Consider the following 115,343-nt stretch of genomic DNA (forward strand, 5'->3'; position numbering starts at 1 on the left):
TGGACAGCCCGATGCCACGAGCCGTACGAAACTCGGTCTGCTCCGCCGTCATTAACTGATGCAACGACCCAAACTGGTTCAGTAGATTTTCCGCCAGCTGCATAACATGCGTTCCCGGCAATCCGGTACGCAGAAAAATGGCGAGCAGTTCCGTGTCTGTCAATGCACAGGCCCCTTTCCGTATCAGTTTTTCCCGCGGCGCCTGCCCGTTTAGCCACATCATGATAGTGTCTCCCTCCCTGAGTCTTGAGGGCATTCTGGCATGCGGACAGGGGGCTAACGAGGGGCCGGAGGAAAAGATGCGAGGCGATGCGCAATCTATCGTTGCAACACGTATCGCCATGACAAGATTCCGTTTCCTTCGGACGCTTATGGTAAAATGCCCGACACTTTCTTTAGCTCACACTCGGACATAACGATGACGGAACTCTCCAGTCTGCTCGCGCTCGCCGGCAAACATATCGTACTGGGTATCAGCGGAGGCATCGCCGCCTACAAATGCCCCGAGCTGGTCCGCCGCCTGCGGGATGAAGGCGCGGAGGTACGCGTGGTGATGACGCCTGCCGCTAAAGCGTTCATCACGCCGCTCACACTTCAGGCCGTCTCCGGCTATCCGGTGGCGGACGACTTACTGGATCCGGCCGCCGAAGCCGCGATGGGGCATATCGCGCTCGGTAAATGGGCCGATTTGGTGATTATCGCCCCCGCATCGGCTGACGTTATCGCCCGACTGGCGGTCGGTATGGCCAATGACCTGCTGACGACGGCCTGTCTGGCCAGTGCCGCGCCGCTGGCCGTCGCGCCGGCGATGAATCAACAGATGTATCGCGCTCTTCCGACGCAGGACAACCTCGCGCGGCTGACCGAACGCGGCGTGCATGTCTGGGGGCCGGACAGCGGCAGCCAGGCCTGCGGCGNCGTTGGCCCCGGCAGAATGCTCGACCCGATGGATATCGTGGAACATGCGAAGCAATTTTTCGCGCAAACCGCCGATCTGCAGCATCTGAACGTCTTGATCACTGCAGGGCCGACGAGAGAAGCGCTGGACCCGGTCCGTTTCATCAGCAACCACAGTTCCGGTCAGATGGGTTTCGCCATTGCCGAAGCGGCTGCGGCGCGCGGCGCGGCGGTCACGCTAGTGGCAGGCCCGGTCAATCTGCCGACGCCCAACGGCGTACGGCGTATCGACGTCGCCAGCGCGCTGGAAATGCATGAAGCGGTCATGTCCGCCGCCCCCGAACAGCAAATCGTGATCGGCTGCGCCGCCGTAGCGGACTATCGGGCAAAAAATGTGGAGAGTGAAAAAATCAAAAAGCAGGGCGATGAAATGACTGTCACCCTGATCAAAAATCCGGATATCATCGCCGACGTTGCGGCGATGCAGGCTCATCGGCCTTATGTTGTCGGGTTTGCTGCCGAAACCACTAATGTGGAAGAATACGCGCGGCAGAAACTGGCCAGCAAAAAACTGGATTTAATCTGCGCAAACGACGTGTCCCAAGCCGACCGCGGCTTCAATGCGAAAACCAACGCGTTGCACCTTTTCTGGCACGGAGGAGACAAACAGTTGCCGCTCGGCAGCAAGCGTCTCCTGGGCCAACAGCTAATTGACGAGATTGTCAGCCGATATGACGAAAAAAATTGACGTAAAAATTATCGATCCCCGCATCGGACAGGAATTCCCGTTGCCGACGTATGCAACGCCAGGCTCCGCTGGTCTGGATCTGCGCGCCTGTCTGGATAGCGCCGTAGAACTTGGCGCGGGCGAAACCACCCTGCTGCCGACCGGTATGGCTATTCATATCGGCGACCCTTCGCTGGCGGCGGTGATTTTGCCTCGTTCCGGTTTGGGCCATAAGCACGGCGTGGTGCTGGGCAATCTGGTCGGGCTGATCGACTCCGACTATCAGGGCCAGTTGATGGTGTCCGTCTGGAACCGGGGCTCGACGCCGTTTACGATCGAACCCGGCGAGCGCATCGCGCAGATGGTCTTTGTGCCTGTCGTTCAGGCTGAATTCAATCTGGTTAACGAATTCACCGACAGTGAACGCGGAGAAGGTGGTTTCGGTCACTCGGGCCGTCACTGATCCACATCTATTCTTTCGAAAAAAACCTATAAGCCACAGCGTAACTAATGCGACTGTGGCGCTATCTGGTGTGGGCAGTTGAATCTTTATCAAGGGTCTTTTCAGACATGGCAGAGAAAGAAAATACGAAAAGGAACCGTCGCGAGGAAATCTTGCAGGCACTGGCGCAGATGCTGCAATCCAGCGACGGCAGTCAACGGATCACTACCGCGAAACTGGCTGCAAACGTCGGCGTATCTGAAGCGGCTCTTTACCGGCACTTTCCCAGTAAAACCCGGATGTTCGACAGCCTGATCGAATTTATCGAAGACAGCCTGACCACCCGTATCAACCTGATTTTGCAGGATGAAAAGGAGACGTTTAATCGTCTTCGTCTGATTTTGCTGCTGATTTTGGGATTTGCCGAAAAAAACCCGGGATTGACCCGTATCCTGACCGGCCATGCCTTGATGTTTGAACAGGACCGTTTACAGGGAAGGATCAACCAACTGTTCGACCGTATCGAATCTCAGATCAAGCAGGTATTGCGGGAACACAAAATGCGCGGCGGAGCGCCGTTCAAGCATGACGAAACGCTGCTTGCCAGTCAGCTGCTGGCTTTCTGCGAAGGCATGTTGTCCCGCTATACCCGTTCGGAGTTTCGCTTTCTCCCCACCCAGGAATTCGACCTTCGCTGGCCGATGCTGGCCGCCCAGCTCGCATAAAGCCAAACGCTGGGACGATGAATGGCAGCACCGCTCGCCGGCGGCGCTGCCACACGGTTAAACGCCGTAGCGATCGCGATAGGTCTGCACTGCGGCCAGATGCTCCGCCATCTCCGGCTTCTCTTGCAGATAGGTAATGAGATCCTTCAGGGTGATGATGGAAATCACCTTGCATGCATAATCCCGCTCCACTTCCTGAATGGCGGAAAGCTCGCCGCGTCCACGCTCCTGACGATCTAAGGCAATGAGTACGCCCGCCAGCGACGCGCCCTGTGCGGAAATAATATCCATCGACTCACGGATTGCCGTGCCCGCCGTGATGACATCATCCACCAGCATGATGCGGCCCGCCAGCGGACTCCCGACCAGACTGCCGCCTTCGCCGTGATCTTTGGCTTCCTTACGATTGAAGCAGTAAGGCAGATCGCGATCGTGATGTTCCGCCAGCGCTACCGCCGTCGTCGTCGCGATGGGAATGCCTTTGTAAGCTGGCCCAAACAGCACATCGAATTCGATGGCGGCATCCATCAGCGCCGCGGCATAAAACCGCCCCAGCAAGGCCAGATCGCGCCCGGTATTAAACAGACCGGCATTGAAGAAATAGGGGCTGGTGCGCCCGGATTTCAGCGTGAACTCGCCGAACTTTAAGACCTGCTTGCTGAGTGCGAATTCAATAAACTGGCGTTGATAGGCTTTCATGGCAACTTCTCCTGTGATGATGGATGAATACCCGGCGACAAACCGAAAACAGCGTCCTCTGAGCCAACCGGCCTTTGGACGACGACCGGGGAATATCCCCTGAGGTAAAACGTTCAGCGTTTGCTCCCCTTGGCCGATAGCATCTGACTTCCGCGCCCCGCCACACGACCCGACGCGCTGCCGCAGGGAAACTTTCCTATTTGAAGTACGGCCGGCTGACAGCGCTCGTGCTAAGGATGAACACATAGCGTCGCACAATGCATGACCGCGCTAACAGCGTAAGCGCCGCGACGCCAATCGCAGGCGATTTTGTTCAGACGAAAAAAAAGCGACCCTCCGGGCCGCTTCTTCAAAACTCTTTATTCCACCAGCGCCGCTTTCTGCGCCTGGATAATCGTTTCGATACCCCCTCGCGCCAGCGCCAGGAGCGCCAGCAGCTCGTCATGGCTGAACGGTTCGCCCTCTGCGGTGCCCTGCACCTCAATCATGCGGCCATCTTCGGTCATGACCACGTTCATGTCGGTTTCTGCGGCAGAGTCTTCGACATACTCCAGATCGCACAGCGCTTCGCCGTTGACGATACCGACGGAGACCGCGGCCACCATGCCTTTCAGCGGGTTTTTCTTGAGTTTGCCGTTGGCGACCATCGCATTCAGCGCATCAGCCAGCGCCACGCAGGCGCCGGTGATGGAGGCGGTGCGGGTGCCGCCGTCGGCCTGCAAGACGTCGCAGTCGAGTGTGATGGTATATTCGCCCAGCGTTTTCAGATCGAGCGCGGCGCGCAGAGAACGGGCGATCAGGCGCTGAATCTCCAACGTGCGTCCGCCCTGTTTGCCGCGTGAGGCTTCGCGCGCATTACGGGTGTGCGTCGAACGCGGCAGCATGCCGTATTCCGCGGTAACCCAACCCTTGCCCTGCCCTTTCAGGAAGCGCGGTACGCCTTCTTCCACCGTGGCATTACATAACACTTTGGTGTCGCCGAATTCGACGAGGACGGAACCTTCCGCGTGTTTGGTGTAATGACGGGTTAACGTGAGCGGGCGTATCTGTTGTGCACTTCGGCCTGTAGGGCGCATGGCTTCTCTCCGGCGGGTGAATGTTGACTGGCGCGCATTATACGGACTTCACCCGGCCATGCCTACCGGCCCGGCGGATTAAAACGGGCGCGAAGCGCGCGGGCGACAACGTCCCGAACGGCTGGAGCCACCTCCTTTCGGCATGTAAACTGTTAGCTCGACTTTTCATCAACCAGTGAATTTACGCCATGCGTGACGCGCGACAAACCGACCAAGATCCTCACACCCAACGCCCCTGGCAACAGCAGGGAACGGCGCCGGATTACCGTTTCTCTCTGGCCAACGAACGCACGTTTCTCGCCTGGATCCGCACCGCGCTGGCCCTGCTGGCTGGCGCGGTCGCCATCGACCAGTTTACGACGACGCTGGCGTCGCCTGCCGTGCGACAGGGCATTGCCGTATTGTTGGCTCTGGCCGCGGCGCTGATGGCGGGGATGGCCTACCGGCGCTGGGCGGGCAACGAACGGGCGATGCGCAACGGCCTCCCCCTGCCTTACACCTCCCTGTTGGTCGTCTTCGCCTGCGGACTTGGCGCGGTAGCCATCGCGCTGGCGCTGCTGATCGTTCAACTGTAGGGCGCTCACGGTGCCCTCCTCCCCGTTACCGCGCGACCCGGGCGTTCAGCCGGAACGCACCGTGCTGGCGTGGTCGCGCACCGCCATCCTGCTGCTGGTCAACACGGCCCTGTTGCTGAAGGCCGGAACGTTAAGCACCCAACCGCTGCTGCTGGCCGCTGGTCTTCTGCTGTTGCTGGCGTCGCTTGCGATCTTCATCTGGGTTCCGCTGCGCCTGAACGCCATCCAGAGCGCGCCGCAGACCTACCGCGTTCCACGCACCATCGTTATGCGCGGATTCACGCTGACCTTTATTTTCATTGCCTTGCTGATTGCCGGGCATGCGTTGTGTTCCCTACTTTTAGCCCTATAACACGGGTTTATCACACACCGTAGCCGCACCCGAATTTCTTATTTTATCTATTTAAAACAATGAAATAGATAAAAACTCACCTATACCCTCAGGCTATACCCCACCGACAAACAAGTATTCGTCACCACTCAGGCATCGTGAAATAGTCATAGGCAGAGAACTGGCCCCCGGCAGGCACGAACGACGCGGAAGATGACAACAGCGCAACGTCGGGCCGACACGGTACACAGGCGGTTCGCCGGATGAAAACAGGTTCGCGTCTACATCCCCCGAGCGCCGAAGGTTCTGCCCTATTCCATTAACGATGAGAAACGACATTATGCTGATCCCTCAACCTTACCTGCTTTTCCTTGGCGACGTGACCGATCCTCTGGCGATTAAAACTGCACGCGGCATCCATGCGTGGCGTCCGGAGCAGTGCGTCGGCCAACTGCGCCTGCCGGGCAGCACCCTTTCGCTGGGTCTGGACGATCTGGATATCGCCGCCGCCGCTGAACGCGGGGCCAAAACGCTGGNGCTTGGCACGGCGAACGCCGGGGGATTCCTGCCGCCACACTGGCTGGACACCGTACGCGCCGCGATTGAGGCCGGCATGAACGTCGCCAACGGCCTGCACCAGCGTCTGATTGACGTACCGGGGCTGCAGGCGTTGGCGGAGAAGCACCAGGTACAGCTGTTCGACATCCGCCACATGCGTCCGGAACTGTCCGTCGGCTCCGGCGAAAAACGCAGCGGCAAACGCATACTGACCGTCGGCACCGACTGTTCCGTCGGCAAAATGTACACCTCGCTGGCGCTGGAAGCGGCGATGCGCGATCTGGGCATGAAGGCGGACTTCCGCGCCACCGGCCAGACCGGCGTGCTGGTCGCAGGCGAAGGGATCGCGATTGACGCGGTCATCGCCGACTTCATCGCCGGGGCCGCCGAAGCCCTGTCCCCCGCCAATGACGACGACCACTGGGATATCGTGGAAGGTCAGGGTTCGCTGTTCCACCCCTCCTACGCGGGCGTCAGCACCGGCTTGATCCACGGCGCGCAGCCGCACTGGCTGGTGATGTGCCACGAAATGGGCCGTCCGCACATGCGTCATCTTCCGCACCAGCCGATGGTGAGTCTGGACGAGTGCGTGGACGCCAACCTGCGCGCCGCGCGCGTCACCAGCCCGGAGGTGAAGCTGGCCGGTTTCGCCATCAACACCTCCAACTACACTGAACAGGAAGCGCGTGACTACTGCCAGGAGATCAGCCGACGTTTTGGCGTGCCGGCAACCGACTCCGTTCGTTTCGGCATGCAGGACATCGCCGCGCTGTTGAAAGAGCAGGAGTAAGCCAATGCGACAGATGCAGATCGAAACCGTGGAGTTGCCCCTGGCTCGCCCGTTCGCCATCTCTCGCGGTACGCGTACCGCGGTCACCGTGGTGCGGGTGACGCTGGAAGAACGCGGCTTTATCGGCCGCGGCGAATGCACGCCGACCGCCCACTATCAGGAAACCCCTGAAAGCGTTGTCCGCCAGTTGGAAACGGTGCGGGATGCCGTAGAGCGCGGCGTTTCACTGACCGACCTGCAATCTTTACTGCCGCCGGGCGCGGCACGCAATGCGATCGACTGCGCGCTATGGCGGCTCAACGCGGCCCTGAACAAACAGACGCTATGGCAACATTTGGCGATTCAGTCGCCGCAGTCCGTGATTACCGCCGAAACGCTGAGCCTCGATACGCTGGAGAACATGGTCAAAGCCGCGGCTGACGCGGTTTCCCGCGGTGCGCTGCTGCTGAAAATCAAGCTGAACGGCGAGCAGATTGTGGAGAAAGTGGCGGCCATTCGTCAGGTGGCCCCTAACGTGACGCTGATCGTCGACGCCAACGAGGCCTGGGGAGGGCTCGACTTGGGTCCTCTGCTCCAGCAGCTCGCCGCCTGCCGTGTCGCGATGGTGGAACAGCCATTGCCCGCCGGAGAAGACGGCGCGCTGGCGGATTTCATCCACGCGATTCCGATCTGCGCCGATGAAAGCTGCCATCACGGCGGGGACATCGCCGGGCTGCGCGATCGCTACGAAATGATCAACATCAAGCTCGACAAGTGCGGCGGCCTGACCGAAGCGCTGGCGATGGTCAACGAGGCCAAACGGTGCGGTCTGCGCATCATGATCGGCTGCATGCTCGGCTCCTCGCTGGCGATGGAAGCCGCGCTGCCGGTCACGCTCAGCGCCATCCACGTCGATCTGGACGGCCCCATCTGGCTGGCGGCGGACAGCGCCCCTTACCTCACCTATAACCTCGGCCGCATTTGGCTATAACCGCATACACCGGAGTGACGATGACGGATACCCAGTCCACAAAACCGACCACCGCCATAGCATCCGGCAGCGCACCGCGTCCGGTGCTGGAAATCAACGACCTGAGCGTCAGCTTCGATGGCCGCTCCGGCAACCATCGGGCGCTGAAAGGCGTTTCGTTCACGCTCAACAAGGGTGAAGTGGTGGCCGTGGTGGGTGAAAGCGGCTCGGGTAAATCCGTGACCTCGCTGACGGTCATGGGCCTGCTGGCCCCCTCTGCGCGCATCGAGCGCGGGGATATTCGCTTCACCACGCGCGGCGGCGAGCAGCACTCGCTGCTGCAAATGAAAGACGACGCCCGCCGCCAACTGCGCGGCCGGGAAATGGCGATGATTTTTCAGGAGCCGATGACCTCCCTGAACCCCGTGCTCAAAGTCGGCGACCAACTGACCGAAGCGCTGTTAGACCATCAGATCTGTGATGCGGCCGCCGCCGACGGCAAGGCCCGGGCGCTGCTGCGCAAGGTGCGTATCGCCGACGTCGATCGGGTGATGAACAGTTACCCTCATTCGCTGTCCGGCGGCATGCGCCAGCGGGTGATGATCGCGCAGGCGCTGGCCTGCGATCCGCAGCTGCTGATCGCCGATGAGCCCACCACCGCGCTGGACGTCACCGTGCAGGCGCGCATTCTCCAAATCCTGCGCGACCTCCAGCAGCAAAGCGACATGGCCGTCCTGTTTATCACCCACGACATGGGCGTCGTCGCGGAAATCGCCGACCGCGTCGTGGTGATGTACCGGGGAGACGTGGTCGAAGAGGGGACGGTCGAAGCCATTTTCACCGCGCCGCAGCACCCCTACACCCAGGCGCTGCTGGCCGCCGTTCCGAAACTGGGCGACATGGAAAACAGCCGCTGGCCGCGCCGCTTCCCACTGCTCGGCCAACGTCAGAAAACGCCTGAAAACGACCACATCACCGCGCGCTACGACGCGCCGCCGCTGTTGGATATCCGCGGCCTCAAGGTTTACTACCCGGTACGCACCGGCATCTTGTCCCACGTCACGCATCACGTCCACGCGGTCGAGCAAATCGACTTCAGCATCTGGCCGGGCGAGACGTTGGCGATTGTCGGGGAAAGCGGCTGCGGCAAATCCACCACCGGCCGCGCGCTGCTGCGGCTGGTCGACAGCGAGTCGGAAAGCATTCAGTTTCAGGGCAAAGAAGTCTCGCTGCTGAAGGATAAGGCGTTTCAACCGCTGCGCCGCAAGATGCAGATGGTGTTTCAGGACCCCTACGCCTCGCTCAATCCGCGTCTGACCGTCGGATTTACTATCGCCGAACCACTGATGCTGCACGGACTGGTGAAGTCATTGGAAGAGGCGACGCCGCAGGTGCAGGCGCTGCTTAAAAGCGTTGGTCTGGAGCCGGAACACGCCCAGCGTTACCCGCATGAATTTTCGGGCGGACAGCGCCAGCGCATCGCCATCGCCCGCGCCATGGCGCTGCAACCGGAAGTGATCATCGCCGACGAGGCGGTGTCCGCGCTCGACGTCTCCATTCAGGCGCAGGTCGTCAACCTGATGATGGATTTACAACAGAAGACCGGCGTGTCGTGGATTTTTATCTCCCNCGACATGGCGGTAGTGGAACGCATCGCTAACCGCGTGGCGGTCATGTACCTCGGGCGCATTGTGGAAATCGGGCCACGACAGTCCGTGTTCAATCATCCGCAGCACCCATACACCCGCCGTCTGCTCTCCGCAGTGCCGGTGGCCGATCCCCTGCGACGCAGCGAACGTCAGTTGGACGACAGCGAAATCCCTTCCCCGCTGAAAAAAGCCAGCGAGAAGGTCACCAAGGCGACATATCGTCAGGNCGCGCCGCACCATTGGGTCAGCATTCACGAAAACAACACATAAAAACGCTTATTCGAATCACAACATCACGCAGGAGAGACACCATGCAACTACGACTTCGCCGTTCCACCGCCGCCCTCGGGCTATCCCTGTGTCTGGCCGCCGCCGCCCAGGCGCAGGATTTACGCGTTTCCATGTATGCCGACATCACCGGCCTCGACCCGCACGATACGTCCGATACGCTGAGCTACTCCGTACAAAGCGGCATCTTCGAACGTCTGTTCCAGTTCGATAGCGCGATGAAACTGGTGCCCCGGCTCGCCACCGGCTACACCAGCAACGATAACGCCACGGAGTTCACCATCACGCTGCGCGATGGCGTCACCTTCCAGGACGGCACGCCGTTCAACGCCGAGGCCGTAAAAGCCAACCTGGATCGCCTCAGCGACCAAAGCAAAGGTCTGAAACGCAACAGCCTGTTCAAGATGATCAAAAGCGTGACGGTGCTTTCGCCTTCGCAAGTCAAAATCGACCTCAACGAATCCTTCGGCGCATTTATCAACACGCTGGCGCACCCGTCCGCCGTCATGCACAGCCCGGCGGCGCTAAAACAGTATCCGGACGAAGCCCAGCTGCGCGTGCATCCGGTCGGGACCGGCCCGTTCAAATTCAGCGAATGGCAACAGGGTAAAGACGTCAAGCTGGTGAAAAATGACCATTACTGGCAACAGGGCTGGCCGAAGGTCGACAGCGTGACCTTCTACCCCGCGCCGGAAGACTCCACCCGCGTGGCTTCGCTGAAAGCGGGTCAGAGCGACGTGATCTATCCGCTGCCGTCCGATCTGGTGAATACCGTGAAAAGCGACAGTAAGCTGGCTATTCAGAGCGACGCCGGTATTTACCTGTACTGGATTGCGATGAACAACCAAAGCCCGGTGCTGAAAGACGTCCGCGTGCGCCAGGCGCTGAACTACGCCATCAACCGCGATATCTGGCTGAAAGTCAGCTTCGCCGGATTAGGGACGACCGCACAGTCGCCGATGGCGCCGAACGTGCAATTCTTCCAGCCGCAGACCGACCCCAACTACAGCTACAACCCGGCCAAAGCCAAGGCGCTGTTGAAGGAAGCGGGCTACGGCAACGGCCTGACGCTGAAACTGTGGACCACCAACCGCACCGACTACATCCGCAGCGCGCAGTTCTTCAAGCAGCAGCTGGAGCAGGTGGGCGTCAAAGTGACGGTCACGCCGATGGACTCCGGGATGCGCGACCAGAAGCTGTGGGGCGTGACCGATCCGAAGAAGGCCGAATTCGACCTGTTCTACAACGGCTGGTCTCCGTCTACCGGCGATGCCGACTGGGCGCTGCGNCCGCTGTACGCCACCGAATCCTGGGTGCCGACATCCTACAACGTCGCTTACTACAGCAGCCCGGCCGTGGATAAAGCCATCGCCGCCGGTCTGGCCACCGCAGACGCGGGCAAACGCGCCGCCGCCTACGCTGAAGCGCAGAAGCTGATCTGGAAAGATGCGCCCGTCGTCTTCCTTGGCGCGCCGGACAATCTGGTCGGTAAAGCCAAAAATCTGTCTGGCGTTTACATGCTGGCCGACGGTTCGCTGATCTTCGATCAGGCCGAGTTCAAGTAATTACACAGGGGAGCGCCATGTTTGCCTATTTAATTCGACGTTTGCTGGAAATGATCCCGGTACTGCTGGTGGTCTCCCTGTTGGTGTTCGGTTTTATCAAGCTGCTGCCGGGCGACCCGGCGCGGCTCTACGCCGGTCCCGACGCCACGGTAGAAGCGGTGGAAGCCGCCCGCCAGCATCTGGGACTCAATGATCCACTGCCGCAGCAGTATCTCAACTGGCTCGGCGGTCTGGCGCACGGCGACCTGGGCGTGACTTACCGCACCCAGCAGCCGGTGCTCAGCGTCATCCAGAAGAGCTTCATGCCGACGCTGTATCTGGCGCTGGCGGGGTTTGCCTGGTCAGTGGTCCTGGGCCTGCTGATCGGCGTGCTGTCGGCGTTGAAGCGCGGCCGCTGGCAGGACTGGTCGCTGATGAGCCTCGCCGTGGGCGGTATTTCGATGCCCCCCTTCTGGCTCGGNCTGCTGCTGATCCAGTTCGTCGCCATGCCGTTCGGCGTCTTTTCCGTCGGCGGCTTTAACCGGCCGTCCGACCTGATCCTTCCGGCGCTGACGCTCGGCGCCTCAGTCGCGGCGGTGATGGCCCGTTTCACCCGCTCCGCCTTTATGGAGGTGATGCAGGAAGACTTCGTGCGCACCGCCAAAGCCAAAGGGCTGCGCAACCGGCTGATCGTCTGGAAACACGTCATGCGCAATGCGCTGATCCCGGTTATCACCATGCTTGGGCTGCAGTTCGGGTTTCTGCTCGGCGGCTCCATCGTGGTGGAGAGCGTGTTCAGCTGGCCCGGCCTCGGCTGGCTGCTGATCGAGTCCATCAAGACGCAGGATCAGCCGGTCATTCAGGCGCTGGTAATGCTGTTCGTCTTTGAATTCATTCTGATTAACCTGCTGGTCGACCTGCTGTACGCCGTGGTCAACCCAGCCATCCGCCTGCGTTAGGAGCGACGACGATGACACTGCCTACTGAACCTGCCGTGGCCGCCTCCCCCGCGGACCCGACGACCATTCGTTCGCCGTGGCGCGACTTCTGGCAAGCCCTGCGGCGCAATCCGATGGCGATGCTGTCGGGCGGATTCATTCTGTTTCTCGTGCTGGTGGCGGTATTCGCGCCCTGGCTCGCGCCGTACAACCCGCTGGAGTCGGACTGGATGGCGCTGGCCTCTCCGCCGTCCGCCAGCCACTGGATGGGCACGGACGATCTGGGACGCGATGTAATGAGCCGTATCATCTACGGCGCGCGCATCTCGCTCTATATCGGCATTTTCTCCGTCACGCTGGGCATGCTGGCGGGCATCGCGCTTGGGCTGCTGGCGGGCTACTACGGCCGCTGGGTGGACATGCTGATCATGCGCGGTTCGGACGTGCTGTTCGCCTTTCCGGGTATGCTATTGGCTATCGCGGTCGTGGCCATCCTCGGCCCAGGGCTGAACAATGTGATTATCGCCGTCGCCGTGTTCAGCGTGCCGGTCTTCGCCCGTATCGTGCGCGCCTCGACGCTGTCGCTGAAGCAGGCGGCCTACGTCGAAGCGGTGCGCTGCGCCGGTGCGCCTGACCGCATTATTCTGCTGCGCCACATCCTGCCCGGCACGCTGTCCAACGTGATTGTCTATTTCACCATGCGTATCGGCACCAGCATTCTGACGGCCGCCAGCCTGAGCTTCATCGGCCTGGGGCCGGAGCCGGATGTCCCCGAGTGGGGCAACGTGCTGGCCATGAGCCGCAGCATGATGATGGCCGGACAGTGGCACGTCAGCGTATTCCCCGGCCTCGCCATTTTCTTCTCAGTGCTGGCGTTCAATCTGCTGGGCGATGCGCTGCGCGACACGCTCGACCCGAAGCTGAACGGGTAAGGAGATGATCATGAGCGCTTATCAACAGGCGCGGCTGAACGCGCTGCTACAGCGCTGGCGGGATGAGCGCCAGCTGGGCACCCCGCGGTTTATGAGCGGTCCGCACAATGCGCTCAGCGATGTGCCCGGGGTGCTCGTCGGCCACAGCACGCTGGCGCAGGACGATGTGCAAACCGGCGTCACCGCCATCGTGCCGCCCGGAGACAACCTCTTCGCGCATCCCTTGCCCTGTGGCGCCGCCGTGCTCAACGGCTTCGCCAAACCGGTCGGACTGGTGCAGATAAAAGAGCTGGGGCAGCTGCAAACCCCCATCCTGCTCAGCAACACGCTGGCGGTCGGCACGCTGTTCACCACGCTGGTGCGCGACGCCATCCGCCGCAACCCGGAGCTAGGCCGTTCCCAGCCCACGGTCAATCCGCTGGCGCTGGAGTGCAACGACGGCTGGCTCAATGATATTCAGGCGCTGGCCGTGACCGAATCGATGGCGCAGTCGGCGCTGGACGAGGCGACGGCCGCTTTCGCGCGCGGCAGCGTGGGCGCCGGACGCGGGATGAGCTGTTTCGGCCTCAAAGGCGGCATTGGCACGGCTTCGCGATACATCATCGATCTGGACGCGACGCTGGGCGTACTGGTGCTGGCTAACTTCGGCACCCTCGCCTCGCTGACGCTGGACGGCGTCCCGATGGGACAAGCTATCGCCCCGCTCTTGCCCGAACTGGCGCCGCAGCGCGATGCGGGATCTATCATCATTATTATGGCGACGAACGCGCCGCTGGACGCTCGTCAGCTCAGCCGTATCGCCAAACGGGCGGGCGCGGGTCTGGGACGGTTAGGCAGTTACTGGGGACACGGTTCCGGCGATATTGCCGTCGCGTTTTCTACCTGCGAAACCCCCGAACCGCCCGACGACGAACGGCTGGAGCCGCTGCTCAGCGCGGCGGCGGACGCCACCGAACATGCGGTGCTGGACGCGCTGTTACAGGCAGAGCCCGTCACCGGCTTTCGCGGCCATTTCCGACCGGGGCTGACCCAGGTGCTGGACAAGCTCGCGCAACACGTTTTTGAGTGAGGAAATTATCATGAGAGTCTTTATTTCAGCGGACATCGAGGGCGTTGCCGGCGTGATGCGCCCGGAACAGTGCAGTCCCGGCCATCCGGAATATGCGCTGGCGCGCGCGCTGATGGAGCAGGAAGTCAATGCCGCCATCGAAGGCGCCTTCGCCGGGGGCGCCAGCGAAGTGGTGGTTGCCGACAGCCATGCGTCCATGACCAACCTGCGGGCGGACAATATCGACCCGCGCGCCCGTCTGGTGCAGGGCAAGCCGCGCGGACTGTCAATGGTGGAAGGTCTGCAGGAAGGTCCGTTCGACGGGCTGATGTTTATCGGCTACCACAGCGCCGCCGGGGAGTTCGGCGTGCTGGCGCACNCCATCAACAGCCGGGCCTTCTATCGCGTCAAAATCAACGACGAAGTGATGGGAGAAAGCGACATTTACGCCGCGGCGGGCGCGGAGCTGGATACCCCGCTATGGCTGGTGAGCGGCGACGACGTCTTGCAGCAGTGGATTAAACGCTACTACCCGGCGACCGGCTACGCCTGCGTGAAACGCGCCATTTCTCAGACCGCCGCCGAATCCCTGAGCCCCGAAGAAGCGCGCAACGCCATTCGCCAGGCGGCGACCCACGCCGTCCAGCAGGCGCATCAGGAACAAACGACGCGCCTGTGCGCGCCTTATCATCTGGAGATTATGGTGGCGAAACCGGTGATGGCCGACCTGTTCTGCCTGATCCCGAACGTTGAGCGGGTAGATGCGATCACCGTCAGCTACACCGCACCTGACATGGCGGAGATCATCAATCTGCTGTGCGTGTTCTCTTATCTGGCCTCAACCCAGAACTAACGCCGTCTTCAGACCGACACGCTAAGCGGGAACGCGAACCCATGACGACGCGCTCTCGCCCCCCAACGAGGAACATCATGAAACCGGTGATTGTGATCCACGGCGGCGCAGGCGCTATCGCCCGTGCCGCGATGAACAGTGAAAAAGAGCAGCGCTATCGCGCCGCATTGCAGGAGATTGTCCGCAGCGGTCAGGCCGTGCTGGCTAACAATGGCAGCGCGCTGGATGCGGTCACCGAAGCCGTACGGCGGCTGGAAGAGTGCCCGCTCTTCAACGCGGGCAAAGGCTCGGTCTTTACCCATGAAGGCACGCATGAACTCGATGCCAGCATGATGGACGGGCGGACGCTGGACGCGGGCGCCGTGGCGGGCGTCAGCCNCATCCGCAATCCGATACTGGCCGCACGCAAGGTGCTGGAACTGAGTCCGCACGTCATGTTTACCGCCGAAGGCGCGGAAAGCTTCGCCCTGAAGCACGGTTTGGAGATGGTCGAGTCAGACTTCTTCTTCACCGATGACCGCTACGAGCAGTTGCTACAGGCGCAGGCGGACGGCGACAGGATCGTGTTGGATCATGGTGGAGATGGCGNCGTCTCCGGCGGCGATCCGATCGATCCGCATCATAAATACGGCACCGTCGGGGCCGTAGCGCTGGATGCGGCGGGCAATCTGGCGGCCGCGACATCCACCGGCGGTATGACCAACAAACAGGTCGGTCGCGTGGGTGACTCCCCCGTCATCGGCGCGGGCTGCTACGCCAACAATCGGACCGTCGCCGTGTCCTGCACCGGCACCGGCGAAGTGTTTATGCGGACGGTGGCCGCCTATGACGTCTCCGCGCTGATGGAGTACGCCGGGCTGCCGCTGGCGCAGGCAACCGAACGGGTCGTGATGGACAAAGTGGCTACGCTCGGCGGCAGCGGCGGCCTGATCGCCGTCGACCACGCGGGCAATATCGCGCTGACCTTCAACAGCGAAGGGATGTACCGCGGCTATGGCTACGTTGGCGCGGAACCGGTCGTCGAGATCTATCGGTGAATGTAAATGCTCGCCCCAAGGGGGCGAGCGCGTTCATCCGTCAGGCAGTCGATGGCAGCCATCTTCCGCCCAACAGCCGAAAATCGGCGGGCCATTTAGCGCGTTCGTGCGGTTCCTCTTTCCCACGATGACTTCCCCACTGTGACGTGGCACCTCGACTTAGTTTCACCATTTTGGTGCAAACCGGTCTGGCGGCGAGGGACACCGCACCATCATGGAGAAAACTAGCCGCGTCCCCTGCTCGTCCCGGTCTTTTCCCCCTTCCCTGCATCGCGGGCCTGTGCCTTTTTCTCTCCTAAGTCATAACAACATGGCGTAAATGTTGCATTTGCAACAATCAGTTTGATGCGTTTCGCCTCCGGCGGTTCGATTTCCATCCGCCACACTGTTGGCAAAATGACTTAAGGTTCAGGCTATGCGACTACGCCATATCGAAGTTTTTCAGGCCATTCTTCAGGCTGGCACCATTAGCGGCGCGGCGCGCTTACTGAATGTCTCCCAACCGAACGTCAGCCGGGTGCTGAACCACGCCGAGCAACAGCTTGGCTTTGCCCTGTTCGAACGCCGCACGCAAGGCATGGTCGTCACGGACGAAGGCCACCGACTGATCCCGCAGGTGCAGGCGCTGCATGAGCAGCTCCAGTCCATCAATGCCCTGACGGAACAAATTCGCAAAGGACAAAGCCAGACGGTGCGTCTGGGCGCGGCGCATGCGTTCGGCCAGATGATTGTCGCGCCGGCGATGGTGGCGTTTCACCAGCAGTCGTCGCGGGTGAACGTGGAGCTGGTGACCGAACACTTCAGCACGTTGTGTCAGGAGATCCAGCAACATCAGCTGGATCTGGCGTTGGTCTTCGGCCAGCAGGTGCCGTCCGACCTGGTCGCCGAACCGCTGTGCCAGTCCACGATGGTCGCGTTACTGCCGAAAGATAACCCGCATCAAGGCCCCGTCTCGCTGGAGTGGCTGTGTCAGAACAACTTATTGATGATGCAGCAGCAAGACCCGTTGGGCCGGGTGGTTCATCGCGCCCTCAACGACCGCGGACTGCAACCGGCCGCCTCCCTGTTTATCAAAACCTATTCCGTCATCGCCGATATGGTGCTGGCCGGCGGCGGTACCGGGATTGTGGATTTGTTCACCGCGCGCCGTTACACCGACCAGCTGAAAATTGTCCCGATTATTCAGCCCTTGCCGTTCGAGGTGATGATGATCAGCCGTCGCGACACGCCGCAGTCACGTGAGGCGCTACAGCTAAAACAGGTGCTTAAACACAAATGCGCCGAGCTCGCCAATCAATGCGCCTCTTTCCTGCAGGCGGCGTAAAATTTCGATCTCAAAACACAGTATGTACCCGCACAAGCGCCGGTGGATCAGCCTGTTATTCACCGGCCTTCTTTCTCTGTACGGCGACTGACGCGCCCATTTGACGCCAGGGAGAGGCCCTGTCGCGCTTCACGCGAACCCGCCTTGTTCCTTCGCGCCGGACCGCTTTTGCTATCATGCCGTATCCCGCGACGTTATAATCCTTCCATCATTTTTCTGACAGGTATGCACCGATGATCCGTAGCATGACCGCTTACGCACGGCGAGAAATTAAAGGCGAGTGGGGAAGCGCAGCCTGGGAGCTGCGTTCCGTCAACCAACGTTATCTGGAAACTTACATCCGTTTACCGGAGCAGTTCCGCAGTCTGGAACCCGTGGTGCGCGAACGTATCCGCAACCGGCTGACGCGCGGCAAAATCGAATGCAACCTGCGTTTTGAACTGGATCCCCGCGCGCAAGGTTCGTTGATTATGAACGAACGACTGGCGAAACAGCTGGTTGAAGCCGCAAAGTGGGTCAAGATGCAGAGCGACGAAGGGGAAATCAACCCGGTCGATGTCCTGCGCTGGCCGGGCGTAATGGCGGCGGAAGAGCAGGACCTGGACGCCATCAGCGCCGAACTGATGCAGGCGCTGAACGCCGCGCTGGATGACTTCATCGCCGCGCGTGAAAGCGAGGGCAACGCGCTGAAAGCGCTGATCGAACAGCGTCTGGCGGGCGTTAGCGCCGAAGTCGCCAAAGTTCGCGCCCATATGCCGAACATCCTGCAATGGCAGCGTGAAAAGCTGGTCAGCAAACTGGAAGACGCGCAGGTGCAGCTGGAGAACAACCGGCTGGAACAGGAACTGGTGCTGATGGCGCAACGCGTCGACGTCGCCGAAGAGCTGGACCGTTTAGAAGCGCACGTGAAGGAAACCTACAAAATCCTCAACAAGCAGGAAGCCGTCGGCCGCCGTCTGGACTTCATGATGCAAGAGTTCAACCGCGAGTCGAACACGCTGGGCTCTAAATCCATCAACGCCGACATCACCGCCTCCGCCATTGAGCTGAAGGTGCTGATCGAGCAGATGCGGGAACAGATTCAGAATATTGAGTAATTTACGTCTATGGGGGAAGCTAAATGTTGGCTTCCCTCATAGAGGAGGATCTATATTTACGTCAATGTAGTCTAAATTATTAACTTTAAAGTTTACATAGTGTTTATTGTTTTTTTTATATTTAACTACTGAAGGTTTACCATATATAAAAACATAAGCCTTGGGTTTCTGCATCAGAACAATCTTCTTGATCCTGCTGATAACAAGATTTTTTATTTTATAATTTTCAATCAAATTATTAAAAATAAAAAAACTAGTTGTTAACTCTTCATTTTTATTTTTCAGAGAAGTCATAAACTTCACCCTATAACCAACCTCATATTTATCTATGTATGCCCATCCATGATATACCAAATCATAAAGTGGAAGCTCGTCTATATTCTGTTTAGATAGACGTTTGAAAAAAGACTTAAAGGATATATTTTTTCCTTTGATGTTTAAAAACCTGTGATCTATGCTACCATCTTTAGTATATCTAATATATCGACTAACAATTGTTCTTACTGAGTATATATTACCAACAAATCCAGCTTGCTTTAGCTCCAAAGATTTAATGATTTTTTTAGCTCTCACTCGTTTTTGTTTTGCAGAGAGCGACGTATCCTTTTGTTCATTTTCTAAGTCGTAATATGAATCAGGCCTAGCTAAAATAAACTTATCGACTATAGAGGTACTAATAGATTTTCTTTCTTTTTCTTGAGTAGAATTGGCCTCTTGTAAGAAGGATATTTTTTTATTATTGAAAACCTCACAGCTATTGCTGTGCTTTCCATAAACTCTAAAATGCGGTACTACCTTCATATCTTGCGATTCAACATATAAATTGGCACAAGTGACTTGTGCCTGGCAGTCAGTACCTGGGCAAACAAATGCATGATTGTCTTTAATAGTCCCTGACCAGTACAAATCATATGCTTTGTCAGGATCTATAAAATCTTCAATCTCAATTGAATAAGCTATGTCTAAAGGCATCCTTTCCTCCGTAAAGCATCATTAACATTAATAGCATATATCAAAAAATTGACCTTGGCCTAAAATTAATGCAGTCATAAACTAGAGAGCTTCGTCCTTCTGATTTTAGGCCAAGGTCAAGTAGTAACGATACTTTGATAGGACGATACGTTGGTCAGGGAACTTTCTAGCTATGAGAGAAATAGCGATCAGGAAGGAAGCTGATCGCCGTCAGAATCTCGATGAAATTGACCGGGACGATTCAGGCTGCGGGGGTTATGATAAATCATTCACTTGTGTCAAAATTCCATGACAATGAAACCAGATGGAGTCGGTTTAGTGGAGCACGAGCAGTTTATGCAGTATGGTCGTGGATTAGGATTGTGGCGGAATCCACGGGAAAATATTAAGCCCGAACCCCAAAGCTACTTTAGGGATGACCCGGTTTACTTAACGCCCCCAAAAGGGGAGTGGATTGACCCGATTCAGGAATGTGAAAAAGAACATAATCTGTTAGAAAATGGTGTTTTTGTCTGGACCGAGATCAAAGGGACGGGACACGCATTTGTTTCTGTTCACGAGCGGAATAATGCTTCTGTTTTCACCTATGGCCGATTTGGTAGGCGGTCTGGTGTTGCTGGGGTTGTCGGCGATGGTATTCTGAATTTTTTGCAGTTTGAAGATGCTAGAAAATATTATCGAGAAGAACTATACCAAACGGAAGCTAAGGTTTTTCTCATTACAGATGCGGATCCAGTGATTGCAAGGATGTACTTTGAGAAATTATGGCGTTCAGGAAGTAAAGTGAAAGAAACCATAAAAATGGGAGAAAATACTAAAAGAAATGGTCGAACAATAGATCAATATGACGTTACGGGGGTTAATTGTACTACTCATGCAACAAAAGGCGTGAAAATAGCGGGAACACAAATCTTTAAGGGTGGATATACCACTAACTCTCAGATAAATGTTAATTATGAAGAAGATTTTTCAATTCCAGTATCACTTCGCAGGTATTTAGAGAGCAAGAGTAAAGAGAACTCCATGCTTGTTGTCGATATGACGAATGAGTTCAAAAAACAATATCCTAATACTGATAACTATACACCAGTGAGTGAAGATGTCATTTTAAGGGGCGTATCTGAAGTCGTTTCTGGCATAGGAAAAATTTCACCTTATTCCGGTGGAACTGTCGGTGGATTATTCGATGGAGCTTATGATGTTAACAACTAAATGCAAGGCTTTGATTCGATGGGGCAGTATTCTTCTTGTCTCTTTTTTTTATTTTATAAGTATCGCTCTTGTTTCTTTTGGGCATGTTCAAGATAAAGAAAGGATGGTTTTTTTATCTGATAAAACAGTATCAGTTGAATATCATTTTGCGATATTAGCGGATATGAGGGAGTCTATGGACTCTATGCGTTCGGTGGTATTGATTGGCTTTCCAATTAGTGTGATATTGATTCTAATTATTTTTAAAAAGATTAGATAAGTAATTTTTTATACGGGATATATACAGGTTATCACCGTTTTTTAAATTTAGTAATATTACGTTAGGTGTTGCATAAACAAAAAATGATCTTATTAAGACCCTTTTTCACGCGTAATCTCTTGCTCTGTAAACGAAAAACCACCTGAACGCGTGGTTTTTCGAAGGTTCAGCAAGTTGGGAAATTTCTGTACCGTGATAACAGGGTGTACAAGGCCGCTGTCAGCAGATTCGTCTTTCCCGTTCAACCGTAGTTGGGCACTAACTACAAGAACTCTGCATCAATAATTCTTGTACCCCCTTATCAATGGCTTATGCCAGTGGCGTTTAACGTGTCGAACCGAGTGGAACTCAAGTTGATAGTTACCAAACTCATAGTAAGAAAAATTAATTCATTGATTTATCGTGATAATTTTTCAGGGGGAAGATCACTAAAACAATCTGTTCTTCAGTGAATCGAGAGCTTTTCATCGGCACCACCTCTGTTCAGGGAAGTGTTTACCATTCCGGAATTCTGTTTTTGAATGGAAGAGGATTTGGATCAGGATCACCTCCAACTTTAGTTCCAAGCACCTTAAGCATCTCCCCTCAACCTCTACTCCTTTTTTAAATACTCCCGTATTGCAAACACCAAAAATTAAAATACACTTGTATTTAAATCACACACAGGAGCTAACACGATGGCTTGGATTTACGTATTGATGGGGGGCGTATTGGAGGTGGGTTTTACCACCTGCCTGCGCTATACCGACGGTTTTAGAAACATCCCTTGGACGCTGGCTTTTCTGGTCTGCGTCATCGGTAGCATGTGCTTTCTGGAGCTGGGAGCGCGGAGCATCCCCATCGGTACAGCCTATGCGGTTTGGACGGGGATCGGCGCGCTGGGAACGGTGCTGGTAGGTATAATCTGGTATCACGAGCCTGCAACACTGGTCCGTGGGTTACTGATTTGTCTCTTGGTGGGTTCTGTCGCGGGCCTCAAGCTGACTTCCGGTCATTGATGACTAACGACCTTAACACCCTGTATAAAAGAGGTTTCAAGTGGGAAGAAAACCAACTATTGACCGAGAAGCCGTGCTGGATGCCGCAGAAGGCGTGGTATCAAAACTGGGCGCGGCAGGACTGACGATAGATGCCGTGGCGAAAGCGGCAGGTATCACCAAGGGCGGCGTTCAGTCTTGCTTCGGCAACAAGGAATCCATGATTGAAGCCATGATCAAGCGCTGGGATGTGTATTACCAAAAGCAATTAGCTGAACTGTCGGGGCACACCGCCACGCCTGGCGATAAGCTCAAAGCGCATGTGGTAACGACATCTCAAGATGACGAAAACAACGTCTCGCGCTCTGCGGTGCTGTTATCCGCGCTTTTGCAGTCTCCGGATTATCTTGGCTCGGTACGCGAATGGTATGCGGAGCGGGAGCGTGAGTTCGCGCTAGGAGAAGACGATCATGACGACATCCGACGCATCGCTTTTCTCGCGACGGAAGGTCTATTTTTCCTGAAATATTTCGGGTTGATGGCGCTGAGTGCGGGCGAATGGGAGCAGAACGCGGCGGCGATCCGGCGGCTTCTCGACGTCGATGAAAAATAAATAATCACAACCTAAAGGAACCCTTTCCCCCGATTTAGAGGGAAAATAACAATCTGTTCATAGAAAAGCTTTCTTTAATAAGAATGCCCTTAACACTATTGATGGAGACATGACTAAAAACGAGGCGCATCAATTAATAGGGCGCAGATCAAATGATCTCAACCATTACTTTCACTGAAAAAATAAGAAAACCGCCCTTATTTCGGTGAGAAAAAGCCGAAATAAAGGGCGGTTTATTTATGCAATAAAGACAACTCGATGTTGTAGATATTGATTATTCACTGCCCGGCAGTGAGCCCATACTTAACTCAATATAACCTCGTGGGCCCTTTTGACTTAATGTCATCTAACGCAGAGCATGAATACCTAGTTATCGACCTCAGCCGGGACCAGGTCTTTTACCGAGATAGAACTGAGCGGTGAAACGGAAGCCACCAGCTACGGCTTTCATTTCTTTAGCATTCAACTCACGCAGTTTATTTTGCTTTTTCATTTTGTATCTCCTTTAAGATGAAAAAATGATATTGCTATAACTCTGTCCTTAACCCATTTATACAGGTTATGAACACTTTTTCAATCAGCCATAAAATACGACTGAGGTTGAAACTTGGGATTTAAATAAATATCTAAGATAAAAATATTTGTCGGTTCTATTGATTTTCTCACCCACAAACACACTATTATTCAAATTATCAAAACTGCAAGCGAAAGTAGAATGTAAAGTTGATACCACTTAATGCTTACGCGCGGTTATTAATTGTTTATTATAAATACTTTCAAATATTGAGGTTGATAGTGACATAAAACGCCGTGCTTTTGCTTTCTGGTTTTTATTTTATTTTTACCATTTGTAGCGTTTATCTATTTCTATACCACAATCTTAATTGAAGCAAGTGAATAAATAACTTAATCTCTTCCTTTATTGCATATCAGTTTTTTAATCTGACTTTTTATTTATTTTATTATGTCTTTAACAAAGATATAATAATGACCGCTCTAACAATCAAATAATATGACTCTATTTAATTTTAAATATAAATTAGAACCATCACGATTAATTTATGTTTGCGGTGCCTGTAGCGTGATGACTCTGTCTGCAGCGTTAATCGTCGACTTCCGGTGTGCAATCATGATGCGTGTGATATTCAGCTGCTTAATGGCCTGACTCACATAATCCTCGCTTTCGCTGTCCAGCGCGCTGGTCGCTTCATCCATGAATAGCATTCCCGGCTTGCGATACAGCGCACGGGCAATAAAAATGCGTTGTTTTTGCCCCCCGGAAAGTCCTTCACCCAATTCGCCGATGAGCGTCTCGTAGCCCATCGGCATCTCCATGATGGTGTCATGAATGTAACTGGCTTTGGCGCATTCCATCATCCATTCGGCGTCGATATTCTCTGCAAATCCGCAGATATTTTCCATTATCGACCCGGAAAATAGTCGATCGTCCTGCATTACGCAGCCGATCATTTTATGGTAGTTGTTCACGCCAAGTTGGCGTATGTCCACGCCGTCGGCCAGCACGCAGCCAGACTCCGCTTCGAACAGACCACACAATACCTTCATCAGGGTTGTTTTCCCCGCGCCGGAAGGCCCGGTTATCGCCACGCTTTCCCCCGGGGCAATATGAAGGCTCAGATCGCTGAATACCGCTTTGGATTGGCTGTCGTAGCGATAACTCAAATCACGGGTTTCCAGCAAAATCGGCCGCCCTTCAACTGTATTGCCAATACCCATCTTGTGGGGTTCACGCGGATGCAAGGCAATATCGGAGATACGTTCGTTATGCAGGCTCATCATGCGTAATTGAAGCAGGAAGTTGGTCAACGACGCCAACCGTTCGGAGAACTGCTCCCTGAATACGCCAAACGCCACGAACATCCCAATGGTCATCTGGTTATCAATGACCTGACTCGTTCCCAGCCACAGGATCGTCACCTGGTCACAGGAGGCAATAAAGGTATTCAGGCCCCCGAAAAGCAGGTCCATTTTAGTCACCTTGATTCCCGTGTTAATGGTATCGATTTCCAGATTAAGCCAGTGGCTGCTTCGTCGACTGCTCATGCCCTGCATTTTGACGGTGGCGATTCCATATAACGTTTCCATAAAAAAGGAACCGGCACGCGCCCCCCGAATCAATGACTCTTCCGACAGCTGGCGATAGCGGTCGTAAGTGAGCAGGCGGATAAGGACATACACCGCGCTAAACCCCAGCACGACCAGGGTCAGATTACCGCCGTACAACACCATCATGACCAGGACGCACGCCACCATAATGCCATCCATGATCGCCCCCACCAGGCTGGTGGTAAACGTTTTGCGCAGCTTGTCCAAGGAGTCGAAACGGGATTGAATATCTCCGAGTCTGCGCCGTTCGAAAAAGCTGAGCGGCAGGTGCATCAAATGAGTAAATAGCCCCGCCTGCCATTGCACATTGATCAGCGTCTCCATGATCATCGACGACCAGGACCGCATCGTGCTTATCGCCGTGCGCAGCAGGATAAAAAACAGCAGACCGGCGCATATCAACGTCAGTAAACCTTTATCGCCCGCTGGAATAGCGTGGTCCATCACCAGCTGCGTGCCTATCGGCACCACCAAATTGATGGTTTCAATCACCAACGAAAAGCAAAAAATCTTGGTCAGCGCCCCTTTAATGCCGGAGATGCTGCGAATCAACGTCCCCAGACGCACCCTGTTTTTCACCGTTTCTGCGGCAAATTGACTGCTGGGCCAAAGCTCAAGCGCGACGCCGGTAAAATACTGCGACATCTCGGCAAGCCCGACCGTCCGGCGGCCGCGCGCGGGATCGTGAAGCACAAAGCGACGATTTCCTGCGCTGACCAGTACCACGAAGTGATTGAAGTCCCAGTGCAAAATGCACGGCGTTTTCAATGCGCTAATATCATCAAGATCCAGCGCCAGTGCCCGCGTGGACATATCCAACTGCTCGGCGATGTCATTGATTCCGGCCAGCGTGGCGCCCCGTGCGGAAAGGTTGAAGCGCTGCCGCAGGGCGATCAGGTCGATATTCTTTCCATGATATCCGCAGATCATCGCCAGACAGGCCAGTCCGCATTCCGATGCTTCGGTCTGATGCACCAGCGGAATTCGGCGGCACAGCTTTAGATCCATTTTGCCGAGGATAGATTTGAATAATGCCTTATTCATTGACCGTCCCCGCTGCGCTCTGCTTCATGTCGTAGAACGGCGAAAGCATCCACTGATATATCTTTCTTTTTTCCAGGAAGAGCGTGATCTCCGCCTTCATACCGTTCTCAAGGGACAACGATTTGCCGTCATAACGGACGGTCTTTCTTTCAGGCTTCACCACCACCTTATAGTAGGGAATCGACGCCGTTTGAGTACTTTTTGGCGCGCCCTGATAAGTCTGCATTTCCTGTGGAGACGCCGGCGTTTTCGATACCATAGTGACCGTTGCAGCAAACTGGCCGAATTTCTCGACGGGGAACGCCTCGTAACGCACATTGACGTTGTCGCCAACCGAGACATAAGGCATTGCGTCATTGGGCACCCAAGCCACCAAGTAATAGCTTTTTATATTGCTCGGAATAATTTGTAATAAGCTGTCGCCAGGATTGACCATTTGCCCTTCGGTGACGCTTAATGAATCTATTATTCCTTCCGATGAGGCACGAATAATGATCTCTCCGCCCACATTGGTATTCACCCGCTCCTTTCGCAGATCGTAGCGCTGAAGTTCCATTTGGTATATCCGGTTATCAAACTCCGCTGCTTCGGTCTGAATTTGGCTTTCCAGACTGGTAATCTGTAAAGCATTCTGTTCATTTTGTCCGCTGAGGCTTAATAAGTCATTTTGCTGTTGATAATACAACGCTATCTGGCTGCTTAATTGGTCTTTATTGATTAACCCTTTGGCCTGGTACTGCTGATAACTGTCCATGTACTGTTTGATTTTTTTTAATCCTTCCTCTGATTGGCGGACAATATCGGAGGAGTGTTTAAATGCATTAATATACTGTGCTTTCTGTTTTTCCAGCATTTCCAGGGTATGTTTTTTGCTTTGCTCCAGCCGTGAGATAATATTGTCAATGCGCACCAGTTGGCTTTCAATATCTTGTCTTTGATTATCGCTAACTACGCCGTCGACGGTACTTTTACTGACATCGATTTGATAAATCGGATCGCCTTTTTTTATTATCTGCCCTTCCGATACAAACTGCTTTACGACAAATCCCTGTACGCCGGAGCCAATACTGACGGTGTGCGGCCAAGTTGATATTTCACCGCTGACGTTAGCCCGGCGCGTATAATTACCTTGGGTGATGAAGATCATAAACATTGCGATAAAAATAGCGCAAATAATCATAATCACCCAAGGTGAAAGTCCTGAAAGTAAAATAGCACTTCCTTGCCATTTCAGTTTCTTGTTTTCTAATGCTTCCTGCCTGAACAAGAAAATAACCCTCACCGATAAATACTGAGAAAGGCGTCCGATATTTTGGAATAGGCGATTATGATTTCATTATTAAAGATTATTCGCAAGTAGGCGGTGAAATAAATTTCAATTTCATTTTGTTATTATTCAATCCCGACTTATTGTTACCTCCCATTTTACTGTTTTTCGTTATTTAATTTTATCTAATAAAGAGAAACACTATGTTTGCTTCGGGAAAATGTCGCAATAAGTAAAATTCACTCTATCAAAGCGCTAAGTCAGCCATAAAAATCAGTGAGATCAAAATAGTCATTTAAGGTTTCTTTATGGCGGAAGTAAAAATTAACGCTTTACAGATGATTGTGTCTATAAATCTTCTGAGTGACCTTCATTGGTTATATATATGTATTAAATAAAACGTAATCTGAGCATTGCCGTTTTTTATTCAGGCGGTTGTCTTAATACATTTTTATTAAATCTTTGCTGATATTCAGGGCTTCCCCCCTTTCATTTTGCACTTTTCAGTTGCGTGGGTGGGCTGGGATAACCCCGAGTCGCATCGGAAGGCCTGTTTCGCCCTAGTCGTGTCGGGTCGATGGCGCTGAACGAAGGCTTGCGGAGATAGAACGCGGCGGCTTCTCGACGACAATGGAAAACAAATCATCACAACACCCGGGAACCCTTCCCCCACTGATGCCACTCACTAACACCCAGTCACGTGAGCATCGGTTATGTTGAATGAAAAATTTCATGTTATTTCTCGGGCCATTATCCAGAGATATCAGCCCGGCGAGCTACCGCCGCCGCGTCCAGAGGAAGACATCTATCAGCTGGTCTTCGACCACGATTTGCATATTCATTTGATTGGCAGCCAACCAGGGTATCTGAATATCGTCGCAACGTTCATTGCCCCGCACGCGTGGCGGACACCCGAGGGTTTTCAGACGCTTTTGGCGGAGAACCTGTTCAGCCTGCGTCATCCGGCTATCACGTTGGGGTACGACAGTCAGAGCAAAAAAATGGTGCTGTACGTCCGTCAGCCGTTAGACGAATTATCCGTAGAGCATGCTGCGAAGACGTTCCATGATTTTCTGATGCGGGCGGATTCATACTGCTGCGGGAAGTCTCTCCCCATGGCCAATCAGTCCCAAGAAACCCTTTCTCCCCCTCACGCGGGTTTACAACCCGTTTCCAAAAAGGAGTAAGGGGATAGTCCTAGGTTGTATTCCTGCTGGGGACACCCCTTTCAAACTAAGGAGGCGATGATGCCTAGGTTTAACATTTTCCGCGGATCCTCTTCCTCTTCAACGTATAGCGCGATTGTCGAGAATTATGATACCGGCAGTAAAGTGCATGATACCCGCAGCGCCAGTCAGCTGGGGTTGTCAGGCTATCAGCACAAAAATGTCGTAGTGAAATCCGGCACCCTGTCGGCACTGGCCGACGCCTGCTGGGCGAACCGCGTCGTCAAAAATATGCTCCCGCACGGGGCGGGAAATCAGCGGCAGGATGTCCGGGCCTCATCGGGAGAGAGCTGGGCGAGAATGCATCTGGCATACCAAAAGTTTCCTCATGGCGGAATCGAAAATCAGATCAAACGGGCGCAGAAATTCCAGGGGGGCAACTGTGCGGTACATGCCGCCGTCGCCGTCGCCGCGTTGAAAGAACGCAACGTGTCGCAGCCCATATGCCGTGTACGTCTCCAGCTTCCGGAAAATAACAGCCACGAGTTCGTTATGCTGGGCGACCCTCGCGACCCTACGTGGGGCGAACGCAATACGGTGGTCGTGGATGCCTGGCCAACGCATCCCAGCGCATGCACGCTGGACCAATCGGTCCTGCACGACATGCAACGCGACACCCATGCGCCGATGACGGAGCTGATGGCGACACACAACCATTTGCTTTGGGATGCCTCTGACTCCGCCCACCGGAGCGATACCCGGCGTCTCCGGGAGGTCGTACCGCTCAGTTCCGAGGAGTTACAGCGAAAATTGGCGAAAGCCGGGCTGCCGTCGTTACATTCCGACGATTTGGTCAGACATGCGTTGAACGATAATTCGTTTAATCGGTTCGATGTGCGCGTCGCCACCGATCCTTCCACGACCTATAGCGATAGTGCCGGCCATCGAGGCCAGAGTGTCGACTATTTGTTGTCCCACCGGTAGCGACATTTGGCCGTGCGGCTGCCGGCACTCTCCGCGAAAGTCACGTAGAGGCCGACCGCATATCAATGCGCCCCCTTCAAAGAGGCAGGCCCATTATCAGACGTGCAAACGACCCGGTTGCGCTGAACGCTTTGCAGCCGCGATGCGGCACAGCGGCCAGCACGCTGAGAGCCGAAAATAGGGCGACGATGGCTGGCTTTCACAGGGCCTAATCGCCCAGCTCGCGCAGCGGCCGAAACAGGGCCACGCATCCCATCAATAGCGCATTCCCTCACCGAAGGCGCCTTCAATCATGCAGATGCGCGCCGCAAAGTGGGCGCCCTGACGCAAGCTGGCAGATAGCGTTTTGCCGTTAAGGTGGGCCAGCAGGAATGCGGTAATGAAAGCATCTCCCGCGCCGAGCGTATCGACGGGGGCGATCGGCTCCGGTGGCTGACTGATCCAATGATGGCCGTCGAACAGTATCGCGCCCTCTGCGCCGCGCGTTGCGATACCCCACGTGCAGCCTGCGTCGTGAGCCGCCAGCAGTAGCCGACGGGTTTCATCAAGCGTGCGGTCCGCGCAGGAGAAAAAGGCGTAATCCAGCCAGCGGCACTGGGCCTGCGCCCGTTCGGCGTCAAAATCATCCGAAAAGTCGTAGGACAACCGGCCGGGCAGTCCGGCGAGATCCGCCAGCTGCGTGTCGATATAGCTGTAGGCGCTGGTGTGGATCAGGTCGAAATGGCCCAGCCACGAGAGATGCTCCAGCACGAAACGCATAGAGGTGCTTTGACGGATACCGCCCGCATTAGAGCCGAGAAACACGCGCTCCCCTTGCTCAAGGGTAAGATTGGCGTGGCCGCTTTCGCCGGAGACCGTCAGGCAGTGTTCGAGACCAATGCCGCGCCGTTCGAGCACGCGGCGGATGTGCTCCGCCGCACGATCGTCGCCAAACACGCCCAGATAAGCGGCTTCTGCCGATAACATGCGCGCGTAGACGCTGAAATTCAGCGCATTGCCCCCCGGATAGCCGATGCCGGTATGGGTATATCGATCGATGACATTATCGCCAAGTCCCAGGACTTTCATCATCCTTACCTCAGTAATCCACCTGACCCATGTAACGCCGCGTCTCCAGCGAATGCTGGCGCACCTTCGCCAGCGCCGCGCGGTATTCGCACATGACGCTATAGAACAGTATCGGATTGAAATACTCCACCACGCCAGCCGGGATAACGCCCAACCCCAGCGCGTTGGCATCAATAATTTCCACCTTGTCGGCATAGCGATGCAGGAAGTCGCGCGCGCGCTCATCCAGCGGCCGGGTGCGACCCTCGTTCATCATCAGGATCCAGGGCGTGCTGTGGTCTGTGACCTCGAACGGCCCGTGGAAATATTCGCCGCTGTGAATGGAAGCGGCGTTCAGCCACTGCATTTCCATCAGCGAGCAGATGGCGAAGCCGTAGGCGTGACCATAAGACGCACCGCTGGACAGAATGTAAAACAGCGACTCTTTCGCATAGCGTTCGGCAAACGCCGCCGTCAGCGGCTGCACCTGTCCGCGCGCCTGGTCGATAATCTCGTCGATCTGCGCCATGCCCGCCTGAAAGTCGGCGTAGCCATCAAAGCCCTCGGCCTGCTGCAACGCCTCAACGCATAGGCTCAGGATCAGCGCCATCGGATTATTGACCACCTGGCTGTCATTCCCCCAGGCATACAGCAGATTGCCGTCCGAAAAGTCGATCAGCCGCGCGGCCTCGTTATGGGTCAGCGTGACGGTCACGCTGCCGCGCCGCTGAGCCAGCTCCGCTGCGGCCACCGACTCCGGCGTGTTGCCGCCGTGAGAACAGACGATCGTCAGGGACTGCTTGCCCAACCTTTTCGGAGGCGCGTGGACAAATTCGTTAGCGGTCATCATGTGACTGTGCAGCGTTGTGGATTCGCGGTTCAGGAAATAGTTCGCCGGATACATGTCCACCAGCGACCCGCCGCAGGCCACCAGAAAGACCTGTCGCAGGCCGCCCTGCGGGCGGAAACGCTGTTCGATAAAGGAGGAGATCATCGCTGCTGTATTCATGAATTAGTCGCCATAGACATTGAAAGTGAAGTATTTTTTCGCCAGTTTGTCGTACGTGCCGTCCTGACGTATCTCTGTGATGGCGCCATTAAGCTGTTGCAGCAGCGGCGTATCCTGCTTGCGGACGCCAATGCCGGTGCCCGGACCAAAAACGGCATCGTCTTTAACCTGCGGCTCGATCAGGCCNAACCCTTTGCCCTCTGGCTTACTGAGCAACGCCTCGGTCACCACCGTGGCATCATCCAGCGTGGCGTCCAGCCGTCCGACGACCAGGTCGGCATAGACCGCTTCGGCGCTGGGGTACGACACCAGTTCAACGCCCTCATCTCGCCAGTGCTTTTGGCCGTAGATTTCAAATACCGACCCTTGCTGCACGCCGACGCGTTTACCGCGCAGCGACTCGGCGGTCGGCTTCAGCCCGCTGTCTTTCGCCGCGACCAGATACGCCGGCGTGTTGAATAATTTGTGAGAAAAGTGGATGGCCTTCTGTCGTTCACTTGTGATGGAGAGCGAAGAGAGGATTGCGTCGAATTTGCGGGCATGCAGTGCAGGGATCAGGCCGTCGAAGCTGCTTTCCACCCAGACGCATCGAGCCTTCAGACGCGCGCAGATCTCATTGCCTAAATCAATATCGAAACCTTGCAGCCGCCCGTCCGCCGCCTTGAACTCAAACGGCGGGAACGTGGCGTCGGTGCCGAAACGAATTTGTTGCAGCGCGAAAACTGGGCTGGAGAGGAGCGCCATCACCAGACTCAGGGATACCCAGGCAAGCGTTTTCATCATTCACCCCCTATAAATATACCGTAAAATATACCAATAGAGATATACGCCGATCGTACATACCGGGCAACGAATTTATCCATATTATTCAATTATAATAGTGTGTTAGGGTGTTGTGGTCTGGTTAGCACGGGGGGATAATACGGCGAAAAAACGGCATAACTGATGATAAAACAAGCGCAAACCTTTGCGACAATCACGCTCTCTTTGGCATGAATCGGACCAGAAAACAGACCATGAACAAGACGAACACAGGGAAACGCCGTCCGCGTAAAGCGTATCTGGAAGCCAAACAGGCTTTGCTGAAGGTATTGAAGACGCCGGAATACAACGAGGGCGATCAGATCCCAGCCGAGCGCGATCTCGCCGTACTGCTCGGCATCAGCCGAATGACGCTGCGTAAAATCATCGATGAACTGGTCGAGGCCGGATTGCTGGAGAGACGCGGCAATCAGGGCACCTGGCTGACTCAGACGGCCATTGAACGACCGCTGACGCAGGCTATCGAGCAGGGCATCAGCAAGATCACCGAGCTGAACGGCGCGGTGCCCGGCAGCCGCTTAATCTATTTTCAAGATACCGTCGCCAGCCCCCGGATCNCCCCTCTACTGAGCATTGAAACGGGCGATCCGGTGGTGATGATCAAGCGACTACGGCTGGCGGACGGCGAACCTTTCTGCTTAGAAACCAGCTATTTGCCCCGTGCGTTGATGCCGGATCTGACGGCTGAGATGCTGGAGGAGAGCGGGTCGCTGTATCGGCTGCTGGCGGAGCGCTACCGCCTCTTCGGCGTTTCCGACGAGGGCACCATTCGCGTCGGGGTCATGAATGAAGAAGAGCAGGCGCTGCTGAACGCCCCGCCGGACAGCCCGGCCCTGATCTATCGCGGCGTAATCGCCGACCGCTTTCAACAGCCGGTGGAATATCTGGTGTCGGTCAACCATCCGCAGCGAGTCTCGTTTCGTATCAGCCATCGTCCTAACGCCGAGCGCTGAGACGGCGGTATTTTCGGGGCTGTAGAGTGCGCGCGCGGCGGACGTTTGACGGGCATGGCGGAAAAACACAGCGCCGGCATGCGGGTTTCAGAGGCGGATTACCCGCCATGAAAGTCGCCGCGTAAAGGGCTATGCTCTTTGCAGGACATCACAAACGGAGTCATAAATGATACGCCATATCTTACTTATCACCTTCAAGGAGGAGGCCGAGGAAGCCGATATCGAGCGGGTGAAATCGGCTTTTTTGCAGATGCCGGCCGACATCGAAGGCGTCGTCAGCGTTGAGTGGGGATGTAACGACAGTCCGGAAGGGAAAAATGAGGGCTTCACACACTGCGTGATGATGACGTTTAAAGACGAAGCGGCGCGGCAGCGCTATTTGCCCCACCCAAAACACGATGCATTGAAAGCGATTTTCCGCCCGATTCTGGCTAACCTCATCGTGCTGGACTATCCGATACTCACGCCCCAGAAAGCCCCGCAGCCGGTTACCGCCCCGCGATAACGTCAGGACGCGTTTGCGGCCACCGAACCACGGCCGCAACGCCGTCGCCGACGACCCCTGTCTGACGGTTAAACGCCCAAATCACCGCAGAGGATAACCAGGCCCGCCGGCGAACCCGGGAAGTTGGCAGAGTCCGGCGTGAAGCTTCATCGCCTGAACACGCCCCGATGCCCGTACAGCACTAGACCAGCATCACCTCGACGCCTTTCTCCTTCAGCTGCCGAATGACCTCCGGGTTGGCATCGCGGCCGGTGATAAGCACATCGATGTGTTCGGCGTTGCAGAACAGCATACCCGCGCGCTGGCCGAGTTTGCTGCTGTCCGTCAACACCGCAAGTTTGCCGACGTGATCCAACATTTTCTGTTCCGCCATCGCCGTCAGCATATCCATTTTGTACAACCCTTCGGCCGTGAGACCTTTGCCGCTGGTGAACATCCAATGTCCGGCGTACAGAGACGAAATCTCATCCTGCGGCGCCAGGGTGATGGACTGGCTCTTGTTGTACTGCCCGCCGATGATGACGACGCCGTCGTGTTCTTGCTCAATCAGATAGTTGGCCAGAGGAAAATAGTTGGTGATGACCTGAACGTCCCGCCCGCAGATTTCCTTCCCCAGCAGAAAGGCGGTGGAGCCGCAGTTGATGACCGCGCTCTCACCCGGCTGCACCAGCCGGGCCGCCGCCTGAGCGATGCGGACTTTTTGATCGTGAGTCGAGGTGTTTTGACTGTCCAGCGGCGACCATAGCCGTCTGGTCGGCATCAGCGCCTCCGCGCCGTTGCGCACCTTGCGCACCTGCCCGGCTTCATTCAGCTTATTGATATCGCGACGCGCCGTCGCCGGAGAAATTGAGAACGCTTGCATCAGGCTGGCCACGGTCAGATGGCGCTTCTCATTCAGCAGAGCCAGAATGGCGCTGTGTCGTTGTGTTTCTGTCATTTCATGCCTGATTTATGATTATTTATGATGTCTTATGATTGTATAACGCTGTTTTCAAAAATCAAAGCACCGGGCGGAGCCGCAGCCCCACCCGCTTGTCCTCTCGTCAATTCAATGCCAATCCTGCCTCCTGCGCCATCGTCGTCAAACGCGCCCTGGCTTGCCGCAGGTGATCGGCCCAATGCGCATCCTGCGCCCACATTTCAATAACCAGCGGCGCCGAATAGTGCATTCCGGCCAGCGTGCGAAAAATGGCGGGGAAGTCCACCTCCCCTTCCCCAATGCACAGGTCGCGGAACTGTCCCGGAGACTCGGCGCTTACACGGAGCGTGTCTTTGAGGTGGATTTGGACGATATGTTCGCCGCTCATCTGCAACTCGGTACAGGTATCGTAATTCCAGCCGGTGATATTGCCGACATCGGGATAGGCCATAAAGTAAGGCGAAGGCACCGCCTTCTTGAGCACTTCGAACTTACACAGCGAATTCAGGTAAGGCGTATCCATAATCTCCACGCCGAGCATGATGCCCGCCCGTTCAGCCAGACGCGCGCTCTCGCGCATGCCGTCGATAAAGCGTTGATGCGTGGCCTCGCTGTGCGGTTCGTAATACACGTCGTAGCCCGCCAGCTGAATGCAGCGTACGCCCAGTTTATAGGCCAGCCCGATGGCTTTGCGCATGATGACGCCCGCCTGGTCCCGCACCGAGGGATCGGCCGATCCAAACGGAAAACGACGGTGCGCGCTCAGGCACAAGGAGTGCAGCGGCAGGCCGTAATGCTCGCACAAACGGCGCAACCGAAAGATCTCCTCATCGCCCCAGTCCAGGCGTTGCAGGCGCTCGTCGGACTCATCGACGGACATTTCGATAAAGTCGAACCCCAGCGTTTTGGCAGCCTGAATCTTGTGCTCCCAATCCAGCCGCGCCGGCATGGCCTTTTCATACACGCCCAGCCGCAACCCGCTATTCAGGTGATACATCGCGCACCTCGTGTCCAGAGAACGTTAGAGGAACGAGCGAAACGGCAGCTCGGGTTCATCCGTGAAGATATCGTCAAACCCGCGCGGATGCTGGTAATGTATTTTGGCCTTGTCCGTCGGGAAGACGTATTTTCCCCCCACCTGCCAGAAGAACGGCTGGAAGCCGTAATTTAGACGGTCTTTTTTCCGGTGCCATAGCAGCTCAATTTCACCGGGGTCGCTCTGGAAATTCGCCCAAATGTCGTGATGGAAGGGGATGACCACCTGCGTATTCAGCGACTCCGCGGCACGCAGAATATCCGACGAGGTCATTTTGTCGGTCACGCCGCGAGGGTTTTCGCCATAGGAGAGTAGCGCCACGTCGATCGTATTGTCGTTGCCGTGCCGGGCGAAATAGTTGGAGTAGTGCGAGTCGCCGGAGTGATACACATTGCCGCCGCTGGTCTTCACCAGATAGTTCACCGCGCGCCGGTCCATCCCGTCCAGAATGCTTTTATCGCGGGAGGACACGCCCTCAGGCAGCGTCACCAGCGCGGTGCGATCAAAGGCGTCCAGCACGTTGATGGTGATATCGCCAATCGCGATCTCCTGCCCGACCTGCGCCACGATGCAGCGCTCGGCCGGCACGCCCCATCCCGTCCAAAGCTCGACACAGGCTTCGGGGCCGATGAATTTCACATGGTCGCCCGCATTTTGCAGTACCGCCGCCGCCACGTTGATGTCGATGTGGTCAGCGTGATCGTGCGTCGCCAACACCGCATCTATCTTCTTGATACCGAAGGGGTCGAGAACAAACGGCGACGTACGCAGATTGGGTTGCAGCTTGCGCACGCCGCCCATGCGCATCATCTGATGCTGCTTTTTCATGTAGGGATTGGCGTGGGTTTTCTTGCCGGTGCCGCACCAGAAGTCGATGGCAATCTGCGTGTCACCCGCAGACTTTAACCAGATGCCGGTACAGCCCAGCCACCACATGGCGAACGTCCCTGCGGCGACCTCCTCCTGCTCGATCTCTTCGTTGAGCCAGGTCCCCCATTCGGGGAACGTGTTCAATATCCATGACTCCCGGGTAATGTCAGTTACTTTGCTCATTGTTTTATCCTTTTGCATGATGACAACAACCGCCGTCGACCGGTTTCCATGGGTCGCAGACTCTGTTCCCCCGCCCCGTGTTTTTCGTTTGCCCCAGGTGCTCATCACAAAAACGCGATCACGGTGATTGAAAATGACTATATCAATCACAAATATGATTATCAATGATTACTTTTCGCATCTATTGACGAGCTGACTTGACGGTTTTAACACCCCAAAAACCAACCCCTCTTCACAAAAACCGACAAAACAAAGATATTAACTCATTATTTATATTACATTTTCAGTACCAAGAGACAAACAACAATAAACTAAAGTGATAATCACAACGCACAGCTTGATCTTCATCGTCGCTTGTTTATGATGATTAAAAAGATCACAAAGAAATCACGTCATGAAAATTCGTGATTTCTCTCGGTTCGACAAAACAGCAGGAGAAGTTAAATCACACGTTGGCAGGAAAGGACGCAGGTAACAGGGATTGAGTTATCACCGTCGGGCATATGGCCCTTCACCGATACGGAGCGGCATCATGGAAACGCTATACGCTATTTTTCACATCTTCTACAGCCAGGTTATGACCAAAGCGCCACTGCTGTTGGGACTGGTCACCTTGATTGGGTATCTGCTGCTTCGGCGGGATATCTCCACGGTCCTCAAAGGGACGCTCAAAACCATCATCGGTTTCATGCTGGTCCAGGTGGGCGCCGATACGCTAGTCGCAGGGTTCAAACCGGTGATAGAGAAGATCGCCGAATATCATGGGCTGAGCGGCTCGGTCATTGACCCCTATACCGCCATGATGGCGACGATGTCCGTCATGGGGGATCGCTACGCCTGGGTGGGCTACACCGTTCTACTGGCGCTCGCCCTGAATATCCTGATGGTAGTGCTGCGCCGCTATACCGGTATTCGAACGATTATGCTGACGGGCCACATCATGTTTCAGCAGGCCGGGCTGATAGCGATGTTTTATCTGGTGCTGGGCGCCACGATGTGGGAAACCATTATCGCCTCCGCCGTGATCATCGCGCTGTATTGGGGCATCTTTTCCAACATCATGTTCAAGCCGACGGAGGCCGTCACCGGCGGCGCAGGCTTCTCCATCGGTCATCAGCAGCAGGCGGCGTCGTGGATCGCGACCAAAATCGCCCACCGGCTGGGCGATCCCAAAGAGAGCGTCGATAACCTCAAACTTCCCCGCTGGCTGAACATCTTTCACGACAGCATCGCCGCGACCGCCATCGTCATGACCGTGTTCTTCGGCATTATTCTGCTCTCCTTCGGCCTGAAGAACCTGCAGATGATGGCCGGTTCCACCCACTGGAGTATCTATATTCTGGAAACCGGCCTGAAATTCGCCGTGGCCATTCAGATTATCGTCGTCGGCGTCCGCATGTTCGTCGCGGAACTGTCGGAGGCGTTCAAGGGCATCTCGGAGCGGGTCATTCCCAACGCCGTGCTCGCCATCGACTGCGCGGCCATCTACGCCTACTCGCCAAACGCCATGGTGTTCGGTTTTATGTGGGGCGCCGCCGGTCAGTTCGCCGCGTTACTGTTGCTCCTCGCCTTCCAATCGCCCATCGTCATCATTCCCGGCTTTGTGCCCATGTTCTTCTCTAACGCCACCATTGGCGTCTTCGCCAACCATTTCGGCGGCTGGAAAGCCGTGATGAAGATTTGCTTCGTGATGGGCGTCATTGAAGTGCTGGGCTCCGCCTGGGCGATTGCCTTGTTCGCCCACCACGGCACGCCGCTCAACGGCTGGATGGGCATGGCCGACTGGGCGTTGCTGTTCCCCCCCATTATGCAGGGGCTGTCCTGGTCGCCGCTGTTCCTGTGCGTACTCCTGCTCGGCGCCGTCACCTATATGTTTTTCGCCGCCCGACGTTTACGCGCGGAAGAAGATGCCACGGCGCCGACGTCGGATCTGCCTGCGGCCGCGACGCTGCCTCTCACCAAACCCGAGCCAGTCAATGCGGAACGGGCCGTGCGTATTCTGACCGTCTGCGGTAATGGGCAGGGGTCATCCATGATGATGAAAATGAAAATCGCCAAGTTCCTAGAGCAAAGGGACATACCGCATGTGATGGAGTCGTGCGCGGTGGCGGACTACAAATCGAAGCTCGCGATGACCGACATCATCGTCGCCTCACGCCACCTCGCGGGAGAGATAGAGCCAGGTGCAGGCAAATTCGTGCTGGCCGTGCAGAACATGCTCAATCCCCAGTCATTTGGCGACGAACTGCTCAACCTGATCAGAACGCATTTTTCCCGCTAACGTCCGGCTGAAGGAACGGCCGAGAAAGGAGCACACCATGAACTTCAAGCAATCACTGATAGATAACGACACTATCCGGCTTCAGGCCCATGCGGCCGACTGGCGGGAAGCGATTAGGATCGGTACGGGCATGCTGGAGACCGCCGGCGCGGTTGAGCCTGGCTATCATGCCGCGATCATCCGCAGCATTGAGAAAATGGGCGCCTACTTCGTCATCGCCCCCGGCCTTGCGTTGCCGCATGCACGTCCGGAAGACGGCGTCATACGCACGGCCTTCGCACTGGTGACGCTGGCCACTCCCGTCATCTTCGATGGCGAGGATGAACCTGTCGATGTGCTGATCACGCTGGCGGGCAGTACGTCCGACGAACATATCGTAGGCCTGACGGAGGTCACCCAAACGCTGGAGGACGAGAGCAGCCCTACCGGCATCAACCTCGACAGACTGCGCACATGTCGTAGCAAGAACGAGGTGTACCGCGCGATCGACAATGCGCTCGCGCAGGCGGCCAACGAGGAGGGATAACGGATGTTGAGCAACCTGAAACGAACGGTGTTGGCCGCTAATCGACAGCTGCCGCACCACCGGCTGGTCACCCTCACCTGGGGCAACGTCTCGCAGATCGATCGTCAACGCGGGCTGATCGCCATCAAACCGTCGGGCGTGAGCTACGACGCCATGACGGCTGACGATATCGTCATCGTCGATCTGGACGGCAACGTCATCGAGGGGCGACTTCGACCTTCCAGCGATACCGCCACGCATCTGGTGCTGTACCAGGCGTTCCCTCGTCTCGGCGGCATCGTCCATACCCATTCTCGTCATGCGACGATATGGGCGCAGGCCGGTATGGATATCCCCGTGTTGGGCACCACCCACGCCGACTATTTCTACGGCGATATCCCCTGCTCCCGCCCGCTGACATCAGAGGAAATCACCGACGACTATGAAAAAAACACGGGCGTGAGCATCGTGGAAACCTTTCGCCGACGGGAGATCGACCCCATTGCCGTGCCGGGCGTGGTTGCCTATGGCCATGCTCCTTTCTGCTGGGGGAAGGATGCCGAGGAAGCGGTGCATAACGCCGTCGTGTTGGAAGAGGTGGCGGCGATGGCGCTGGCGACGCGGCGGCTGAATGACCATATTCGCCTCCCGCAAACTTTGTCCGACAAACACTATTTCCGCAAACACGGCGCTGACGCTTACTACGGTCAGACTGACGCCACAATGGAATGATGCTCGCGGCATAAGCCGTTTCACCGCTCATCATGACCCAGACGGCGCATGCCGCCGTCTCAACACTGAAAAAGGATGCTCATACCATGACTCAGCCCTTATTACAGATTGCGCTGGACTCTACCGATCTTCCCACCGCCGTCGATCTGGCCGCTCGCGTGGCGGAGTATGTCGACGTCATTGAAGTCGGCACCATACTGGCCTTCGCCGAAGGAATGAACGCCGTCCGCACGCTGCGCCAGCAGTATCCCGACCATATTTTGGTCTGCGATATGAAAACCACGGACGGCGGCGCTATTCTGGCAAAAATGGCCTTTGCCGCAGGCGCGGACTGGATCACGGTGTCCGCTGCGGCCCATATTGCAACGATCACCGCCTGTAAAAGCATCGCGGACGACTACCACAGAGAAATTCAGATGGAGCTCTACGGCCACTGGACGTGGGAAGACGCGCAGGCCTGGCGAAAACTGGGCATCACGCAGGCGATCTACCACCGTTCGCGAGACGCGGAGCTGGCCGGAGTCGGCTGGACGCCTGAAGATATCCAACGCATGCATACCCTGTCGGAGATGGGATTTGAGGTGTCGATCACCGGCGGTATCGTGCCTGAGGCGTTGCAGCATTTCCGAGGCATTAACGCCAAAACGTTTATCGCCGGGCGGGCGTTAGCCGGTGAAAACGGAAGCGTCATCGCCGACGCCTTGCGCCAGGAAATCGCCCGCTACTGGTAACCTTCACGGTGTCCGCCCGTTGGCTTTCCCACGCGGGCGGGCATCATTCCCCGAGACAGCTCACCGCACCCGCACACCTCCTACGGAAAGCGCTTTACCGCACCGTTTTGGATATCTCGATGTTTATCATCCAGATAACTCGCCGTGTCCGTCTTTTTATGCATCGCCCGGTCAACTTCCCTTAATTCTTACCTGAATATTGCCGATAAATTGCCAAGTGAACGCAGTTCATCAGCTTACGAGCTATACATTTATTAGAGGGCGTCACGATCTTATCGCCCCGCTTCCGGCGGGTGAACGCGTCCATTTTTTCCATCATCCAGGAAATTGCTAACCATGACCTCCCTATCGCCCCCTTTTATGTCGTCGCGCTGTGCTCACTGCGCGGACAGCCATAATCTGGGCCTCGACTTCACGATGGCGTTTCAGCCTATCGTAGACTGCGTGACCAAAAGCGTATTTGGCTACGAAGCCTTGGTCCGAGGCTGCAATAACGAGTCTGCCTTCAGCATTATTTCGCAAATCAGCAACGACAAGCGCTACGGCTTCGACCAGCTGTGCCGAATCAAGGCTATCGCGCTTGCAGCACGACTGAAGCTGTCCGGCATGCTAAGCATTAATTTTCTACCCAACGCGATTTATCGTCCTGAACGTTGCATTCGCTCCACGCTGGAAGCGGCCAAAAAGTACCAGTTTCCGATAAAAAACATCATGTTCGAGTTCACCGAGAACGAGCAGGCCCATGACAGTAAGCGCATACAGACGATCATAGAATGCTACAAAAAGTTGGGCTTCAAAACGGCGATCGATGACTTCGGGTCGGGTTATTCCGGGCTGAGTCTGCTGGCGGATTTTCAAACCGATATCGTCAAGCTGGACATGGCGCTGATCCGCAACATCGATCAGGACAAAACACGCCAGACGATCGTCACTCACAATGTCAACATGTTGAAATCGCTCAACATTAAGGTACTGGGAGAGGGCATTGAATCAGAAAAGGAATATCATTTTCTTAAAGGGATCGGGATTGATTTCGCTCAGGGATATTACTTCGCCAGACCCGGCTTTGAGTCGCTGCCGGAGGTCGATACCACTCTTATTTAGCGCCGCAGACGAGGCGGTTCGCGTCAACGCCAAACCCGCTAAACCGGCTTTTACCACAGAGACTTTGGATAATTTGGGTTGCAGGAAGGCGGCAAGAGAGCGAATCCCGATGAGCTGACTCAAGTCAGTGATTCGGGTGAGCATGCTTAGCCAACACACCTGCAATTTGAAGGGCAGCAAGTACGACGGGCTTTTTAATGGTATCGCTTACCTTTCGTCCGCCTCCCCCCTACTTTCCTCTTGAAAGACGCGCTCAACCGACAAGACAAAACGTCGCCATCATCGGGTAAAAAGACCTAAAACACACACAGTTACCTCGAATATGTATACAAATAGCCCACGCTCGCCATATGCAATTTAGAACAAGTTGCCCCCCAATCGGCCGTTATACTGCGCACAATTACAGCGTGTCGGAGAGTTTGTATGAAGCACTCAGAATCTGGGCATCGCCGTGACGATGCAACACAATTACTCGTACGCGAGCTGTTGAAAGCCATTGGTATCGATCAGGGACGTATCGACGCCATATTCCAGGGCGCGCCGATGTATGCCCATGACGGCCTGCTGGATTCCGTCAATCTCATCAGCCTGATTGCCGTTCTCAGCGACCACTATGAAGCCCATGGAAAGCTGACGGGCGACCTGTTCGATCTCATGGATGAAAACGTTTTCGACGCATTTCATACCCTCGATAGTCTGACGCATTTTCTGCACGAAAAAACCTGACCTGTTTGTTGATACCCGAATCCCACGGCGATCAGGACGGAGGATGCATGATACACATCAATACCTTAGCCACCTGGGTTCCACCGGCTCGCCTCAGCGCTGAGGACATCATTATCCAAACGGGCTATAGCCCCCGCGAAGCCAACACGTTCTGCCAGCTGTTCGGCTTTCGCCGCATCGCCGCGCTGGAGGCCTCCGTCTCTCTTTATGGCGTTTTTTATCAACTTCTTAGCCAATTGATGCAGCAGTCCTCCGGACCTGACGTTCCCATCGACGCACTCATTTATGTGCATGGTATGCCGGCGCTGTATCGCGAACAGCCGGCGTGGCTCGCGCGGCTGAAACAGAGTCATCCGTTCGTCAGCGACTCAGCGGGCTGCTACGAACTGGACCAACAGCACTGCGCTACTTTGTTCTGGGCGCTGGAGCTCGCCCATCGGCTACTGGAAGACAAGCAGGCAAAACGCGTCGCCATTATCGCCGGCGAAACGTTGTCGCCTTTAGGGGCCTCGCGGCGATACGTGCCGGGCTACACGCTGATTGGAGATGCATTCGCCGCGCTGCTACTGGAGCGTGAAGGCGCTGGTTTACGGTTGGGAAAACCCTTTCTGGGCCAGCGAATGGAATTTTATGATGGACGGAAGAGCGGCCGGGAAGCGAAAACAGCGTTTTATCAGGCCCACGACGACATGGTGAGGGAGGCTCTGGCAGGCGCCCAGGCGGGCGATCCCGACAGCCTGTCGCTGCTGCCCCACAACATCAACCGTATCAGCTGGCGTCGCTATATGCGCCGTTACCCGCTGCCGTGCGAAGCCATCTCGCTCGGCCTGTTGCCGGATATCGGCCACTGCTGCACCGTGGACCCCCTCCTGCTGCTGCCTGCCGCGCTGCCCGCCGTCCGCAACGGGCAACCGCACGTGATGCTGTCCATCGGGCTGGGCGCCGCCTATGGCAGTTGCTCCGTTTACTACCGCGCGCAATGATTGCGCCGATACTTCGCGCCACCCTGCACGGCGTTTATCGGGCACACTGCAATTATTCTTCACTCTCACAATTTCAGACAACAATGCCCGCGGGCACCGGGCATAATCCTTTTCAGGAAGCGTTTTCGCTGGCGTAAGCAGGCGGAAATATACAAGGATGTAATAACGTCACGGTCAGAGCGCAGGATTGCGCCATTCGAACAGGGATGAAGACGGATCGTCGCGTTATCAGCATGGATGTTGTTTGTCTGTCCGTACCAGTTATTTTCATGCTCCAGCGGGATGACGAGAGATGAAAATCAGGATGGAAACGCTTTCTTTCTCTGCTGACACTCTGCGTGCATACCACTCATCGTGGTCTGTGCGTCGATACCGGAGAAAACCACGGATGCTACGCCCTTTAAGGATCGGGATATCGGCAAAGGGCGCCTTCTTCTCTTTCTCGTCGGTGGCGGGAAACATCACGCAAACATTGGCTTACTCTCTCTGCTCACACCGCTGAACGGCACGCGACAAGCGCCGCCCTGAGCGTTAGCCGACGTTAACCCAGCCAGTCCTTTAGCGCGTCCCACTCAGTCAGGGTGGTAAACCGCCAGCTCAACGTAGTCTCGTTGGCCGATAAAATGCAGCAGTTGAGCGCCAGGCTCGCTTCGTCACACCAGACTTCCTCCATCTGCGCGTTCGCGGGGCGAGAGTCATCCAGCACCTGAATCCGCCCGTTTTCCCGCGTCAGACAGCTGAACGAGTCCAACGGCTTGCTCAGGCCAAGTCCCAACGCCTTCAGATAGGCTTCTTTGCGAGTCCATATCCGAATAAAAGCCTGTGCATATGCCTCTTCATCGCAAAACTGATCCAGCCAGCACGCTTCATCAGGATGAAAAAAGCGCTTCGCTACGCCGCGTTTATGCTCGACACGCCCGCGATTTCCCTCGACATCGACCCCTACCGCGTCACCCTGTGCGATGGCGAACGCAAACGCAGCCTCGGTGTGGGAGAGGTTGAAGTGAAGCTGTGGATATCGGGGCAAGAACGGCTTACCTAACGGGGTGCGGGCAAACGCCAGCTCGTGCGGCAACGCGCGGCACAGCGGCGCCAGCAGGCAGCGTAGAATGCCCTCAGCCAGTTTGCTGGCGGTGAGCGTATCGTGCGGCGCCATCCGGCAGGCCAATCGCGCCTTGGCAGATGTTTCCGGTCGATCCAGCGTCTCCCGGTGGACCAAAACACACTGTGGGCCCGCCAGTTTTCGCGCGCTATGCTCAGCGCTACCACAAAAATCCAACGTGTTTTCCTGGCTGATAATCACGCTCTGCGCCCGATTTATCGCGCTTTCCCTATTCACCTTGTCCATTTTTCATCCTTGCGAGTCATGTCGGCTGAAAGCGATCGGTTCGAGATCACGTACGTCTGATGGAAACGCATACATAGCAACGCTGCATCGCGGGCGTTTCTCCTCCCTTGATCCCAGGTCGATTCGGATATTTTTGCGGTATGACCTTTAGAAACAAGTCTTAACGAATTCCTGTTATTAAAATCCCGATCACGCTTAAAACACTGACCATTTTCGAGACGAATAATCCCAATAACGAAATGTCGCCATCCCAAAAATGGAATGCTGAGTGGAAAAACCGTTACTTATCCCGCTGAAAAAGGCCATTCCAAATATGGCACACAATTTGCGTGAGTCACCCTGTCAATGACAGCAATGACAATAATTAACAACCCAATACCAACGCCGTTTTCAGCATTTTTATTAACCGCTCCAGGCACGGTAAATACATTTTTGGATGACACCATGAATCTACATAATGCCTACCCCCACACCTTGGATAATGAAAGCTTCAACCATAATCTTATCCAGGATATGTATCGTCGCCACCCCAACCTCAAAAAGACCTTGGAAAACAATAATAAAGCAACCAGGCTGGTAGGGATCATCGACTATATTATTGAGAATATCGGCGATAACATCACGCTGGAACAACTCGAAACCGTGAGTGGCAAATCGAAGTTCGATATCTGCCGATTATTTAATCAGGTCTATAATATTACGCCCATGCGATGGATCTGGCGCGTACGCGTCACGCTGGCGAGAGAGATTATTCATATTTCGCCTAACTGGTCTCTGACCGATATTTGCTATGCGTGTGGTTTCTCCTCGTTGCCTCATTTTTCCCGCTGCTTTACGAAAACGTATAATATTCCGCCGCTGAAATACCGGAAAACCGTCTCGTCCGACCGCGAGCCGCCCCGTTTTATTAGCAATATGAGCTTCGATATTATTTTCGGAAAACAACGTCATCTGTTTTCTCGTCATGTATTGCTGGATAACATCCACAATTTGTCTAATTAACGATCTTGTTCGAGTAAACGAGAAAAGTCCGTCACGGGACTTTTATGGATGGAGGAAGGCACCGCGGTGAGTCAGGTTCGGAATCGGGGGTGCCGTCCCATTTGACGAGGACGCCCTGCTTTTGACGCAACCCCTCACGTTGATACGTAATCTGCCAAGAAACAGAGGTCGTTTTTATCCCTGATTGCCGATCCCGCCGCCGCTTTACACGATTCCTCGCGAAAATCAGAGGGGGCGGTGGTGCCGGAAGACGGCGCGATCAGCGCCTACCGCAGCAACAATGACAAAAAAAGGCATACCTCGGTATGCCTTTTTCAATGCATCAGACGGTAGCCCGACGATTATTTTTGGGTTTTATCCTGCAAGAGTTCACCGCTTTCCACCTGCGGCACACCGGCGCTGCCTGTGATCAGCAGGCCGCTTTCCATGTAGCTGAACAGTTTTTCACGCGTGTCGGTGATGTCCAAATTACGCATGGTCAGCTGCCCGATACGGTCATCCGGTGAAAAGACAGAGTCGCCTTTTTCCATGGTCAGACGCTCAGCCTTATAGGTCAGATTGTCGGACACGGTGTTCAGATAAGAGAAGTCATTGCCGCGACGCAGCTCAACGGTGACCTCGCCGGTGATTTCACGGGCGACCCAACGCTGCAGCGCATCACGCAGCATCAACGCCTGCGGATCGAACCAACGTCCCTGATACAGCAGACGGCCTAACTGACGACCATGAGCGTGGTACTGCTCAATGGTGTCTTCATTGTGGATCCCGGTGACCAGACGCTCGTAGGCGAGGTGCAGCAGCGCCATCCCCGGCGCTTCATAGATGCCCCGGCTTTTCGCTTCGATGATGCGGTTTTCAATCTGATCGCTCATCCCGAGACCATGACGGCCGCCGATGCGGTTGGCTTCAAGCATCAGTTCGACGTCGTCAGCGAAGGTTTTGCCGTTAAGCGCAACCGGATGCCCTTGTTCAAAGCGGATGGTGACCTCTTCAGCAGGCACTTTCACGTTTTCGTCCCAGAACTTGACGCCCATGATCGGATTAACGATTTTCAGGCTGGAGTTGAGGAACTCCAGGTCCTTCGCTTCGTGTGTCGCGCCCAGCATGTTGGAGTCGGTAGAGTAAGCTTTTTCCGCCGACATTTTGTAGCTGAAGCCCGCCTCGGCCATAAACTCGGACATCTCCTGACGGCCGCCCAGTTCGTTGATGAAGTCGGTATCGAGCCAGGGTTTGTAGATTTGCAGTTCCGCGTTGGTCAGCAGGCCGTAGCGATAAAAACGCTCGATGTCGTTGCCTTTATAGGTGCTGCCGTCGCCCCAGATATTCACGCCGTCTTCTTTCATCGCGGCCACCAGCATGGTGCCGGTCACGGCGCGGCCTAGCGGCGTGGTGTTGAAGTAGGTCATACCGGCGGTGGTGTTATGGAAAGCACCACACTGGATCGCGGCGATACCCTCTGCGACCAGCTGTTTGCGGCAGTCGATCAGACGCGCATTTTCCGCGCCATATTCCTTGGCGTGACGAGGAATAGCGTCATAGTCCTCTTCATCCGGCTGACCCAGGTTCGCTGTGTAAGCATAAGGCACCGCGCCTTTTTTACGCATCCACAGCAACGCGGCGCTGGTGTCCAGCCCACCGGAGAAAGCGATGCCGATACGTTGACCAACCGGAAGATGCTTCAAAATCGTCGTCATAACAATTAATCCCTGCTCGAGTTAGATGGCATTGAGTGTAACCACTCCAACGCCGAATTACGTAAGTTACATCGCACTATATTGGACAAAATGCAGAAGAAGATCGCGGCGATTCACACGGTCGACGGCATTTTAATCGCGTACTTCACAATGAATATTTATGCAGAATATATGATTTATAATTTAAACATCTTTTCAGCCGGACAGGAAGAGACTCGTTAGGATTTTGGCAAAAAATTCATGCTGCCCTGGTATCACGATCCGTTGGCGACACCTCGCCGATGTCTCTCTGGTCCGGATTTAGCCCTATCGTGTCCGGATCTGGCCTTCTTTCGTTTCAACGTTGGGCGCATGATAGCCAACAACATGAACGAGGAGATAAACCATGTCGCGCACTGCACTGTTAATTATTGATGTACAAGACTCTTTCTTACATCGCCCTTTCTGGCAGGAGGACGATCTCCCGGCATTTCAGGAAGCGCTGCTACGCCTGATCGATGGCTGTAAACGGCAAAATGTCGCGCTGGTGGATGTGTTTCACGTCGCGACAGAGGGGCCTTTCTCGCTGGAGTCAGGCTTCGTCACACGGCAGCGTTTTCTCCATCATCAGCCGGATAAACAAGTCTACAAACACGTTCATAACGCCCTGACTGACTCAGGACTGCATGAATGGTTACAGCAAGAAGGTATTCACCATTTAATTATCTGCGGCATGCGCACCGAACAGTGCTGCGAAACCACCGCGCGGGTTGCGTCCGATCTGGGCTATCAGGTAACGTTCGTGACTGAAGCAACGCTGACCTTCCCGATGACGCACGACGGAAAAACGCTGAGCGCCAGCGAGCTAAAACATCATACCGAAACCGTGTTGAATAACCGGTTCGCGACCCTAAGCAGCGTCGAGGCATGTCTGGCGGCGTTGACCCCTACGGAGTAAACACGGCATGGCACGTCAGGTCTATTTTTTGATGTTGCCCGGCGTACTGTCGCTCGACGTCGCCGGACCGGCGGAAGCGTTACGCCTGGCCGGCGATTTTGACCTGCATTACATCAGTCCGGTTGAGAGTCTGCGCTGTTCTATCGGACTCACTCTCAACCAATTGGAACCGCTGCCGACGCCGATGCCGCCGGACAGCATTTTGATCGTCCCCGGCGTCACCCCGTCCGAACATTATTTCGCCACACCGCTGGCCGAGGTAGCCCGCGACTGGCTGCGCGAGCGGCGGTCTGAACTCGAACGCCAAACACTGACGCTGGTCTGCATCTGCTCCGGATCGCTGCTCGCCGCGCAGGCGACGCTGCTGGACGGTTATCAATGCACCACCCATCACGATATCCTCGCCCGTCTTTCCGAACAGGCTCCGGCGGCATTAATTAGAGAAAATCGTATTTTCGTGGAGGACCGCAACGTCTACACCAGCGCGGGGATCACCGCCGGCATTGACCTGGCGTTGCATTTGATCGCCCGTTTCCAGAGCAGCTTGCACGCTACGCAGGTGGCCCGGGAGATGGTGGTTTACTTCCGCCGCGCAGGTAACGACGACCAGCTGTCGCCCTGGCTACAGCACCGTAATCATCTCCATCCTGTGATCCACCGCGCGCAGGATTTGCTGGCTGCGGCACCAGAATCCTCGTGGCCGCTGGATCAGCTGGCGGACCGTGTACATGTGAGCGCTCGCCACCTGACACGCCTGTTTCGGGAACATGTCGGGATTACCGTGCGCGAGTATCACGAACAGCTGCGGCTTACCGTGGCGGAACAGCGTATCAGGCAAGGCATCGGCGTGGAAAAAGCAGCCTTGCTGGCCGGCTTTTCCTCGGCGCGTCAGCTGCGCCGGGCTCAGTCGCGTCAGGCCTAGCTCACCAGACGGCGACGGTCGATGCGCTGTAGCCCCAACGAAAACAGCAGGCCGACCGCCAGCGCCATCGCAAAGACGTAAAAAATATCCGCCACCGGGGCGCTTTCGAGCGCCAGTTGATGCGTGCGTAAATAATGGATCACCAGCGCGTGAACGCCGTAAATCGCCAGAGAATGACGTGCTATCAGCGCCAGTCCCGGCAAGGGTGCCGCGTTGAGGTAATATTTTCCACTGGCCAACAGACCGGAGGCGGCCAGAAACACCAGCGGTCCGCAGTAGAGATAATAGGTTTGATCGAAGTCGCCGTTGATGAGCGTCAGATGGCGAGTCCCCAGCGTCACCAGCGCTACCCCTAATACGAAGACGCCGAACGCCACGCGCGCCGCCCAGCGGGGGATCGTCATCATCCCGACGATCCTGCCGGTAATGGCGTACAGCAGGTAATAGATGGTATCGCCGAACATATATAGGTTCACCGGCAGCATCTGATGCTGACCGTTCATCAGCGCGGGCATATTGGGATTGGCGACCACCGCCAGCAATACGATCGCCGCCGCCAGCGCATAACCCGACGCCTGACGCACTTTAATCAGCGGAGAAAACAGGTAAATGATGGTGATGGCATAGAAAAACCACAGGTGATAGAACACGGGTTTTTGCAGGCTGTCTCGGAGCGCCAGCCACGGATTGATGGGAGTGAGCCACGCCATATAACACAGCGCCAACAGGCTGTAGAACAAGAGACAGCAACCGATGCGCAGATAGTGTTTACCCTGAGCCTGTCGCTCTCCAAAGAATAGGTAGCCTGAAATCATGAAAAATAGCGGCACGCAGACGCGAGAGGCGGAATCCAGCAGATTGGCGACGTCCCAATAGAGCGTCCCCACCGCGCTGCCATCGGTGACATACCCTGCGGCGCTGTGGACCATCACCACCATCAGGCACGCTATCGCCCGCAGGTTGTCCACCCAGCCGATCCTGTCGGTCATCCACGCCCTCGCCCTATTTTTATACAATAATAAACAGATTATAGGGTGCCCCGCGGCAACTCAATGTGATTGCGGGGAAATGTCGGCAGATAAACAACAGGGCCGCCGAGGCAGCCCTGTTCACTTAACGTCGCACCCATTTGATGCCTAGAACAAGCCCATGGGTTTGTCGGAGTAGCTGACCAACAGGCATTTGGTCTGCTGATAGTGTTCCAGCATCATTTTGTGATTTTCCCGCCCGATGCCGGACTGTTTGTAACCGCCGAACGCGGCATGCGCCGGATAGGCATGGTAGCAGTTGGTCCACACGCGTCCGGCCTGAATGCCGCGCCCCATGCGGTAAGTGATGTTCGCATTACGGCTCCATACGCCCGCGCCCAGCCCGTAAGGGGAATCGTTGGCGATCTCCAATGCGTCGTCCAGCGTTTTGAACGTCGTCACCGCCAGCACAGGTCCGAAGATCTCTTCTTGGAATACCCGCATGTTGTTGCTGCCTTGCAAAATCGTCGGTTCCAGATAGTAGCCCTCGGTCAGATCGCCGTTCAGCGACTTGCGACGCCCGCCGGTCAGCACCTGTGCGCCCTCTTTCTTACCGATATCGATATAATTGAGGATGGTGTCCAGCTGTCCCGACGACACCTGCGCGCCCATCATGGTATGGGCGTCCAGCGGGTTGCCGACGCGAATGGATTCCACCCGCTTGATGGCGCGCTCCATAAAGCGCTCATAAATAGACTCCTGCACCAGCGCCCGGCTCGGACAGGTACAGACTTCGCCCTGATTGAAGGCGAACAGAGAGAACCCTTCCAGCACTTTGTCGAAGAAGCTGTCCTCTTTGTCCATGACGTCGGCAAAGAAGATATTGGGGGATTTTCCGCCCAGCTCCAGCGTCACCGGAATGACGTTCTTTGCTGCATAGCCCATGATCTGCTGGCCGACTTCGGTCGAGCCGGTGAAGGCGACCTTGGCGATCCGCGGCGATGTTGCCAGATATTCGCCGATCTGCCCGCCTGCGCCGTTAACCACGTTGATCACGCCCGGCGGCAGCAGATCCTGAATGATCTCCATCATCAACAGGACCGAGAGCGGAGTCAGTTTGGCGGGCTTCAGTACGATACAGTTGCCTGCCGCCAGCGCCGGCGCCATTTTCCAGCACGCCATCAGCAGCGGAAAGTTCCATGGAATAATCTGCCCGACCACGCCGAGCGGCTCGTGGAAATGGTAAGCCACGGTGTCGTGATCGATTTCGCTGATCGCGCCTTCCTGCGCCCGGATACAGGCGGCGAAGTAGCGGAAGTGATCGATGCCGAGAGGGACGTCGGCATTGCGGGTTTCGCGGATCGGTTTGCCGTTATCCCAGGTTTCGGCGTTCGCCAGCAGATCGATATTCTCTTCCATGCGATCGGCGATGCGGTTCAGGATCTGCGCGCGTTCGGCAGCCGACAGCGCGGCCCAGCCGGCTTTGGCTTCGTGCGCCGCATCCAGCGCCAGATCTACGTCGCGGGTATTTGAGCTGGCGACTTCGCATAACGGTTGTCCGGTAACGGGCGTCAGGTTGACATAATATTCCCCGCTGGACGGAGGCACCCAGGCGCCGCCGATAAAGTTTTCGTAACGTTTTTTCAGGCTGACATCGAAGCCGTAGGCTCCAGGCGAAACACGGCTTGAGCTAGAACTGGAAGAAGTGTCATAGGTCATTTCTGTCTCCTTTGTATGCTGATGCTGCGGACTGAGCGCTGTATTCGCAGTGACGACACACGGCCAGCTGATACAGAACGGTATGCTTACCTAAACAGAAAATCGTTGGATTCATCCTAGAGGATGTTAATCAATTGTGATAGATACAGGCGGTCTGAAAAAGACGGGAATTCGATTCAGCGCTCATTTTTAGGCAACAAATGGAACCTAATGCGAAACAGCGCATCCTACGTCGTCAGGCATATTCGTCATCACCCGGGGGAGATAACATTCGCGTCCCGCCGCATGCGGTGAAATACTGATGTCACGACGTCACATCACGACCGCAGGAGTACGGGTGAAAAACAACCATTCCCAGCGTGAAGATACGCAAGCTCCCTTGATCGGGGCCAGTCGGCGCACCATCTGGCATCAGGAGGCGTTGGCAGAGCCTCGTCGCGACTGGCTGGCGGAAGAGGTGCCGGTAGCTCTGGTCTACAACGGCATATCACACGTGGTGATGATGGCCTCACCCAAAGATCTGGAAGCGTTCGCGCTGGGTTTTTCACTGTCGGAAGGCATTATTCAGTCGCCGAACGACATCTACGGCATCGACGTCGTGCCAGCCTGTCACGGCATCGAAGTTCAGATTGAGCTTTCCAGCCGTCGCTTTGCCGGGCTGAAAGCCAGACGCCGCGCAATGGAAGGCCGCACCGGCTGCGGCGTCTGCGGCGTCGAGCAGTTGGAGGAGATAGGCAGGCCGATAGCGCCGCTTCCCTTCACCCAGACATTTTCACTGTCGCGGCTGGCGTCTGCGCTGGCCCGGTTGCCCGATGTGCAGGTCGTCGGGCAGCGGACCGGCTGTACCCATGCCGCCGCGTGGATTTCGCCGGAAGGCGCGCTGTTGGGGGGTTGCGAGGATGTCGGCCGACACGTCGCGCTGGATAAACTGCTGGGGATGCGCGCTCGTCAGCCCTGGCAGCAGGGCGCGGCGTTAGTGTCCAGCCGCGCCAGCTATGAAATGGTGCAAAAATCCGCGCTCTGCGGCGTAGAAATTCTCTTCGCCGTCTCCGCCGCCACCTCGCTGGCCGTCGACGTCGCTCAACGCAGTCAGCTCACCCTGGTGGGATTTTGTCGTCCGGGGCGCGCGACGGTTTACACCCATCCTCAGCGCCTGCGCGACTAACCGCTTAGACTAATTGGTTGTTAGGCCCAACCATTCTCTTATAAGTGACTGTTGAAAAAGGATTAAAATCAGGACGAAACGGCAGAAAGCCAAGAATAACCATTTTCAATATCATTTAATTAACTATAATGAACTTCATGCTTACGCGGGACTAACAAACCAAGTGCCGCTCCATCTATACCAATGCACGCCAACAATGGAGATGCAAAATATGAGTTACACACTGCCATCCCTGCCCTATGCCTATGACGCACTGGAACCGCATTTCGACAAGCAAACGATGGAAATCCATCACAGCAAACATCACCAGACCTACGTCAACAACAGCAACGCCGCGTTAGAATCCCTGCCGGAATTCGCGAAACTGTCTCCGGAAGAACTGATCACCAAACTGGATCAGGTCCCGGCTGATAAGAAAACCGCGCTGCGCAACAACGTGGGCGGCCATGCCAACCACAGCCTGTTCTGGAAAGGCCTGAAGCTGGACACCACGCTGACCGGCGATCTGAAAGCCGCCATCGAACGCGATTTCGGCAGCGTTGACGCCTTCAAAGAAACTTTTGAGAAAGCAGCGGCAACCCGTTTCGGTTCCGGCTGGGCCTGGCTGGTGCTGAAAGACGACGGCAAACTGGCGGTAGTCTCAACGGCTAACCAGGATAGCCCGCTGATGGGTGAAGCCATCTCCGGCGCGTCCGGCTACCCGATCATCGCTCTCGATGTGTGGGAACATGCCTACTACCTGAAATTCCAGAACCGCCGCCCGGACTACATCAAAGCGTTCTGGAGTGTCGTCAACTGGGACGAAGCCGCAAAACGCTTTGCCGAAGCAAAAAAATAATCTGCCCTAGATAGCCTGCGCCGTTAGCGCGAGCTCATCCCCCGACCCGGAATAACCTTAATTATTCCGGGTTTTTTATTTCCGCATTTCATTCCTTAATACCGAAGTAAATAGTAAAGCTTTCCTTTAGCATGCCGATAATTTTCTCGAGCCCTCTTTGATTATTTTCCACCATCCTGTCCAGGTCGGGGGAGATATTCTTCTGGCTAAAACAAATAGCAAATCAACACATTAGGGATCTCCCTTAATGACTGAGTTCATTAATAATGGAAGAGTAAAATGGCGATTAAAATAGAAAATATAAAGGTAGGTAAGAAGTTAGGATTAGGCTTCTCTCTAATTTTAGCGCTGACCCTCCTTATAGCTGCTGTTGGGATGATGTACATCGGGACGCTGAAAGATCGCTTCGATAAAGCGACTTTTAGTGCCCAGATCAACGATGAAGTCAACCAGGCTCGCTATTATCGCGTTCTGTACAGCGCGGGGTACCACCCCGATGCCATCAAAAACAATAGCAAACATATTAACAACATCGTCAATTTAGTCAGCGAAGCAAAAAATAAGTCCTGGTATTTAGATTACGAAGACCGTTTGCAAAAAATATCTGATGCCATTGTCGAATATCAGAAAAAACAAAAAGATTATGTGGATGCGGTAAATAAAAAAGATCAGATAAGACAAAGCTGGAATATTTCTGACACGCAAACCGCATTAAATGCCTTTGAGCAACAGATTAAAAATGAAGGTAATTTTCCGCTACAACTCCAAATAGCCAATTTGGATCTCAAACTCACCAACATCCGCTATCAGGCCCGCGGCCTGCTGCTCGCCCTGAATGAGGACGCGGAGAAGTCGCTCATCGCCGCGCAGGAAGACGCCGAACAAACGCTGAACCAGTTAATCCAGACGCAACCTGAAGACCGTAAAGCACAGTTGGCTCCGCTCGTCACATCGCTATCGAACTACAAATCTCAGGTGCGAGCCTATCTTCCGGCTTATCAGGAAGAACTCAAACAGGTCGATCTGCTCGGCGTCCAGGCCAGTAACCTGATTTCACAGGTCACCAGCATGGTGGACAACGAAACACTCGCGACCCAGAAAGATATCAACGAAGCTACGCTGTGGCTGTCCCTGACGGCGCTAATCACGCTGCTGCTGGGTATCACCATCGCCCTGTATATCTCTCGCCAGATTACACAACCCTTGAACCAGACCGTCGGTATCGCCGAAAGCATTGCTGCCGGCGACCTCACCATGCCGATCGCCACAACCCGTCGCGACGAGCTCGGGATGCTGCTAAACGCGATGGCGAAGATGAAAGCCAATCTGCACAACATCATTGACGATATTCGTCTGGGCGTTAGCCAGATCAACACCGCCGCCCGAGAAATCGTAGCGGGCAATGACGATCTGTCTTCCCGCACGGAGTCTCAGGCGGCAGCCGTGGAAGAAACCGCCGCCAGCATGGAACAGCTGACATCGACCGTGAAACAGAACGCCGGCAACGCCCATCACGCCAATAAACTGGTGCTGGACGCCACCCAGACCGCGCAGTCCGGCGGCAAACTGGTGGAAGAGGTGGTCAAGACCATGTCTGAAATAGAAGGCAGCTCGAAACGCATTGCTGAAATCACTTCCGTGATTAACGGCATCGCCTTCCAGACGAATATTCTGGCGCTCAACGCCGCGGTCGAAGCCGCTCGCGCCGGTGAACAAGGCAGAGGATTCGCCGTGGTCGCCGGCGAAGTGCGTAATCTGGCGCAGCGCAGTTCTCAGGCAGCGAAAGAGATTGAAGGGCTGATCTCCACCTCCGTGAATCAGGTCGGGCACGGCGCGAGACTGGTGAATGATGCAGGGAAAACGATGCACGACATCGTGACTTCGGTCACGCACGTCCATGACATCATGGGCGAAATTACGGTTGCTTCGGATGAGCAAAGCCGTGGGATTGCGCAGGTTAATGAAGCCATCGTGGATATGGACAGCAGCACGCAGCAGAATGCCGCGTTAGTTCAGGAGTCCACCGCCGCCGCCAGCTCGCTGGAAGAGCAGGCGATTGTGTTGTCCAATGCCATTGCGGTCTTCCGTCTCTCCAGTACGCAGGAGCGGGAAAACAGCGGGCAGCAGGCGCTGACCAGCGGTCATGCACAGCAGCTGACCTACAACCCGTAATATCACACTCCGGCAACGCCGGAAGCGCGAGTCACCTCGACGGGCTAAGAAAACCCTCTCAGCCCGTCATTCACACTTAACGCACGGCAATCAGCGGCTGCGCCTTCAAGATCGTCGCCAGATTCTGCTGCTGCGAAGAAAGCTGCGTCATCATGCCGTTGTACTGGTCAACCTGCGCCTGCGTCTGGAACTGCACGCCATTGCCGTTGAATGTCACCTGAGCGCCCTGCGTTTGCAGATAGTCGCCGACCTGCACCAGCGTCTGCGCAAAAGAGATACTGACCGGCACCACCGCCGCGACGGCCGTCGCTGGTTTCGTCACCACACGCTCATACACCCGGTTATAAACCGCCTGAACGTCTTCCGGCTGCTTCAGCGCGTGTCGGGCGTTGTCCGCCTGCACTTTGGCGGTCTGCGTCTGCTGACTGAGCAGATTCAGAGCGCCGGTGCTTTGACGCAGATTTTCCCGCTCAGTCAGATAATCCTGCGGCACGCGAATGCGTGCGACCTGCTCCAGCATCGGCGTTAAGCTGCCCGCCAGCGCCTGATCCAACTGCTGACCAAAGCCCGTCAGAATCGCGTAATCCTGCGCATAACGACCGAAACTCTGCTTTTGCTGGTCCGTCAATCCCGGCAGCTGACGCCCCGGTTCCTGTTCCACACCCTGCAAGAATGCGTTGAACGCCTGGCGCTGCTCTTTGTCTTTATCACCACAGGCCGCCAGTTGCAGCGTCATCAAAACCATAATCACCGGCATCAGCCAGCGCGAACGGATATCCGCCAACATGTCTACTACTCCTGTTTTTTGTTTCGCCGTCTTGCTCATAGAAGATTCCCCTGATAAGCATAGCCGAACGGCTTTCCCGCAAGATGAAAAACAGCGCGCATAATCTGGCTGTTCTCCCCGTAGAGGCTGCGGTGAGATACCGCAACGCAGCCATGTCACACTCAACCGCACCCACCTAAAAAAACAGGGCCATTAAGGCCCTGTCGTCATTCAGCGAGCACAAATTCTTACTGCAACACCGAAATGTCAGCCACTTTCAGGAACAGGTTACTCAGTTCGTTGAGCAGCGTCAGGCGGTTGATCCGCACCTCCTGCTCTTCCGCGTTCACCATAACCTTGTCGAAGAAGCTATCCACCGGCTCACGCAGCTGCGCCAGCTCAACCAGCGCTTCCTGATAACGCCCTTCAGCGAACCACGGGGCCAGTTTACTGTTCAATGCGGTCACGTAGGTCGCCAGCTGAATCTCTTCTTTTTCCTTCAGCAGCGAGGCCTGCACGCTGTCATTCAGGCTTTCGGTCGACTTCGCTAGAATGTTGGACACGCGTTTGTTGGCTGCCGCCAACGCAACCGCCTGTTCCAGCGTACGGAAGTGACTGACGGCCTTCACGCGGGCATCGAAGTCGGCCGGACGGGTCGGACGACGCGCCAGCACTGCCTGAATGGTATCTACCGTATGACCTTCTTCCTGATACCAGGCGCGGAAACGGCCCAACATGAATTCGATTACGTCATCGACCACATTGGCGTTAGTCAGCTTGTCGCCATACAGACGCACGGCTTCTTCCGTCAGCGTTTGCAGATCCAGCGGCAGCTGTTTCTCTACGATGATGCGCAGAGCGCCCAGCGCGGCGCGGCGCAGCGCGAACGGGTCTTTATCGCCTTTCGGATGCTGACCAATGCCGAAGATCCCAGCCAGGGTATCCATTTTGTCAGCGATAGCTAACGCACACGCGACCGGAGACGAAGGCAGATCGTCGCCAGCAAAACGCGGCTGATATTGCTCGTTCAGCGCGACCGCGACATCTTCGTCTTCACCGTCATGACGCGCATAGTGCATACCCATGACGCCCTGCGTATCGGTGAATTCGAACACCATGTTGGTCATCAGATCGCATTTGGACAGCAGGCCCGCGCGCGTTGCATGATTGACGTCTGCGCCAATCTGCTTCGCCACCCATCCGGCCAGCGCCTGAATGCGATCGGTTTTATCTCGCAGTGAACCCAACTGCTGCTGGAACAGTACGGTTTCCAGACGCGGCAGATGGTCTTCAAGACGTTTTTTACGGTCGGTATTGAAGAAGAATTCGGCATCCGCCAGACGCGGACGCACCACTTTTTCGTTACCCGCAATAATCTGCTGCGGATCTTTCGACTCGATATTGGCTACGAAGATGAAGTGCGGCAACAGCTTGCCCGCGTCGTCGTAAACCGGGAAATATTTCTGGTCGCCTTTCATGGTATACACCAGCGCTTCCGCAGGCACCGCCAGGAATTTTTCTTCGAATGTCGCCGTCAGCACCACCGGCCATTCGACCAGAGACGCCACTTCTTCCAGCAGGCTTTCGCTCAGATCGGCTTTTCCGCCAATCTTCTGCGCGGCCTGTTCTGCATCGCGTTTGATCATCGCTTTACGCGCTTCGTAGTCTGCAACCACTTTGCCGCGTTCGAGCAAAATTTCAGGATATTGATCGGCATTATCGATGGTGAATTCGGCTTCGCCCATGAAGCGGTGGCCGCGCAGCGTGCGAGCAGATTCGATGCCCAGCACGGTGCCGGGGATCAGCTCGTCACCCAGCAGCATCGTCACGGTATGAACCGGGCGAACAAACTGCACATCTGAGTTGCCCCAGCGCATCAGTTTCGGGATCGGCAGTTTGCCGAGTGCCACGCTCACCATGCCCGGCAGCAGAGTTTGCGCCGCCTGGCCTTTGACCTGCGCACGGAACAGCAGCCATTCGCCCTTGTCGGTGGTCAAGCGTTCGGCCTGATCGACGGTGATGCCGCAACCGCGCGCCCATCCTTCGGCCGCCTTGGTCGGCTGACCGCTGGCGTCGAACGCCTGCGAGATGGCCGGTCCGCGTTTTTCAACTTCACGATCCGGTTGAGACGCGCTCAACGCGGTCACCTTGAGCGCCAGACGACGCGGCGCGGCGAACCAGTTCACCGCCTGGTAGGTCAGGCCTGCCGCATCCAGTTCAGCGCTGAAATTGGCGGCAAAAGATTGCGCTAGCTGACGGAGAGCCTTCGGCGGCAGCTCTTCCGTGCCGATTTCCACCAAAAAAGTTTTATCAGTCATGGCCTGTTAGCTCTCTTTTCTATTACACATCGGGAAGCCCAGCGCCTCGCGGGAGGCGTAGTAGGCTTCGGCTACCGCTTTGGTCAGCGTGCGAATGCGCAAAATGTAACGCTGACGTTCGGTAACGGAAATCGCCTTGCGCGCGTCCAGCAGGTTGAAGCTGTGGGCGGCCTTCAGGATACGTTCGTAGGCAGGCAGCGGCAGCGGGTTTTCCAGCGCCAGCAGTTCCTGAGCCTCTTTTTCATACTGCGCGAAGCAGGTAAAGAGGAAATCGACGTCGGCATGTTCGAAATTGTAGGTCGACTGCTCCACTTCATTCTGATGGAACACGTCGCCGTAGGTGGTTTTGCCGAGAGGGCCATCGCTCCACACCAGATCGTAAACGCTGTCCACTCCCTGGATATACATCGCCAGACGCTCCAGCCCGTAGGTGATCTCACCCGTAACCGGTTTGCATTCCAGACCGCCCACCTGCTGGAAGTAAGTGAACTGCGTCACTTCCATGCCGTTCAGCCACACTTCCCAACCCAGACCCCAGGCGCCCAGCGTCGGGTTTTCCCAGTTGTCTTCAACGAAGCGAATATCGTGGATCGTGGGGTCAAGACCCAGCGCCTTCAGCGAGCCGAGATACAGCTCCTGGATGTTTTCCGGCGACGGCTTGATGATCACCTGGAACTGATAGTAGTGCTGCAGACGGTTGGGGTTTTCGCCGTAGCGTCCATCGGTAGGACGACGTGACGGCTGGACATAGGCGGCGGCAATCGGCTCTGGGCCGAGCGCCCGCAGGCAGGTCATGGGGTGAGAGGTTCCCGCGCCAACTTCCATGTCCAACGGTTGAACAATGGTACAGCCCTGGCGCGCCCAATAATCCTGTAACGTCAGGATGAGGCCCTGGAAGGTCTTGGTATCAAACTTTTGCATTTGGATTCGCACGCGATACAAGTGGATTTACAATGAATGCGCCAGTATACCCTCTGAGTGCAAGATATACAGCCGGAATGCGGCAACAAGTTCATATCCGGACGAATTTACCACGCGTGGCGGGACGCGGTTTCCCAGCCCGAACGCGACGGCAATCCGGGCCAAAACCCATCGCATTCGAACGTGACTGCGCGAAGGGCTTACGGCATTCGCCGCCGTCCTTCGCTCCCGCCAATGAAGGCGAAACGGGCGGGAACCGGAGCGTTAGCCGAAAAACACGGTTTGCAGCATTTTCAAGCTCAGCAACAGCAACAGCGCCGCAAAAATCTTTCTCAGCGTCGCGACCGGCAGACGGTGCGCCAGTCGAGCGCCGACCGGCGCCGTGAAGAAACTCACCAGCGAAATCATCAGCACTGCGGGTAGCGATACGTAGCCCAGGCTGTAATGTGGCAGTCCGGGGGCATCCCAACCGTTGACCATATAACCCAACGCCCCCGCCAGCGCGATCGGCAAACCAACCGCCGCCGACGTACCAATCGCCTGCTGAATACGCACATTGCACCAGGTCAGAAACGGCACCGTCAGCGAACCGCCGCCAATCGCCACCAGCGCCGAAATACCGCCAATACCAAGCCCCGCCAGCGAGGTTCCGACCGTGCCGGGCAGTTGACGATTAGGTTTTGGCTTGAAGTTCATCACCATCTGAAACGCGATATAGGCCATGAAGCAGGAAAAGAAGATCGCCAGCGCCTGAGTCGGCAATAATGCGGCCAGCCAGGTGGCGCAGAATGTGCCCACCAGAATTCCCGGCGTAATACGCCAAACGACCGGCCACAACACGGCCTGATGCTGATGATGCGTGCGCAGACTGGAGACGGCGGTAATCACGATGGAGGCCATCGAGGTCCCCAACGCCAGATGGACCAGATGCTCATTTTGTACGCCCTGTGCAGCAAACATGGCGGTCAATATCGGCACCATGATGCCGCCGCCGCCAATACCTAATAATCCCGCCATAAATCCAACGATGGCACCAAGCGCCAGATAAGCGATAATCCACTCTACAGCCATCCCTTCACCCCTGACATAGAATATTTCTCATTAATAGTTATATATTTCAATGAAATGTGACATCCACGGACGCATTGCCGCTCACGTCCAGACTCTGATACTACCGCTGGCGACATCATCGCCTTAGACTACAAACGACGAGTCCCACGTTGGAGAACCAATCTGGCGCGGACCGCCGCCAAAACCTAATAGGGTCTGTTGCGCGATCAGACGAATCATCGGGATACATTGCATTGTTCATTATTCATTTACGCTTAAATATCGAAATCCGCCACCTCAAATCCATGCCAGCGGCCGTCATCGCTGAACTTTAACGCGGTTTCTCTTTACCTTTTGCGATCGGCCCCCACAAAAGCATGGTTGTTCATACAGTATTTAGCGTGTGATGATACGGCGGTTCACGGGGAATACCGTGCGGCAGTAGACGTTATTCACGAGGGTCAGGGGTCATGAACCCGTGGCGAATCTTAGCGGAAATTATCAGAGGAGCATGCCATGAATCGTTGCGGTTGGGTGACGGCCGACCCGTTATATTTGGCCTATCATGACGACGAGTGGGGCAAACCCTGCACCGATGGCGACAAGCTATTCGAAATGCTCTGTCTGGAAGGACAGCAGGCGGGCCTTTCCTGGATAACCATACTGAAAAAGCGCGAACGCTATCGCCACTGCTTTCACCAGTTTGACCCGGTTAAGATTGCCGCCATGAACGAAGACGATATCGCCCGACTCATGCAAGACAAGGGCATCATCCGCAACCGCCTCAAAATCCAAGCGATCATCGCTAACGCCCGGGCGCGTTTAGCGATGGAAGCGCAGGGCGAAAATTTTTCTGACTTCATCTGGTCTTTCGTCAACCACCGCCCCGTGACTAACTTCTACGCAACGCAGGCCGATGTGCCTGCTCAGACGACCACCTCGGAGAGCCTGTCGAAGGCGCTCAAAAAACGCGGATTCAAATTCATTGGGCCCACGATTTGTTACGCCTACATGCAGGCGGTGGGGCTGGTCAACGACCATACGACTGACTGTATTTGCCACCCGAAGCAGCGTTAACCCCGCGCCACGGGCAACGAAAGAGGCCATCGCGGCAAAGCCGAACAAGATGGACGGAGTCAGTCCCGCAGGGGCGAAATCTCCCTCTTTTGCTGTCATACTGTCGTGATAATGTAGGTTGAAATAATGCAGGAAAGGATTGCCTCGCATTTTACTGTTTTGCTTATCGCGCTGGCCGCAGCTTTTTTCCGCGGGCCGCCACGATGTAGGCATTGCTCACTTCGGCGGAGGTATCACCGCCATCGCCGATGTGTGACAACGGGAAGAAATACGGACCAGGATTGCGTCAGCGCTGGTCTGTATTGGGGTTTTTACGTTAACGACAATAAAGGAATATTGTATGAATAAAACCATGGCTAAACTGGCCTTTATGATGATGATGGAATGGTTCATCTGGGGCGCTTGGTTCGTCACGCTCTGGCCTTTTCTCAATCATCACGGTTTCACTCCCACTCAAATTGCCTGGTGCTACTCCTGCACCGCCATTGCAGCCATCATTTCGCCTATCGTGGTGGGATCGCTGACCGACCGCTTTTTCCCGGCGCAAAAGGTGTTGGCGCTGCTGATGCTGGTCGGGGCGGCCCTCATGTTTTTCACCGCGCAACAAACCCATTTCAACAGCTTCTTTCCGCTGCTGCTGGCCTACTGCCTGACCTATATGCCGACCATCGCGTTAACCAACAGCATCGCGTTTTCCAACGTTGCGGATGTCGAGCGTGACTATCCGCAGATACGCGTAATGGGCACCTTGGGGTGGATTGCCGCGGGCATCGCCTGCGGATTTCTCCCTACGCTGCTGGGCTACGGCGATATCACCGCCACCAAAATACCGCTTCTGATTGCCGCCGCCAGCTCCGCCGTGCTCGGGCTGTTCGCCTTGTGTCTACCGCACACCCCGCCGAAAGGCCACGGAAAACTCAGCCTCTCCGTCATGCTAGGGTTAGATGCGCGCGTGTTGTTGAAAGATCGCAGTTTTCTGGTCTTCTTCATCTGCTCATTCCTGTTCAGCATGCCGCTCTCGTTTTATTACATCTTCGCCAACGGCTATCTCACTGAAATCGGTATGCCGAACGCCACCGGCTGGATGACGCTGGGACAGTTCTCGGAAATCTTTTTCATGCTGGCGCTGCCTTTCTTCATCAAGCGCTTCGGCATCAAATACGTGTTGATTCTGGGTCTGGCGACCGCGCTGCTTCGCTATCTGCTTTTTATTTTTGGCGGCACCGAACAGCTGTTCACCTACGCCCTGCTGTTCATCGGCATCCTTCTCCACGGCGTCAGCTATGACTTTTACTTTGTCACCGCTTATATCTACGTCGATAAAAAGTCTCCGGTCTTCATGCGCACGGCGGCGCAGGGGCTGATCACGCTCGGATGCCAGGGAATCGGCAGTCTGTTGGGGTATCGACTGGGGGGACAGCTGATGGAAAAATGGTTCTCCTACCCCGAACCGGTACAGGGTTTGACATTCCACTGGGCTGGTATTTGGGGCTTTGGCAGCGCCATGATTGCCGTCATCTTTATCACCTTTCTCGCACTGTTCAGAGAGCCTGCGCAAGGCGTAAAACCGGTTGAGATCAAGCAAAGTCAAAATGGACGGGCAATACCATGACATAACCCCGTCGTACGTTAACATTTAAAGAATTCACAGAAGATAGCGTCTTTCCGCATTGCGGAAGGGCGCTATCCTGTTTTGATCGGGGAGACGCAAAAGAAATGATCATGTCGCAAAAAAAAGAAAGTCGCATTGCAGGGGCACTCTACGGCCAGATGCTGGGAGATGCTATGGGTATGCCATCCGAACTTTGGCCCCGTACGCGAGTCAAGGCGCACTTTGGCTGGATAGATCGTTTTTTAGACGGCCCGCAGGACAATATTGTCGCCCGCTACTTTAAAGCCGGCGAGTTCACTGACGACACCGCCATGGCACTGGCGTTAGCGGATGCGCTGATTGAATGTCAGGGAGACGTGGTGCCTGATGCCATTGCCGCTCACATTCTCGCCTGGGCTGACCGGGTGGATGCCTATGGCAAAGTCATGCTGGGTCCCAGCTCAAAAATCGCCCTGACGGCTCTGAAAAATGGGCAGGCTATCTGCGATCTGGAAAACAACGGCGTCACCAATGGTTCAGCCATGCGGATCTCGCCGCTAGGATGCGTGGTGCCAACCCACTCGCTCGATCGCTTTATTACCGAGGTCGAACTCGCTTCCAGCCCGACGCATAAATCCGACGTCGCTATCGCAGGCGCGACCGTCATCGGCTGGGCGGTCTCTCAGGCGGTGGATGGCGTCCGTTGGGAAATGCTGCGCGACCAGCTTCCGGGCGTCGCGAGAGCGGCCCAGGAAAAGCGGGTGACAACCTACCACGCGTCCATGGCCGCGCGTATCGAGCTGGCGATGGATGTTGCCAACAATTCCGGCGGTACGGAAAGTACGATGGATCGCATTTACCACCTGTTGGGCACGACCAGCGATATTCTGGACTCCGTCCCGGCGGCCATCGCGATGGTGGATCTGGCTGGAACGCAGCCCAATCGCTGCGCCGTGCTGTGCGCCAATCTTGGGGGCGATACCGATACGATAGGGGCGATGGCGACCGCGATTTGCGGCGCGCTGCATGGCGTGGAGGCGATCGATCCGCAATGGCGTCAGCAACTTGATGACGTCAATCATTGCGATATCAGCACCTATGCTCGCCAATTACTGACACTGCGATTGCAGCGGGAAAAGAGGAAGGACGTTTAAGGCGCATTCGATAGCGGGACAGTGATTTACCGTCCCGCTATCGGCGTTTACCGACGATAACTCAGATCGTCAGGTTCATCGTTATCGTTACCGCTCGGACACGAACACGTATCGGTCGGCACGACAATGATTAATGCTGAACTCGATTGGAACGCCTGCCGCGTCACACACCTGCTGCTTGAGCACCAGCATCGGTACGGATGCCTTGATATTCATCACAGACACGAAGTGTTCATCCGACGCCTTGGCCGTCACCCAGTTACGCGTATGCTGCGGCGAAATATTCTGAGCTTTGAAGTAGGCATAGAGTGAAACCCCGATCTCTTCCGGATCGCCTATCAGCGTGGTAGGGACATAAGATGTCACGATTGAAACGGGTTCGTCTTCGATAAAACGATGACGTAGCAGGCAATAAACCGGCGTATCCGGTGGTAGCGCCAGCTGTTCCGCCACTTCTTCGTTACACGGCACCACCTTCTTCTCCAGCCACATCGTACCTGGATTTTTACCTTTACCCGTCACCTGACAGCTAAAGCTGGCGGCGCTCCCGATTTGATATTCCATTTGGAAATTGATGTAGGTACCGTATCCCCGCGTCCGCACGACTACGTTTCGTGATTCCAGTAGTTTCAATGCGTTGCGTACGGTGATGCGGGAAATGCCTAGCAGACGGCAAAATTCACGTTCGCTGGGTAGAAAGTCACCCTCGCGCAAATCGCCATTTTGCACAGCTTGTTGCAACGCATCGCTAAATTTCACATAGAGGGGCGTGTGGTCCCTCTGCTGTAACCGGTGCTGCAACCGCTCTACCAGGGCTGAATATGTGTCCATTTCTTCCTCCTGTATCCATGGTGGATAAAGCGTCATCGACGCCTTCCTTGTTAAATAGTCCCTTGTAACTCAAAAGCTTAGCCATCCAGCCAGCTGTGTATTCCTTACTTCTCTACCACCTCCTAACAAATGTAATGCCCTAAACCATGGGCAAAAGGTCAACCTATTGTAAAACCATGACGAGCTCGGTATTGATCATACGACACTACATCTTTTAATTTGATTCACTAAATTTGCAGTATTCTTTAGACTCAATCCCCTTCTGCGGGTTATTTCTCCAATCTTATCGACGATCCCCCGTCATAGCGGAGCTAAATCATGAAACCTGAAATTATCCTGTACAGTCGCATCCCCGAAGATTTACACGCTCGCCTGTCGTCTCACTTTACAGTCAACGAATTTCAGGGCTTACCACCCGTTGACGATCCTCGCCTGGCGAAAGCTGAAGGGCTGATCGGGGCCGGCGGTCAAATCGATCAGGCGTTTCTTTCCCACCTGCCGCGCCTGCGGGCGGTTTCGACCGTCTCGGTCGGGTATGACAATATCGACGTCGCCGCACTAAATCAAAAAAATGCGTTGCTGATGCATACGCCTACCGTGTTGACCGATACCGTGGCGGATACGGTGATCGCCCTCATGCTCATGACCGCCCGGCGCGCACTCGAATCCGCAGAACGCGTCAAAGCCGGAGAGTGGCAGCGCAGTATCGGCCGCGACTGGTTCGGCGTTGATGTTCATCACAAAACGATAGGCATTCTGGGCATGGGCCGGATCGGCATGGCGGTCGCGCAGCGCGCTCACCTGGGTTTCAACATGCCTGTCCGCTATCACGCGCGTCACCGTCATCCTGACGCCGAACAGCGCTTTAACGCCCAATACGACACGTTAGAGACCTTGCTGGCCGAGTCGGACTTCCTCTGCATTACGCTGCCGCTAACCCCGGAAACACGCCACCTTATCAATCGCGAACGGCTGGCGAAAATGAAGCCTGGCGCCATCCTGATCAACATCGGACGCGGCCCCGTCGTCGATGAGCTCGCTCTAATCGACGCGCTACGTAACGGCCAACTGCTCGGCGCTGGCCTGGACGTCTTCGAGACCGAACCGCTGCCGGTGGACTCGCCGCTGTTAACGCTGCCAAACGTGGTGGCGCTGCCGCATATCGGCTCCGCCACCCACGAAACCCGTTATGCCATGGCCGCCTGTGCGGTGGATAACTTGATTGCCGCGCTGACCGGCGACGTGAAAGAAAACTGCGTTAACCCGCCATCATGACGTTCATGACCCGAACGTCGACACCCCCGGCGGCTTTCGCTGACCGGGGGTGTCAGAAGGAATCAAAACCGCAGAAAATTATTCCACCGCCATCGGCGTCTCCGTGACCGCCGTCGACTGACTCCCCTGAATCTCTTTCACCCGCTGTTCTGTTTTCTGCACCGCATCCGCGTTGCTCAGCAGACTATAAGTCAGTTCGAACGTCGTACTTTGCCCAGGTTGCAGCTGTTTCACGCGCCCCATCTTACGCTCGACGGTCACCGGATAGGCATAACTGGTGCCGGGCTCAATACCGGTCACATAACCCTGCTTTTCGGTATCCGTATTTTTCCATAGGGACAACACCGGCAGTTGGCGAGTATCGAACGCAATTGAAACGCCCTTATCGCCCGCCTTATTCACGAGTGCCGCCAGCGTCTTGCCATCTTTATCCGCATAAGGGGAAACATTAAACACCATCTCATCAAAGTCTTTGGTCGGACCTTGATAGGTCGCCCAATCTTTAAGACCGGGCTTCGCATAGTCGTTGAAAGGAGAGATCTCTTTGACTGGCGCGACGAAGCGAGCGCCCTGCTCCAGAATCGGTGTGCCAAAGTTGCTGTGATAGATAATTTGGTAATCGCGCGGATAATCCGCCTTGTTGGTCAGCACGTCGTGGATAGTGAACGACTCGCTGCCGGGCACGTAACGCAGTTCGGTCCACGTCTCCAGATTGGATTTCTTGAAGCTGTTTTCTTTCAGCAGACCGCGTACAACAATCGCATGCGGCGCTTTGTCGTCGATGTCCACCACCACCTTGGATGCGGGCGTATTGCCTGCGCGGCCGTGCAGGGTATACAGCATGCCGTCGCTGGTCACCGGGTGGCCGGTCCATTCATAGCCGCAGCGCACCATCATTTCGTTGAAGCCTTCCAGCCACCCCAGTCCGTTGCGACTTTCCAGCGTGATCGTATTAGGATTGACGACCTCATCGACCGGCGAGTCCCATCCAAGGCGGATATTTTTGCCGGTCACATGCAGCAAATCCATGCCGCGCGTCGGGCTCAGCGTAATCTGCAGTCCGTCAGGGCTGGTGATAGTAATGATTTTACTGCCCTCCTGACGCCCGCCGTGCAGCACTTTCTGCTCAATGCTGAAAGCCAAGTCTTTCACCTTCAGCGTCTCACTGCCGACCTTCCAGTTGCCCTTTTCGACATTCGCTTCAGCATCAGTCAGCACAAACGTTTGTGCGGAAATCTGCCAGGACACCAACGCCAGGGAAACGCCCAAAGCCAATAACTTTTTCATGCTATGCATCCTCAGTGGCTGAATTGATTTAGCTCTAACCATTGAAGACTACAAATGCCGAACCGGCCAAAATGTGACTACCATCACTGCGTGTATTTATGCTGTTTTTTTGGTGTGGATTTGCTGAAGGAGTCACAGAATTGTTAAGTGTTTTTGAATTTTTTGCACTAAAAGTGGGAGGTGAAACCGATCGTTGCTGACGCGGTTTCAGCCTCCAGCATCACACTCAGGAACGACCACAAAGCTAAATTAAACGCGACGATATTTTATGCTGCCATAAGAAATATCACTGGAATAAACGAAGAAAGCGATATTCATCCCGCGTTGCACCGGGATAATACACGGGGTAAGGTGGCGGCCTCATTCGTGTTTCAGCATTTATTGACAAGCTATGAACTTTTCCGTCTTTGGCAACAAATTCACCCGCCGCTCCGGTATTACTCAACTGATGGACGACCTGAACAACGGGCTGCGCACGCCCGGCGCCATCATGCTTGGCGGCGGAAACCCCGCACATATTCCGGCCATGGATGACTACTTCAAATCCCTGTGCGGCGACCTGCTGGAACAGGGCAAACTGACCGATGCGCTATGCAACTATGATGGCCCGCAGGGGAAAGATACGTTCCTGAATGCGCTGGCCGACCTGCTGCGCGAGACGTTGGGGTGGGAGATAGGCCCACAGAATATTGCTCTGACAAATGGCAGTCAGAGTGCATTTTTCCACTTATTTAATCTCTTTGGCGGACAAAAAAGCGACGGCAGCCGCAGCAAGGTCATGTTTCCGCTGGCGCCGGAGTATATCGGCTACGCCGATTCCGGCCTGGACGAAGACATGTTCGTCTCAGNGCGCCCGCAGATAGAGCTGCTGCCGGAAGGCCAGTTCAAATATCACGTCGACTTCGAACAGCTGCATATTACCGACGATATCGGGGCGATCTGCGTCTCACGCCCGACCAACCCGACCGGCAACGTGCTGACTGACGATGAGCTGCGTCAGCTGGACGCGATGGCCCGCCAGCATGAAATCCCGCTGATTATCGACAATGCCTACGGCGTCCCGTTTCCCGGCATCATCTTCAGCGACGCCACGCCGCTGTGGAACCAGAATATCATTCTGTGCATGAGCCTCTCCAAGCTGGGCCTGCCCGGCTCCCGCTGCGGTATCGTTATCGCCGCCGAAGAGGTGATCGACGCGATGAGCAACATGAACGGCATCATCAACCTGGCGCCCGGCTCTATCGGCCCCGCCATCGCGCATGAAATGATCCAGCGCGGCGACCTGCTGAGACTGTCTAACGACGTCGTGCGTCCGTTTTATCAGCAGCGCGTTAAGCACACCATCGAGATTATCCGCCGTTATCTGCCCGAGGATCGCTGCCTGATCCACAAGCCGGAAGGGGCGATTTTCCTGTGGCTCTGGTTTAAGGACCTGCCCATCACCACCGAGTCGCTGTATCAGCGATTAAAGCAACGCGGCGTGTTGATGGTTCCCGGCCACCACTTCTTCCCCGGACTGGCGCAGGAGTGGCCGCACGCTTACCAGTGTCTGCGCATGAACTATGTGCCGGAGCCGGAGAAGATTGAGCAGGGGATCGCTATTCTGGCAGAAGAAGTAGAACGCGCCATGCAGGAAACGGTGGTGTAACGGCGCTGTCGCCGGGTTGCGTCACGTGCGTCATCACGCATCTTGCTGAGCACGTTTGCATACACTCGCCATCCAGGCGCCCGATCAGCCCACAGCCTCTCGCCGCTGTGGGCTGAATCTTTTATGCCGCGCCGACGCTTAACCGCGCCCTACGACGCCCGCCGTTTCCAGCACCGCATGCAAGAGCACATTGGCGCCCGCCGTCACCTGTTCAGGTGAAGAGTACTCGATTTCGTTGTGGCTAATGCCGTCCTTGCACGGGATGAAAATCATGCCCGTCGGCGCCAGCATACTCATGTAAACCGCGTCGTGGCCCGCGCCGGACACAATATCCATATGCGAATAGCCCAGCGCCTGCGCCGCACGCCGTACCGCGTCTTTACACTCTGGATGGAACGGCGCGGCGGGATAATCCGAAACCTGCGTCAGCTGAATATTCAGACCGGTTTCCGTCATCAGGCTCTCGAGATAGGCTTTTAGCGCCTCATCCATCTGCGCTACCGATGCATCATCAATATTGCGGAAATCGATGGAAAACTTCACGCTGCCGGGCACCACATTACGGCTGTTGGGATGCACCTGCACCATCCCGACCGTGCCGCGGCCGTGTGGCGAGAAGCGGTCGGCAATGTTGATCACTTCCTGCATGATGCGCGTGGAAACCTGCAGCGCATCTTTGCGCATCGCCATCGGCGTCGGCCCCGCGTGAGATTCCATACCCGTCACCACGCAGTCATACCAACGAATCCCCAGCACCGCCTGCACGACGCCGATGTCGATGTCTTGATCCTCAAGAATCGGCCCCTGCTCTATATGCGCTTCAAAGTAGGCGCCGATGGGATGATCGCCCGGCGTTTGCGGCCCGACGTACCCGATTTTCTCCAGCTCGTCCTTGACCGTCTTGCCGTCCACGTCCGTGGCGGCATAAGCGTATTCCAGCGGGAATACCCCCGCAAACACCCCTGACCCCATCATGACCGGCACGAAGCGGGAGCCTTCTTCGTTGGTCCAGGACACCACCTCGACGGGCGCCTCGGTTTCAATTTTCTGATCGTTCAGCGTGCGAATGACCTCCAGCGCGGACAGCACGCCGAAGTTGCCGTCGAACTTGCCGCCGGTCGGCTGAGTATCGATATGGCTGCCCGCCACAATCGGCGGCAGCGCGTTATTGCGTCCGGGACGGCGCATAAATACGTTGCCGATGTTATCCACCACCACCGACAGTCCTGCGGCCTTGCCCCAGCTCACCAGCAGATCGCGGCCTTGCCGGTCCAGATCGGTCAGCGTCAGACGGCATACGCCGCCTTTCGGGGTTGCGCCAATCTGCGCCAGTTCCATCAATGATTCCCACAGGCGTTCGCCGTTGACCCGCATGTCGGCCGTCGTCACCTTGTCCGCTACCGTAAATATGTCATTACTCATCGTCGCTTCCTCACGGTCAATGCTTCACTGTTTCTGTTCAGCCGTTAGCGCTGAACGCTCTGCGGCGCGCGGGCTTTTTCCCATGCGGCGGCCGCGCTGAAGTCCGGACCAAATGCCGGACGCTTGATGTAACGACCCGCCCCTTCCTGCGCCCGGAGATCGCCATCGGCCCAGACCACAACGCCTTGGCTGATGGTGTACGCCGGTATTCCGGTGACCGTGCGGCCTTCAAACACGTTGAAATCGTTGCGGGAGTGATGGGTCTTGGCGGAGAGCGTTTTGCTGCCGTTCGGGTCCCACAGCACCAAATCGGCATCCGCGCCCGTCGTCACACAGCCTTTACGCGGATAGAGATTGAACAGCCGCGCGGTGTTGGCGGAGGTGACGGCCACGAATTCGCTGGGCGTCAGACGCCCGCTGTTAACGCCGCCGTCCCACACCACCGCCATACGCTCTTCCACGCCGCCGCAGCCGTTGGGGATCTTGGTAAAATCGCCGCCGTCCGCCGCTTTCTGGCTGGCGCAAAACGTACAGTGATCCGTCGCTGTCGTGTGCAGTTGGCCAGACTGCAAGCCGCGCCACAGCGCCTCCTGGTGACCTTTGGGGCGAAACGGCGGACTCATGACGTGCGCCGCCGCCTTGCGAATGTCCGGGTCGCGGTACACGCTGTCATCGATCGTCAGGTGACCGGCCAGCACCTCGCCGTAGACCCGCTGACCTCGTGCGCGAGCCCGGGCAATGACCTCCGCCGACTCCTGGCAGGAGACATGCACCACGTAAATCGGCACGCCCAACACGTTGGCGATGGTAATGGCCCGATTAGCGGCTTCTCCCTCAACTTCAGGCGGTCGCGACAGAGGATGCCCTTCCGGCCCGACGATCCCTTGCGACAAGACCTGCTGTTGCAACAGATGCACCATCTCGCCGTTTTCAGCATGCACCGTCGGCATCGCCCCCAGCTCCAGCGCGCGGCGGAAGCTGTTCATCAACGTTTCGTCGTCGCACATGATGGCGTTCTTATAGGCCATGAAGTGCTTAAAGCTGTTCACGCCCTCTTCGCGCACCAGCGTACCCATATCCCGGTGCACGCTTTCGTCCCACCAGGTGATCGCCACGTGGAAGCTATAGTCGGCCGCCGATTTTTCCGCCCAGCCGCGCCACTGGCGGTAGGCTTCCATCAGCGACTGCCGGGGGTTCGGGATCACAAAGTCGATGATGGTGGTCGTACCGCCCGCCAGCGCCGCCGCCGTGCCGCTGTAAAAATCGTCCACCGTGACGGTGCCCATAAACGGGAAATTCATGTGCGTATGCGGGTCGATGCCGCCCGGCATGACGTACAGGCCGCCTGCGTCCACCACCTCGGCGCCCGCCGGCACATCGAATTGGGCCGCATCGCCCACCGCCGCAATCACGCCGTCGACGCACAGGACGTCGGCGCGGAACTGGCGGTCGGCATTGACGACGGTGCCGCCTTTAATCAACAGAGTGTGACTCATCGTTATCTCCCTCTTTTTCGGCGGTGATCGCACCCGCTCGCCGCGGAAGCCGCCACCGTCAGTGATGAAAACGCTCGCGGATCAGAGCGCCTCGGTCGCCATCGGGTTATTAGGATGCGTGGTCCAGTTGGCGTATTTCTCGCTGACGACGTTGCCGGTCCGCTCATCCACCTCGCCGGGCGCCAGGCTGCGCAGCGTGATGCACTCTTCCACCGGACAAATAGAGACGCACAGGTTGCAGCCCACGCAGTCTGCCTCTTTGACTTCAAAATGGCGTTCGCCCTCTTTCGTGTGGGTGATGGCCTGATGAGAGGTGTCTTCACAGGCCAGATGGCAGCGCCCGCATTTGATGCACTTCGACTGATCAATTACCGCCTTGTCGACGTGGTTCAAATTGAGATAGCGCCAGTCCGTGACGCTGCTCACGGCGCGTCCGCGGAAATCCTCCAGCGTGCGGTAGCCCTTCTCATCCATGAAGTGGCTTAGACCGTTGATCATGTCGCGCACGATCGGGAAGCCGTGCACCATGACCGCCGTACACACCTGCACCGTGCCGCAGCCCAGCGAGATGAATTCGGCGGCGTCGCGCCAGGTGGAAATGCCGCCGATGCCGGAGATGGGCAATCCCACGGTGTCCGGATCGCGGGCGATTTCCGCCACCATGTTGAGCGCGATGGGTTTTACCGCCGGGCCGCAATAGCCGCCGTGAGAGCCTTTGCCGCCGGTGTTGGGATGGATGCTCATCTGGTCGAGGTCCACCCCTATCACCGAATTGATGGTATTAATCAGCGATACCGCATCAGCGCCGCCGCGCCGGGCCGCGCGAGCCGGATAGCGGATATCGGTAATGTTGGGCGTTAGTTTGACGATGGTCGGCAGGCTGCAGTACTGCTTGCACCAGCGCGTCACCTGCTCGATGTACTCCGGCACCTGCCCCACCGCGGCCCCCATGCCGCGCTCGCTCATGCCGTGCGGGCAGCCGAAGTTCAGCTCAATGCCGTCGGCGCCGGTTTGCTCCACCAGCGGCAGGATATATTTCCAGGACGCTTCTTCGCACGGCACCATAATCGACACAATCATGGCGCGATCCGGCCAGTTGCGCTTCACACGGGCGATCTCTTCCAGATTGACGTGCAGCGAGCGATCGGTGATCAGCTCGATGTTGTTCAGGCCGAGCACCCGCCGGTCGGCCCCCAGCAAGGTGCCGTAACGCGGGCCGCTGACGTTGACGACATGCGGGTCGATACCCAGCGTTTTCCACACCACGCCGCCCCAGCCGGCTTCGAACGCCCGCACCACGTTGTACTCTTTATCCGTCGGCGGCGCGGACGCCAGCCAGAAAGGATTAGGGCTTTTGATGCCCAAGAATTCGGTACTGAGATCAGCCATGCGCACACCCCCGGTCCAGCAATACAGAGATCGATGCGTCGTTGACCACCTGACGCCCCGACACGGTTAAGGCCAAGTCGATATAGCGGGCGGCGATTTTGCCCTGCCGTACCGCATCCACCGTCAGATCCAGTCCGCCCGCGCAGCAGTCGCCGCCCGCCCAGACGCCCGGTAGGGACGTTCGCCCCGCGTCATCCGTCGCGATGCGCCGATCGATGAGCCGGATAGCGTCACCGGCAGGCGCTGGGTCGTAGGTCTGCCCAATCGCCTTCAGGACCATGTCCGCGGGCAGCGTATAAGTTTCCCCGCTGGCGACCAGCTTGCCGTCTTCCCGCTGCATCACGGCGAACGACACGCCCGTCACCACGCCGTTTTCACCGTGGATAGCCTGCGGCGCAGACCAGAAACGCAGGGTGACGCCGCACTGTTTGGCCCACGCCTGTTCGTGGGGCGAGGCTTTCATCTCCGCCTCGCTGCGGCGGTAGACCAGCGTGACCTCGCGCGCGCCCAGCTTTTTGGCCTGCACCGCCGCATCGACGGCGGTCATCCCGCCGCCAATCACCACCACCTCACGGCCAACGGGCACCCGGCTGAGATCGGCGGCCTGACGCAGCTCCGCAATAAAGTCGACCGCTTCACGCACGCCGGTCAGCGGCGTTTCTGGGATACCCAGCGCATTAACGCCTGCAAGCCCCATGCCAAGGAACACCGCATCGAACCCGGCGCGCAGCTGCTCCAGCGTGACATCACGCCCCAGCCGCTGGCCGAGACGCAGCTCAATGCCGCCGACGGACAGCAGCCAGGCGATCTCTTTCTGGGCGAAGTCGTCGGTCGTCTTGTACGCCGCCAACCCGTATTCGTTCAGACCGCCGGGTTTGGGCCGGTCGTCGAAGATCACCACGTGATGACCGCTCACCGCCAGCCGATGGGCGACGGTCAATCCGGCCGGTCCCGCCCCCACTACCGCGACTTTTTTGCCGGTGGCGGCGGCGCGCATAAATAGCGGCCGCCCCGGATTGGCGAAGTAGGCGTCGGTCGCAAAGCGTTGCAGCAGGCCTATTTTCACCGGTTTGCCGTCCTGATCGTGGCGCACGCACGCCTGTTCGCACAGCGTCTCCGTCGGACAGACCCGGGCGCACATACCGCCCAGCACGTTCTCTCGCAAAATGGCCTCGGCGGCCCCGCGCACGTTGTCCTGCGCGATGCGGTGAATGAAACTCGGTACGTCGATATCCGCCGGACATGACCGCGTGCAGGGCGCGTCGAAGCAGTAGTAACAGCGGTCCGCTTCAATCACGGCTTGAGTGGCGGTCAGCGGCGGTGCGCTGTCGCTAAACTGACAGACGTACTCCTCCTGCCTTAGCCGTTCAGCCCGGATGCCGGGGGTATTTACCCCCACAGGGGTCTGGTTTTTCATGCGTCGAACTCCTCTGTCCAAGCCCTGTCGGAAACAGGGGCGTGCAATGTTCTAAGCTGGCGCGCGATATCGCCGGGTTGCCTCGTGATCGTCATGACCCTTGAGAGAACAGAGCGGCGTCGCTGGCGCGCCACGGCGCGAGAATAAATCCTGACCAACTGGTTAGGTTTTCTAAATAAATGATGCGATTTATGTGCCAGCTTTTGCCCAAGAGGCTAATCCGTGCAAAACAAGGGGTTATCAAGCCATAACTTTTCACGATGGCGACTTGATCGTCTCTATTTGGTGCAGTTAGCCTCTTTTTTGCAGCAAAAGTGATCGTTTGTGATCTTTATGGGGCATTGAAAAGAAGAACGTGGAGAGAGGTGGCGTTAAGCGATGTTAAGGGGAAATAGCGACAGGTTGACGGCAACCTGCCGACCGGTGCCGCACAGCCTATGCAGGGGAGGAATTTCTTAATCTGCGAAACCTCCGCGAAAACCGGAGCAACGCTACGTCTCCAGCCCGCAGATGCGAAATACGCAGCTCAGCACATGATCGGTGGCGCGCTGCTGCGCGGCGGCAGAACCCGCTTCTTCGCCCATCACGGCGGCGATCTGTACCGAAAAGTCAGCGTAAGTCTGCGTCATCGACCAGACGGAGAAAAAGAAGTGCCGGGCATCCAGCGGCTTCATACGGCCAGCGGCGATCCAGCCTTCCAGCACCGCCGCTTTCTCGTCCACTAACTGACGCAGTTCGGTCTGCAAACGCGCATGCACCCTCGGGGCGCCCTGCAAGATTTCATTGGCGAACAGCTGCGACGCCTCGGGATGTTCAAAACTAAAGCTAATCTTATGAATGACGTAGCGCTCAATCGCCGTTTTCGGATCGGCCTGCGGTTGGAAATCATCCAGCGGCGCCAGCCAGTCGTGCAGAATGTCATCCAGCACCGTGTAATACAGCGTTTCTTTGTTGCCGAAGTAGTAATGCAGGTTGGCCTTGGGCAAACCGGCCGCTTCGGCAATCAGGGCCATCGTGGCGCCCTTAAAGCCAAAACGCGCGAAGATCTGCTCCGCCGCCTGCAAAATGATCGCCTCATTATCTTGTCGGATGCGCCCTTTTTCCGGGTCTTCGCCGCGTTCGGCGGTTCGCGACCCCATCGGGCGCGAGGAGGGGTGTACGTCTGACATTTTACTGTTCCACATCATTCACGTTCTCACGGGTACACGGCAACCAGCGCCATCCCTGGCGCCGACAATCCGTCCTGAATCACCTTCGCTATTTCGCTGCGGCGTCCCAGACGACGTGACTCATGGCGGCATCGCCCGGATCTTTTTTGATGACCGGCGTGCCGCCGCTGTTGAGCAGCACGTCCACCGTACGGCGATAGGCCGCCGGGTCGAGGTAGCCGATTTGCGGCGTGTTGGCATGCGTGATCAGCTTAGCGACGTTCTCCATCTGACGCTGCTGCACCTCAACCGTGGCCGCACCCGACGCATCCTGCTCAACGATAATCTCCGCCGCTTCCTGTGGATGCGATACCGCGTAGTTCCAGCCCCGGTAAGACGCTTTCAGGAATTTGGCCATTTTGGCGACGAACGCCGGATCGCTGAGGCTCGGCCCCAGCACGTACAGACCATCCTCCAGCGTGGAAACGCCCTGATCCTCATACGGGAACGTGACCAGATCGTCCGGTTTCATGCCCGCGTCGATCAGCTGCCCGTACTCGTTATAGTTCATGGTGGAAATGCAGGCCGCTTGGTTTTGCAGCAGCGGATCGACGTTGAACCCTTGCTTCAGGACCTTGATATCCACGTCCGGCTTGTAGCCCAGCTTGTTCATCCAGTTAAAGAACGGGTACTCGTTGCCGCCGAACCAGACGCCCAGCGTTTTCCCCTTCAGGTCGGCCGGCGTACTCACGCCGCTGGATTTTTTGCAGGTCAGCATCATGCCGGAGCGGTCGAAAATCTGCGCGATGTTGACCAACGGCACGCCCGCTTCACGCGCCGCCAACGCGTCCGGCATCCAGTTGACGATCACGTCCGCCGACTTGCCGGCGATCACCTGCACCGGCGAGATATCCGTGCCGCCGGGCTTGATAACCACGTCCAGCCCTTCATCCTGGTAGTAGCCCTTCTCCTGCGCGACGTAATAGCCCGCAAACTGCGCCTGCGGCACCCACTTCAACTGCAGCGTGACTTTCTCGGCGGCATACGCCGACAAACAGCCGCACAGCGACAATGCGGTCAACCACAGTCCATGACGAATTGCAGAACGTTTGATCATCAGAGGTATCCTCACATTAAGTGAACACAAAGCGTGCGTCTCGCGGCCGCATCGCGACTACGACATACCGCGTACGGCGGGGTGCCAGAAGTTGATTTGTTTCTCCAGCCTGACCAGCAGGGCATACGCCAGCGACCCGACGACCGACGCCACGACAATCGCCGCCCAAACGGTCGCCATATGCATGCGCGCCGCCTCCGTCGAGATACGGAACCCCAGTCCGGCCGTCGGCGACCCGAAAAATTCCGCCACAATCGCACTAATCAGCGCCAGCGTGGCGTTGACCTTCAGCGCGCCGAAAATGAACGGCAGGGCGGCGGGCAAACGTAGCGAGAACAGCGTCTGGCGCGGACTCGCGGCGTAGCAATACATCAGCTCGCGCTCCCTTTTTTCGCTAGCCTGCAGCCCCGCCAGCGTGCTGACCAGCGCCGGAAAGAACGTGACCAGCACGATCACCGCCGCCTTCGAAGGCCAGTCGAATCCGAACCACATCACGGCGATAGGCGCGACGCCCACCAGCGGGATAGTGCTGGTCAGATTGGCCAACGGCAGCAGCCCGCGTTGCAAAAACGGCAGCCGGTCGATCATCAGGGCGACGAGGAAGCCCAGTCCGCAGCCCAGCGCATAGCCAATCAGCACCGATTTCACCACCGTCTGCATTACGTCGCCCGCCAGCATGCCGGCGCCCTCATACAAGGCGCGCGCGATATCCAGCGGCGTGGGCAGCAGCACCTGCGGCACCGCAAACACGGTCACCAGCAGTTGCCAGAAGTAGAGCACCCACAGGCCAAACAGCGTCGCCACCAGACTGGACGGTAGGGCGACGTCGCTGACNCCCGCCAGCCGCTGTACGCTTAAACACGCCAGCAACGCGACCGCCGTCAGCGCAAGCCAATAGGCGGCACCGCCGCCGTCGAGGACAATCAACCAGCCCGCCGCGCCCACGACGGGCACCATCAGCAGCAGCCAACGGCACAGCGACGATGACGGAGAAAATCCCAGCAGCACGGCAACCAACGTGAACAGGATCACGCCGAGAATGAGGTAGCGGTCGGCGACATCGCCGGTCATCAGCCATTGACTGAACGCCAACAGCACCATCGTCAGCGCGGCGACCAGCATCACCACGCCTGATATCGCTTTTGGTTTCATCATCCCCCCTTGCGCGACGTCATCACCAGACGCTCTATCTGGCTGACCATCGCCGTCAGCGCCAGCCCTAACAAAGACGCCATGACCAGCGCCGACCAGATCTGGATGGTGTTGCCGTAGTAAGAACCGGTCAGCAAACGCGCGCCCAGTCCGGCCTGCGCGCCGGTCGGCAGCTCGGCGACCATCGTGCCCACCAGCCCGCTGGCAATGGCGACGCGAAACGCGGGAAACAAATACGGCAGCGACGACGGCAGCCGCACCATCCAAAAGGTGTCGACCCGGCTGGCGGCATAGGTGTGCACCAGCTCCATCTCCATTTTTTGCGGCGATCGCAGCCCCTGAACGGCGGCGATCGTCACCGGGAAAAAGCACAGGTACATAGCGATGGTGGCTTTCGGCATCAGCCCCGTAATCCCCATGCTGCCCAGAATAATCAACACGATGGGCGCTATCGCCAGCACCGGCACGGTCTGCGACGCCACAATCCACGGCAGCAGCGCTTTATTGAGCGTGCGGGAGTGAACGATACAGACCGCGAGCAGCATGCCCAGCACGATCCCCATGGCGAAACCGGTCAGCGCGGCGCTGGCCGTGACCCAGGTGTGGAGCAGCAGGTTGCGCGGCGAAGTGACCGGCCAGCGCGTCAGGCTGGTCCAGATATCCGCAATGATTTGATGCGGCGCGGGCAGCACCGGACGCGACATAGACAACGTGACGCTCACCAGATCGCGCCAGCCCCAGTCGCCCTTCGGCGCCAGCGTGCGTTCGATCGCACCCGGCGCATTGAGGACGATAGCGAGCAGATACCAGCTGACCACGGCGGCGACCAGAACCACGCCTATCGGCAGCGCGTGATAGCGCAACGCGTTAATGTTCATGGTGCCCCTCCACCAGCGCATCCCTCACCTCTTGCGCCAGATGAATAAAGTCGGGGGTATCGCGCAGCGACAGATCCCGCTCGGGCGGCAACGGCGACGTCAGCACTTTGACGATGCGGCCGGGGCGCGGCGACATGATGACGATGCGGGTAGAGAGATAGACCGCTTCCGCGATCGAGTGGGTGACAAAGACCATCGTGCGCTGTTCGGCATACCACAGTTGCTGTAGCTGCTGATTGAGGTTGTCGCGCGTCAGTTCGTCCAGCGCGCCGAACGGTTCATCCATCATCAGGATCTGCGGAGAGAACCCTAACGCGCGGGCGATGGAAACGCGCTGCTGCATCCCCCCTGACAGCTGCCACGGAAATTTCTTCTCGAAGCCGGCCAGTCCGACCCGCGCCAATTGTTCAAGCGCGATGGCCTCGCTCTGAACAGGCGGACGTCCCTGGATTTGCAGCGGCAGCATCACGTTCGCCAGCACCGTGCGCCACGGCAGCAGCACCGGAGACTGAAACACGTAGCCGTAGGCGCCCGCCTGCCGCGCCTCGGAAGGCGTCATATCGTTGACCCGCACTTCGCCGGAGGTCAACGGTTCCAGGTCGGCGATAGCGCGCAGCAACGTGGTTTTCCCACAGCCGGACGGGCCGATAAACGACACAAACTCGCCTTGCCGAATCGTCAGATTGATATCTTTCAGCGCATGTACCGGCCGATCGGCCGAGGGATAGATGATATTGGCGTCGCGCACCACCACGGCGGGTCTGGCCGTCGCGGATTTCAGCGTCAAGACGGAGGGTTCCTCAGCGGACAGAAATTGGCTCATTGTGGTTCTCCCTCTGGCAATTTTGACCGGGTGGTTAGGTTTTCCCATCCTGATATATGCGATTTCCGTGCCATTTTCAGGCTTAAGTGGGTAACCTTACGAAATGCGCAGGATTACTGACGTTGTCAGCAACATATCGATAATTTATGGCTAAATTGGTGCAAATGGCGGCACATTTGCGTTGACATGGAGCACGAGAACACGAAGCGGGAAGCAGATATATCCCGCTGCGGTAAGACAGCGGGATAAGCGTTGAGGATCAGCCAAGGGTTGCTGTCAGTGCGGCGAGCGCATCGTCAATAATCGCCAGCCCCTGCCGGGCCTCGTCGGCCGTCACCACGCACGGCGGCACAACGTGGACGCGGTTTTCAGCCAGAAAACCGAGCAAGCCGCGCGCGTACAGGTCGGCCTTGAGCTGCGCCATTTTGTCGGCGGGCATCGGCGTTTTTGCTATAGGATCGGTCACCAATTCCAGTGCATGGAATACGCCTTTTCCGCGCGTTTCGCCGACGATGTCGTATTTTTCCGCCAGATGACGCAATCCTGGTGCCAGCACGGTTTCGCCCACCTGCGCGGCGTTGTCGACAATGCCCTCTTCCGCCATCGCGTCCAACGTCGCGACAATCGCCGCCATCGCCAGAGGATGCCCGGAGTAGGTCAGTCCGCCGGGAAACAGTCTGTCATCGAAGAAATGGGCAATCGGATCGGAAATGATCACCCCGCCCGCAGGCACATAGCCGGAATTCACGCCCTTGGCGAACGTGATCAAATCCGGCGTGATGCCGTAGTGGTCGAAGGTAAACCAGCGGCCGGTACGACCGAACCCGGCCATCNCCTCATCCATAATCAGGAGTATGCCGAACTCACGCGCCAGCGCGGACACGCCCGCCAGATAGCCCGGCGGCGGCATCAAGATTCCCGCCGTGCCGGGGATGGTTTCCAGCAGAATGGCGGCGATGGTGCCGGGGCCTTCGCACTCGATAATTCGGCGCAGATGATGCAGCGCCGCCTGGCACTCCTCTTCCTCAGTGGTGGCGTGAAACTCGCTGCGGTACAGGTACGGCGTGAAAAAGTGGATATGGCCGCGGAAATAGTCGTTCGGCAACCGCCGCCAGTCGCCGGTGGCGCCAATCGCGCTGCCGGTGTTGCCGTGATAGGAACGGTAGCTGGAGAGCACCTTGTCCTTTCCAGTGAACAGCCGTGCCATGCGAATGGCGTTCTCATTGGCGTCCGCGCCCGCGTTGGTGAAGAACACCTTGCTGAAGTTCTCCGGCGCCAACGAGACAATGCGTTTCGCCGCCTCGCCGCGTGCCAAGTTGGCCGTCGCGGGCGCAATCGTCGTCAGCTGATCCGCCTGCGCTTTGATGGCGGCCACGACTTTTGGATGCTGAGCGCCGATATTGGTATTCACCAGCTGACTGCTGAAATCCAGATAGGTCTTCCCGTCGAAATCCCACAGGCGGCAGCCCTCGCCGCCCGCAATCACCAGCGGGTTTAAGCCGCCCTGCGCCGACCAGGAGTGAAAAACATACTGCCTGTCGAGCTGACGGACCGTGTTGTTTGATGGTGCGGTCATCTTCGTGTCCTCCTCTGCGACCTTTTTTGCGGTCGGCGGCTATAGGGATTGTTCTCTCTCTGGCAGACTAAAAACAAATCCGGCGGATGCGATAGAGCCAGTTGCGGATAATCGTCGGGTCAGAAGGTGTCCCATCGCTTTTTCCTAACTGGCCCTATGACGCCGCCGCGGGGATTCGTAAAGTCAGTTTTTTCACCGTGGACAGCCCTGCGGGCTCACGGAACATGGGATTGAGGGGAGAAGACGTATCATGCCAAACATTGTATTTATCACCGGTGCCACCTCCGGATTCGGGCAGGCCGCCGCCCGCCNCTTCGCCGCTCAGGGCTGGTCGTTGGTCCTGACCGGGCGCCGGGCGGACCGCCTGCAAACGCTGTATGACGAGCTATCCCCTAAAACGCCGACCTATATCGCGACGCTGGACGTTCGTGACGCCGCCGCCGTTCAGGCGCTGGTGGACAACCTGCCCGCCGACTTCAAAGCGGTGAAAGCTCTGGTCAATAACGCCGGACTGGCGCTGGCCCCGCAGCCTTCCCAGACGGTCGCGCTGGAAGACTGGCACACCATGATCGACACCAACGTCAAAGGACTGGTGAACGTCACGCATGCGCTGCTGCCGACGCTAATCAACACCGGCAAAGGAGCCAGCATCATCAATCTCGGCTCCATCGCCGGCCAATGGCCTTACCCCGGCAGCCACGTCTACGGCGCCTCGAAGGCCTTTGTAAAACAGTTCAGCTATAACCTGCGCTGCGATCTGCAAGGCACCGGCGTGCGCGTCACCGATTTGGCCCCCGGCATCGCCGAAACCGAATTCACACTGGTCAGGACCAAAGGCGATCAGGCCGCCTCCGACCAGCTGTACCGCGGCACCACGCCGCTGACGGCGGAAGATATCGCAGAGCAGATCTTCTATATCGCCACGCTGCCGGACCATATCAATATCAACCGTGTGGAAGTGATGCCGGTGCGTCAGGCCTGGTCCGCGTTCGCCATCGACCGCGATCCCAGCTGACGATAGGGGTTTCCCCCTTGCTGTATGAGATGGCGGTGAGGGGGAAACATTCAGATGAGTGTAGAAAGTTAATGCGCCGATTTGATGTTTATTGGAGGGGAAGTTGCGGTTCGATAGGGATGTCGTGTTGAAGTTTTTGTGTGGATGAGACTTTGACCTGATATTTGGTGCATACATTGAAGGTGATTAAAAATTATAACCTGTATCTTTGTACTAAATAAGTTCTTCCCATATGTATCCCAATATTATTTTCACAATGGTATTTATTAGAAAATTTTTGTGTTATTAATCATCTATTGTTGATAATAGATATTTGTCCAGTTCACATTTAATGATAAAAGCATACGCGAGTAAAACGTCTATTAGTTGATCCAATACGTCATAAAAGATAAATGGATATGGCCCTTCTTTTTCAAGGAGATATATAACATCAACGTCTTTCAATTTTCTTGTGTACTTGAGGATATACTGAATCGCTGCTTCGTGATTTTTTTTAGGCACACCTGAACAGGCTATAACTTGTCTAATAAATTCTTCTTTATCTCCAAAGTTGCCATTTCGGTGGACAATGACATGTCTAAAATTTTCTATCATTGTCACAGCAAGCCGATAGTTAGTAGACGTTTTGTTGTTTATCTCGATATCTACAAGTGCTGGTAGTTTTTCTCGGAATTGATTCAAAATACTCTTGGGTGCCTTTTTCTTTTTTGTTGCTTGTACATTAAACCACTTCAGATTCTGTGAGGGAATATCTTTAATAGCAATATCCCCGAAGTCACTGGCAGGCCAAAATGAAGGATTGATATAACCAACACATCCATATATCGATTTGATGAAATCTTCAAAAACCTCGTAAGCTTCTACTAATAGCCACTGATATTGCTTATTTTTATGAAGTAAGAGTAGATAGGTTTGCTCCTCAACATCATCATTTCGATGACCAATAAATTCACGGATCCCCGAGTAAGGGGACGGAAAGGAAAAACAACGTAGTTGTAACCCAAAAAAGCTTTTTATGGATTCATCAATTTCAGGATCAACTTTCTTATCTTCAATACGCTTCTTTTTCTCACTTAAGTTGCTTAAAAGACTGGCCGTATTCCCCCTGATTACCGCCTGAAAGTTCTTCAGGTGAGTTATCTTATTATAAAAGTCATCAAGTTGATTGTTAAGGATGTCTTTATAATTAATTTCCATCACTTTCCTTTATGAACGTTAGTTGGTTGAGCGGGAATAATAAGCGCGTGAATTATTGCGGACCAGCCTATTATAAAGCAGCACTATCCTAAATATTAAAGAATACCTTTAATATTTTAATACGCTTAACGTTATTAGATTTTACCGATTTGATGTTAACTAATAACCTGACATCCTAGATAATAGCATCTATAATGTAAGCAACGACCGTTTATAGCACTCAGCCGCTCAGTCCCGCATTAACAGGCGGCTATGAGCGAGAAACGGACAGTCAAATCGCTCTTTTCATCCCCTGACTCCTTATTTACTCGGAAATTTACTTTAACCTTCACATATGAATATGTGCAGAAAAAAACAAATTTGTGATGTTGGTTGCTTCCTGCATAAAATTAACTACCTTTTTTAGTAATGATATTTAAATCAGTTATTGTAAAATACTGAATCACCGAATATATCATACGTACAAAAAATTAAAAGCGAGCGCATATGTTTAACTTAATTGTCGGCGGAGAACCTCAGATTTATGACAGATGGCCTGTCTTTGAAAATGAAAATGGATATGATTCTTTTCCTTTGTCAAGGATGCTGGAATCTACTCCCGAGGATATCAGACTAAAGCTAACGCCTCTTTCTTTTACATCTCTTAGTTTTTTAGAATCACTTCCTACAATATTTATGACAGAAAGGTATAACTATGATGGAAACAATTGTGTATCACTTAGAATTGGCGGTATAAGTAATTTAAAATTAGATGAAGAGGACAAGGAGGTAAATTTTTCCTTTGACATCACTCACTCCTTTAATCATATAAAAATAGATGACCTTCTCAACTTAGAAAAAAATAACATCATAGGCCCTTACGCATTCACCCGTACTCATTGGGCTGTAAAAAACATTCAACCACGTACTTTCTTATCTTATTTTGATATCAACTTTCGGGTAAGAAATAAATCCAAAAATACAATCAGTGCTGAATTAAGTGCTGATAGCACACCTGAAGTGGTAATTTCAAATATCCATGATTTTTTGAGTGTAGTGCTTAGTTCAGAACATGACAGCAGTAGAGAGGTCTTCTATAGAGGGCATTCGGATATTGCATACAAACTAACACCCTCACTATTCAGAGAAACAGCAAAAGGAAAACTAAAGTATTTAAAAGATGAGGATTCAATGGTCAGGGAGATCCTGACAGCAAGGCCTGCCGAATTTATAAACGATACAAGAATGCTTGATAAATTAGTGCGCATGCAACATTTTGGACTTCCTACGAGATTGCTAGATATTACATCAAACCCTTTGATTGCACTTTTTTTTGCTTGTAGTGGAGTTAAGTATAATAAACAAGGAAATGAAATAGATGGCCATGTAATTTCCTTTTCCACACCCAAGAAAAATATTAAATTCTTCGATTCAGATACAGTTAGTTGCATCGCTAATCTTGCATTAATTTCATCAGACATGAAGTATAGATTAGAAAAATCATTATTGGTGGAGGGCGAAGAATTAGGTGCAATTGACAAACTATTACATCTTATTCAGGAAGAGAAAACATATTTTGAAAATAAAATCGATGTACGTGATCTTGCGAAGATAGTATTTGTAAAAGGCCGCGTCAGCAATGAGCGAATATCATCACAATCGGGAGCGTTTCTTTTATTTGGGAATAACGCCACATTACCAGAGCTAGACCCTGATTTTGGATTAAAACGTTATGTAATCAGAAATAAAAAGGTCATTCTGGAACAGTTGTCTAAGTTAAACATCACTGAAGGCACTATTTACCCTGGAATGGAGAATGCTTGTACAGAGATTGCACGCAAGTACGAAGCACATGACTAAGGCATTCCAGTTGCTGAAAATGAAGTTGTGGTGGGCAGAAGCCAGTCTTCTCGATGCTATTGCAGCAGCAAAGGATGCTGTTGTAGGGGTCTGACGCTCAGGGTGTGGCAATCCGGTTTATTGATGAAGGGATCCGCACCTACGGTGAAATGAGGCAGATGGTTGTCACCATTTTTTCGGCTGTAGCAAGTGTAAGTATCCCTGCAAAACGAACCATAAATTTTTAGAGAGTCTCTGGCCCCCCCAACTTCCGCTATTGGCACATAGCAGCCCTTCATATCGCGTATATTTCTCTGAACACTCAGATAAAAACCAAACATATAGCTCTATTAATATAACCATTATTTTCAGTCATGAAGCGTGATATCAAATATCGTAATAATTTTTCTGATGCAGCCTATTCTTATTAGGGCCACTTTCTCGATTTCCTCTGTGCAATGTGGTCCGTATAAATATTTACAGCCAGAGAGCTATAACGCACGGCCAAAACTATTACCTGATATAGTGCACACTCGGAACAAATCTACCGTCCCCATTATCCCGTTGCCTCAAGCGGTTTACCCCTTGGCTTAAAGTCATACAAATAATAAGGATTTATCACTAACCCCATGATTAACAACGCAGTATAATTTAGCCCCATAAGTTTCTGATAAGGTTAAAGTTGTTAATGAAATATATCCCATTATTTACAGCCAGCTTATTTCTGGCCTGTTCATCACCGGTATTCAGCGCAGAACATGCCCATTGGTCTTACGAGGGGGAACACGATCCCGCTCATTGGGGTGCTGATTTCCACGTCTGCGGCGACGGCATGTATCAATCGCCCATTAATATCACCACCGTTCAGCACACGCATCAGAAGCCGTTGCAGCTGCATTTCAGTCAAGAAGACAGCCTGCGCGTGATTAATAACGGCCACACGATCGAAGTCGAAGATAAGAAAGGCGATACCTTAACGGTCGACGGCGAAGCGTTTACCCTGCAACAGTTTCATTTTCACTCACCGAGTGAAAATCAAATTGATGGGAAATCCTTTCCGTTTGAAGGGCACTTCGTGCATACCAACGCTCAGGGCGAAGCGGTTGTCGTCGCCGTCATGTATCGCCTAGGCGCGCCCAACCCGGAGCTGGACAAAATCTGGCAGCAGATGCCGACCGAGGTTGCTCACGAGAACGCGCTGACCGCCCATATTCAGCTGCGGAAGCTGCTTCCGCAGAATCTGAGCTACTACCGTTACAGCGGCTCGCTGACCACCCCGCCCTGCACCGAAGGCGTGCGCTGGATGGTGCTGAAACATCCACAAACCGTCTCCGAACAGCAGATCCAACGCTTTAGCGCCGTCATGCATCATCACAACAATCGCCCGCCTCAGCCGCTGCACGGCCGTGTCGTGATCGATTAATTCCGGGCAGGCTCCGCGGCGAGCTATTCGGTATGGATATTGCTACTCTCACCCTGAGGCCGTTCAGACCCATGAGGACCACAGGATGATCGATCGCTGTCTGCATATCGATTTTGTTGCCAGCCGGAGCCTGCAGGAGCAACTGCGCGAAAAGCTGATAGATGCCATTCTGACGGGCGTATTCCCGGTGGAAGAGGCGTTGCCGTCATGTCGAAAGTTATCAAATCAGCTCGCCATTTCGCGCAACACCGTGGCGCTGGTGTATGAGAGCCTGCTGAACGATGGCTATCTGGTCAGCCGTCCCCGCAGCGGTTATTTTCTCCATCCGGACTATCACCAGCCCGAGACGCTCGCTGAGATCCGCCGACGGCAGACGACCGTGGAGGAAGCGCAGACGTCGCCAGACTGGGGCAAACGACTCAATGTCAGCCCAAGTGGTTTTTTCGCCATCATGAAACCGGCGCGCTGGATGGACTACCCCTTCCCATTTATCTACGGCCAGCCGAATACCCAGCTGTTTCCGCTCGAACAGTGGCGTGAAACTACCCGTCGCATCACCGGCCTGCACCGCGACCATCGTTGGCTGTACGACCATATCGATCAGGACGTGCCGCTGCTGATTGAGCAGGTACGACAGCGGATTTTGCCCAAGCGCGGCATCATCGCTCAGGCCGATGAAATTCTGATCACGCTCGGCTCGCAAAACGCGCTTTCGCTGCTGTCGCAGCTGCTGTTTAACCACCGCACGCGTGTGGCGGTGGAAAATCCTATCTTCCGCGAAGCGGTAAATACCTTTGCGCTCCAGGGCGCGCAGATCGTGCCGCATAGCCTGGACCACGAAGGCTTGCGGTTAAATGCCGCCTCCGCCGACTGCGACTACTTTTACGTCACGCCCAGCCATCAGGCGCCCACGGGCATTCGCATGAGCAACGCGCGCCGGGCCGCATTGCTGGAGCACGCGCGCCTGCACGATCGGATCATTATCGAAGATGATTACGACTCGGAAACCAACCTTGACCCGCAGCCGCGCGCTGCGCTGAAGGCCAGCGATACGCACAACCGGGTGATTTACGTCAGTAGTCTCTCCAAATCGCTGTCGCCCGGTTTACGGCTGGGTTATCTGGTGGCTCCCGCGGAGCTGATTGACGAGCTGCGGGCGCTGCGTCGCCTGTCCTACCGTCATCCGCCGACCAACATTCAACATCAGATGGCCCATTTTCTAGCGCAGGGCTATTACGAAGCCTATCTGCATCGCTATCGCGAAGACTCTGCGCGCCGCTGGCACCGGTTGGATGAGGCGCTGGAGCAGTTCCTCCCCGCTTGCCGTCGTATGGAGGGGAGCGAACATGCCAACGCGTTTTGGCTACAGGCGCCGGAAGGCGTCGATACGCATCGGCTGGCGTGGCGGGCCGCGCATCGGGGGGNGCTGATAGAACCGGGACAGGCGCATTTTTTAGGTTCCAACGCGCCAGATAACTTTTTCCGATTAGGCTTTCACGCCATCGACGAGGCGCGGATTGCGCCGGGCATCGCCCATTTGGCGGAGGCTTTCCGCACGTTGGGCGACCCCGATATCACGGCCAGCGAGCTTCAGAGGGTGTAGCCCAACTGCTGGCGCAGATAGGCGCCGGCGCCCAGAAGACCGGGCTGTTTATGGGAGATCATGAAGACCGGGATCGGCGCAAGATAGTCTTTGAAGCGCCCCTTGTCTTCGAAGGCCGCCCGGAAGCCGGAGTGGCGGAAGAACTCCATAAAGCGAGGCACGATTCCCCCCGCGATATAGACGCCGCCGAACGTCCCCATCGTCAGCGCCAGATTGCCGCCGAAGCGCCCCAACATCACGCAAAACAGCGACAGCGCACGACGACAATCCAGACAGTCGTCCGCCAGCGCCCGCTCCGACACCGCCTTCGGACTCAGTTCCTCCGGCGTACGGCCGTCGGACTTCACCACCGCGCGGTAGATATTGACCAGCCCCGGTCCGGAAAGCACCCGTTCCGCTGACACGTGACCGATATCGTGGCGCAGCACGGACAGAATGGCATCCTCTTCCTCGCTGTTAGGGGCGAAGTCCACATGGCCGCCTTCGCCGGGGAGGCTAATCCACCGACCCGCGACCGGCAACAGGTGCGCCACGCCCAGTCCCGTTCCCGCGCCGTACACCGCCACGGGTTTGCCCGCTTCGGCGCGACCGCCGCCGAGTTGGATCACGTCCTCTTCACGCAGCACCGGGATCGCCATGCTGACCGCCGTGAAATCATTGATGACATCCAGACGGTCGAACCCTAGCTGCTGTTGCAGTTTGGCTATCGAAAAGGCCCAGTCATGATTGGTCATCTCCACCCAGTCGTCGACGACCGGACAGGCAATGGCGATACAGCCGCTTTTCACCGTCAGTTCGCTATGCTCCGACAGAAAATCGTTGATCACCGCTTCCAGGCTCGGAAAGTCGTTGACCGAATACTGTTTGCTGCGCGAAATCGCCCCGTCATCCAACTGACAAAGCGCCAGGCGGGCGTTGGTTCCACCCACGTCACCCACCAATGCATACTGGTGCATATTTTCTATTCTCCGATTAGATGCCTACGTATCCCGGCGGGAAAATGGCTGGCCGATAACCCGGCAGCGCAGCGGAACGCCGCGATTCTTGCGGGGAGAAGGCCTGAGCGCAAAAGGACGCATTCTGCGCGAAGCCATAAGACGGACGCTTAGCGTCTCCGCAAGCAGGTGCCGGTTTCATGACGGAATACGTTTCGATAAGGTTATCTCGCCCCCTAACACAAATCTAGCCGGATACGTCCGACTCCGCCGAGCCGCGATAAAATTTCCGTATCGCTTTCCGCCCATCCTGAGTATCTTCATCTAAAAGAAAAATTAGCTCATTCCCTAAGGAGATACGCATGACGCTCACCATTCCGGAGGCCCTTATCCCCGCCGACCCGCGTTTCGGCTGCGGACCTTCGCTCATTTATCTGGATGATTTAGCCCGTTTAATGGACAAAGGCCCTCACCTGCTGGGCACCAGCCACCGTAAAGCGCCGGTTCGCGCGCTGTGCGACGAGATCCAGCAAGGGCTGCGTTCCCTGCTGTCCGTCCCGGACGACTACAGCATCGTGCTGGGCAACGGCGGCGCGACGCTGCTGTTCGATATGGTCGGGCTGGGCATGGTGAAGCAGCGAATCGTTCATCACGTTTGCGGCGAGTTTTCAGGAAAATGGTTTAAAGCGTCCAAGCGCATTCCATGGATTGATGCCGCCAGCCTGGAGGTGCCTTATGGGCAAGGTCACCGCGAGCTCAGCACCGCTGACGCCGACGTCGTGGCTTGTACGCTGAATGAAACGTCCACCGGCGTGATGAATACGGCACTNCCCGAGGTGGGCGAAGCGTGCCTGCTGGCCGTGGACGCCACCAGCGGGGCGGGTCAGATCGCCTGCGACCTGTCGCGGGTCGACGTCTTCCTGTTTTCCCCGCAGAAGGTCTTCGCCAGCGAAGGCGGCCTGTTCGTCGCCATCCTGTCGCCGAAGGCCAAAGCGCGGGTTGCGGAGATCGCCGCCGACAAGACACGCTATATCCCGGCATTCGCTGACTGGCAGATCGCGATCAACAACAGCGAACAGCAGCAGACCTACAACACGCCGGCGACCGTCACGTTATTTCTGTTCGCCGAACAGTTGAAGCGGATGAATGCGCTCGGTTTTGACGCAGTACAGCGCCAGGCCGCCGCCAAGGCGGACCATCTGTATCAGTGGGCCACCGACCGGGACTATCTGGCCCCTTACGTCGAGGATCCGGCCTTTCGGTCGACCACCGTCGCGGCGATTGACGTGGCGGACGCCGNCTCCGTCGATAAGCTGACTCGCTATCTGGACGAACAGGGGCTGGTGCATGGCATTGAGGGGTATCGGGCGCTGGGACGCAACCAGCTGCGTATCGCCCTGTTCCATAACATCGCGCTCGACGATGTGAAAAAACTGACCGCGCTGATCGACTTTCTGATTGCCAGCGGCGAGTTCAACGTCGCTTAATTGAGTCCGGTTCGAAGAATTGCAGCTCTGAGAACCTTAAAAAACCGCCTTATCTGGGCGGTTTTTCATTTACAGGACAATATGTTACGCGCGAAAAAAAGCTCTCAGGAAGATCCTTAATTAGGTTATGCCTTTTTCTTTTTTACTATCAGCTACACCTGTGGCGAGGCAGGCTCTACACCAAGTCTAAGGAGCTCACCCTCCAGGTACTTTTCTGAAACCAAATAAAACTTCAATTTCTTGATACGTAATAGTCATAACAGGATTAAGCGCACAGTCATAATTAGAACAATGGCATGGATGGGGAAACGCTATTGTATTGTTCACAGTTAACCCCCCTCTATTTGATTCATTTAAGCAATGATAGAAACAACAAGATATAAGTTAGTCGCTATCTTATTTTTTTGAAAAAAAAACAAAATCATGATCATACAGACAGGAAAAGAAATAAATGAAGCCCAATAAATCAAATTCACATGCTCTTGCATAATTTCCATGCTAGCCCTGTGATATTCAATAGATATATTTTTTTCTGAAAAATAAACAATATCTTTATCGGACGATATTGCACCAACCACACCCACGACAAAATAATAAAACAGGAATGAAAATGAAATACATATCCACCGTATTAATGTCTTGTGTTTATTTTTTAACATCATGCATCCCTTCAAATAACCCACCAAAAGTACCTCCGGAATAAGGTGATATATCACCGATACTCGAGGCTGTTTCAGAAATGCTCCTCTCCACAATCATTCCAATAGAATTTTCGCTTATAGGGTCATAACTATCAATATTAGGGTACTGTTTTTTAAATTCATTCGTCATATCAATAACAATCATAGACAGCTCGCCACTTTTTTTCTCCAAATACCTTCTCAGTGATACTGGTATTGAAAAATCTTCTTCATAATCAACATGTATCTGAGCATTAGTGGTGTATCCATCCTTAAAGACTTGCGATCCTGCGACCTTTACTCCTTTTGTTGAGTGAGTTGTACAGTTCACACCAGTGACATCGTATTGATCAATTGTGTGTCCATTTCTTTTAGTACTATCCCTCATAAATGGAGTTTCTTTTGCTTTTACTCCTGAGTGCCATAGTTTTTCAAAGTACATTCTTGCAATAACAGGATCCGCATCTGTAATGAGAAAAACTTTAGCTTCCATTTTATACAGTTCTTCTCGGTAATATGTTCTAGCATCTTCAAACTGCAAAAAAATTCAGAATACCATCACCAGCAACACCAGCAACACCAGAGCGCCTACCAAATCGGCCATAAGTGAAAGAAGAAGCATTATTCCGCTCGTGAGCAGAAACAAATGCGTGTCCGGCCCCTTTAATTTCAGTCCAGAAAAAAACACCATCTTCTAATGGATTATGCTCTTTTTCACATTCCTGAACCGGGTCAATCCACTCCCCCTTTGGGGCGTTAAATAAACCGGGTCATCCCTAAAATAGCTTTGGGGTTCGGGCTTAATAATTTCCCGTGGGTTCCGCCACAATCCTAATCCACGGCCATACTGCATAAACTGCTCGTGCTCCACTAAACCAGCTCCGTCTGATTTCATTGTCACGAGATTGTGCCACAAATGAATGATTTACCATAACATCTCTAATGCGACACGATCACGGGACGATATAAAATTACCTATCACCTTACTTTTTTTAAAATAAAAAAAATCAAACAGATACAAATAGGAAAACCCACCAATGCAACATTAATGATATTATCTGTGGCGTGATAAATACTGTCTATAATTGCTTTATGGTATTCCACAGAGACAGACTTACTCGATAACATCATACTCTCTTTATCATCGATGTGACCAAAAGACAAAATAGCCATTGTAAGCCACAAATAATAGGCAAGGATAACCAAAACCACCCCAACTCTTCGGATAACAGATTTCCAATTAATTTTTAGTATCATAAGCACCATCCAATAAACCACCAATAGTACCGACTGAATACGGTGATACAGAACCAATAGATGACACAGATTCCGCCACCCCTCGATAAGTCTTCATTTTTTTTGTTGATGTATCAATAGGATATAGACCATCAATGTTAGGGTATTGTTTTTTAAATTCATTTGTCACATCAATAACAATCATTGACATATCACCACTTTTCTTCTCCAAATACCGTTGTAGTGATACAGGTACAGCAAAATCTTCTTCGTAATCAACTTTCATCTCAGAGTTGATTTCATATCCGTCTTTGAAAACTTGCGAACCAGACATTTTCAAGCCTTTAGTCGTATGGGTAGTACAATTAACACCAGTAACATCATATTGATCAATGGTATGCCCATTTCTTTTAGTACTATCCCCCATATCTTTAGTCTTTTTCGCTGGAACACCTTCATCCCAAAGGCGTTTAAAATACATTCTAGCTATCTTAGGATCTGCATCAGTAATAAGAAAAACCTTGGCTTCCATTTTATACAGTTCTTCTCGGTAATATGCTCTAGCATCTTCAAACTGCAAAAAATTCAAAATACCATCGCCGACAGATTCTAGAAATCCACCCACTCTACCAAAACGTCCATAGGTAAAAACAGAAGCATTATTCCGCTCGTGAGCAGAAACAAATGCGTGTCCGGCCCCTTTAATTTCAGTCCAGACAAAAACACCATTTTCTAATGGATTATGCTCTTTTTCACATTCCTGAACCGGGTCAATCCACTCCCCTTTGGGGGGCGTTAAATAAACCGGGTCATCCCTAAAATAGCTTTGGGGTTCGGGCTTAATATTTTCCCGTGGGTTCTGCCACAATCCTAACCCACGGCCATACTGCATAAACTGCTCGTGCTCCACTAAACCAGCTCCGTCTGATTTCATTGTCATGGAATTCTGCCACAAGTGAACGATTTACCATAACCCCCGTTCCGCGCACCGCCTGAAAGGCTCTCAGCGCATTTTGACCACCTGGGTCATAAAATCCCACGTTTTACCCGTCAAGAACGGTACAAGATCGCGCCCGTGCGTTTTGCACGGGCGCATGGTTATGCATCAGAATGCCGCGCCGGAGAGTTGATCGGACATTCACCGCCAAAAGAGAGAAAAGGGGTATGAACAAGCAGGAAAGTACCGCGCTGAACATGGCGAAATTTATCCGCGGGAAACCTTGCTACTGCTGGAGAAATTCGACGCACTGGGCTTTGATGACGAGGCAACCGCGTGCAAGAAGCCACTCGACGATGTGAAAAAACTGACCGCGCTGATCGACTTTCTAATTGCCAGCGGCGAGTTCAACGTCGCCTAATCGAGCCCGNCCCGCCAATGCCAGACGGCGCATCGTCTAGCGTTGGCGGGTGCTGGCCCGCACCACCAACGGGGCCGGAAGCGGCTGCCTCGACTCAACCTCTTCCCCCGCCAACGCCGCCAGCAGCTGTTCACCCGCCAACCGGCCCATCTGTCGGTACGGCAGCGCGACCGTGGTGAGCGGCGGTGAGCACACGGCTGAAAGATCGCCGCCGCCGATGCTGGCCACCGCCAGCTGGCTGGGCACATCCACCCCTTCCGCATGGCAGGCCATGATCACACCGCAGGCGACTTCGTCCGTGGTACAGATCAGCGCGTCCAGCTCCGGCCAGGTCATGCGGATTTCCGGCAGCCGCTGATGACCGGTGGCGAACGTCGGCGGCTCCGTGGCGGCGATAACCCGATGCGGCGAATGATTNACGGCCAGCATCGCGCGGTGCCAGCCGTGCATGATTTGCTTGAGGATCGTCGGGCTGGTCTGACTGCACAACAAGCCCAGATGCCGGTAGCCGCTCTGCGACAGTTGATGCACCAGCGCCGCCACCGCCTCTGCATAGTCGACGCCCACGCTGACATTCAGCGGCTGCGCAGGGAGTGCTCCCACCTGCATCACCGGCAGTCCGGCATTGATCAGCAGTCGGCGTCCCTCGTCGGTGCTGTCAAAGTTGAAATGCACCATCCCGGCGGGATGATAGGCGAGCAGGCGTTCGATGAGCTGGCGTTCGCCGCTGGCGGAGTGATTGGCTTCCACCAGCATCATGCCGTAGGCCTCTTGCTTCAGCACCGTTTGCAATGCTTCCGACACCAGAGCGCATCCCGGCGTCGCAAAAGAGGGAACGACCATGAGGATCAGTCGCGACGTGGCGGAAGCCAACGCGCTCGCCGCCAGATTAGGCACGTAATCCAGCTCCGCCATCGCCGTCGCGATTTTCTCGCGCAGCACGGGCGAGACTTTCTCCGGCATCCGCAGCGCCCGGGACGCCGTCATCGCGCTGACGCCCACCCGCCGGGCGACATCGGCCAGCGTGCTCTTCCCCGTGTTACGCCGCCGCTTTTCTCTCATCCTTACCGCCTCCCTTTTCTCGTCCGCCGTCGTTGCCGCTTCGCCGCCGTGTTCATCCAGACCTGCATCGCTATCCCGAGAGCGCCGCCCTTGGGGACCGGAATGAACCCTAATTCCGATGCGCTCAATCTCAGGGTAACACTGCTACGAGCAAGATAACCGGCCCGATCGTCACATTCGCCGCCGACGTCTCACTACGCGCATTATTCGCCTCTTCCGCGCAATGTTAGCGCTAACTTTGAGAAACCTATCACAGAAAGGTGGTCGATATTTCACCTACATTGAGTCACCCCTTCCCAGAGTCAAGAGGTAGACATGCTCGCTACATGGCTGACGCCCAAGACCATTCACATCGTGGACCGCGTTTCCCACTGGCAGGAGGCCCTCATGCTGGCGGCGGAACCGCTGCTGGCCGACGGCGCGATCACTCAGGACTATATCGAGGCGATTGTCGCGACCCATCAGACGTCAGGGCCCTACTATGTAATCGCGCCCGGACTGGCGCTGCCCCACGCCCGGCCTGAGCAGGGCGCCCGTAAGAACGGGCTGTCCTTGCTGTGTATCCGCGAGGGGGTGAATTTCGAATCGGCGGAAAACGATCCGGTGACGGTCGTGATTATGCTGTGCGCCTTATCTGGAGACGAACACATCAGGATGATTACCGAGCTGGCGGCGCTGTTCAGCGACGAAGAAAGTCTGCAACAGCTGCTGACCGCCTCTTCCCTTCCCGCCATTCAGGCGGTTATCGAAAACTATTGAGACGAGGCTTGTGATGAAAAAGATCCTTATTGTGTGCGGCAACGGGCTCGGCAGCAGCTTTATTGTCGAAATGAACGTCAAAAAACTCGTGGCGGAAATGGGTAAGGAAGCAGAAGTGAGCCATACCGATCTCACCTCCGCCAAGTCGGAACGCCCGGATATCATTCTGGGCGCCAAGGACATCGTGGAACAGATACAAGGCTCCGACGCCCAAATATTCGGCCTGACCAACCTGTTGGATAACAACAAGATCAGAGAAATTCTGGCTGCCAACCTGTAACGGCGCGCCCAGTCGCGCTAACGGAGTCGCTTATGTTGCAGTTTATTATGAAGGATGTGCTGGGTACGCCCGCCATCCTGGTAGGGCTATTTTCCCTGTTGGGGCTGATGCTGCAGAAGAAACCGTTCTCTGAGGTGGTTTCCGGCACGCTGAAAACCATCATGGGATTTTTGATTCTCATCGCCGGGGCCAATGTCATTTCCTCCACGCTGACGGTGTTCAGTCAGCTGTTCACGCACTCCTTTAATATGCACGGCGTCGTCCCCAACAACGACGTGGTGGCGGCGCTGGCGCAGGCCAACTTCGGCACAGAAACCGCCATGATCATGGTCTTTGGCATGATCGTGAACATTATTCTGGCGCGGATTACGCCGCTGAAATATATCTTCCTGACCGGCCACCACACGCTATATATGGCAGCGATGCTGGCGGTAATTCTGTCCACCGGCGGGATGCGCGGCGTCAGCCTGATCGCCACCGGCGCTGTGATTCTCGGCGCGCTGATGGTCATCAGCCCGGCCATCCTGCAGCCCTTTACCCGAAGAATCACCCAGTCGGATGATTTGGCTATCGGCCACTTCGGCTCCGCTGGTTATCTGCTGGCCGCGCTGGTGGGTAAGGTCGTCGGAAAAGGCAGCCCTTCCACGGAAGAGCTGAAGGTGCCGAAAACCCTGAACTTCCTGCGCGACTCTTCGGTAGCGATTTCGCTGACCATGATGATTCTGTTCATTGTGCTGACGCTGTTTGCAGGCAAGGAGTACACCGAAAGCCAGGTGAGCGGCGGACAGAATTACCTGATCTTCGCCATTATTCAGTCCATCACCTTCGCCGCCGGGGTGTATGTCATTCTCGCCGGGGTGCGGATGGTGATCGCGGAAATCGTCCCCGCGTTTAAGGGCATTGCCGACAAACTGGTGAAAGACGCCAAGCCCGCGCTGGACTGCCCGACCGTGTTCCCGTTCGCGCCGAACGCCGTGATTATCGGTTTCCTGTGTAGCTTCCTGGCCGGTCTGATCAGCATGTTCCTCTGCCCGCTGTTCGGCCTGAGCGTGATCGTCCCCGGGCTGGTCCCACACTTCTTCTGCGGCGCGACCGCCGGAATTTACGGCAACATCACGGGCGGACGCCGCGGCGCGGTGATCGGCTCCTTCGTACAAGGTTTGCTGATTTCCTTCCTGCCCGCGATTCTGCTGCCGCTGATGGGCTCGTTGGGACTGGCGGCCACCACGTTCGGCGACGCTGACTTCGGCATCGTGGGAATTATTCTCGGCAACCTGATTTCACTGTTCCACTAAGCATGCCGTACGCGGCGTGGACAGTTTTAGTCCGCGTCGCGCCCTACCCGCGAAGACACAATACGCATCATCGCCATGCAGTTGCTCTGCTCTGCTCTGCTCTGCCACAGAGTTCAACAGCGGATTGCGTTGAAAAGCACTGAATTATCACGCCTTTTTCAAACGCATCACACTCTATCAACTTTGCCCCACCTTAAGGGTCACATTGCAATCTGATGTGCAAACCCTCAGCAGAAATAGCCGTCCATCTAACCTGCGCCAGCATCAGGTATTAAATCGGCAGATACCCCTGCCAAAGTGGCGCGGCAGGGGTGCCGTGCGGGTTGGGCGTGAGATGGATATGCCATCCGTTCAGCTGTTGCAGCAGCAGGCAATCATCCACATCCCGCAGGTCGTCTTTGTGCTGTTTGAACGTGTCGTGCAACAGGACTTTTTTGGCCTGCTGCTTCGCCTCATCCGCCGTCGGGGCCACAAACAAGCCGAACTGGTGCAATTCCGCAGGCTCGCCCGGCAGGTAGCCGCCAATGTTGACGAACCAGAGGCGCTGAGTCGATGTCGAGGACGTCTCGCTCAGCGTGATGTCATAGCCGTCAGCCCACGTAATCGGCGTGTAGCTGNCGACGTGGATCTGTTTCTTGTCGCCGAACCAGGCTGCCTTGAGGAGGGGGAAAGCCTCTTCCGGCTCGTTGACCGCGGCAAACTGGACGTCGTGCAATTCGATGTTGGCGCCTGGCGCACTGCCGCCGACGTAGAAAAGAAAAAGGGTGGGCATAAGATCTTGGTCTCCCTGATAGTGATGATATGGCAATCACTCACGCGGTCAGCAAACGCGTCGCTCCCCTTCGGACATTAAAGCCCCAAACGGGTTGAAGCATTGCACAACGCGGCGAGAACGGCATTTGCACGGTCTTGGTGGCAAAAAGCCGGGCGCTGAACGCCCGGCTATCATGATGACGAACACGTCGTCAGCGCCTGACTCGCGGCGTTTTGTTAGCGCATGGTGACGAACTCTTCCGCCCCGGTCGGATGAATGGCGACCGTGTTGTCGAAATCCTGCTTGGTGGCGCCCATTTTCACCGCGACGGCGAAGCCCTGCAGCATTTCATCCACGCCGAAACCGATGCCGTGAACGCCCACCACTTTCTCTTCCGGACCGACACAGACCAATTTCATGCGGCACGGCTGACGGTGCTGCGTGACGGCGGTATACATCGCGGTGAAGGAGGATTGGTAGACTTTGACCTGCTCGTCGCCGTACTTTTCACGCGCCTGTGGTTCGGTCAACCCGACGGTGCCGATAGGCGGGTGGCTGAACACCACGGTAGGAATATTGCTGTAGTCCAAGTGCTCGTTCGGCTTGTTGTTGAACAGGCGCTCCGACAGACGACGCCCCGCCGCCACCGCGACCGGCGTCAGCTCGACCGCGCCGGTGTTGTCGCCCACGGCGTAAATGCCGGAAACGTTGGTGTTCTGGAATTTATCGACTTTCACATAGCCGCGATCGTCCAGCTCGACGCCCGCCGCCTGAAGGTTGAGGTTATCAGTGGCAGGTTGGCGTCCAATTGCCCAAACCAGGCAGTCCACCGTCTGCGATTTGCCGTCTTCCAGCTGCAGCGTCAGGCTGCCGTCGGCATTTTTTACCACCGCTTTAGGCGTCGACTCCGTGTGCAGCGACGGGCCTTCGGCCTTCATCACTTCCACCAGCGTATCCACAATCAGCGGGTCGAACTGGCGCAGCGGCGCATGTTTACGTACGAACAGGTGGGTTTCCGCTCCCAGCGCGTTCAGCACGCCGGCGATTTCCACGGCGATGTAGCCTGCGCCGACGACGGCGACGCGACGCGGCAGCGCATCCAGCTCAAAGAACCCGTCGGAGTTGATGCCGTATTCCGCACCGGGCACATCCGGCAACGTCGGACGGCCGCCGGTGGCGATCAGAATATGGTCGGCGGTGATCTCTTCGCCGTTCACTTCCACCGTGTGCGCATCCACAAATCGGGCAAAACCACGGATCACCTCAACCTGGTTCTTACCCAGCACATTGTCATAGGAGTGATGAATACGGTCAATATAGGCACTGCGGTTTTTCACCAGCGTATCCCAGTTGAAGCCATTAACCGTGACGTCAAAGCCATAGTCGGGGCCGTAGTTGTGGATAGCCTCGGCGATCTGCGCCGCATGCCACATCACCTTTTTCGGTACGCAGCCCACGTTCACACAGGTCCCGCCCAGATATTTGGCTTCAATCAACGCGCATTTCTTGCCGTACATGGCCGCACGGTTAATGGAGGCAATGCCGCCGCTGCCGCCGCCAATGGCGAGATAGTCATAATGTTTAGTCATTGGGAGATCCAGGTTGTGTGAATAAAAAGTTATATAGAGTGTAACGCCAGAGATCTTATTCCGGCAAAGATCGGAGCGTGATTGTAGTCAGAAACGCGAAGCGCCTTGGGGGGATTTTTGAAATCAGTGCAATAGGCGAGGCCGCCTTAAGGGGCCTCGCGCAACGTTAAACGCCGAACATCACGGTCTCACACAGCAGTCGATCCAACGCGGCGTTGATGCGTGCGTCCTTCGCCGGTTGCGAGGTCACCGTCACGGTTTCCAGCGATCGTGCGATAAACGCATGGATATGCGGTTGCCGCTCGACCGTATCCGTTTCCACCGCGCTGCATTTCAGTTTCAACAGCGCACGAATCTCCGCCAGCAACTTAGGATCCGTCACCATCGCGTTCAGCAACACCTCGAACTGCATGGGCGGCGCCCCTTTCCCCTCAGCAATCCACTGCACTGCGAGCAGCGAGCGCAGGACGTAAAAATACTTTTTCAGCCGCACGCGCTCATCCAGCAAATAGGTCCGAAAGTTTTTACGCGCGATGGAGAAGTAATGATGACTCGCCTTGAGCGCGGAAAAACAGCCGGGGATCAACTGCCGCAGCCGGTCTGTCGCCACGTCGTCCTGCCGGTAGACCACCGGTGAATCCAGCCATTCAATAAGCGTGGGGTTGCCCCGGTTCAACAACGCCAGCGCTTTCTGGGGTTCGCCTGCTCGCCGCAGGCCCCGTGGCGCGGTAATTTTAGAGAATTGGGCGCCAGCGTCGTCAGAATGGCGACATTAGCGGATAATGGGCGCATTACTCCCGCGCTGGTAGACGAAGAAATCTCGCGTCTGCAGCGGCAGTGGGCGCCCGGCGATGCCGCAAGCGCGCCGCTGCCTGAGAGCGTCGGCGAATGCGATTTGTTTGACCGCCTCCAGTTGGAAAGCGTGCTGAACGTTTGCCGCCAGGCCAGCAGCCTGTCGGAAGCGGGCCGCCAGCTCTTCGCCGTCTCGCGCCAGCAGAAAAAACAGCCGAATGACGCCGACCGGCTGCGCAAGTTTCTGGCGCGGTTCGCTTTATGCTGGGATGACGTCAAACACCGTTAATTAACCGGAGCGTTTTACCATGGAACTGATATTTTTGGGCACCAGCGCAGGCGTCCCAACGAAAGCGCGCAACGTGGCCAGCCTGGCGCTGGACCTGCAAGGCCCGCGCCCCGCCTTCTGGCTGTTCGACTGCGGAGAAGGCACGCAGCATCAGATACTGCACACGCGTTTGAGCGCCAGCAAGATCGAGAAAATTTTCATCACGCACCTGCATGGCGACCACCTGTTTGGCCTGCCGGGTCTGCTGTGCTCCCGCTCCATGGCCGGGTGTCAGGCGCCGCTGACGCTCTACGGCCCCGCCGGCCTGAAAACGTTTGTCGACAATGCGCTGAGCCTGAGCGGCTCTTATCTCACCTATCCCATGGAAATAGTTGAGGTTACCTCCGGACCGGTCTGTGAAGACGAACACCGTGTGGTGACGGCCTATCCGATGTCGCACACGCTGACCTGCGTCGGGTATCGCATCGAAGAGCGTCCCAAACCCGGCGCGCTGAATGTGGAGCGGCTGACGGAAGAGGGCATTCGCCCCGGTTCATGGTTTCAGCAACTGAAGCGCGGCGAGTCCGTCACGCTGGAGGATGGACGTACCTTACACGGCGCCGATTACCTTGGACCGTCCACGCCGGGCCGTTCGCTCGCGATATTCGGCGNCACCCGCCCCTCGGAAGCGGGACGCATGCTGGCCGCCGGGGTGGACGTGATGGTGCACGAAGCGACGGTGGAAGCCAGTATGGCCGATCGCGCCAGCGAGCGCGGCCATTCCACGACGGAACAGGCGGCGACGCTGGCCCGTGACGCGGGGGCAAAACGCTTGATTATCACCCATATCAGCGCGCGGTACGGTCAGGAAGACAACGAAAGGCTGTTGGCGGAGTGCCGGGCGATTTTCCCGGCCACGGAAATGGCCACCGACTTGGGGAGCTTCCGGGTGTAATTTGTCGCCAATGCCCTGCACCGCAGCGCATTGGCTCAGCCGAGTTTACTCCGGCACGACCCATTCTACGCGCGTGTGCCCGGTGCCTTCCGGCACCAGCACCTGATGCAGCCACGGCAGCACGCTTTTCATCTGCGCTTCCAGCTTCCACGGCGGGTTGATGACGATCATGCCGGATGCGGTCATGCCGTGGCGATCGCTGTCTGGCAGCACGGCCAGCTCGATTTGCAGGATCCGGCGGATGCCGGTCGCTTCCAGATCTTTCAGCAGCCGTTTAATCTGCTGACGCAATACGACCGGATACCACAACGCATAAACGCCGGTCGCGAAGCGGCGGTAGCCCTCCTGAATGCCCTTCACCACCGCCTGATAATCGCTTTTTAGCTCGTAAGGCGGGTCGATCAGCACCAGTCCGCGGCGGGACGGCGGCGGCAGCTGGGCTTTCAACTGCTGATAGCCGTCTTCACGCACTACGCGGGCGCGATTGTCGCGCTGGAACTCCTGACGCAGCAGCGGGAAGTCGCTCGGGTGCAGTTCGCTCAGGCTCAGGCGGTCATGATCGCGCAGCAGGTGACGGGCGACCAGCGGGGAACCGGGGTAGTAACGCAGCTGCCCCTGCGGGTTGTAGTTACGCACCACCTGCATGTAGGCATCCAGTTCGTCAGGCACGTCGTCCCGCTGCCAGATGCGGGCAATCCCCGCCTGATATTCGGCAGTGCGCTCGGCGTGTTCGCTTTGCAGCTTGTAGCGACCCGCCCCGGCGTGCGTGTCGAGGTACAGGAACGGTTTATCTTTCTCCGCCAGAGCGCTGAGGATCAGGCTTTGAACGGTATGCTTGAGCACGTCGGCGTGATTGCCGGCGTGAAAACTGTGGCGGTAGCTGAGCATGGGTAATGATTATCCAGTGATTGAGTCGTGGATGGGGCGGACGCGCCGTCTTTCCCCACCCTCGCCGCAGCGCGGCAAAAACAACGGGGTGCAGCGGGGGAGTATAAAACAGATTGGCCCTCTTCTGGTCATTGGATGAGATCTTAACGTGTTTAACAGTGCGGATCGTGAGGGTCAGCCCGGCGGGAACCTGAAAACCGGTTCCCTTTTCCGAAGCTGAAAGAGCCGCTACGGGCCACACGCCCGACGCTCTTCAGGCCATTACGCCCTCAGTAGGGACCAGCTGTCGCCCCCAGCGAGATGCGCACGACCATGATCGGCGAACAGTTGTAGCTCACGCCGATCCGGCTGCGGGTAGATGCGCGAACTCAGGCAGCGTTCCCCCTCTCCGACAAAGACTTCAATCGAGGAGCGATCGATGAAAATCCGCAGCGATAACACCGATTGCGCCGGTAACGGCGCGCTGCGATAGCCGCTCAGGCCATATTCGGGGTAATGGCGCTCCAGCACCAGACGCCCGGACTGCGTGTCTGCAAACAGGCACAGGCCGTCTCCGAGCGTCAGGCCGAAACGTTCGGCGGTGCTGTCGTTCAGATCCCAGCGCAACATCAGCTCCCGCGCATCGCCATGTGCCGTCAGCGCCAGCGACTGCGAGTCGATCCATTGCGGGGCGATCACCTGCCCGTCGCGCCGCAGCGACTCGACCTCCCGCACCGGCCGCACCCGCAGCAGCCCGTCTTCGAGGCTCAGCTCGCGGGGCAGCGTCATGCAGCCCGCCCAGTGATCACGCTGCGAGGGCATCGGCGACTCCCACATATCCATCCATCCCAGAACAATTCGGCGACCGTCGGCGGCCAGAAACGACTGCGGCGCATAGAAGTCATGACCGAGATCTAACTCAGCGAACGGCTCCGTGATGTCGAAATCATCTCCCGGCCGCCAGTGGCCGCGCAGACAGCCGCTCTGAAACAAATTGCGGTAGTGATAGCCGTTTGGCGATACGCCCTGCGGCGAGAACATCAGCAGCCATTCGTCGCCCAGCGGGAAGAAATCCGGGCACTCCCACATGTAGCCCAGCTCGCCGTCGCTCTCCGCCAACACGCGGTCCAGCGCCCATTCGCGCAGGGTTTCGCCACGATAAAGCAGCACCTGTCCCTGATCTTGTTCGTTGCGGGCACCGACGACCATCCACCAGACGCCGTTTTCACGCCAGACCTTGGGATCGCGAAAGTGCATGATGCCGGGAGGCGGCAGCAGAATAGCGCCCTGTTTTTCGAAATGCAGGCCATCGTGGCTGATGGCGAGGCACTGCACCTGCCGTAATTTCTCGCCCTCTTCGGGAGAGGAAGGGAGGACGACATGGCCGGTATAAATCAGGCTCAGGACACCGTCGTCATCCACCGCGCAGCCGGAAAAGCAGCCGTCGCGGTCCGGCTCGTTCTCACCGCCGGGAAACAGCGCGATAGGTTGGTGCTGCCAGCGGATCATGTCCTCGCTGGTGGCGTGTCCCCAGTGCATCGGTCCCCATTTCGGCTCATAGGGGTAATGCTGATAGAACGCATGGTAGCGCCCCTGATGGTAGATCAGCCCATTGGGATCGTTCATCCATCCCGCCGGCGGCGCCAGATGGAATGTCGGATAAAAGGTGTCGTTGACGTTCGCGTATTCCGGCTGCGCCTGACTGACGAAATCGACTGAATTATTCATCATGGTTCTCACTCTGTCTGACTTGCATGACGGCCTGTAAGGACGGCAAAAACGCGCTGAACGCGATCTCGCGCCAGACCTGAATCATCGCGTTCCGCTCCGCTCGTCAGGCCGATTTCGCACGGCACGCAAAAGCGGACGCGGAACCGGTAAAAATGGGTAGCGTCTTCCATCAAGCGTGGCAGATAAACCCGATTTTCAACAGGGGAGAATAAAATTAGACATAAAAATCAACTTGATAAAAAGGAATGTCCGACACATCAAAGGCGCGACCTAATGCTACATCTCCCTCTTTTTTCGTTATATGATTGAGCAAAAAACGCGATATTCAGCAGGCTGGCCCAGGTTCCTGTTTTATGCGCTCCCGGCGGGTTGTCTGCGCCTTCGCCGCCCGACTTTTAACCTTTCTGCATGAATCTTCTCCGCTGTATCCCTATGCCGGGCGCGGGTACTACGCCATTCTCGCCCAAACATTGATTTTCATGGCCTGAGACCCCATCTTAGAAAGTAATCTGCAAGTTATGTCAGCCTTGTCGGCCACCGGGACAAGGGATCGATCATCATTACTATTCAGGACCGTGCCATGACAAATCCATTACTTACCCCATTTACCCTGCCCCCGTTTTCCCAAATCAAAACCGACGATATTGTTCCCGCGATCCAAAGCGCGCTGGATGACTGTCGTAAAACGGTGGAGCACGTTGTGGCGCAGCCAGGTCCGTTCACCTGGGAAAATCTTTGTCAGCCGCTGGCGGAAAGCGACGATCGGCTGGAGCGTATCTTCTCCCCNATCGGCCATCTGAATGCGGTACAGAACAGCCCGGAACTGCGCAGCGCCTACGAGCAGTGCCTGCCGCTGCTGTCCGAGTACGGCACCTGGGNGGGGCAGCATGCCGGCCTGTATCGCGCCCACCGCAACCTGCGTGACGGCGAACATTTCGCGTCATTGAACACCGCGCAGAAAAAAGCCGTGGAAAATGCGTTGATCGGCTTCGAACTGTCCGGTATCGCCCTGCCCGCCGAGAAGCAGAAACGCTACGGTGAAATCTCCGCGCGGCTTTCCGAACTGAGCTCAATCTTTAGCAACAACGTTCTGGACGCCACGATGGGCTGGTCCAAGCTGATCACCGACGTCAATGAGCTGGCCGGTCTGCCGGAAAGCGCGCTGGCGGCCGCCAAAGCGCAGGCCGAAGCCAAAGAACAAGACGGCTGGCTGCTGACGCTCGACATGCCGAGCTACCTGCCGGTCATGACCTACTGCTCCAACGCCGCGCTGCGCGAAGAGATGTATCGCGCGTACGCCACCCGCGCCTCCGATCAGGGGCCGAACGCCGGTAAGTGGGACAACACCGAAGTGATGGCCGAGAAAATGGCGCTGCGCCATGAGCAGGCGCAGCTGCTCGGCTATTCGAGCTATGCCGATAAATCGCTGGTCACGAAAATGGCGGAAAACCCGCAGCAGGTGCTGGACTTCCTGACCGATCTGGCTAAACGCGCACGTCCGCAGGCCGAGCAGGAACTGGCCGAACTGCGCGCCTTCGCCAAGCAGCATTATGGCGTGGACGAGCTGAATCCGTGGGACGTCAGCTACTATAGCGAACAGCAGAAACAGCATCTTTACGCCATCAGCGACGAGCAGCTGCGTCCGTATTTCCCGGAAGAGCGCGTGCTGAACGGACTGTTCGAAGTCGTCAACCGCATCTACGGCATCACGGCGAAAGAGCGCAAAGACGTCGATGTCTGGCATCCGGAAGTGCGTTTCTTCGATCTGTTCGATGAAAGCGGCGAACTGCGCGGCAGCTTCTACCTCGATCTGTACGCGCGCGAAAATAAACGCGGCGGCGCCTGGATGAACGACTGCGTCGGCCGTATGCGCCTCGCCAACGGCGAGCTGCAGAAACCGGTCGCCTACCTGACCTGTAACTTTAACCGCCCGGTCAACGGCAAACCGGCGCTGTTCACGCATGATGAAGTGACAACGCTGTTCCACGAATTCGGTCACGGCCTTCACCACATGCTGACGCTGGTCGAAGCCGCAGGCGTCACCGGCATCAGCGGGGTGCCGTGGGATGCCGTCGAGCTGCCGAGCCAATTCATGGAAAACTGGTGCTGGGAGCCTGATGCGCTGGCGTTTATCTCCGGCCACTACGAAACCGGCGAGCCGCTGCCGAAGGCGATGCTGGATAAAATGCTGGCGGCCAAGAACTATCAGGCGGCGCTGTTCATCCTGCGTCAGCTGGAGTTCGGCCTGTTCGACTTCCGCCTGCATACCGAGTTTGACCCGGAGAAAGGCGCGCAGATTCTGCCGACGCTGGCCGACGTCAAGGCTCAGGTCGCCGTTATGCCCAGCCCGAGCTGGAATCGTTTCCCGCACGCCTTCAGCCACATCTTCGCGGGCGGCTATGCCGCGGGCTACTACAGCTACCTGTGGGCCGACGTGCTGGCGGCTGACGCCTTCTCTCGCTTTGAAGAGGAAGGTATTTTCAACCGCACCACCGGCCAGTCGTTCCTCGACAACATCCTGTCTCGCGGGGGTTCCGAAGAGCCGATGGAGCTGTTCAAACGCTTCCGCGGCCGTGAACCGAAGCTGGACGCCATGCTGAAACACTACGGCATCAAGGGATGAAGATCGGCCTGATGACCGAAGAGGGCGCCGATAAAGGCGCCCTCGACGCTCTGGCCGCGCGCTGGGGACTGATAGAGGATGACGGCCAGCCTTTCGCGCTGGTCTTAACGCCCGAACGGCTCGAGCTGCGCAAGCAGGACGAGCCGAAGCTGGGCGCCATCTGCGTGGATTTCGTCGGCGGCACGCTGGCGCACCGGCGCCGCTTTGGCGGCGGGCGCGGCGAAGCGGTCGCCCGAGCCGTCGGCATCAAGAAAGGCTATCTGCCTGATGTCGTGGACGCCACCGCAGGGCTGGGACGAGATGCTTTTGTGCTGGCCTCGCTCGGCTGTCGGGTTCGTATGGTGGAGCGGCACCCGGTCGTCGCGGCGCTATTGGACGATGGTCTGCAACGCGGTTATCAGGATGCGGAGATCGGCGGCTGGTTGCGGGAGCGTCTGACGCTGTTACATGCTTCCAGTGTCGAGAGTCTGAAAGACATCGAGCCGCCGCCCGACGTTGTCTATCTCGATCCGATGTTTCCTCACCGGCAGAAAAGCGCGCTGGTGAAGAAGGAAATGCGGGTATTTCAAACGCTGGTCGGCGCCGACGACGATGCCGACGCGCTGCTGGCCCCGGCACGCTCGCTGGCGAAAAAGCGCGTGGTGGTCAAACGCCCGGACTATGCGCCGCCGCTCGCGGGCGTCCCCGCGCAGTCCATGCTGGAAACGAAGAGCCATCGCTTCGACTTCTACCTGCCGACGCCCTGAGTTTCCAACTAGTTTCCTAATATACGTCTCTTTGCCTTTGTCTGAAGCGGCGGAAACGCTAGGACGACGAAGGATCGTGATACCCAGCGCCGCCGGGATGCGCCAATCGCGCCCCGGCGAACCGTTACTCTTCTCCCAGCGTAAACAGCAGCGTGCCATAGCCCAGCTGGTCAAAGCTTCCCGGATATGCGCCATAGGACCAGGGACCGCCTTCAGGCCGAATCTTGGTCGCTATCTCGGTGATATTGGGGCTGTTGAGGCCTTTCAGCACAATGTAGTGGTTGTAGATCAATTCCCAAATCGCTCTGACCTCGCCTCTTGCGCTCTCAGAGATCTGCGTTTGGGTTACATCGCTATTGGTGTAGGTCGTGTAGGGAACCGATTTACCGAGATTATAGGCCGCGACATATTCCGCCCCCTTCATCAGCCGGTTGTCGTCATAACTGAATAAATCATCGCCCTGATTCCAGGCCATTTGGCATATCACGCCCGCTAGCGCGATATCTAATAATGAGTGCGCCTGATCCCTGCCGCTTTCCTGTATTTGTCCCATGCCCTGTTCGGGATAAAGTATCCAGACCAGTTTTCCAATCGCGCCATTTCCCTCGCCGTTTTTGTAATAGTCGACGGCTCGGTCGTAGAGATCTTTTCTGTCTAATAAAATACCGATAGCCATAATGGAACTTAACTGCGCTAAATCCCAGTTAGCCCAATAGTGGTCGATTTTCGTATTGTTATGACGCGCGATAAAATCCAAATTAATAGGAAGAAAGACCGTTTCCATCATCTTTTTGAAGGTGTCGAAATCGCGCGCGCTCCATCCCGGATAGTCCCGCATTATTTCTGCGGTATTCGCCAGTTCGTAGCCATAAATTCCCGCCGCGAGCGCGGCATCGGTGGAGCCTCTAATCTCTTTGAGCGTGCTGCCCCAGGCGTTCAGAATGGCGACGGCGCTGTTGGCGTAAGCCTCATCACCTGTGGCCTTCCAGTACAGCGCATGGGAGTAGGCGATAGCGATGTCTCTGTATAACTGGGGATAATTTTCACTATGCTCGCTATTTCGTCCGCGATATACGATGTCGACGGCGCGAGGCTGCCAGCCAAGCGAAAGTTTCAGCTGCTGGAATCCCTTGAACCAGGGCTCGGACTGCTGATTCACCTGCATCGCCATTCTGGCGAGATCGTCGCTGGTGCTTAGCATGCCCGGATGTTTTAACGTCTCCGCAGACCAGCCGGAAAGAGGGGATAACGACATGGCGAACGATAGCAGTAAACCTGCCGGTTTTTTGATGAGCATACGCAATAACGTCCCTGTGATATTATTTTCATCGAAAGAGTATCACACGAGTATTAAATAATAATTTCATGCTCTGTAATTCATGGAATTATGCTTTTAATATTTCCTAATTCAGAAGAGTGACCAGTTATAAATAGAAAACGACGGTTCGCCCGATATGAACGCCCGTCGAATAACCACTTTCAGCCAAGCTCTTGTCTATATCAACCGCTGCCGCTCTCCCTCTCATGCCACATCACGTCATCGAAATGATGCCATTGTCATCTCCCCTTCGCATCAAGCGGCGATCCTCAGGATCCGCCGATACCAAAGCGATCTCAGCCACAACAGGTGAGTTTCCATTGGTTTCCCAATAATGTTGCGACATGCTGAGAGAAGAAACGTTACGGCAAGGGCAACTTTAGCAAACGTTGCCTTTGGGCTGGCCTGCCACTGGCATGAACATGAGGCGAATCTTATGGCGTGTAGGGGGGAGGCGGACCGTCAATTTGTCGGGGCAATCTTTCGTCTTCCCAAAATGCGCATTTGAGAGGGGTAATAAAAAAGCCTCGCACAGGGCGAGGCTTTTTTCGTATACAGATTAATTGCCTTTAAGCGCTATCAGATATCGATGTTTGCCGCCTTGAGGGCGTTCTCTTCGATAAAGGCGCGACGGGGTTCAACGGCATCACCCATCAGCGTGGTGAACAACTCGTCGGCCGTAATCGCATCCTTCACGGTGACGCGCAACATACGACGACCTTCCGGATCCATCGTCGTTTCCCACAGCTGTTCTGGGTTCATCTCGCCCAGACCTTTATAGCGCTGAACCGCCAGACCACGACGTGACTCTTTCACCAGCCACTCCAGCGCCTGCTCAAAGCTGACGATAGGCAGTTTGCGCTCGCCGCGTTCCACGAAAGCGTCTTCTTCAATCAGGCCGCGCAGCTTTTCGCCCAGCTGATTGATTTTGCGGTATTCGTTACCCGTCACAAACGCGGNATCCAGCGGATAGTCGGTATCGACACCGTGGGTGCGCACACGCAGCCGCGGCTCGTGGCGACCTTCTTCAGTATCGTGGATCACGAAGCTGTAGGTGCTGCCGTGTTTTTCCTGCTCGGTCAGCAGCGTCACCAGCGTTTCCATCCAGTGCTGCACCTGCTCGCGGTCGGACAGCGTGGCTTCGGTCAGGGACGGCTGGTAGATCAGCGCGTTCAGCAGCGGGCGCGGGTAGCGACGCTCCATACGACCAATCATTTTCTGCACGGCGTAATGCTCGGCGACCAGTCGTTCCAACGGCTCGCCCGCCATTGCCGGCGCATGAGCGTTGGTATGCAGAGTCGCGCCATCCAATGCCAACGCGATCTGATACTGATCCATCGCTTCGTCATCCTTGATGTACTGCTCCTGCTTCCCTTTCTTCACCTTGTACAGCGGCGGCTGAGCGATGTAGACATGCCCGCGTTCGATGATTTCCGGCATCTGACGATAGAAGAACGTCAACAACAGCGTACGGATGTGCGAACCATCGACGTCGGCATCGGTCATGATGATGATGCTGTGGTAGCGCAGCTTGTCCGGGTTGTATTCGTCACGGCCGATGCCGCAACCCAACGCCGTAATCAGCGTGGCGACTTCCTGCGACGACAGCATTTTGTCGAAACGCGCCTTCTCCACGTTCAGGATTTTACCCTTCAGCGGGAGAATCGCCTGGTTCCTGCGGTTACGCCCCTGCTTCGCAGAGCCGCCCGCGGAGTCCCCTTCCACCAGGTACAGTTCAGACAGCGCCGGATCGCGTTCCTGACAATCCGCCAGTTTGCCCGGCAGGCCGGCCAGGTCGAGCGCGCCTTTGCGTCGCGTCATATCGCGGGCACGACGAGCGGCCTCGCGCGCGCGCGCGGCGTCGATGATTTTGCCTACCACGATTTTGGCGTCTGATGGATTCTCCATCAGGTAATCCACCAGTTTTTCGTTCATCAGCGACTCAACGGCCGTCTTCACTTCCGACGAAACCAGCTTGTCTTTGGTCTGAGAAGAGAACTTCGGATCGGGCACTTTCACCGAGACCACAGCAATCAGGCCTTCGCGGGCGTCATCGCCGGTCGCGCTGATTTTGGCTTTCTTGCTGTAGCCTTCTTTATCCATGTAAGTGTTTAGAGTACGCGTCATGGCGGCGCGGAAACCGGCCAAATGCGTGCCGCCGTCACGCTGCGGAATGTTGTTGGTAAAACAGTAGATATTTTCCTGGAAACCGTCGTTCCACTGCAGAGCGACTTCCACCCCGATATCGTCTTTCACCGTGGAGAAATAGAACACATTCGGGTGGATCGGCGTTTTATTGCGGTTCAGGTAATCGACAAACGCTTTGATGCCGCCATCGTAATGGAAGTGGTCGGACTTATCTTTTTCACGTTCGTCACGCAAACGGATGGAAACGCCGGAGTTAAGGAACGACAGCTCACGCAGACGCTTGGCCAGAATGTCGTATTCGAATTCCAGCACGTTGGTGAAGGTTTCGGTACTCGGCCAGAAACGGACCGTTGTCCCGGATTTTTCAGCTTCACCCACCACGCTCAGGGGCGCGAACGGCACGCCGTGGTTATAGGTCTGTTGATGAATTTTGCCTTCGCGGCGAATGGTCAGCTCAAGTTTTTCCGACAGGGCATTGACCACGGAAACCCCTACACCGTGCAAACCGCCGGAAACTTTGTAGGAGTTATCATCAAATTTACCGCCGGCATGCAGCACCGTCATGATGACTTCAGCGGCTGACACGCCTTCTTCTTCGTGAAGACCGGTTGGGATCCCACGGCCATCATCCTGTACCGACACGGAATTGTCGCTATGGATGGTGACGATAATGTCTTTACAGTAGCCAGCGAGCGCTTCGTCGATAGCGTTGTCCACCACCTCGAATACCATATGATGCAGACCGGTTCCGTCATCCGTATCGCCGATATACATACCCGGGCGCTTACGAACTGCATCCAGCCCTTTTAATACCTTGATACTTGAGGAGTCATAAGAATTCGACATCAACGTTTCTCGCTCATTTTAGTCCTGTGATTGAACGGTTATTTTACCCTGTTCTACGCTGAACATCTTGCCATTTTCACCGACCATATCGGCTATCTGTTCAGCGCTGATTGCACTGACGAAGACCTGTGCCTGCGTGGCTTTCAGGCGTTCCGCCAACAGGCGTCGTCGGGCGCTGTCCAGCTCCGAGGCGAAGTCGTCGATGAGGTAGACGCACTTGAGTCCGCTATTGCGGGTGAGAAACTCACCCTGCGCCAATCTTAGAGCGCACATCAACAGCTTCAACTGACCGCGCGACAACATATCCTCTACAGCGACGCCGCCGGCACGAATGCGGAAGTCCGCCTTGTGCGGGCCGAAAGCGGTATAACCCAGCATTCGGTCACGCTCGAAATGGCGCTCCAGCAGTTCTGCGTAATCGCTCTCCCGATCCCAGCCTTGCTGGAAGGAAAAGCTCAGGGAAAACTCCGGTAAAAACTGGCCGCAGGTGGCTCCGATATCGTCCACAATGGCGGCACTATAGGCCGCTCGCCATTGGCTTATCTGCTCCGCCAGCGGTACTAATTCCTGATCCCACGCCCGCATCTGCCCATAGTGACTGGTTTGGCGCAGCGCTGCATTGCGCTGACGCAACAGACGTTTCAGATTGTTCCAGGCGTGGAAAAAACCAGGCTCGTGATGAAAGCAGCCCCAGTCTAGAAAGGCCCGGCGAAACTTCGGGCCGCCGTTGAGAAGGGTAAATCCTTCCGGGGTAATCAGCTGAATCGGCAGCAGTTGCGCCAGTTCAGCGACGCGATGACCATCGCTGCCATCAATACGAACCTTGCTGTCGCCTTGACGGTTCTTGCTCAGCCCAACGGAGCGTTCCCGCTCGTGGCCGTCAATTCTGCCATGCAACACAAATTCAGGCTGTTCGTGACGAATCACCCGCCCCGCCTGAATACTGCGGAACGCGCGGCCGTGGCCCAACGTATAAATCGCTTCAAGCACGCTGGTTTTGCCACTGCCGTTAGCGCCAACCAGAAAATTGAAACCGGGGATCAACGCCAGATCGGCAGATTCAATATTGCGAAAATCGCGGATGAGAAGACGGGTCAGTGCCATTTTACAACCATTCAGCGTCGCTGCCTTTCAGCCTGATGCCAGGGACATACGATCGCATTTCGCGAACCGCATGCCGCCCGACACGCTGGCGTACCTAAAAACGGCGCCTGGCCGTTTTCCACTCTTCGCGCAACTACAAACGCATCGGCATGACCACATACGCTGCGGCTGGGCTGGCGCTATCTTCAATCTGTACGCTGGAAACGGAGTCAGTCAGCAGCATACGCACGTCTTCGCATTTCAGTGCGTTGAGCACATCCAGTACGTAGCTGACGTTGAAGCCGATCTCCATTTCCGTACCGCCGTATTCGACGTCCAGAATTTCTTCAGCTTCTTCCTGCTCCGGGTTGTTCGCGGTAATTTTCAGCTGATCTTTGTTCAGATACAGACGAACGCCGCGAAACTTCTCGTTGGACAGAATCGCCGCGCGGGAGAACGCCTGTTTGAGCAGATCGCAGCTGGCTTCGAGCGTTTTGTCGGGATTTTTCGGCAATACGCGACGATAGTCCGGGAAACGGCCGTCAACCAGCTTAGACGTAAAGATGAAATCGCCGACGTGCGCACGAATGTTGTTGCTGCCAATCTGTAGCTGCAACAACGTTTCGCCGCCGTCCAGTAAGCGCACCAGCTCCATCACGCCTTTACGCGGGACGATCACCGAATGGGACGGCAGTTCCTGACCGACCGGCATCGAGCAGACCGCCAGACGGTGGCCGTCGGTCGACACGGTGCGCAGCTCTTCCCCTTCGGTCTCGAACAGCATGCCGTTGAGGTAGTAACGCACATCCTGATGCGCCATGGAGAACTGGGTTGCTTCAATCAGGCGCTTCAGCGTGGCCTGCGGCAG

At 55.8% G+C, this 115,343-nt stretch carries 100 protein-coding genes and 3 pseudogenes (2 of these 103 cut by a window edge); 57 read left to right on the forward strand and 46 right to left on the reverse strand.

Features of this window, described 5'->3' with window-relative positions; all coding sequences use genetic code 11:
* A protein-coding gene (gene radC, locus SB13_RS00400; RefSeq protein WP_026738456.1) for a RadC family protein crosses the window boundary here: on the reverse strand, positions 1–223 show its beginning. It extends 443 nt beyond the left edge of the window; the window shows 223 of its 666 coding nt (coding positions 1–223); it begins with the start codon at positions 221–223; its stop codon lies off the left edge, out of view.
* A gap of 195 nt (positions 224–418) precedes the next feature.
* On the opposite strand from radC, the gene coaBC reads away from it, so the two are divergent.
* From coaBC to slmA, 3 genes are all read left to right on the forward strand, one after another.
* Positions 419–1,645, forward strand: a complete 1,227-nt coding sequence (gene coaBC, locus SB13_RS00405) for a bifunctional phosphopantothenoylcysteine decarboxylase/phosphopantothenate--cysteine ligase CoaBC (RefSeq protein ID WP_026738457.1) — start codon at positions 419–421, stop codon at positions 1,643–1,645.
* Positions 1,629–2,087 carry a dUTP diphosphatase gene (gene dut / locus SB13_RS00410; RefSeq protein WP_026738458.1) on the forward strand — a complete coding sequence of 153 codons (459 nt, stop codon included), beginning with the start codon at positions 1,629–1,631 and terminating at the stop codon, positions 2,085–2,087. The genes coaBC and dut overlap by 17 nt, the downstream gene beginning before the upstream one ends.
* Before the next feature lie 107 nt (positions 2,088–2,194).
* Positions 2,195–2,791, forward strand: coding sequence for a nucleoid occlusion factor SlmA (gene slmA, locus SB13_RS00415; RefSeq protein WP_026738459.1), 597 nt, complete (start codon positions 2,195–2,197; stop codon positions 2,789–2,791).
* A 57-nt stretch (positions 2,792–2,848) separates the two neighbouring features.
* On the opposite strand, the gene pyrE is transcribed toward slmA, so the two are convergent.
* Both pyrE and rph read right to left on the reverse strand, forming a co-directional pair.
* Positions 2,849–3,490 carry an orotate phosphoribosyltransferase gene (gene pyrE / locus SB13_RS00420; RefSeq protein ID WP_026738460.1) on the reverse strand — a complete coding sequence of 214 codons (642 nt, stop codon included), beginning with the start codon at positions 3,488–3,490 and terminating at the stop codon, positions 2,849–2,851.
* Between the two features lie 359 nt (positions 3,491–3,849).
* Entirely contained in the window at positions 3,850–4,566 is a 717-nt protein-coding gene (gene rph / locus SB13_RS00425; RefSeq protein ID WP_026738461.1) for a ribonuclease PH, read from the reverse strand.
* Positions 4,567–4,754: 188 nt separating this feature from the next.
* Here rph and SB13_RS00430 point away from each other — a divergent pair, with 188 nt between their 5' ends.
* The 13 genes from SB13_RS00430 to SB13_RS00490 all read left to right on the forward strand — a co-directional run bounded on the left by SB13_RS00430 (position 4,755) and on the right by SB13_RS00490 (position 18,479).
* On the forward strand, positions 4,755–5,141 hold the full coding sequence (locus SB13_RS00430; protein ID WP_026738462.1) for a YidH family protein: 387 nt from the start codon (positions 4,755–4,757) through the stop codon (positions 5,139–5,141).
* A gap of 10 nt (positions 5,142–5,151) precedes the next feature.
* Positions 5,152–5,493 carry a DUF202 domain-containing protein gene (locus SB13_RS00435; protein ID WP_036150950.1) on the forward strand — a complete coding sequence of 114 codons (342 nt, stop codon included), beginning with the start codon at positions 5,152–5,154 and terminating at the stop codon, positions 5,491–5,493.
* Positions 5,494–5,812: 319 nt separating this feature from the next.
* The gene (gene dgcN / locus SB13_RS00440) at positions 5,813–6,820 is read left to right on the forward strand and encodes an N-acetyltransferase DgcN (RefSeq protein ID WP_026738463.1); all 1,008 of its coding nucleotides are present in this window, start codon (positions 5,813–5,815) and stop codon (positions 6,818–6,820) included.
* 4 nt (positions 6,821–6,824) lie between these two features.
* On the forward strand, positions 6,825–7,790 hold the full coding sequence (dgcA, locus tag SB13_RS00445) for an N-acetyl-D-Glu racemase DgcA (RefSeq protein WP_026738464.1): 966 nt from the start codon (positions 6,825–6,827) through the stop codon (positions 7,788–7,790).
* 20 nt (positions 7,791–7,810) lie between these two features.
* A complete protein-coding gene (locus SB13_RS00450; RefSeq protein ID WP_026738465.1) occupies positions 7,811–9,688 on the forward strand; it encodes an ABC transporter ATP-binding protein in 1,878 nt (625 codons plus the stop codon).
* Between the two features lie 41 nt (positions 9,689–9,729).
* Positions 9,730–11,271, forward strand: a complete 1,542-nt coding sequence (locus SB13_RS00455; RefSeq protein ID WP_026738466.1) for a glutathione ABC transporter substrate-binding protein — start codon at positions 9,730–9,732, stop codon at positions 11,269–11,271.
* 17 nt (positions 11,272–11,288) lie between these two features.
* Positions 11,289–12,209 (forward strand): ABC transporter permease, encoded by a 921-nt coding sequence (locus SB13_RS00460; protein ID WP_026738467.1) that lies wholly within the window; start codon positions 11,289–11,291, stop codon positions 12,207–12,209.
* Positions 12,210–12,220: 11 nt separating this feature from the next.
* Positions 12,221–13,120: an ABC transporter permease subunit gene (locus tag SB13_RS00465; RefSeq protein WP_026738468.1), complete on the forward strand. Its 900-nt coding sequence runs from the start codon at positions 12,221–12,223 to the stop codon at positions 13,118–13,120.
* 10 nt (positions 13,121–13,130) lie between these two features.
* Positions 13,131–14,189, forward strand: coding sequence for a DmpA family aminopeptidase (locus tag SB13_RS00470; protein ID WP_026738469.1), 1,059 nt, complete (start codon positions 13,131–13,133; stop codon positions 14,187–14,189).
* A gap of 10 nt (positions 14,190–14,199) precedes the next feature.
* Positions 14,200–15,021, forward strand: coding sequence for a M55 family metallopeptidase (locus SB13_RS00475; RefSeq protein ID WP_026738470.1), 822 nt, complete (start codon positions 14,200–14,202; stop codon positions 15,019–15,021).
* Between the two features lie 74 nt (positions 15,022–15,095).
* Positions 15,096–16,058 carry an isoaspartyl peptidase/L-asparaginase family protein gene (locus SB13_RS00480; protein WP_026738471.1) on the forward strand — a complete coding sequence of 321 codons (963 nt, stop codon included), beginning with the start codon at positions 15,096–15,098 and terminating at the stop codon, positions 16,056–16,058.
* 415 nt (positions 16,059–16,473) lie between these two features.
* Entirely contained in the window at positions 16,474–17,382 is a 909-nt protein-coding gene (locus tag SB13_RS00485; protein WP_026738472.1) for a LysR family transcriptional regulator, read from the forward strand.
* Between the two features lie 233 nt (positions 17,383–17,615).
* Positions 17,616–18,479 carry a YicC/YloC family endoribonuclease gene (locus SB13_RS00490; protein ID WP_026738473.1) on the forward strand — a complete coding sequence of 288 codons (864 nt, stop codon included), beginning with the start codon at positions 17,616–17,618 and terminating at the stop codon, positions 18,477–18,479.
* A gap of 36 nt (positions 18,480–18,515) precedes the next feature.
* Here the strand turns inward: SB13_RS00490 and SB13_RS00495 are convergent, their stop codons facing one another.
* A complete protein-coding gene (locus SB13_RS00495; RefSeq protein ID WP_026738474.1) occupies positions 18,516–19,451 on the reverse strand; it encodes a hypothetical protein in 936 nt (311 codons plus the stop codon).
* A gap of 288 nt (positions 19,452–19,739) precedes the next feature.
* Between SB13_RS00495 and SB13_RS00500 the strand changes: the two genes are divergently transcribed.
* The 4 genes from SB13_RS00500 (at position 19,740) to SB13_RS00515 (ending at position 22,512) form a co-directional block, all read left to right on the forward strand.
* On the forward strand, positions 19,740–20,663 hold the full coding sequence (locus SB13_RS00500) for a hypothetical protein (protein WP_235202346.1): 924 nt from the start codon (positions 19,740–19,742) through the stop codon (positions 20,661–20,663).
* Entirely contained in the window at positions 20,650–20,922 is a 273-nt protein-coding gene (locus SB13_RS00505) for a hypothetical protein (protein WP_235202347.1), read from the forward strand. The genes SB13_RS00500 and SB13_RS00505 overlap by 14 nt, the downstream gene beginning before the upstream one ends.
* Before the next feature lie 677 nt (positions 20,923–21,599).
* On the forward strand, positions 21,600–21,920 hold the full coding sequence (locus SB13_RS00510; protein WP_026738477.1) for a DMT family transporter: 321 nt from the start codon (positions 21,600–21,602) through the stop codon (positions 21,918–21,920).
* A gap of 40 nt (positions 21,921–21,960) precedes the next feature.
* Positions 21,961–22,512 carry a TetR/AcrR family transcriptional regulator gene (locus SB13_RS00515; RefSeq protein WP_026738478.1) on the forward strand — a complete coding sequence of 184 codons (552 nt, stop codon included), beginning with the start codon at positions 21,961–21,963 and terminating at the stop codon, positions 22,510–22,512.
* A 1,059-nt stretch (positions 22,513–23,571) separates the two neighbouring features.
* Here SB13_RS00515 and SB13_RS00520 read toward each other — a convergent pair.
* Positions 23,572–25,683, reverse strand: coding sequence for a peptidase domain-containing ABC transporter (locus tag SB13_RS00520; RefSeq protein WP_026738479.1), 2,112 nt, complete (start codon positions 25,681–25,683; stop codon positions 23,572–23,574).
* On the reverse strand, positions 25,676–26,950 hold the full coding sequence (locus tag SB13_RS00525; RefSeq protein WP_026738480.1) for an HlyD family secretion protein: 1,275 nt from the start codon (positions 26,948–26,950) through the stop codon (positions 25,676–25,678). The genes SB13_RS00520 and SB13_RS00525 overlap by 8 nt, the downstream gene beginning before the upstream one ends.
* Positions 26,951–27,663: 713 nt before the next feature.
* On the opposite strand from SB13_RS00525, the gene SB13_RS00530 reads away from it, so the two are divergent.
* Both SB13_RS00530 and SB13_RS00535 read left to right on the forward strand, forming a co-directional pair.
* On the forward strand, positions 27,664–28,137 hold the full coding sequence (locus SB13_RS00530) for a CesT family type III secretion system chaperone (RefSeq protein WP_072000184.1): 474 nt from the start codon (positions 27,664–27,666) through the stop codon (positions 28,135–28,137).
* 60 nt (positions 28,138–28,197) lie between these two features.
* On the forward strand, positions 28,198–29,100 hold the full coding sequence (locus SB13_RS00535; protein ID WP_026738481.1) for a hypothetical protein: 903 nt from the start codon (positions 28,198–28,200) through the stop codon (positions 29,098–29,100).
* Between the two features lie 255 nt (positions 29,101–29,355).
* On the opposite strand, the gene SB13_RS00540 is transcribed toward SB13_RS00535, so the two are convergent.
* Genes SB13_RS00540 through SB13_RS00550 form a run of 3 tightly spaced genes read right to left on the reverse strand, consistent with a single transcriptional unit; the run spans position 29,356 to position 31,939 of the window.
* A complete protein-coding gene (locus SB13_RS00540) occupies positions 29,356–30,168 on the reverse strand; it encodes a PfkB family carbohydrate kinase (RefSeq protein ID WP_026738482.1) in 813 nt (270 codons plus the stop codon).
* 10 nt (positions 30,169–30,178) lie between these two features.
* Entirely contained in the window at positions 30,179–31,156 is a 978-nt protein-coding gene (locus SB13_RS00545) for an SIS domain-containing protein (protein ID WP_026738483.1), read from the reverse strand.
* Positions 31,157–31,159: 3 nt separating this feature from the next.
* Positions 31,160–31,939, reverse strand: coding sequence for an ABC transporter substrate-binding protein (locus tag SB13_RS00550; protein WP_026738484.1), 780 nt, complete (start codon positions 31,937–31,939; stop codon positions 31,160–31,162).
* A gap of 233 nt (positions 31,940–32,172) precedes the next feature.
* Here SB13_RS00550 and SB13_RS00555 point away from each other — a divergent pair, with 233 nt between their 5' ends.
* Both SB13_RS00555 and SB13_RS00560 read left to right on the forward strand, forming a co-directional pair.
* A complete protein-coding gene (locus SB13_RS00555) occupies positions 32,173–32,931 on the forward strand; it encodes a GntR family transcriptional regulator (RefSeq protein ID WP_026738485.1) in 759 nt (252 codons plus the stop codon).
* 166 nt (positions 32,932–33,097) lie between these two features.
* Positions 33,098–33,436, forward strand: a complete 339-nt coding sequence (locus SB13_RS00560) for a Dabb family protein (protein ID WP_051616373.1) — start codon at positions 33,098–33,100, stop codon at positions 33,434–33,436.
* A gap of 181 nt (positions 33,437–33,617) precedes the next feature.
* On the opposite strand, the gene ulaR is transcribed toward SB13_RS00560, so the two are convergent.
* The 3 genes from ulaR to ulaG all read right to left on the reverse strand — a co-directional run bounded on the left by ulaR (position 33,618) and on the right by ulaG (position 36,444).
* Positions 33,618–34,373 carry an HTH-type transcriptional regulator UlaR gene (gene ulaR, locus SB13_RS00565; protein WP_026738486.1) on the reverse strand — a complete coding sequence of 252 codons (756 nt, stop codon included), beginning with the start codon at positions 34,371–34,373 and terminating at the stop codon, positions 33,618–33,620.
* 106 nt (positions 34,374–34,479) lie between these two features.
* Positions 34,480–35,352 (reverse strand): L-ribulose-5-phosphate 3-epimerase, encoded by an 873-nt coding sequence (locus SB13_RS00570; RefSeq protein WP_026738487.1) that lies wholly within the window; start codon positions 35,350–35,352, stop codon positions 34,480–34,482.
* A gap of 24 nt (positions 35,353–35,376) precedes the next feature.
* Complete coding sequence (ulaG, locus tag SB13_RS00575) at positions 35,377–36,444, reverse strand: L-ascorbate 6-phosphate lactonase (protein ID WP_026738488.1); 1,068 nt, start codon at positions 36,442–36,444, stop codon at positions 35,377–35,379.
* Between the two features lie 532 nt (positions 36,445–36,976).
* Between ulaG and SB13_RS00580 the strand changes: the two genes are divergently transcribed.
* The 7 genes from SB13_RS00580 (at position 36,977) to SB13_RS00610 (ending at position 43,506) form a co-directional block, all read left to right on the forward strand.
* Positions 36,977–38,725, forward strand: coding sequence for a PTS ascorbate-specific subunit IIBC (locus SB13_RS00580; protein WP_026738489.1), 1,749 nt, complete (start codon positions 36,977–36,979; stop codon positions 38,723–38,725).
* Between the two features lie 37 nt (positions 38,726–38,762).
* Positions 38,763–39,251, forward strand: a complete 489-nt coding sequence (locus SB13_RS00585; RefSeq protein ID WP_026738490.1) for a PTS sugar transporter subunit IIA — start codon at positions 38,763–38,765, stop codon at positions 39,249–39,251.
* Between the two features lie 3 nt (positions 39,252–39,254).
* A complete protein-coding gene (locus SB13_RS00590; protein ID WP_026738491.1) occupies positions 39,255–39,962 on the forward strand; it encodes an L-ribulose-5-phosphate 4-epimerase in 708 nt (235 codons plus the stop codon).
* A gap of 86 nt (positions 39,963–40,048) precedes the next feature.
* Positions 40,049–40,693 carry a 3-keto-L-gulonate-6-phosphate decarboxylase UlaD gene (locus SB13_RS00595; RefSeq protein WP_026738492.1) on the forward strand — a complete coding sequence of 215 codons (645 nt, stop codon included), beginning with the start codon at positions 40,049–40,051 and terminating at the stop codon, positions 40,691–40,693.
* A gap of 336 nt (positions 40,694–41,029) precedes the next feature.
* Positions 41,030–41,797, forward strand: a complete 768-nt coding sequence (locus tag SB13_RS00600) for an EAL domain-containing protein (protein ID WP_051616371.1) — start codon at positions 41,030–41,032, stop codon at positions 41,795–41,797.
* A gap of 423 nt (positions 41,798–42,220) precedes the next feature.
* On the forward strand, positions 42,221–42,523 hold the full coding sequence (locus SB13_RS00605) for a hypothetical protein (RefSeq protein WP_026738494.1): 303 nt from the start codon (positions 42,221–42,223) through the stop codon (positions 42,521–42,523).
* A gap of 47 nt (positions 42,524–42,570) precedes the next feature.
* Positions 42,571–43,506, forward strand: a complete 936-nt coding sequence (locus SB13_RS00610) for a 3-oxoacyl-ACP synthase (protein ID WP_051616369.1) — start codon at positions 42,571–42,573, stop codon at positions 43,504–43,506.
* 541 nt (positions 43,507–44,047) lie between these two features.
* Here the strand turns inward: SB13_RS00610 and SB13_RS00615 are convergent.
* Positions 44,048–44,854: a 4'-phosphopantetheinyl transferase family protein gene (locus tag SB13_RS00615; protein WP_152545791.1), complete on the reverse strand. Its 807-nt coding sequence runs from the start codon at positions 44,852–44,854 to the stop codon at positions 44,048–44,050.
* 444 nt (positions 44,855–45,298) lie between these two features.
* Here SB13_RS00615 and SB13_RS00620 point away from each other — a divergent pair, with 444 nt between their 5' ends.
* Positions 45,299–45,856, forward strand: coding sequence for a helix-turn-helix transcriptional regulator (locus SB13_RS00620; RefSeq protein ID WP_026738497.1), 558 nt, complete (start codon positions 45,299–45,301; stop codon positions 45,854–45,856).
* A gap of 341 nt (positions 45,857–46,197) precedes the next feature.
* Here the strand turns inward: SB13_RS00620 and argG are convergent, their stop codons facing one another.
* Positions 46,198–47,550: an argininosuccinate synthase gene (gene argG / locus SB13_RS00625; protein ID WP_026738498.1), complete on the reverse strand. Its 1,353-nt coding sequence runs from the start codon at positions 47,548–47,550 to the stop codon at positions 46,198–46,200.
* Between the two features lie 385 nt (positions 47,551–47,935).
* Here argG and SB13_RS00630 point away from each other — a divergent pair, with 385 nt between their 5' ends.
* Together SB13_RS00630 and SB13_RS00635 are read left to right on the forward strand one after the other, a co-directional pair.
* Positions 47,936–48,487, forward strand: a complete 552-nt coding sequence (locus SB13_RS00630) for an isochorismatase family protein (protein ID WP_026738499.1) — start codon at positions 47,936–47,938, stop codon at positions 48,485–48,487.
* 7 nt (positions 48,488–48,494) lie between these two features.
* A complete protein-coding gene (locus tag SB13_RS00635) occupies positions 48,495–49,409 on the forward strand; it encodes a GlxA family transcriptional regulator (protein WP_026738500.1) in 915 nt (304 codons plus the stop codon).
* Here SB13_RS00635 and SB13_RS00640 read toward each other — a convergent pair.
* Both SB13_RS00640 and exaC read right to left on the reverse strand, forming a co-directional pair.
* On the reverse strand, positions 49,406–50,398 hold the full coding sequence (locus SB13_RS00640) for an acyltransferase (protein ID WP_026738501.1): 993 nt from the start codon (positions 50,396–50,398) through the stop codon (positions 49,406–49,408). The genes SB13_RS00635 and SB13_RS00640 overlap by 4 nt on opposite strands.
* Before the next feature lie 147 nt (positions 50,399–50,545).
* Positions 50,546–52,096 (reverse strand): acetaldehyde dehydrogenase ExaC, encoded by a 1,551-nt coding sequence (gene exaC, locus SB13_RS00645; protein WP_026738502.1) that lies wholly within the window; start codon positions 52,094–52,096, stop codon positions 50,546–50,548.
* Between the two features lie 301 nt (positions 52,097–52,397).
* Here exaC and fdhD point away from each other — a divergent pair, with 301 nt between their 5' ends.
* From fdhD to SB13_RS00660, 3 genes are all read left to right on the forward strand, one after another.
* A complete protein-coding gene (fdhD, locus tag SB13_RS00650) occupies positions 52,398–53,261 on the forward strand; it encodes a formate dehydrogenase accessory sulfurtransferase FdhD (protein WP_036151288.1) in 864 nt (287 codons plus the stop codon).
* A 211-nt stretch (positions 53,262–53,472) separates the two neighbouring features.
* Positions 53,473–54,099: a superoxide dismutase [Mn] gene (gene sodA / locus SB13_RS00655; RefSeq protein WP_026738504.1), complete on the forward strand. Its 627-nt coding sequence runs from the start codon at positions 53,473–53,475 to the stop codon at positions 54,097–54,099.
* Positions 54,100–54,378: 279 nt separating this feature from the next.
* Positions 54,379–56,271 (forward strand): methyl-accepting chemotaxis protein, encoded by a 1,893-nt coding sequence (locus SB13_RS00660; protein ID WP_026738505.1) that lies wholly within the window; start codon positions 54,379–54,381, stop codon positions 56,269–56,271.
* A 76-nt stretch (positions 56,272–56,347) separates the two neighbouring features.
* Here the strand turns inward: SB13_RS00660 and SB13_RS00665 are convergent, their stop codons facing one another.
* From SB13_RS00665 to SB13_RS00680, 4 genes are all read right to left on the reverse strand, one after another.
* Positions 56,348–57,097 (reverse strand): DUF3053 domain-containing protein, encoded by a 750-nt coding sequence (locus SB13_RS00665; RefSeq protein ID WP_235202348.1) that lies wholly within the window; start codon positions 57,095–57,097, stop codon positions 56,348–56,350.
* A gap of 188 nt (positions 57,098–57,285) precedes the next feature.
* Positions 57,286–59,355 (reverse strand): glycine--tRNA ligase subunit beta, encoded by a 2,070-nt coding sequence (glyS, locus tag SB13_RS00670; protein ID WP_026738507.1) that lies wholly within the window; start codon positions 59,353–59,355, stop codon positions 57,286–57,288.
* A gap of 6 nt (positions 59,356–59,361) precedes the next feature.
* Positions 59,362–60,276 (reverse strand): glycine--tRNA ligase subunit alpha, encoded by a 915-nt coding sequence (gene glyQ / locus SB13_RS00675; protein WP_026738508.1) that lies wholly within the window; start codon positions 60,274–60,276, stop codon positions 59,362–59,364.
* 264 nt (positions 60,277–60,540) lie between these two features.
* Complete coding sequence (locus SB13_RS00680; protein WP_026738509.1) at positions 60,541–61,347, reverse strand: sulfite exporter TauE/SafE family protein; 807 nt, start codon at positions 61,345–61,347, stop codon at positions 60,541–60,543.
* Between the two features lie 495 nt (positions 61,348–61,842).
* On the opposite strand from SB13_RS00680, the gene SB13_RS00685 reads away from it, so the two are divergent.
* The 3 genes from SB13_RS00685 (at position 61,843) to SB13_RS00695 (ending at position 65,148) form a co-directional block, all read left to right on the forward strand.
* Positions 61,843–62,403 (forward strand): DNA-3-methyladenine glycosylase I, encoded by a 561-nt coding sequence (locus SB13_RS00685; RefSeq protein WP_026738510.1) that lies wholly within the window; start codon positions 61,843–61,845, stop codon positions 62,401–62,403.
* Positions 62,404–62,743: 340 nt separating this feature from the next.
* Complete coding sequence (locus SB13_RS00690; protein WP_026738511.1) at positions 62,744–64,015, forward strand: nucleoside permease; 1,272 nt, start codon at positions 62,744–62,746, stop codon at positions 64,013–64,015.
* 110 nt (positions 64,016–64,125) lie between these two features.
* The gene (locus SB13_RS00695) at positions 64,126–65,148 is read left to right on the forward strand and encodes an ADP-ribosylglycohydrolase family protein (protein WP_026738512.1); all 1,023 of its coding nucleotides are present in this window, start codon (positions 64,126–64,128) and stop codon (positions 65,146–65,148) included.
* 87 nt (positions 65,149–65,235) lie between these two features.
* Here SB13_RS00695 and SB13_RS00700 read toward each other — a convergent pair whose 3' ends face one another.
* Entirely contained in the window at positions 65,236–65,979 is a 744-nt protein-coding gene (locus SB13_RS00700) for a GntR family transcriptional regulator (protein WP_026738513.1), read from the reverse strand.
* Between the two features lie 318 nt (positions 65,980–66,297).
* Between SB13_RS00700 and ghrB the strand changes: the two genes are divergently transcribed.
* Positions 66,298–67,254 carry a glyoxylate/hydroxypyruvate reductase GhrB gene (gene ghrB, locus SB13_RS00705; protein ID WP_026738514.1) on the forward strand — a complete coding sequence of 319 codons (957 nt, stop codon included), beginning with the start codon at positions 66,298–66,300 and terminating at the stop codon, positions 67,252–67,254.
* A gap of 78 nt (positions 67,255–67,332) precedes the next feature.
* Here the strand turns inward: ghrB and SB13_RS00710 are convergent, their stop codons facing one another.
* The gene (locus SB13_RS00710) at positions 67,333–68,541 is read right to left on the reverse strand and encodes an aldose 1-epimerase family protein (RefSeq protein ID WP_026738515.1); all 1,209 of its coding nucleotides are present in this window, start codon (positions 68,539–68,541) and stop codon (positions 67,333–67,335) included.
* A gap of 391 nt (positions 68,542–68,932) precedes the next feature.
* Between SB13_RS00710 and SB13_RS00715 the strand changes: the two genes are divergently transcribed.
* Positions 68,933–70,189, forward strand: a complete 1,257-nt coding sequence (locus tag SB13_RS00715) for a valine--pyruvate transaminase (protein WP_026738516.1) — start codon at positions 68,933–68,935, stop codon at positions 70,187–70,189.
* A gap of 138 nt (positions 70,190–70,327) precedes the next feature.
* Here SB13_RS00715 and SB13_RS00720 read toward each other — a convergent pair whose 3' ends face one another.
* The 10 genes from SB13_RS00720 to SB13_RS00765 form a co-directional block, all read right to left on the reverse strand.
* Positions 70,328–71,611 carry a Zn-dependent hydrolase gene (locus SB13_RS00720; RefSeq protein ID WP_026738517.1) on the reverse strand — a complete coding sequence of 428 codons (1,284 nt, stop codon included), beginning with the start codon at positions 71,609–71,611 and terminating at the stop codon, positions 70,328–70,330.
* Positions 71,612–71,655: 44 nt separating this feature from the next.
* Positions 71,656–73,107, reverse strand: a complete 1,452-nt coding sequence (hydA, locus tag SB13_RS00725; RefSeq protein ID WP_026738518.1) for a dihydropyrimidinase — start codon at positions 73,105–73,107, stop codon at positions 71,656–71,658.
* 81 nt (positions 73,108–73,188) lie between these two features.
* On the reverse strand, positions 73,189–74,496 hold the full coding sequence (preA, locus tag SB13_RS00730) for an NAD-dependent dihydropyrimidine dehydrogenase subunit PreA (protein ID WP_026738519.1): 1,308 nt from the start codon (positions 74,494–74,496) through the stop codon (positions 73,189–73,191).
* Positions 74,489–75,913, reverse strand: a complete 1,425-nt coding sequence (locus SB13_RS00735; protein WP_026738520.1) for an NAD(P)-dependent oxidoreductase — start codon at positions 75,911–75,913, stop codon at positions 74,489–74,491. Before SB13_RS00735 ends, preA begins: the two co-directional genes overlap by 8 nt.
* A 491-nt stretch (positions 75,914–76,404) precedes the next feature.
* Positions 76,405–77,082 carry a TetR/AcrR family transcriptional regulator gene (locus SB13_RS00740; protein ID WP_026738521.1) on the reverse strand — a complete coding sequence of 226 codons (678 nt, stop codon included), beginning with the start codon at positions 77,080–77,082 and terminating at the stop codon, positions 76,405–76,407.
* Positions 77,083–77,170: 88 nt separating this feature from the next.
* The gene (locus SB13_RS00745) at positions 77,171–78,178 is read right to left on the reverse strand and encodes an ABC transporter substrate-binding protein (RefSeq protein ID WP_026738522.1); all 1,008 of its coding nucleotides are present in this window, start codon (positions 78,176–78,178) and stop codon (positions 77,171–77,173) included.
* Positions 78,179–78,235: 57 nt separating this feature from the next.
* A complete protein-coding gene (locus SB13_RS00750; RefSeq protein WP_026738523.1) occupies positions 78,236–79,333 on the reverse strand; it encodes an ABC transporter permease in 1,098 nt (365 codons plus the stop codon).
* Positions 79,330–80,208 (reverse strand): ABC transporter permease, encoded by an 879-nt coding sequence (locus SB13_RS00755; RefSeq protein ID WP_026738524.1) that lies wholly within the window; start codon positions 80,206–80,208, stop codon positions 79,330–79,332. The genes SB13_RS00750 and SB13_RS00755 overlap by 4 nt, the downstream gene beginning before the upstream one ends.
* On the reverse strand, positions 80,198–81,031 hold the full coding sequence (locus SB13_RS00760; protein ID WP_026738525.1) for an ABC transporter ATP-binding protein: 834 nt from the start codon (positions 81,029–81,031) through the stop codon (positions 80,198–80,200). The genes SB13_RS00755 and SB13_RS00760 overlap by 11 nt, the downstream gene beginning before the upstream one ends.
* Before the next feature lie 259 nt (positions 81,032–81,290).
* Positions 81,291–82,607, reverse strand: coding sequence for an aspartate aminotransferase family protein (locus SB13_RS00765; protein ID WP_026738526.1), 1,317 nt, complete (start codon positions 82,605–82,607; stop codon positions 81,291–81,293).
* A 250-nt stretch (positions 82,608–82,857) separates the two neighbouring features.
* On the opposite strand from SB13_RS00765, the gene SB13_RS00770 reads away from it, so the two are divergent.
* Positions 82,858–83,622, forward strand: coding sequence for an SDR family NAD(P)-dependent oxidoreductase (locus SB13_RS00770; protein WP_026738527.1), 765 nt, complete (start codon positions 82,858–82,860; stop codon positions 83,620–83,622).
* A 285-nt stretch (positions 83,623–83,907) separates the two neighbouring features.
* Here the strand turns inward: SB13_RS00770 and SB13_RS00775 are convergent, their stop codons facing one another.
* Entirely contained in the window at positions 83,908–84,819 is a 912-nt protein-coding gene (locus tag SB13_RS00775) for a hypothetical protein (RefSeq protein WP_026738528.1), read from the reverse strand.
* A 486-nt stretch (positions 84,820–85,305) separates the two neighbouring features.
* Between SB13_RS00775 and SB13_RS00780 the strand changes: the two genes are divergently transcribed.
* The 4 genes and pseudogenes from SB13_RS00780 (at position 85,306) to pdxR (ending at position 89,663) form a co-directional block, all read left to right on the forward strand.
* Positions 85,306–86,658 carry an FRG domain-containing protein gene (locus SB13_RS00780; RefSeq protein WP_026738529.1) on the forward strand — a complete coding sequence of 451 codons (1,353 nt, stop codon included), beginning with the start codon at positions 85,306–85,308 and terminating at the stop codon, positions 86,656–86,658.
* A gap of 92 nt (positions 86,659–86,750) precedes the next feature.
* Positions 86,751–86,846, forward strand: a pseudogene (locus tag SB13_RS17910) (recombinase family protein); the annotation flags it as partial.
* A 479-nt stretch (positions 86,847–87,325) separates the two neighbouring features.
* A complete protein-coding gene (locus SB13_RS00785; protein ID WP_026738530.1) occupies positions 87,326–88,060 on the forward strand; it encodes a carbonic anhydrase in 735 nt (244 codons plus the stop codon).
* Between the two features lie 85 nt (positions 88,061–88,145).
* Complete coding sequence (pdxR, locus tag SB13_RS00790) at positions 88,146–89,663, forward strand: MocR-like pyridoxine biosynthesis transcription factor PdxR (protein WP_051619040.1); 1,518 nt, start codon at positions 88,146–88,148, stop codon at positions 89,661–89,663.
* Here pdxR and glk read toward each other — a convergent pair.
* Positions 89,651–90,619 carry a glucokinase gene (gene glk / locus SB13_RS00795; RefSeq protein ID WP_026738531.1) on the reverse strand — a complete coding sequence of 323 codons (969 nt, stop codon included), beginning with the start codon at positions 90,617–90,619 and terminating at the stop codon, positions 89,651–89,653. The genes pdxR and glk overlap by 13 nt on opposite strands.
* Before the next feature lie 434 nt (positions 90,620–91,053).
* On the opposite strand from glk, the gene SB13_RS00800 reads away from it, so the two are divergent.
* Positions 91,054–92,085, forward strand: coding sequence for an aminotransferase class V-fold PLP-dependent enzyme (locus SB13_RS00800; RefSeq protein WP_463605537.1), 1,032 nt, complete (start codon positions 91,054–91,056; stop codon positions 92,083–92,085).
* A 645-nt stretch (positions 92,086–92,730) separates the two neighbouring features.
* Here SB13_RS00800 and SB13_RS17950 read toward each other — a convergent pair.
* Both SB13_RS17950 and SB13_RS00820 read right to left on the reverse strand, forming a co-directional pair.
* Positions 92,731–93,258 carry a hypothetical protein gene (locus SB13_RS17950; RefSeq protein WP_235202349.1) on the reverse strand — a complete coding sequence of 176 codons (528 nt, stop codon included), beginning with the start codon at positions 93,256–93,258 and terminating at the stop codon, positions 92,731–92,733.
* 747 nt (positions 93,259–94,005) lie between these two features.
* Positions 94,006–94,941 carry a hypothetical protein gene (locus tag SB13_RS00820; RefSeq protein WP_235202350.1) on the reverse strand — a complete coding sequence of 312 codons (936 nt, stop codon included), beginning with the start codon at positions 94,939–94,941 and terminating at the stop codon, positions 94,006–94,008.
* Between the two features lie 224 nt (positions 94,942–95,165).
* On the opposite strand from SB13_RS00820, the pseudogene SB13_RS18135 reads away from it, so the two are divergent.
* Together SB13_RS18135 and SB13_RS17840 are read left to right on the forward strand one after the other, a co-directional pair.
* Positions 95,166–95,216: pseudogene (locus SB13_RS18135) on the forward strand (Rop family plasmid primer RNA-binding protein); the annotation flags it as partial.
* A gap of 5 nt (positions 95,217–95,221) precedes the next feature.
* Positions 95,222–95,359 (forward strand): hypothetical protein, encoded by a 138-nt coding sequence (locus tag SB13_RS17840; RefSeq protein ID WP_160168628.1) that lies wholly within the window; start codon positions 95,222–95,224, stop codon positions 95,357–95,359.
* Between the two features lie 36 nt (positions 95,360–95,395).
* On the opposite strand, the gene SB13_RS00825 is transcribed toward SB13_RS17840, so the two are convergent.
* Positions 95,396–96,421 (reverse strand): LacI family DNA-binding transcriptional regulator, encoded by a 1,026-nt coding sequence (locus SB13_RS00825; protein WP_026738535.1) that lies wholly within the window; start codon positions 96,419–96,421, stop codon positions 95,396–95,398.
* A 315-nt stretch (positions 96,422–96,736) separates the two neighbouring features.
* Here SB13_RS00825 and SB13_RS00830 point away from each other — a divergent pair, with 315 nt between their 5' ends.
* The 3 genes from SB13_RS00830 to SB13_RS00840 are packed head-to-tail and all read left to right on the forward strand — an operon-like array spanning position 96,737 to position 98,755.
* A complete protein-coding gene (locus tag SB13_RS00830; RefSeq protein WP_026738536.1) occupies positions 96,737–97,180 on the forward strand; it encodes a PTS sugar transporter subunit IIA in 444 nt (147 codons plus the stop codon).
* Between the two features lie 13 nt (positions 97,181–97,193).
* Positions 97,194–97,460 carry a PTS sugar transporter subunit IIB gene (locus SB13_RS00835; RefSeq protein ID WP_026738537.1) on the forward strand — a complete coding sequence of 89 codons (267 nt, stop codon included), beginning with the start codon at positions 97,194–97,196 and terminating at the stop codon, positions 97,458–97,460.
* Between the two features lie 32 nt (positions 97,461–97,492).
* Positions 97,493–98,755: a PTS ascorbate transporter subunit IIC gene (locus SB13_RS00840; protein WP_026738538.1), complete on the forward strand. Its 1,263-nt coding sequence runs from the start codon at positions 97,493–97,495 to the stop codon at positions 98,753–98,755.
* Between the two features lie 271 nt (positions 98,756–99,026).
* Here the strand turns inward: SB13_RS00840 and SB13_RS00845 are convergent, their stop codons facing one another.
* From SB13_RS00845 to SB13_RS00855, 3 genes are all read right to left on the reverse strand, one after another.
* A complete protein-coding gene (locus tag SB13_RS00845; protein ID WP_026738539.1) occupies positions 99,027–99,527 on the reverse strand; it encodes a DUF1543 domain-containing protein in 501 nt (166 codons plus the stop codon).
* 218 nt (positions 99,528–99,745) lie between these two features.
* Positions 99,746–101,098 carry a glutathione-disulfide reductase gene (gene gorA / locus SB13_RS00850; RefSeq protein WP_026738540.1) on the reverse strand — a complete coding sequence of 451 codons (1,353 nt, stop codon included), beginning with the start codon at positions 101,096–101,098 and terminating at the stop codon, positions 99,746–99,748.
* A gap of 166 nt (positions 101,099–101,264) precedes the next feature.
* Entirely contained in the window at positions 101,265–101,777 is a 513-nt protein-coding gene (locus SB13_RS00855) for a DNA polymerase beta superfamily protein (RefSeq protein WP_051616364.1), read from the reverse strand.
* Here SB13_RS00855 and SB13_RS00860 point away from each other — a divergent pair.
* Positions 101,772–102,179 (forward strand): annotated as a pseudogene (locus SB13_RS00860) (sigma 54-dependent transcriptional regulator); the annotation flags it as partial. The gene SB13_RS00855 and the pseudogene SB13_RS00860 sit on opposite strands and share 6 nt — an antisense overlap.
* A gap of 19 nt (positions 102,180–102,198) precedes the next feature.
* Entirely contained in the window at positions 102,199–103,113 is a 915-nt protein-coding gene (rnz, locus tag SB13_RS00865; RefSeq protein ID WP_026738542.1) for a ribonuclease Z, read from the forward strand.
* A 45-nt stretch (positions 103,114–103,158) separates the two neighbouring features.
* On the opposite strand, the gene SB13_RS00870 is transcribed toward rnz, so the two are convergent.
* The gene (locus tag SB13_RS00870) at positions 103,159–104,001 is read right to left on the reverse strand and encodes a 23S rRNA (adenine(2030)-N(6))-methyltransferase RlmJ (protein WP_026738543.1); all 843 of its coding nucleotides are present in this window, start codon (positions 103,999–104,001) and stop codon (positions 103,159–103,161) included.
* A gap of 261 nt (positions 104,002–104,262) precedes the next feature.
* Positions 104,263–105,708 (reverse strand): glycoside hydrolase family 32 protein, encoded by a 1,446-nt coding sequence (locus SB13_RS00875; RefSeq protein ID WP_036150120.1) that lies wholly within the window; start codon positions 105,706–105,708, stop codon positions 104,263–104,265.
* 583 nt (positions 105,709–106,291) lie between these two features.
* Between SB13_RS00875 and prlC the strand changes: the two genes are divergently transcribed.
* Positions 106,292–108,334, forward strand: a complete 2,043-nt coding sequence (prlC, locus tag SB13_RS00880) for an oligopeptidase A (protein WP_026738544.1) — start codon at positions 106,292–106,294, stop codon at positions 108,332–108,334.
* Positions 108,331–109,080: a 16S rRNA (guanine(1516)-N(2))-methyltransferase RsmJ gene (gene rsmJ / locus SB13_RS00885; protein WP_026738545.1), complete on the forward strand. Its 750-nt coding sequence runs from the start codon at positions 108,331–108,333 to the stop codon at positions 109,078–109,080. The genes prlC and rsmJ overlap by 4 nt, the downstream gene beginning before the upstream one ends.
* A 124-nt stretch (positions 109,081–109,204) precedes the next feature.
* Here the strand turns inward: rsmJ and SB13_RS00890 are convergent, their stop codons facing one another.
* From SB13_RS00890 to dnaN, 4 genes are all read right to left on the reverse strand, one after another.
* On the reverse strand, positions 109,205–110,377 hold the full coding sequence (locus SB13_RS00890) for an alginate lyase family protein (RefSeq protein ID WP_036150119.1): 1,173 nt from the start codon (positions 110,375–110,377) through the stop codon (positions 109,205–109,207).
* 600 nt (positions 110,378–110,977) lie between these two features.
* A complete protein-coding gene (gyrB, locus tag SB13_RS00895; RefSeq protein ID WP_026738547.1) occupies positions 110,978–113,392 on the reverse strand; it encodes a DNA topoisomerase (ATP-hydrolyzing) subunit B in 2,415 nt (804 codons plus the stop codon).
* A gap of 18 nt (positions 113,393–113,410) precedes the next feature.
* Positions 113,411–114,496: a DNA replication/repair protein RecF gene (recF, locus tag SB13_RS00900; RefSeq protein WP_026738548.1), complete on the reverse strand. Its 1,086-nt coding sequence runs from the start codon at positions 114,494–114,496 to the stop codon at positions 113,411–113,413.
* A 133-nt stretch (positions 114,497–114,629) separates the two neighbouring features.
* A protein-coding gene (gene dnaN / locus SB13_RS00905) for a DNA polymerase III subunit beta (protein ID WP_026738549.1) crosses the window boundary here: on the reverse strand, positions 114,630–115,343 show its 3' portion. 387 nt of this gene lie beyond the right edge of the window; the window shows 714 of its 1,101 coding nt (coding positions 388–1,101); the start codon falls outside the window, past its right edge; its stop codon occupies positions 114,630–114,632.

The sequence above is a fragment of the Lonsdalea quercina subsp. quercina genome (genome assembly GCF_000688695.1).
Classification (GTDB): domain Bacteria; phylum Pseudomonadota; class Gammaproteobacteria; order Enterobacterales; family Enterobacteriaceae; genus Lonsdalea; species Lonsdalea quercina_D.

What these genes read in the sequence shown, in the direction of transcription:
- dut (WP_026738458.1), top strand. Translation starts at nt 1,629, where the DNA reads ATGACGAAAAAAATTGACGTAAAAATTATCGATCCCCGCATCGGACAG.
- slmA (WP_026738459.1), top strand. Translation starts at nt 2,195, where the DNA reads ATGGCAGAGAAAGAAAATACGAAAAGGAACCGTCGCGAGGAAATCTTG.
- pyrE (WP_026738460.1), bottom strand. Translation starts at nt 3,490, where the DNA reads ATGAAAGCCTATCAACGCCAGTTTATTGAATTCGCACTCAGCAAGCAG.
- rph (WP_026738461.1), bottom strand. Translation starts at nt 4,566, where the DNA reads ATGCGCCCTACAGGCCGAAGTGCACAACAGATACGCCCGCTCACGTTA.
- SB13_RS00430 (WP_026738462.1), top strand. Translation starts at nt 4,755, where the DNA reads ATGCGTGACGCGCGACAAACCGACCAAGATCCTCACACCCAACGCCCC.
- dgcA (WP_026738464.1), top strand. Translation starts at nt 6,825, where the DNA reads ATGCGACAGATGCAGATCGAAACCGTGGAGTTGCCCCTGGCTCGCCCG.
- SB13_RS00465 (WP_026738468.1), top strand. Translation starts at nt 12,221, where the DNA reads ATGACACTGCCTACTGAACCTGCCGTGGCCGCCTCCCCCGCGGACCCG.
- SB13_RS00470 (WP_026738469.1), top strand. Translation starts at nt 13,131, where the DNA reads ATGAGCGCTTATCAACAGGCGCGGCTGAACGCGCTGCTACAGCGCTGG.
- SB13_RS00485 (WP_026738472.1), top strand. Translation starts at nt 16,474, where the DNA reads ATGCGACTACGCCATATCGAAGTTTTTCAGGCCATTCTTCAGGCTGGC.
- SB13_RS00490 (WP_026738473.1), top strand. Translation starts at nt 17,616, where the DNA reads ATGATCCGTAGCATGACCGCTTACGCACGGCGAGAAATTAAAGGCGAG.
- SB13_RS00495 (WP_026738474.1), bottom strand. Translation starts at nt 19,451, where the DNA reads ATGCCTTTAGACATAGCTTATTCAATTGAGATTGAAGATTTTATAGAT.
- SB13_RS00500 (WP_235202346.1), top strand. Translation starts at nt 19,740, where the DNA reads ATGACAATGAAACCAGATGGAGTCGGTTTAGTGGAGCACGAGCAGTTT.
- SB13_RS00505 (WP_235202347.1), top strand. Translation starts at nt 20,650, where the DNA reads ATGTTAACAACTAAATGCAAGGCTTTGATTCGATGGGGCAGTATTCTT.
- SB13_RS00510 (WP_026738477.1), top strand. Translation starts at nt 21,600, where the DNA reads ATGGCTTGGATTTACGTATTGATGGGGGGCGTATTGGAGGTGGGTTTT.
- SB13_RS00520 (WP_026738479.1), bottom strand. Translation starts at nt 25,683, where the DNA reads ATGAATAAGGCATTATTCAAATCTATCCTCGGCAAAATGGATCTAAAG.
- SB13_RS00530 (WP_072000184.1), top strand. Translation starts at nt 27,664, where the DNA reads ATGTTGAATGAAAAATTTCATGTTATTTCTCGGGCCATTATCCAGAGA.
- SB13_RS00535 (WP_026738481.1), top strand. Translation starts at nt 28,198, where the DNA reads ATGCCTAGGTTTAACATTTTCCGCGGATCCTCTTCCTCTTCAACGTAT.
- SB13_RS00540 (WP_026738482.1), bottom strand. Translation starts at nt 30,168, where the DNA reads ATGAAAGTCCTGGGACTTGGCGATAATGTCATCGATCGATATACCCAT.
- SB13_RS00545 (WP_026738483.1), bottom strand. Translation starts at nt 31,156, where the DNA reads ATGAATACAGCAGCGATGATCTCCTCCTTTATCGAACAGCGTTTCCGC.
- SB13_RS00560 (WP_051616373.1), top strand. Translation starts at nt 33,098, where the DNA reads ATGATACGCCATATCTTACTTATCACCTTCAAGGAGGAGGCCGAGGAA.
- ulaR (WP_026738486.1), bottom strand. Translation starts at nt 34,373, where the DNA reads ATGACAGAAACACAACGACACAGCGCCATTCTGGCTCTGCTGAATGAG.
- SB13_RS00570 (WP_026738487.1), bottom strand. Translation starts at nt 35,352, where the DNA reads ATGTATCACCTGAATAGCGGGTTGCGGCTGGGCGTGTATGAAAAGGCC.
- ulaG (WP_026738488.1), bottom strand. Translation starts at nt 36,444, where the DNA reads ATGAGCAAAGTAACTGACATTACCCGGGAGTCATGGATATTGAACACG.
- SB13_RS00580 (WP_026738489.1), top strand. Translation starts at nt 36,977, where the DNA reads ATGGAAACGCTATACGCTATTTTTCACATCTTCTACAGCCAGGTTATG.
- SB13_RS00585 (WP_026738490.1), top strand. Translation starts at nt 38,763, where the DNA reads ATGAACTTCAAGCAATCACTGATAGATAACGACACTATCCGGCTTCAG.
- SB13_RS00590 (WP_026738491.1), top strand. Translation starts at nt 39,255, where the DNA reads ATGTTGAGCAACCTGAAACGAACGGTGTTGGCCGCTAATCGACAGCTG.
- SB13_RS00595 (WP_026738492.1), top strand. Translation starts at nt 40,049, where the DNA reads ATGACTCAGCCCTTATTACAGATTGCGCTGGACTCTACCGATCTTCCC.
- SB13_RS00600 (WP_051616371.1), top strand. Translation starts at nt 41,030, where the DNA reads ATGACCTCCCTATCGCCCCCTTTTATGTCGTCGCGCTGTGCTCACTGC.
- SB13_RS00605 (WP_026738494.1), top strand. Translation starts at nt 42,221, where the DNA reads ATGAAGCACTCAGAATCTGGGCATCGCCGTGACGATGCAACACAATTA.
- SB13_RS00610 (WP_051616369.1), top strand. Translation starts at nt 42,571, where the DNA reads ATGATACACATCAATACCTTAGCCACCTGGGTTCCACCGGCTCGCCTC.
- SB13_RS00615 (WP_152545791.1), bottom strand. Translation starts at nt 44,854, where the DNA reads ATGGACAAGGTGAATAGGGAAAGCGCGATAAATCGGGCGCAGAGCGTG.
- SB13_RS00620 (WP_026738497.1), top strand. Translation starts at nt 45,299, where the DNA reads ATGAATCTACATAATGCCTACCCCCACACCTTGGATAATGAAAGCTTC.
- argG (WP_026738498.1), bottom strand. Translation starts at nt 47,550, where the DNA reads ATGACGACGATTTTGAAGCATCTTCCGGTTGGTCAACGTATCGGCATC.
- SB13_RS00630 (WP_026738499.1), top strand. Translation starts at nt 47,936, where the DNA reads ATGTCGCGCACTGCACTGTTAATTATTGATGTACAAGACTCTTTCTTA.
- SB13_RS00635 (WP_026738500.1), top strand. Translation starts at nt 48,495, where the DNA reads ATGGCACGTCAGGTCTATTTTTTGATGTTGCCCGGCGTACTGTCGCTC.
- SB13_RS00640 (WP_026738501.1), bottom strand. Translation starts at nt 50,398, where the DNA reads ATGACCGACAGGATCGGCTGGGTGGACAACCTGCGGGCGATAGCGTGC.
- exaC (WP_026738502.1), bottom strand. Translation starts at nt 52,096, where the DNA reads ATGACCTATGACACTTCTTCCAGTTCTAGCTCAAGCCGTGTTTCGCCT.
- fdhD (WP_036151288.1), top strand. Translation starts at nt 52,398, where the DNA reads ATGTCACGACGTCACATCACGACCGCAGGAGTACGGGTGAAAAACAAC.
- sodA (WP_026738504.1), top strand. Translation starts at nt 53,473, where the DNA reads ATGAGTTACACACTGCCATCCCTGCCCTATGCCTATGACGCACTGGAA.
- SB13_RS00660 (WP_026738505.1), top strand. Translation starts at nt 54,379, where the DNA reads ATGGCGATTAAAATAGAAAATATAAAGGTAGGTAAGAAGTTAGGATTA.
- SB13_RS00665 (WP_235202348.1), bottom strand. Translation starts at nt 57,097, where the DNA reads ATGAGCAAGACGGCGAAACAAAAAACAGGAGTAGTAGACATGTTGGCG.
- glyS (WP_026738507.1), bottom strand. Translation starts at nt 59,355, where the DNA reads ATGACTGATAAAACTTTTTTGGTGGAAATCGGCACGGAAGAGCTGCCG.
- glyQ (WP_026738508.1), bottom strand. Translation starts at nt 60,276, where the DNA reads ATGCAAAAGTTTGATACCAAGACCTTCCAGGGCCTCATCCTGACGTTA.
- SB13_RS00680 (WP_026738509.1), bottom strand. Translation starts at nt 61,347, where the DNA reads ATGGCTGTAGAGTGGATTATCGCTTATCTGGCGCTTGGTGCCATCGTT.
- SB13_RS00685 (WP_026738510.1), top strand. Translation starts at nt 61,843, where the DNA reads ATGAATCGTTGCGGTTGGGTGACGGCCGACCCGTTATATTTGGCCTAT.
- SB13_RS00690 (WP_026738511.1), top strand. Translation starts at nt 62,744, where the DNA reads ATGAATAAAACCATGGCTAAACTGGCCTTTATGATGATGATGGAATGG.
- SB13_RS00695 (WP_026738512.1), top strand. Translation starts at nt 64,126, where the DNA reads ATGTCGCAAAAAAAAGAAAGTCGCATTGCAGGGGCACTCTACGGCCAG.
- SB13_RS00700 (WP_026738513.1), bottom strand. Translation starts at nt 65,979, where the DNA reads ATGGACACATATTCAGCCCTGGTAGAGCGGTTGCAGCACCGGTTACAG.
- ghrB (WP_026738514.1), top strand. Translation starts at nt 66,298, where the DNA reads ATGAAACCTGAAATTATCCTGTACAGTCGCATCCCCGAAGATTTACAC.
- SB13_RS00710 (WP_026738515.1), bottom strand. Translation starts at nt 68,541, where the DNA reads ATGAAAAAGTTATTGGCTTTGGGCGTTTCCCTGGCGTTGGTGTCCTGG.
- SB13_RS00720 (WP_026738517.1), bottom strand. Translation starts at nt 71,611, where the DNA reads ATGAGTAATGACATATTTACGGTAGCGGACAAGGTGACGACGGCCGAC.
- hydA (WP_026738518.1), bottom strand. Translation starts at nt 73,107, where the DNA reads ATGAGTCACACTCTGTTGATTAAAGGCGGCACCGTCGTCAATGCCGAC.
- preA (WP_026738519.1), bottom strand. Translation starts at nt 74,496, where the DNA reads ATGGCTGATCTCAGTACCGAATTCTTGGGCATCAAAAGCCCTAATCCT.
- SB13_RS00735 (WP_026738520.1), bottom strand. Translation starts at nt 75,913, where the DNA reads ATGAAAAACCAGACCCCTGTGGGGGTAAATACCCCCGGCATCCGGGCT.
- SB13_RS00740 (WP_026738521.1), bottom strand. Translation starts at nt 77,082, where the DNA reads ATGTCAGACGTACACCCCTCCTCGCGCCCGATGGGGTCGCGAACCGCC.
- SB13_RS00745 (WP_026738522.1), bottom strand. Translation starts at nt 78,178, where the DNA reads ATGATCAAACGTTCTGCAATTCGTCATGGACTGTGGTTGACCGCATTG.
- SB13_RS00755 (WP_026738524.1), bottom strand. Translation starts at nt 80,208, where the DNA reads ATGAACATTAACGCGTTGCGCTATCACGCGCTGCCGATAGGCGTGGTT.
- SB13_RS00760 (WP_026738525.1), bottom strand. Translation starts at nt 81,031, where the DNA reads ATGAGCCAATTTCTGTCCGCTGAGGAACCCTCCGTCTTGACGCTGAAA.
- SB13_RS00775 (WP_026738528.1), bottom strand. Translation starts at nt 84,819, where the DNA reads ATGGAAATTAATTATAAAGACATCCTTAACAATCAACTTGATGACTTT.
- SB13_RS00780 (WP_026738529.1), top strand. Translation starts at nt 85,306, where the DNA reads ATGTTTAACTTAATTGTCGGCGGAGAACCTCAGATTTATGACAGATGG.
- SB13_RS00785 (WP_026738530.1), top strand. Translation starts at nt 87,326, where the DNA reads ATGAAATATATCCCATTATTTACAGCCAGCTTATTTCTGGCCTGTTCA.
- glk (WP_026738531.1), bottom strand. Translation starts at nt 90,619, where the DNA reads ATGCACCAGTATGCATTGGTGGGTGACGTGGGTGGAACCAACGCCCGC.
- SB13_RS17950 (WP_235202349.1), bottom strand. Translation starts at nt 93,258, where the DNA reads ATGGAAGCTAAAGTTTTTCTCATTACAGATGCGGATCCTGTTATTGCA.
- SB13_RS00820 (WP_235202350.1), bottom strand. Translation starts at nt 94,941, where the DNA reads ATGACAATGAAATCAGACGGAGCTGGTTTAGTGGAGCACGAGCAGTTT.
- SB13_RS00830 (WP_026738536.1), top strand. Translation starts at nt 96,737, where the DNA reads ATGCTCGCTACATGGCTGACGCCCAAGACCATTCACATCGTGGACCGC.
- SB13_RS00835 (WP_026738537.1), top strand. Translation starts at nt 97,194, where the DNA reads ATGAAAAAGATCCTTATTGTGTGCGGCAACGGGCTCGGCAGCAGCTTT.
- SB13_RS00840 (WP_026738538.1), top strand. Translation starts at nt 97,493, where the DNA reads ATGTTGCAGTTTATTATGAAGGATGTGCTGGGTACGCCCGCCATCCTG.
- gorA (WP_026738540.1), bottom strand. Translation starts at nt 101,098, where the DNA reads ATGACTAAACATTATGACTATCTCGCCATTGGCGGCGGCAGCGGCGGC.
- SB13_RS00870 (WP_026738543.1), bottom strand. Translation starts at nt 104,001, where the DNA reads ATGCTCAGCTACCGCCACAGTTTTCACGCCGGCAATCACGCCGACGTG.
- SB13_RS00875 (WP_036150120.1), bottom strand. Translation starts at nt 105,708, where the DNA reads ATGAATAATTCAGTCGATTTCGTCAGTCAGGCGCAGCCGGAATACGCG.
- rsmJ (WP_026738545.1), top strand. Translation starts at nt 108,331, where the DNA reads ATGAAGATCGGCCTGATGACCGAAGAGGGCGCCGATAAAGGCGCCCTC.
- SB13_RS00890 (WP_036150119.1), bottom strand. Translation starts at nt 110,377, where the DNA reads ATGCTCATCAAAAAACCGGCAGGTTTACTGCTATCGTTCGCCATGTCG.
- recF (WP_026738548.1), bottom strand. Translation starts at nt 114,496, where the DNA reads ATGGCACTGACCCGTCTTCTCATCCGCGATTTTCGCAATATTGAATCT.